The sequence below is a fragment of the Brucella pseudintermedia genome (assembly GCF_008932435.1).
Lineage (GTDB): Bacteria > Pseudomonadota > Alphaproteobacteria > Rhizobiales > Rhizobiaceae > Brucella > Brucella pseudintermedia.
The window spans coordinates 228,508-342,755 of record NZ_WBWE01000003.1 but is presented as its reverse complement, the minus strand read 5'-3'; the positions used below and the strand labels follow the sequence as shown (position 1 = coordinate 342,755).

The following is a 114,248-nucleotide window of genomic DNA, read 5'->3' as shown; positions in this document are numbered from 1 at the left end:
AGGAGGACCTGCGCGATTATGCTCATGAACAGCTCGGGCGGATCAATTCCTTGCGGATTTTCGGCAATGCCCCCGGCAAGGGAGCCATCATCTCATTTGCACTTGAGGGCATTCATGCTCATGACGTGTCAATGGTGATCGACCGGGCCGGGGTGGCAGTGCGTGCGGGAACGCATTGTGCGCAGCCGCTCTTGAAACGCTTCGGCGTCACCTCTACATGCCGTGCATCCTTCGCCCTGTATAATACCCGCGCTGAAGTGGATGCATTGGCGGAAGCCTTGGAAAAGGCAAGGAAGTTTTTCGGATGACCGATATGGAACAGAAAGTTCAGGACCAGACCGCCTTTTCTGCCTCTGCCATTCCGCAGGAAGAACTCCTGCGCATGACGGATGACATCATTGCGGCCCTGAAGACGGTTTATGATCCAGAGATTCCAGCCGATATTTACGAACTCGGCCTTGTTTACAAGATCGATATTGGAGACGATCGTACTGTCAAAATCGAAATGACGTTGACGGCACCTGGCTGCCCTGTTGCGGGCGAAATGCCAGGCTGGGTCGAGAACGCGGTCGGCGCAGTCGAAGGCGTTTCGATGGTGGAAGTCACCATGACCTTCGATCCACCATGGACGGCGGACCGTATGTCCGAAGAGGCGCAGGTGGCCGTTGGCTGGTACTGAAATCAGTCCTTCTATCCCGAAGTTGCGATGATTCGGGATAGAACGTTCAAAAGCCGGTTGTTTTGGAATAATGCAGTGTTTGTTTGCCGCAGCAGGCCTGAAGCAGTCCGGCAACGCCTCCTAATGCCATAGCAAATGAAACCAGTCCCTGTCCGCCCTTGAAGGGCAGGGTAACGGTCGCGCTTAGAAGCTTCCATGATCGGCTGAGAAGTTTGGATGGAAGCTGCTTGATTGCCTGCCAGCGGTTTGCCCTATACAGGAGTGCGAATTCACTCGCATTATGGTCTCGGTTTCGACGGAAGTGGTAAGAAAAACTTATTCTGCAGCACGGAACAGTTTCATAGACAATTGCGTCGGGCGCCCACCCTGTCCTGGCACCAAGCTCTTTGGCCTGCAGCCAGAGGTTCCAGTCCTCTCCACCTGTCAGACCCAAGCGCGAATCAAATCGTAACCCCGTTTTTCGAAAGAAGTCGAGCTTTCCCATCCTGCTACCTGTCGCCACCTTGATAGTGTCGGCCTCGTTTTCCTGCCACTTCTTTCGCGCACGCAATTCAGCTTTAACGCTATTTTTTTCCACGCCGGACCAGATCAGGCTTTGCCACATATTCAGTTGCGGCTTGAATGGCTTTGGCCGTACCGGTGAGCCGAGGATATCGAGATCCATTCGTTGCTGCTCGGCCAGCAATTGCTTGAACCAATCAGGCTCGACAAACTCGTCATCGTCTACAAATACAAGAAAATCCGCTCCGGCCTGTTCAGCGAAATCAAGCGCGCAATTGCGCGCATGGGAAATACCGATGCGCGTTTCGAGCAGATAAAGCACCGGGTATGGATAAATTTGGGATCGAATTGTGGCAAGCCAGCTATCCAATGTACTGACCGCATTGTTCTCGACAATCAGAAAATCTATTTTAACGGAATCCGGGAAATCCATATTGGATAACGACAAATAGAGATTCGCAAGCATTTTTGGTCTATTGCGCGTAACTGTCGATATAACAATACTGTATTTTTCCATGTAAATCTGTATTTTACTGTATTAAAATATACTTGAATAACAAATATATGACAAATAAACTTTACTAATGCGGTTAAATTTAGGCGGGTTTAACAAGCGCAACTACGCAAATCCGGCTTAATGAGTCAACGCAACCGGCAGAAAGAAGCTCGAAGCTAGAATTCGGCAATCAGAAACGTCGGCGCTTTGGAGAATCGTCTGAACACCCTACAGGCGTGGTGCAAAAATACGCAGAGATAGGTTAGAGGAAGCCTGTTAGAACAATATCCTCCATCAAGAGGATTTTTGGTGCCCCCAGAGAGACTCGAACTCCCGACCCCCTGATTACAAATCAGGTGCTCTACCAACTGAGCTATAAGGGCACTTGCGCCCGATTAGCACAAATGCAGCGACTGTAAAACGAAAATTCGTCGCAAGCAGGTCATGGCAACCGGGTTTTTCCTGTGATAGCCAATAGCGGGTTGGGAAAACAGTGGCAGACTTGTCAGAGTTGAGCCAGATTCGGGACTGTAAATATGGAAGATAAATCGCTCGCGCTGCATTTTCTGTCATCAGGGACCGAAGAATCACTTCTCGCACAAAAGGATCTGGTGGCTCGTTACGGCCATGTGGCAGCCGAGGACGCCGACATCATTGTCGCGCTCGGTGGTGACGGAACCATGCTGCAGGCGCTGCGTGATTTCATGAGCAGCGGCACGCCGATTTATGGCATGAATCGCGGTTCCGTCGGCTTTCTCATGAACGAGTTCAGTGTCGACGATCTGCCAGCCCGCATTCTGGCCGCGCAGATGGAAACCATTCGGCCGCTTGTCATGGTCGCGGAAACCGAGTCCGGACAATCGTTCGAGGCGTTGGCGATCAACGAAGTTTCCCTGTTCCGCCAGTCTTATCAGGCCGCCAAGATCAGGATCACGATCGACGGCAAGGTGCGGCTGGATGAACTCGTTTGCGACGGTGTGATGGTAGCAACGCCTGCGGGCTCCACCGCTTACAATCTCTCGGCGCAAGGCCCGATTTTGCCACTTGAGGCGCCTCTTTTGGCGCTGACTCCGGTAAGTCCGTTTCGTCCGCGTCGGTGGGGTGGAGCGCTGCTGCCCAAGCATGTGACCGTTCGTATGGATCTGCTGGAAACCGAAAAGCGCCCTGTCAACGCAGTCGCGGACAATAATGAAGTCAAATCGGTCCGCTCCGTTACGGTGCGGGAAGCGCCGAACAGCCAGGTCGCCATTCTTTTCGACCGCAATCATTCATGGGATGAACGCATCCTGACGGAACAGTTCAGGCATTAGCTCCGGCAGGAAAACGGCGCTCGACTTGAGCAGTGCCGATTGCTTTTTAGCTTTTGATAATTTTTGAATAAATTCATCCATGTTCCACGTTGATTTCGACAGTAACAGCATGATTGAAGCAATTTGATATCTTTCGATGGTATTTTAGTTGACTTTTGCACGCTGTAGACGTAGGCGATGCTGCAAGAAGACGCATATTGCGTTGCAGACGCCTTATTCTGCCTTGGTTCCTGCGCCCGATGACGCGGCTGCAATGACAGGATGGGTGGAAACCATTTCCAAAACAGAGAGCTGCGCCTCCATTGACGACATTTGCCGAACTCGGTCTTTCCCCGAAAGTGCTCGCCGCTGTAGAAGCGGCAGGATATACTGCGCCCACGCCCATCCAGGCTGGAGCCATTCCTCCTGCTCTTGAACGCAAGGACGTTCTCGGCATCGCGCAGACGGGAACCGGAAAGACGGCATCATTCGTGCTTCCAATGCTGACGCTTCTGGAAAAGGGCAGGGCGCGGGCTCGCATGCCCCGCACGCTCATTCTGGAGCCGACCCGTGAACTCGCCGCACAGGTTGAGGAAAACTTCGCCAAATATGGCATCAATCAGCGGCTGAATGTTGCCCTTCTGATTGGCGGCGTTTCGTTCGATGAACAGGAACGCAAGCTGGAACGCGGCGCTGACGTTCTTATTGCAACGCCCGGCCGACTGCTTGACCATTTCGAGCGCGGCAAGCTGCTCCTGACCGGCGTCGAAATTCTTGTCATTGACGAGGCAGACCGGATGCTCGACATGGGCTTCATCCCCGACATCGAGCGCATTTGCAAACTTATCCCGTTCACGCGTCAGACCCTGTTTTTCTCGGCCACAATGCCGCCGGAAATTACCAAGCTGACCGAACAGTTCCTGCATTCCCCCACACGCATCGAGGTCGCGAAGGCTTCGTCCACAGCCAAGACCGTGACCCAGCGCCTGGTGAAATCCAGCAAGAAGGATTGGGACAAGCGTGCGGTGCTGCGCGATCTCATCCGCGCAGAAGGCGATACGCTCAAAAACGCAATTATCTTCTGCAACCGCAAGAAGGATGTATCGGAGCTGTTCCGCTCGCTGACACGGCATGAGTTCAATGCCGGAGCACTGCATGGAGACATGGATCAGCGCGCACGCATGACCATGCTGTCCAATTTCAAGGACGGCAAATTGCAGTTGCTGGTGGCGTCCGACGTGGCCGCTCGTGGTCTCGATATTCCTGACGTGAGCCACGTTTTCAATTTTGATATTCCGATTCATTCGGAAGACTATGTTCACCGCATCGGCCGCACCGGCCGCGCGGGACGTTCCGGCAAGGCTTTTACGATTGTAACGCCTTCGGACACGAAATATCTGGCTGCTATCGAAGACATGATCGGTGAAAAGATCGAATGGCTTGATGGCGATCTGTCGACCCTGCCAGCTTCCGACGACGCGGACGATCAGCGCAAGGGCAAGAATGCCCGCGGCAAGGGCAAGGATGCCAAGGGGAAGGAAAAGTCGAGAGACAAAGCCAAGGCAGCACCTGCGGAATTCGTAGACCCTGCCGAGCAGCCTCAACCGGTCATCGAAACCAATGACCGCCGCGATGCGATTCGCGCTTCCAATGATGAGCGCCGCGGCAAGCCGCAGCACGAACAGAAACGTCGTCGCGATCGTGACGATGACGGCCCGTCGCCTGTCGGTTTCGGCAACGACATCCCCGCCTTCATGCTGATTCCGACCGGAATTTGACGGAATCGAAATGAGATTGTTCTATCGACTGCAAAGCTAGCGCTTTGCAGTCGATTTCTTTTTGGGCTTGGTTTTCTCGCTTCGCAGGGCGGCATCATAGGCAAGGCGGGCCCAGCGCGTCATCACTTCCGGATCATCGAAAGCTTCGCTCGGCACGCTCCAGTAAGGCATGGCGATCGGTTCGCCCCCGTGACGTCCTTCATAGGTCCATTGGGTCGCGCCAGCATCGAGAAATTCGGGAATGGTTAGTTCGTCAGCCTTCAAGAGCAGCTCGTCACGAACAACGAGCGCGAAAATCAGGCCATGATGATAGATGCCCTTGCCGCCAAACATGCGCCGAATGCTGATGGGACCGAAATCCTGCAGTAGATCGCGAAGAGATTCGTCATCCATGATCTGACGGACCTCGTGCTTGAATCAGGCTGCGCCTTGCATTTGGCGGAGGCTTTCGGGGGAGGCTGCTTTGATTTCAACGGATTCACCGCAACCGCAAGCGGACGTCTGGTTCGGATTGTTGAAAACAAAACCCGTGCGCAGCGTTGTCACTTCGAAATCCATCTGGGTGCCAAGCAGGAACAGAACGGCTTCAGGCGCGATGAAAACGTTGGCGCCGTCCTTCTCGATCACATCGTCGCCCGTCTTGGCTTCGGTCACGAGATCGATGGTATATTCCATCCCGGCACAGCCGCCTTTTTTCACGCCTACCCGGATGCCAAGAGCGCCATCGCGCGATGCGACGATCTCGCGAACGCGATCAGCTGCTTTATCGGTTAGCGTCATGACTGCGAAACGGCCCATTTTCTCTCTTCCGGTATCGTGCTGGCATATGGACGGAGAATCGTCCAGTCTTGTCGCAACAGGTCGAGTTTCCTCTGCGATTGCCACGTTTTCACTATAGTTAGTGTTGTAACATCTTTACTGCAATACACCAAATCGGGAGCGCTTCCGGAGCGCCCTGAAAAAGATGCTAGGAAGAGGAGAAGCGAATGTCGAATGACCGGATGAAACCTCTCATGCTGGCTGCTGCAATCGGCCTTTTCGGCGTAGGAGTCGCTGGCTTTTCAGCCGGAATTGCCTTGGCGCAGAATCCGCAGAAGGCCGCACCTGAAGAAACGCCGAGAAACGTGCAGGAAAAGCACGACAAGGCTTCTGAACCCGTTGAGGAAACCAAGCCTTCCGAACAGACGCAGGATGCCGCTGGAGGCGTGACGGTTCCGGATTATCGCGATGATCGTTCCACGCCTCAGGCACTCATTGAATCCTATTACAATGCGATCAATCGCAAGGAATATGCGCGGGCTTATGGTTATTATTCCGAGGAAGGACGGGAGCCTGACTTCAAGACTTTCGTAAAAGGCTATGAAAACACCAAAAGTGTGAAGGTCGCATTGCGCAAGACCGACCCGGATCCGGGGGCGGGCCAGATCTACTGGAGTCAGCCGCTTGCCATCGAAGCGGAAACCGCAGATGGCAAGAAAGAAGTCTTTACAGGCTGTTATACGATTCATCTGACAAATCCCGCAATGCAGGAAGAGCCGCCCTTCAAGCCGATGCAGATCATGACGGGCTCTCTGACCAAGTCACCGCTGGAACTGGAAAAGAGCGTGCCGGAGGCCTGCGAGGCGCCTTGAACGACAAATTGCGAAAACGCGCTTGACCTTACCACGATGGGAAGCTCCATCTTATGGCCATCCTGGAGTGGTTCCGGATAAAAGGGAAACCACTGGAACCGCTCTAACCATTTGTTTGTGCCGCATTCTCCCACGCAAAACCGTTTCACGTTTTTGCTGGAAATGCTCAGAAGGAGTGACTGTTGTGATGAAGTTTTCCATTCCCAAGATGAAATGTGGCGGTTGCGCCGATAGCGTTACCGCCGCGCTGCGCCAACTCGATGCAGCGGCACCCGTTGAAATCGATCTCGAAAAGAAAGAAGTCGAATTCGGCGGCAACGCTTCACGGGATGCCGTTCTCTCTGCACTGGCAGCAGCCGGCTTTCCGGCGTCGAACGCTCAATAATGTGATTTCAGGGGCGCTTGTTTCAAGACGTCGTAAAAGATAGAGCCCATCCCGGAAGGCATAATGCGGTTTCGGCTGGACTGGGCAGAAAAGACAGTTGCCGGGAGGCGGAGAGCTTTCCGGCATTTTCATATCCGGATACGGGTATCGATATGGCTAAACGTTGAGCACAAAGGCGGCAAATGCTGTGTTTCATTGACTGGACCCGCGATTTTTGCCACATCAACGGCAAATCTCGTTTATGGTGCTCCGGCAGGACGCGGGCGCTCCAATGCATGAAACATCGCATTCCGCGACAAGGAAGGGTTTAGGGCTATGGCAGCCGATTTCCAGGATCTTCGCACAAAGATGGTCGACAATCAGATTCGCACGACCGATGTAACCGATCTGGCGGTTATCGATGCTTTCCTGACCGTCCCGCGTGAGGCTTTCGTTCCCGCCGCCCGGCAGGTGCTTGCCTATATCGACGAAGATCAGCTCCTCGAAAGCGAAGGCACGCAGCCTCGCTACATCATGGAGCCCTCGCCATTTGCCAAACTGGTGCAACTGGCACGCATCAAGAATACGGACGTCGTCCTCGATGTCGGTTGCGGCACTGGATATTCTGCTGCCATCCTTTCCAAGCTGGCAGGCTCGGTCATCGGTCTGGAAAATGATTCCTTATTGTCGGCTGCAGCCACGGCCCGTCTCGCAGAATTGGGCTATGACAATGTTGTGATCGTTTCAGGAGAACTGCAGGCAGGCTATCCGTCGGAAGCACCTTACGACGTGATTGTCATTGAGGGCGCCGTCGATTTCATTCCCGACGCCCTTCTTGCGCAGTTGAAGGACGGCGGACGTCTCGTAGCCGTGGAAGGGCGCGGGAATGCCGGAGTTGCGCGGATTTACGTTAAGGAAAATGGTGTTGCATCGGGACGCGGTGTGTTCAACACTGCGGTTCGTCCGCTACCCGGCTTCGAACGGATTCCGCAGTTCGAGTTTTAATTTTAGCAGATGATACAATTCTGCAACGCTGTGGAATTTGTTTGTGCAAGCTCTGGCGGGGGCAATGGAAATAACCGAATTTAGAGGTTATTAGGATTTGCCCGAACCAATCGGTTCGATAGTTGGATTCGTTTGTTCTTATAATGAGGTACCCGGGTGTTCAAAACGTGCAAAGGACTGGTAGCGGCCGCAGCATTGTTGTCTGGCACCATTTTAACGGGGCAGGCGGCGTTCTCGGAGACGCTGACTGGCGCTCTCGTCAAAGCCTACAAGAACAATGCTAACCTGAATTACTCCCGCGCTGGCGTCCGCGTTTCGGATGAAAACGTAGCGATTGCCAAGTCTGGTTATCGCCCGCAGATTACGGGTTCTTATAACGTAGGGCGTGGCAAGACCCCATCAAGCCAGGGATATCGTACGACAGGCACATTCGGCATCGAGCTGAACCAGATGCTGTTCGATGGATTTCAAACCAAGAACAATGTCGCCGCTGCCGAGACGCAAGTCTTTGCCCAGCGCGAAAATCTCCGCAATGAAGAGCAGAACAGACTCTACGAGGCGGTAACCGCTTACATGGATGTCTATCAGGCTCGCCAGATCGCAGTCCTTCGTGAACGCAACCTTGCAGCCCTCAACGAACAGGTTCGTGCCGCCCGCGCTCGCCTCGATGTGGGCGAAGGTACGCGTACCGACGTTGCGCAGGCAGACGCCAGCCGTTCGACTGCGGTTGCAGCGCTCAATTCTGCGCGTGCGGATGTCAAGTCGGCCGAAGCTACCTATGTGCAGGTGATAGGCGTCCAGCCGGACAAGCTTGCAACGGCTGCGGCAGCCAAGAACCTGCCGGCATCGCCAGATCAGGCATTCTCCATTGCGATTGCCGGTCATCCGGGCATTCTCGCGACGCAATATGCCGTCAACGCCGCCGGATACAACGTAAAGGCCAAGGAGGGCGCTCTGCTTCCTTCTGTCGGACTTACGGCAAGCGCCAGCCGCCTTGATACTTATGCCGGTGAGGGCGGTTCGCAGACCGACGGCAACTCGGCTTCTATCGGTGTTGGTGTGAGCATTCCCATCTACACCGGTGGCCGTACTTCGGCGCAGGTCCGCCAATCCAAGGAACAGCTCGGTCAGGCGCGCATCGAAGTCGATGTGGTTCGCGATCAGGTCCGTCAGGCGATCAGTTCGGCATGGTCGCAGCTCGAAGCGGCCCGCGCGTCGGTCAAGGCAAATCGTGACGGCATTGCCGCCGCGCAGCTCGCTCTCGATGGCGTCATCGAGGAACGCAAGGTTGGACAGCGAACCACGCTCGATGTCTTGAATGCGCAGAACGACCTCATCACGGCGCAGATCGCTCTCGTCCAGTCCGAGCGCGACGTGGTTGTTGCAAGCTACGCTCTCCTGAATGCGACTGGCCGCATGACCGCCAGCCAGATGGGGCTACAGGTTGCCGAATACAAGCCGGAAGAACACTACAATGCCGTCAAGGACAAGTGGTTCGGCTTGCGTACGCCAGACGGTCGCTGACCGTAGCTCTGAATGAGAATGGAAAGGCACCTCCGGGTGCCTTTTATTTTGCCGCCGATTCGAGGGGCGACACCGTCAATTCTTAACAAATCCATAAAGCTGTGAGTTTGAGTGCAGGCGTTCTGGCCGGGGATTCTCAAACGAGGGTTCGTCCGCTACCCTTAATCCATTGATTCTCTGTCTTTTGCAGACAATGTCGCAATACAGGAAAGCGGATTAGCCATGGCACAGACATCTAGCGCAGCACGTGAACCGTCTATGGAAGAGATTCTTGCTTCCATCCGCAGGATCATTGAAGACAGCGATGTCACCCGCCAGCCCGCGCCGGTGTCGGCAAGCGCTCTGGTTCGTGGAGAGGTTGCCGAATTTCGTCGTCCCGTCACCGAGCAGCCGGAGAAGCCCGCAATGATGCGTAATGTGTTCCAGGACGAACCGGCATTGCGCGGCCCGATCAGCGAGCCGGTGCAGGCAACGCCCGAACCGGAAATCGAAACCGACGATGAGGATGAGATTGTTCTCAACGCCGGGAACGACGATCATTCGTTGCGCGAGCCTTTGGCCTCTTCGCAGCAGCTTGCCGGAACGGATATTTCCCTGGAAGAAATGGATCTTTCGGTCGAAGCGGAGATTGCCAAGGCAGTCGATACCTTGCTGGAACCCGAACCCGGTGCGGAGGCCGAAGAGGAAGTTGCCGTTCAGCCGATGGCAACTGCCCCGGTGGCAGATGCCGTTGCAAAGCCGCAACCTGCTCCCCATATGCTGTCGCAGATGGCTGAACGCCAGGTTGCTGCTGCATTTCAGGATTTGAACCATGCAGTCCGGGCTGAACCGCGCCGCTCGTTTGACAATATCGCTGCCGAACTATTGCGGCCGATGCTGCAGGACTGGCTCGACAACAATTTGCCAACGCTTGTTGAGCGGCTTGTTCGGGAAGAGATCGAGCGCGTGGTGCGCGGCGAGCGATAAGCGGTATCAGACCTGATTGAAATCTTGCCCGTCTGTCCAGCAGGCGGGTTTTCACTTTTAGAATGGCCGACAGTGGTGCTGTCACTTTTAAAGTGATTTGTCAGCTGTTAGTTGCTATTGAGCCTTCAATTCATTCATCGCGCATAAAGACCGGATAATTCCATGCTTGAGAAGACCTATGACGCCGCGGCCATAGAGCCGAAAATTGCTGAACGCTGGGAAGAAGCGGGTGCATTCAAGGCGGGTGCAGGCGCGAAGCCGGGAGCTGATCCGTTTGCCGTGGTCATTCCGCCACCGAACGTTACCGGATCGCTGCATATGGGCCATGCGCTCAACAACACCATCCAGGACATCATGGTTCGCTTCGAGCGCATGCGCGGCAAGAATGTGCTGTGGCAGCCCGGCATGGACCATGCGGGCATTGCAACACAGATGGTTGTCGAGCGTCAGCTGGCCGAACGGCAGGAGCCTAACCGCCACGCCATGGGCCGCGAGAAGTTCATCGAACGCATCTGGCAATGGAAAGCTGAATCTGGCGGCATGATTTCCAATCAGCTTCGCCGCCTCGGCGCCTCGTGCGACTGGTCGCGTGAGCGCTTCACGATGGACGAAGGCCTTTCGCGCGCGGTTCTGGAAGTGTTTGTTTCGCTCTATAAGCAGGGCCTCATCTATCGCGACAAGCGTCTGGTCAACTGGGACCCGAAGCTGCTGACAGCAATTTCCGACATCGAGGTCGAGTCGCGTGAAACGAAAGGCCATCTGTGGCATTTCCGCTATCCGCTTGAGAACGTCCCCTTCGACCCGGAAAATCCGCACACTTATATCGTCGTAGCGACGACGCGGCCGGAAACCATGCTGGGCGATACCGGCGTGGCGGTCAATCCGAAGGACGAGCGCTACCACGCACTGGTCGGTAATGACGTCGTGCTCCCGCTCGTCGGCCGCCACATTCCGATTGTTGCCGACGATTACGCCGATCCGGAAGCTGGCTCCGGCGCCGTCAAGATCACGCCGGCGCATGACTTCAACGATTTCGAGGTCGGCAAGCGCAACGATCTGCGCGCCATCAACATCCTGACGCCCGAGGCGGCGGTTACGCTCAAGTGTAACAATGACTTCCTCGAAGGTCTTGAGCTGACGCCTGAACTGAAGGCGCTCATCAACGAGCTGGATGGTCAGGATCGCTTTGCGGTTCGCAAGCGCATTGTCGAACTGATGGACGAGCGCGGCTATCTGGAAAAGATCGAGGACCACACACACGCTGTTCCTCATGGCGATCGCGGCGGCGTGCCGATCGAACCTTACCTGACCGACCAGTGGTATGTGAATGCGGCAGAACTTGCCAAGCCGGCAATGGCGGCTGTTCGCAACGGCACCACGCAGATTGTTCCGAAAAACTGGGAAAAGACCTATTTCGACTGGATGGAAAACATCCAGCCATGGTGCGTCTCGCGCCAGCTCTGGTGGGGACACCAGATTCCGGCCTGGTATGGCCCGGACGGCAAATGCTTTGTTGAAAAGAGCGAAGAAGAGGCGAAGGTCTCTGCACGCGCCCATTATGGCGAAGACGTTGCGCTGGAGCGTGATACCGACGTTCTCGACACGTGGTTCTCGTCTGCGCTATGGCCGTTCTCCACGCTCGGCTGGCCGGACAAGACGCCAGAGCTTGCAACCTATTATCCTACCAGCGTTCTGGTTACAGGGTTCGATATCCTGTTTTTCTGGGTCGCCCGCATGATGATGATGGGCCTGCATTTCATGGAGGAAATCCCGTTTCATACGGTCTATCTCCATGCTCTGGTTCGCGACAAGCACGGCGCGAAGATGTCGAAGTCGAAGGGCAATGTCATCGATCCGCTTGAGCTGATGGATGAATACGGCGCCGACGCGCTCCGGTTCACCCTTGCGATCATGGCCGCGCAAGGCCGTGACGTAAAGCTTGATCCGGCGCGTATCGCAGGTTATCGCAATTTCGGCACCAAGCTCTGGAATGCGACCCGCTTTGCGCAGATGAATGGTGTGAAGCTCGACGCCGGTTTCAAGCCTGAAAACGCCGGGCTCGCGGTCAATCGCTGGATTCTGACCGAACTGACCAAGGCGACGCAGGCCGTTACCGAAGGCATTGCAAATTACCGCTTCAATGAAGCCGCCGGTGCTGCCTATCGCTTTGTCTGGAACCAGTTCTGCGACTGGTACCTGGAGCTGCTCAAGCCGATCTTCATGGGCGACGATGAAACGGCCAAGGCCGAGGCGCAAGCCACGGCGGCCTATTGCCTCGACCAGATTTACAAGCTTTTGCACCCGTTTATGCCGTTTATGACGGAAGAACTCTGGACGTTGACCGCAGGCGAAGGGCAGAAGCGCGATACGGTGCTGGCGCTCGCCGCCTGGCCAGAATTGTCGTTCCAGGATGAAGAAGCCGCCGCTGACATCAACTGGCTGGTTGATCTCGTCACCGGGATACGTTCGGTTCGCGCTGAAATGAACGTTCCGGCTGGCGCGATTGCTCCGGTTGTCGTGCTGGATGCCAATGCGGCGAGCATTGACCGTTTTTCCCGTCACGACGCGGCGATCAAGCGTCTTGCGCGCGTGGAGAGTGTTTCATTCGAGACACAGGCACCGAAAGGTTCGGCGCAGATGCTGCTGGGTGAGGCGACAATCTGCATCCCGCTTGGCAATCTGATCGACCTGAAGGCGGAAGCGGCACGCCTCGCCAAGGAAGCTGGCAAGATCGCTGCCGAAATGGATCGCATTGAGAAAAAGCTCGCCAATGAGAAATTCGTTGCGAATGCGCGTGAGGAAGTCGTTGAGGCAGAACGCGAGCGGCTGGCCGAGCTGAAGGAAGCCGCGCAGCGCGTGGCGACTGCGGAGTCACGTATTCGTGACGCGAGCTGATTAATCTGACCTGAAAAGCGATCCGCTATTTTCGAATCAAGCACCCGGCAGTGTCTTTCACTGCCGGGTCTTTCTTTGCGCCAAAGACGGATTTGGGCGCAATTCAATCGTTGGAACCGTTGATCGAACCGCCGTTTCGATTGTTTTTGAGTAATGTTGCGCTTTCGCAACAAGGGCGAAAAAGAGGCTCAAAATTGGCCAATTTGGACATATTTTGGCACCCGCTTCACTGAATATCGCTAACAAACGGCGTTCTTATTGAGGTTTTAGTCATTTTCGACAGATGCTGCGAAAATTGGATGCTGCTAATACAGATTAATGGATATTGCGGCCTGAAACCTACCTGATTTACGTTTCCGTCAACGTTAATATCGTTGCTGTGTGGGAGGACATTTATGAGTGTACAGCGCGTTAAAATAGCGGGAATGGTCGCGGCTCTCCTCGGGAGCGCGGTTGCTGCCAATGCGGGCGGTTTCGAGCGAAGCTCGCAGGATTTCGATATTCTCTTTGAACAGGGTAACGCTGTCGACGCGACGGGCACTTTTGTCGCCCCGCAGCGCAAGCTGAAGAATATTGGCGGCTCGTTGGTCGGCGCTTCGACAGGCGGTATCAATCCGATTACCCGCCGTCCCTACGAGACGGAAGTCGACGAAGCGAAGAGCTATTGGGTTCCAAAAGTTTCGGCCAAGTTCGACCTGACCAATGATCTCGCTTGTGCGGCTCAATATCGCCAGCCTTGGGGCATCGAGACGGATGTTGGCGTCGGCACCGTGCGAATGTTCACAGCGATTGAACAGAAAATTTCCTCTAACGATTATGGCGTAAACTGCTCTTATCGTTTTGCAGCCGGAGAGAAGAGCTATTTTCGTATTCTGGGCGGTGTAAGCTATCAGGAGCTCAAAGGCGAACAGACGCGAATGATACCTCCGGGTTCGGCGTTTGGTGGTTCGTTCCGCGTAGCATCGCTGGATGTTGAAGACCAGTCGGTAGGCTGGCGTCTCGGTGCCGCCTACGAAATCCCTGAATATGCGATGCGCGCAACGCTGGTTTATCAGTCGGAGGTTAAGTACAACCTTGAAGGCACCATCGACAATCTGGCGCTCAACCCGCTGACGGGTCGCGGCATACCGATCAACGTCGAAAGCGATGTTTCCACACCTCAGTCGGTGGAATTCAAGTTCCAGACCGGTATCGCTCCGGACTGGCTTGCATTCGGATCGGTCAAATGGACCGACTGGTCGAGCATCACCTCTGTGGACTTCAGCTCCGCAGATAGCAGGGTTGTTCGCCAAGGAACGAAAATCACCAGCCTGAACCTTTACTATCAGGACGGCTGGACGGTGAGCGGTGGCGTCGGCCACAAGTTCAACGACCAATGGTCCGCTGCAGCGACTGTCACCTGGGACCGTGGCACCAGCACGGGCCTGACTTCTCAGACCGACATCTGGCTCTTTGGTCTCGGCACCAACTACAAGCCGAACGATCAGTTTGAGGTCCGTCTGGCTGGCGCAGCTGGCTGGCTTTCCTCCGGTGAATTGGACGATACCGTCATCGCTGGTACCCGCAGTGTCACAGGCTCCAAGGGCGAATTCGGAAATGATTTCGTTGGTGCGCTTTCGCTCACCGCCAAGGTCAAATTCTAAAAATTCGATACTCGTGAAAAAGCCCGGTATTGCCGGGCTTTTTTCGTTTGGCGCGGTAATGAATTACTGTTCTAGCCGGGCAAGGAGTGAAGACGTATCCCAGCGGCCGCCGCCGATTTTCTGCACTTCCTTGTAGAACTGGTCCACGAGAGCCGTAACCGGCAGAAGCGCACCATTGCGGTCAGCTTCCTCAAGGCAGATGCCAAGGTCCTTGCGCATCCAGTCGACAGCAAAACCGAAATCATATTTGCCCTGGTTCATAGTGCCGGAGCGGTTTTCCATCTGCCATGAGCCGGCTGCTCCCTTGGAGATCACCGAGATCAGCTTTTCGATATCAAGACCAGCCTTCTTGCCGAAATGGATGCCTTCCGCCAGCCCTTGAACGAGACCCGCAATGCATATCTGGTTGACCATCTTTGCAAGCTGGCCCGAGCCGACCGGTCCCATGAGGCCGACCATGCGCGCATAAGCATCAATGACCGGTTTGGCGCGCTCAAAAACAGCTTCCGGCGCTCCAACCATGACCGTCAGCACACCGTTTTCAGCGCCTGCCTGCCCGCCGGAGACGGGCGCATCGATGAAGTGAAAGCCACGCTTTTGTGCTTCGGCGTCCAATTCGCGGGCAACTTCGGCGGATGCAGTGGTATTGTCGATGAAGATCGCATCCTTCTTCATGGCCGAGAAAGCGCCATCCGGACCGATGGTGACGGAGCGAAGATCATCGTCATTGCCGACACAGGCGAAAACAAAGTCCGCGTCGCGCACTGCTTCGGCGGGCGTTGGCGCAAAGCTGCCGTCAAATTCCTTCGCCCATTTTTCGGCCTTCGCCGTCGTGCGGTTATAAACCGTGACGTCGTGACCGCCCTTGTTCTTGAGATGTCCTGCCATGGGATAGCCCATGACGCCCAAACCCAAAAAGGCGACTTTAGCGGGTATCGTCATTCGTTCATTCCTCTGTATAGATGTAACCATTCAGGTGAGAGGCGTCATAACGGCTGCCTGATAGGCCGGACGCTGTTTCAAACGCTCATACCAGTCTTCCAGTCGCGGAAGAGAGGGGCGCTCGATCGGAAACTCGAACCATGCATATGCATAACACCCTATGGGGATGTCGCCGATACCGAAATGGTCGTCCGAGAACCAGGCAGCACCCTTGAGACCGTCATTGGCAATGCGCATGGATTGAGCAAGCCCCTGAAGACCGCGTTCCAGAACAGCGGGATCGCGTTCCGCCTCCGGCAGCCGGACCAGATGCTTTATGACATCGCTGAAATTGGAGGCGAGGGATGTGGAAGCCCAGTCCATCCATTTCTCAGCCTGCGCCCGCTTGGCCGGATCTTCGATCCACAACGTTCCCTTGCCGTAAACTGCCGCAAGATAGCGGGTGATGGTATTGGATTCCCACAAGACAGTGTCGCCGTCTTCCAGCAGCGGGATCAGCCCGTTTGGATTGCGAGCAAGATAAGCGGGATCTTTCAAGCCGCCGAATTGGCCGCCCACGTCGATCTGCTCATAGGCAAGATCAAGTTCGCACGCTATCCAGAGCGCCTTCTTCACATTCGTGGAATTGATACGACCCCAGATTTTCAGCATGACTCAGCCTGTTGCATTCCCGTCGAAAGCTGCATTCTAAACAGATCGTCCCCGAAAGCCGCAAGACTTCCGGGGACGATATTTTGGATTATGCCTATTTAGTGATCTCCAGAGCATTTCCGGCAAAACTGCGAACAGGAATTGCTCTAGCGAACAAGATGACGTGTCAGCCGTCGTTCGAGAAAATCCCACACGTGCCGCAGGCATTCGACAATCACCAGATAAATGACCGCAGCCCAGAGATAGGTCTGGAAATCGAAAGTCCGCGAATAGGCGCGGCGCGTTTCGCCCATCAGGTCGAGCACGGTGATGATCGCCACAATGGCCGAACCCTTGATCATCAGGATGATTTCGTTGCCGTAAGGACGCAACGCCACGATAAGCGCCTGCGGAAGAATGACCTTCCAGAAGGTCACACGCTTCGAGATGCCAAGAGCGGCGGCACCTTCCCATTGGCCGGGCGCCACGCTCTGGATGGCGCCGCGCAGAATTTCAGCCTGATAAGCCGCCGTGTTGAGCGAAAATGCCAAAATTGCACAATTCCATGCGTCGCGGAAGAACACCCAAAGCCCGATGCTTTCAAGAAATGGACGAAAGGTGCCGAACCCGTAATAGATAAGGAAGGTCTGGGCGAGCAGCGGCGTGCCGCGGAAGAAATAGACGTAGCCGAAGGCAATTCCGCGAAGCCACCGATTGCTGGACATGCGTGCGGCGGTGATCGGAAGCGAGAGCAGCGCGCCTATGACGACGGAGATGGCGACCAGCTTCAGCGTTATCAGGAGCCCGGACCAGTAGCGCGGCCCGTAGGTTTCAAACAGATCGACCCGCCATGCATTATAGAGATAGATCGCAAGACCGGAGAAGAGGAGAAACCAGAGAGCAACTATGATGTGACCCGCAACGCGCATTCGCGTCCATTGCTTTTCTACTGGCGGCGGGGCCATCGCCGGAATTGTCGTGTTGGAAACCGTCTGGCTCATGTCACGCACCTCGCGAACGGTTGGCGCCTGCATCGGCCCAACGGGCAATGCGGTCGATGAAGTAGGACGAGATGATTGCGAGGACCAGATAGAGCAGGCAGGCGATGCCAAAGAACAGGAACGGTTCCTTGGTCACGCGCGCGGCAATGGAGGTCTGCCGCAGGATATCGGACAGGGTGATGACCGAAACCAGCGATGTATCCTTGAGAAGCACCAGCCACAGATTGGCAAGTCCGGGCAGGGCGATACGGATCAATTGCGGCAGGATGACCTTGCGCATGGTCTGCCAGTGCGACAGGCCGACCGCATAGCCGCCTTCATATTGCCCGCGCGGGATGGCGCGGAATGCCGAGAGGAAGACTTCGCTCGAATAGGACGAGAAGACGAAGCCCAGCGCGACCATACCTGCGCCGAAAGCATTGATTTCGACATTGGCGTCGACACCGAACAGGCTCAAAAGCCGTTGAAGGCCAAGCGAGGCGCCGAAATAAACGAGAAAGAGGGTCAGAAGCTCAGGCAAGCCACGAAAGATAGTGGTGTAGATATTCGCTGCGAGCCTTATTGACGGTTCGCTGGATTGTTTGCCGACGGCAACCAGAAATCCGAGTGCGAGACCGACGGGAAGTGTTGCGAGAGCCAGCGAGACGGTAACCAGAAGGCCCCAGGCAATGCTTGCCCCCCAACCGTCCGGGCCGAAACCCAACAAAGTGGCGTAATGTTCCATGCGCCTGTTCTTTTTCCTGAAGGCATTTGCCTGTGTTTTTATCGCCCGCGAGGATCAGCCCCGGCCAGGCTTGTGCGGCATGCCCGTAAAAATGTTTTGCGCCGGTTTGACGAAACGCAAACCGGCGCATGTCTATCATTTGGGATTAGTTTTCAGCGCCATAAGCGTCAAAGTCGAAGTACTTGTCGTTGACTTCCTTGTACTTGCCGTTCGCGCGGATGGCCTTGATGGCCGCGTTGAACTTTTCAACCAGTTCCGGGCGGCCCTTCTTGAAGGCGACACCGGCGCCCGGACCGTGGATTTCGACAACCGGCGGGAACGTGCCGACCATCTTGCAGCAGGCGCCATCCGGCGTCTTCAGCCATTCGGCCAGCGTCACGCTGTCGTCGTTGACGGCGTCGAGACGGCCATTGGCGAGATCAAGGCGGTATTCTTCCGCCGTCGGATAAGCCTTGATCGTGCTGTCGGTAAAGGTCTTTTCCGAGTAGTTGGAGTGCGTGGTGGAAACCTGTACGCCGATGGTCTTGCCTGCGAGGTCTTCCTTGGTCACACCCTTGATGTCGGTGTCTTTGGGAGCCGCAATGCCGGGAGGCGTGTTGTAATATTTATTGGAAAAGTCGACCTGCTTCTTGCGCTCGTCCGTAATGGACATGGAGGCGATGAAGGCGTCGAACTTGCCAGCCTGAAGCGCGGGAATAGCGCCATCCCACTCCTGGGTGACGAATTCGCACTCGGCTTTCATCTCCTCGCAGAGGGCCTTGGCGATATCGACGTCGAAGCCCGAGAGGGTACCGTCCGGCTTGATGAAATTGAAAGGAGGATAGGCGCCTTCGGTGCCGATCTTGAGCTTGAGGGGCTCTTCTGCATGTGCAACGCCAGCAGCCATGCTGCCAATCGTCATTGCCAGTGCTGCAACCGATGCTGCAGCGGCGATACGCTTCATTACGCGCATTTTCAGTCCTCTCGTTTGTTCTGGCTGGTTCCCTGATTATTTCTTCTGGTTCAGCCGCTTAAGGGGTAGTCGCGACCGTGTAACTTAAAATTGCACGTTTGGCAGCGGATTCCCCCTGTCGTTACCAATAGATGGTTGAGCCGATCATGCGCAATATTTTTTCGCGCTTCCATCTCCACCATCGGGTCTGCTTGCGATATTCCCACCATTTTTGGACAATTGGCAAGATGGTCCGTGTAATTAAATTGTGTGTCTTAAACGTGGATTCGTCGGCCTTTTCCGTATGTTTTTAAATCAGCATAACGGAAATAACTATCTGTATGGCAATCTATAGGGAGTTACTCATAGCCCCATCTCACATTCGATAAAATCGGCTATTTTCTCAATATCATCGATGCTGAACACGGGGACTTTTTCCATGGGATATGGCTCGTCGCTGGCAACGGCGACGACAGTCGGATCGTCGGCGGAAAGCGGCGGACCTTCATGGCTGCCCCGGCGGCGCAACTCGATTTTCTTATGCGTTTCTCGCTTGTAGCCTTCGACCAGAACCAGATCGCAGGGCGCCAGCTTGGCGGCAATCTCATGCAAAGAAGGCTCTTCTTCGCCCAGGCTCTCATGCATGATGGCGTAGCGTTGCGACGAGACTATTGCGACTTCCGCCGCTCCGGCTTTTCGATGTCGCCAGGAATCGGTTCCCTCATGATCGATGTCGAAATTGTGATGGGCGTGCTTGATCGTCGCGATGCGGTATCCACGGGCGGTCAGGCATGCAACCAGACGCTCGGTCATCGTCGTCTTGCCGGAATTTTTCCAGCCGGTAATACCGAAAAGCTTCTGGTTCATTTCATCGACCCAGCCAGTTTTCGGGCCGCGACGAGATCGTCGGGCCGGTTGATGTTGAAGAACGGGTCATATGTTTCCGGGCTATCGCCAGCGAAGGCAAGCGGAAAATCGGCAGTCTCAAAACCTATGTGTTTAGCGAACGAAAGGACGCTGGCCTTGTTCGTACCGGCGAGCCAGGCGGACAGTTCTTTTGCGAGCCCCGTTTCCCACAGACCGAAAATCGGATGGATTTGTTCCAAGGATGTGGCGAGAACGATGCGCGCTCCCGTCTGATCGCGGCGCGCCAGAAGGCGGTCGGCGAGATCATGTGGCACGAATGGCGTATCGGCTGCCGCTGTCAGCAAAAGAGAAGTCTCGTGCGCGTATGTCAGCGCCGTCAGGATGCCGACCAGCGGACCGCCATGTTTTGAAGGCAGGTCCCTTATGACCGAAAGTCCGAGGTCGCTGAGGCGCGTATCCTCGGTGTTCGCGTTGATAATCAGAGTTTCGACCTGTGGTCTGAGCCGCGCGATGACATGGGCAATGACGGAGCTGGTGCCATCAAGTGGCTGAAGGAACTTGTCGCCCGCGACGCCACCTTCCTTCATGCGGCTGGAAAGCCCGCCGGCAATGATGGCTCCTGCAATCATGAGGGTTCCACGCCGGTCGGGATTGTCGCGAGCGTGCTTTTGTTGCGCTCGCGCTTCTTCAATACGTTTTCGCGATAGACCATGTAGACGCCGCTTCCGACCACCAGAATCGATCCGATGATCGTGTATATGTCAGGCGCTTCGCCGAAGACCAGAGTGCTGAGGCCGATTGCCCAGAGCAGGCTGGAATATCGGAATGGCGAAACGAACGAAACTTCTCCTTCGCGCATCGCCAGAATGATGAAATGATAGCCGACGAGAAGGAGAACGGCAGCAACCGCCATTGCGCCGACAGCTGACATTCCAAGCGGCTGCCATCCGCCCATGGGAACTGTCAGCGCGCCGCCTGTCAGCGATATCGCGCCTGCCGTCAACGTCGATAGATAGAGGGTGGGGACATGCGCCGGCACGCGGCGCGTGGCAATGTCTCGCGTGGCAGCAAAACAGACGCTGGCAAGAAGCACGCCGACAGCGGTAAGACTGGCAGCGCCATCCGTACCGGGGCGGATGATGATGAGAACGCCAGCCAGACCGGCAAGAATGCAGCACCAGCGGCGCCAGCCCACTTTCTCCTTCAGGAACAGAGCTGCTCCAAGCGTCACGACAAGCGGCGTTGCCTGAAAGACGGCAGAACAGAATGCCTGGGAAAGATGGCCAAGGGAGTAGATATAGGTGATCGTAGCAACGACTTCGCCCACGACCCGCAGGATTGTCATCTTTTCCAGCGAAAGATTGCGCAACGCCCCGCGGCGCCAGGCCAGCAAACCGATCAGCACCGTCGCGAATATGCCGCGGACCAGCATATACTGCCCGCTGTTCATCTCGGTCAGGAGATATTTTGTGATTGTATCGCCAATGGTGAAGGTCCCCATGGCGAGAAGCATGAAAATACTTGCACGAAAATTTGCTGACTGCGGCACGATACAGAATCCGGTTTAGGCCCTGAGCCTTGGATTGCATAGCGTGTTAAAGTCGATCTCGCGACAATTATTTCGGGCTGTTGGTTCTTTTAAGTATAAAGCAGCTCAACCGCCGGTAAGGCTCATGTGGCGCGCAACCGCCGGGCGGTTATGATCGCGGTCGATGATGAAATCGTGCCCCTTCGGCTTGCGCGAAATGGCTTCATCGATAGCCTTGCTGAGCAGCAGATCGCTTTCGCTTTCCCGCAGGGCCTTGCGCAGATCGGCATCGTCGTTCTGGCCGAGGCACATATAGAGCATGCCGGTGCAGGTGAGCCGGACGCGATTGCAGCTTTCGCAGAAATTGTGGGTCATCGGCGTGATGAAGCCAAGCCGTCCGCCCGTTTCTTCAATCGTCACGTAGCGGGCAGGGCCACCCGTGCGATACGGAATATCGGACAGCGTGAACTGCCGCGACAGATCCTCCCGCACTTGAGAGAGCGGCAGATATTGCTCTGTGCGGTCGAACTCGATCTCGCCCATCGGCATGGTTTCGATGAGGGTCATGTCCATGCCGCGGCCATGCGCCCAGCGGATCAGTTCAGGAATTTCGTGTTCGTTGAAATCCTTGAGTGCGACGGCATTGATCTTGACGCGGATACCGGCACGCTGGGCGGCTTCAATGCCCTCCAGAACCCGTGGCAGATCGCCCCAACGGGTAATCTGATGAAATTTTTCCGGATCGAGCGTGTCCAGCGAGACATTGATGCGCCGCACGCCGCAATCCGCCAGTTCATCGGCAAAACGCGCGAGCTGCGATCCGTTCGTGGTGAGAGTCAGCTCATCCAGCGCGCCGGATTTCAGGTGGCGCGAAAGCTGCCGGATGAGATGCATGATATTCTTGCGCACCAAAGGCTCGCCGCCGGTCAGGCGCAGCTTCCGCACGCCCTTGTCGATAAAGGCGGTGCAGAGGCGATCCAGTTCCTCAAGCGTCAGCAAATCTTTCTTGGGCAGGAACGTCATATGTTCCGCCATGCAATAGGTGCAGCGGAAGTCGCAGCGATCCGTCACCGAAACGCGAAGATAGGTAACGGCGCGCCCGAAAGGATCGATCATGGGTCCATTCGGAGAAACAATTGGCTGGGCTTGGTTTGTGTGCATCATAAGCCGTTGTTTCCGCTTGGTGCGGAGGGATGTCCGCATCGTTTCCCTAGAAATAGGACCTACAGATTGCATTGTCCAGTTTGGCGCGCTCGAAGCTCTTTCAATAATGACCGCGGCTATTGCGATATTTTAACGCGGGGCCTATCAAAGCTGGCGACTATCCAAGCTGGAGAATGGTTATGAGCGAGGTCTGGCCGACTGAATTGCGCGTTTCGCACGACCGCAGACTGCTGACGGTGGCGTTTGATGATGGCCAGAAGTTCGAGCTGACCGCCGAATTGCTGCGTGTGCTGTCACCTTCGGCGGAAGTGCAGGGCCATTCACCGGAACAGCGCGTGACGGTTGGCGGCAAGCGCGACGTCGAAATCATGAAGGTCGAACCGGTCGGCAATTATGCCGTTCGAATAACCTTCGACGACATGCACGACACCGGCCTGTTTTCGTGGACCTATCTCCACAAGCTCGGAACCGAGAAGGACACTCTGTGGCAAACCTATCTCGATGAACTGGCCGAAAAAGGGCTCAAGCGGGATCGCTGAGCCTATTCTTTTTCAAGCATTTCGCAGATGCGGCGCATCACATCGCCCATTGCGTTGCATTGCGCGGCTGTTGACTGCGCCATGACGCGGTCAATCAGTTCCGTGTAGACTGTCAGCGCGTGTCCGAGCAGCCTTTCGCCCTTGGCGGTCAGGGTCAGGCGCATCACGCGCTTGTCCGCCGGGTCGCCCTCGCGCACCAGCAGGCCGCGTTTTTCGAGCTTCGGCAGCAGCATGGTGATGTTTGAGCGCCCGACCAAAATGCGGCGCGCAAGATCGTGCTGGGATTCGCCGGGATGGCGATAAACATTCATCAGCACATCGAGGTCGGCAATTTTCAGATCGAACGTCGATAGTCCCTGGGCGAGGGCGCGTTCCACCGCCTTGCCGGCGCGAGCGACGGCGATCCAGTTCTTGAAGCGGGGATTGTCCCACGGCAGTTTTTGAGTCTCGTCTTGCATTTTGTTCATTCTTGTACAATTATTTGTTCAGGATTGAACATAATTGAGGCCCTGTCATGACATCGTTTTCTTTGCAGGTTACGCGATTCGGCCTGGGTGTGCTCGGGCGCATTGATGCCGATAAAGCGGGCCGCGCTGCATTCAGGATTTTTTGTCGAACGCCGAGCCGCAAGCCGAAGACCAAGGCCTATGCGGAGCGTCTTCATAAAGCGAACATGGAACTCGGTCAGGCAAAGCGGCTCGATCTGATCATCGACCGCGGCCTTGTTGCAACCTATCTGTTCGAGCCGAAGGGGCATGTGGGGCGAACGTCGCTCGTCGTCCACGGATGGGGATCGCGCGCGGCCGATATGATGACGATCATTCGCGAGCTTGTCGCACGGGGCGAGCGGGTCGTCGCCATCGACTTGCCGGGACATGGCGCATCGGCGGGGCACACGCTTAACATGATCCAGGCAATCGCAGCCGTCGATGTGGCGTGGCGTCAATATGGCCCGTTCGACGCGATGATCGGCCATTCTTTCGGCGGCGCGGTCGTTATCAATGCGGCTGCGGGTTCCGTTGGTTGCTACCGGTCACACCGCCCGGCAAAGCTGGTGACGATTGCTTCCCCGCACTCGATGGCGGGTGTTTTTGACGGTTTCAGCAAAGTGTTAAGGCTGGGCCGTGACGCGCGCAACGCCATGAAGGAACAGGTCCGGCATATCGCAGCGCGCCCGATTACGGACTTCGATACCGATGTGCTCCTGCGCCGCATGACGATACCGACACTTGTCATCCATGCACATGACGATAAGGAGGTTCCTGCTATTTGCGCGGAAGCGGCTGGCAAGGCGGGCGCTCATGTCACGGTGCATTGGGCCGATGGCCTTGGGCATCGCCGCATCATTGCAAGTGGCGAGGTGGCATCATTGGTGGCGGAATATCTCGATGACAGCCCGAGATTGAGGCTGGTTGCCTGATTATGCTTCGGAGAAAACCAGTTTCTCCCATGCAGCCATGGCGCCCATCGCTGTTGCGGTAAGGTCTTGGCGCGTTCCGCCATCGCGCGCGAGAATAGACATGCCGTTCTGGACCGTCGCGTAAAAGGTTGCGACCGCCTCGCAATTGACGGAGACCGGAATATCTCCGTCGCGAACACCGCGATCCAGCCGCTTCTTCAGGGTCTCAATATTGGACTGGCGGCGGCTGCGCAGCACGGTGCAAACCTTGTCGCTTGAGTGCGTTCGATGCAGCGCGTCCAGCGTGATCATGCAGCCCCGTGGCACGGTTTCCTGGCAATAGGCATCTATCGTTGCGAACAGGAAACGCTCGAAAGCCGTGCGGACATTCGGCGTTTCATCAAGGCTAGACCAGATTTCAACGCCGATTTCTCCCGCATAAAGCGCAAGGGCTTCCAGATATAGCTCTTCCTTGCTTTTGAATGCAGCATAGAGGCTGGGAGCGTTGATGCCCATGGCCGTCGTCAGATCGGCCAGCGATGCGCCGTCGAAACCTTTTTCCCAAAATACGAACATCGCAGCCCGAAGCGCTGTTTCACGGTCAAAGCTGCGGGGACGTCCTTTTTCTGCCACGTCTGAACCTTTCTGTATCGATCAATAAATAAATCGCTTGACGGTTCCGCGCAAGCCTGTCAGCAATTATGTATCAATCGATACAGAAAGGAAATGGCATGCCAGCAGAAGCTCTGAACGGAAAGGTTGCCTTCGTCACCGGTGGAAGCCGCGGCATAGGCGCTGCGATTGCGCGCAGGCTCGCAAAAGATGGCGCGGCAGTCGTCATCACTTATGTGAATGGCAAGGAAAAAGCCGATGCCGTGGTTTCAGAAATCGTGGCCAATGGCGGCAAGGGGCTGGCATTGAAGGCTGATAACCGCGACGCCAGCCAGATTGCTGCAGCCATCGAAGCAACGGTCAAGGAATTCGGTCGTCTGGATATATTGGTCAATAGCGCCGGTATCTGGCATGCGGCCCCGTTGGAAGAAGTCACGCTTGCCGATTTCGATGATGTGATGGCGGTGAATTTCCGCGCCGTCTTTGCCGCCGTTTCCGCAGCCGCTCCGCACCTTGGCGCTGGCGGGCGGGTCATCACCATCGGCTCCAATCTGGCGGAAAGCGTGCCGTGGCCGGGCATCAGCCTTTATGCGGCCAGCAAGGCGGCTTTGATCGGTCTGACGAAAGGTCTGGCGCGCGATCTCGGTCCGAAGGGCATTACGGTCAATGTCGTTCACCCCGGTTCCACCGATACCGACATGAACCCGGCCGGTGGGGATCATGCCGAACAGCAGCGCGAGCGCATCGCTACCGGCAGCTTCGGTTCGCCTGACGATATTGCAAGTCTGGTAGCCTGGCTTGCTAGCCCCGAGGGACGTTTCGTGTCGGGCGCTTCGCTTACTGTCGACGGCGGCGCAAACGCCTGAAACGAAAAGGGCGGCTCGCGCCGCCCTTTCATTTGCTTGGAGCACAGATCTGATTCAATCAAATCTGTGCTCTAAGCGTTTGTTTCGTCGCATTATCCTACGCAAAACCGCTTCGCACTTTTGCTGGAAATACTTTAACCCAGATTGAGCTCCTTGAAGAAATCATTACCCTTGTCATCAATGACGATGAAGGCGGGGAAATCTTCCACTTCGATGCGCCAGATGGCTTCCATGCCGAGTTCCGGATATTCGACGACCTCGACCTTCTTGATGCAATCCTGCGCCAGACGGGCAGCCGGGCCACCGATGGAACCCAGATAGAAGCCGCCGTGCTGGCCGCAGGCCTCACGCACCTGGCGCGAACGGTTGCCCTTGGCGAGCATGACCATCGAACCGCCGAAGGACTGGAACTGGTCAACATAGGAATCCATGCGGCCAGCCGTGGTTGGCCCGAACGAGCCGGAGGCGTAACCGGCTGGCGTCTTCGCCGGGCCTGCATAATAGATCGGGTGGTTCTTGAAATAATCCGGCATGGCTTCGCCGTTTTCAAGCCGCTCGCGAATCTTGGCATGCGCCAGATCGCGCGCCACGATGATTGGGCCGGTGAGCGACAGGCGCGTCTTGACCGGGTGCTTCGACAATTCCTTGAGGATGTCCTGCATCGGCTGGTTGAGGTCGATCTTGACCACATGCGACGACAGTTTTTCCTCGTCAATGTCCGGCATGTACTTGGCCGGATTGGTTTCCAGCTTTTCCAGAAAGATGCCGTCCTTGGTGATCTTGCCCTTGGCCTGACGGTCCGCAGAGCAGGAAACGCCGATGCCGATCGGCAGCGAAGCACCGTGGCGCGGCAGGCGAATGACGCGCACGTCATGGCAGAAATATTTGCCGCCGAACTGCGCACCGACGCCGAGCGATTGCGTCAGCTTATGGATTTCAGCTTCCATTTCGAGGTCGCGGAAGGCGTGGCCGGTTTCCGAACCCTTGGTCGGCAGGCTGTCCAGATAGCGCGTCGAGGCAAGCTTGACCGTCTTCAGGTTCATCTCGGCAGAAGTGCCGCCGATAACAATCGCCAGATGGTAAGGCGGGCAGGCGGCTGTGCCGAGGCTCAGGATCTTGTCCTTGAGGAAGTCGATCATGCGGTCGTGCGTCAGCAGTGATGGCGTTCCCTGATAAAGAAACGTCTTGTTTGCCGAACCGCCGCCCTTGGCGACGAAAAGGAATTTGTAGGCGTCTTCGCCTTCTTCATAAATGTCGATCTGCGCGGGCAGATTGTTCTTGGTGTTCTTTTCCTCGAACATCGACAGAGGGGCGAGCTGCGAATAACGCAGGTTCTTCTTGTTGTAGGCATCGAGAACGCCCGCGCCCAGCGCGTCGGCATCACCGCCTTCGGTCCAGACGCGACGGCCTTTCTTGCCCATGATGATGGCCGTGCCGGTATCCTGACACATGGGCAGTACGCCGCCAGCGGCGATATTTGCGTTCTTCAGAAGATCGTAGGCAACAAAACGGTCGTTATCGGTCGCTTCGGGGTCTTCGAGAATTTTGGCAAGCTGCTGAAGATGGCCGGGGCGCAGCAGATGGTTGATGTCGGCAAAAGCCGCTTCCGAAAGCAGGCGAAGCCCTTCCGGATCGACCGTCAGTATTTCCTGTCCCTTGAACGTATCGACAGAAACATGATCCGAAGTCAGCTTGCGGTAAGGGGTGTCGTCTTCACCAAGAGGAAAAAGATCGGCGGCGCTTGCTTCTGCCATCGCGGTACCTCGCTTGCTTGCCAGCTGCACCAGCCGGAGATGGTCGTAATTCCGGCTCGCGCGATATGTTGATCGAAGCCCCGAAGGGAGCTTCGGAACCAAAGTCTGACGGGCTTGTAGCGCGATGCGGGATGGATGCCACTGCGTCAATTTGTTCACCGGGGGCATTCCGGGCCAGCCTCCCAGGAAGTTGCCTCAAACAATTGTGATCAATGCAGACCGCTTAATTGCTTCCGGAAACATTAGCGTTAAAAGTTTCTATACGAGATTGGTAAATTCTAACTGCGAGATTCGGACGGATTCGCTTGTTTAGCGAACGCATCAATTTGGGCGGTTTGAAATGCACTTTCCCAGACACTCGCAGACAGATGAGAAGAGCGGCACTGGGTGCGGACCAGCCATCCGCCGCGCAGCCGCGCTGGCTCTGGCAGCTTCGGTATTGCTTCCCTCAGCGCAGGCGCAGGCCGCAAATTCGTTATTGGAGCTTTTTCAGCAGCGTCGCCAGCAGCAGGTGCCACAGGCGGCTCCCCAGCCGGAGCTTCCAAAGGCAGCAGCACCGAAAGCCGTTGCGGCTCCGCGTCCGTCCACGCCGAATACCGCCGCACGCAGCGTTCCGCCAGCGCAGCGCGTGACGGTGAAGGGACCGCAGATTTACGATTATAAGCCCGACGCCCTGGTCAATGTCGATTTCAGTGCGCTCGACATGGGCGTCACAGCCGCAACCGGGCCTGCCACCGTTGATCCGCCGACATCCGGCATGTCGCCCATCCGTCCAAAGGTCCGTGAGGAGACTGCCGGACAGCGTGCATTCGATGCGGCGATGGACTATCTGAAGTCCGTCAACGTCAAGGCCGAAAAAGAGATAGCACAGGCTATTGTCGACTATTATTCCAGCAAGCGCAGCTTCATGTGGTCGGCTGACGACAAGGTGCTGGACCGCGCCAAGGACGTCGCGGCTTTCTTTGCCCGTGCCGATGAAGACGGGCTCAATCCCGACGAATATGCGGTCACGATTCCGGCTGACGCTTTCGATGCTGCCGCCCAAGCCGAGCGCCAGCAGAAACTTGCAGAATTTGAAATCCGCATGTCGGCGCGCGCGCTGCGTTACGCCATTGACGCAGGCGAGGGGCGTGTCATCGCGGACCGGCTGAGCGGTTTCCACGATTTGCCGCGCAATCGCGTCGATCCGAAAGCGGTTCTTGAGAAACTGGCGTCGGAAAGCGATCCGGCTGCCTATCTGCATGGCTTCCAGCCGGATAATGCGCAATATGCAGCCTTGAAGCGCGAACTGGCGAATACCGAGCCGCCAACGGCCGAACCGATCCGCATCTCCCTCAACGGCGTCATCAAGCCGGGAGACAGGAACGATCAGCTCAGCAAGGTCGTTGCCCTGATCTCAAGACATGCGCCCGCCAGCTATCTGGCAGAGCACAGGCAGGTGCTGGACGCACATGCAAACGGCGACGTTTACGATCCGGAGCTGGTTGCGGCCATCAAGGACTACCAGAAGCTTTCCGGCAGCACGCCGGATGGCGTCATTGGCCGCAATACGCTTTCTGCCCTTCAGGGCGAGCAGTCCTCCATCAAGCGCGACCGTATCCTTTATTCCATGGAACGCCTGCGCTGGCTCCCGCATGATTTCGGCACGCGCTACGTGATGGTCAATCAGCCGGCTTACCGTGCGGAATATTTCGAGGATGGAAAAGAAAAGCTGGCCATGAATGTGGTCATCGGCTCTCCGAGCCACCAGACCTATTTCTTCTACAACAAGGTGCAGACGGTCGTTTTCAACCCGTCATGGGGTGTGCCGCGCTCGATCATCCTGAACGAGATGCTGCCGAAGGTCATACGGGACACGAGCTATCTCGACCGCAACGGCTATGAGGTTTATGCGGACGGCAAGAAGGTTTCGGCCAGCGCCGTCAACTGGAGCGCGGTTGCCGCAGGCAAGGCCCATGTCGGCATTCGCCAGAAACCGAGCCTCGACAATGCGCTGGGCGAACTCAAGATTCTGTTTCCCAATGCGCATGATATCTACATGCACGACACGCCAGCCAAATCCTATTTCAGCCGCGACATGCGGGCGCTCAGCCACGGCTGTATCCGTCTGGAACGCCCGCGTGACATGGCGGCTGCGGTCATGGGAACATCGGTGGCCGACCTTGAAAAATACTTCGGCAAGAACGAGCGCGGGATCAAGGTGAAGGAGCCGGTTCCGGTCTATATCTCCTATTTCACCGCATGGCCGGATGCGAACGGACAGATTCGCTACTATGGGGATGTCTACGACCGTGATTCCGGCTTGCAGAAGGCATTCGACAAGACTGCGGATTCGCGTCTGGCGGCGCTCTGAAATCCGTTGCCATATGAAAACAGAACGGCAATCATCGCTGGATGGTTGCCGTTTTTCTTTGTTGATGGGGCAGACAGACAGGAGATAAAATCTCTTTGGGAAGTGGCGCGCAAGATGCTTGACTTATGCAGCCCAAGGCCAGTATATCCGCACCACCTTGATTGAGCGCTGCTCATCGGGCGTGTAGCTCAGCGGGAGAGCATTCGCTTCACACGCGAAGGGTCACAGGTTCAATCCCTGTCACGCCCACCATTCCTACTTCAACGCCGAATGATCCGGCTCGCCGCACCTGCCGCGAGCGCGCAAAGAAGCCGAATTCCAGCTTGATCGATTGCGAGTTCTAGAAGCCACTGGTTAATGGTGCCATCGCTTATGTGAGTTTTCTGTCGAAGGCGGCGGCAGCGCGTCAAACTTTCATCGGTCTCAGGAACGTTCATATCTCCAAAGCATAATGCACGCGGCGATCACCGCCGCTGATGTCAGAACGCCTATGACAATAGAGAATAGAACCACTGCTTCACCCCTGCGACGTTTATTTTCTTTATGAGACGACACAATGACCGAGGAAAATCACTTCGTCAGGTCCGCAATGACGAATCAACATTTTTGACAGTTGAATTGACAGGTCGCGGCTTTTGCGCCCGAGACGCAACAGCGGTCATTATCGGGTTACGACGTATATTTCTTCATGCTGTTATAAAACCTTCATCGTCGCCGGTTAGGCGAGGGCGACCGCTTCTCGAGCGGATCGGACGGGCATTAAGGGGCAGACTAACAAAATCGCTGGAATGGTGGATTCGTCGTATGTTGCGACGATGAAGAGCATTTTTTTGCCGATCGTCGATTAAATGAAGTATATATAAAGTTATATGAAGTAGTTTTTATATCACATATAAATAATTCACAAAACTTACATCGAATAAACATTGATCAAATTATGGTGAATAAATATAGCGGTGGCGTCTAACCCTTCCATTGGAGACGCATTTTATGACTATCAGAAAAATACTTCTTGGTTCAGCTGCATCGCTCGTAGCGATTTCCGGCGCGCAGGCAGCCGATGCAATCGTGGCGCCTGAACCCGAAGCAGTCGAATATGTCCGCGTATGCGATGCATATGGCGCTGGCTATTTCTACATTCCGGGAACGGAAACCTGCCTGCGCATTCATGGCTACGTTCGCTATGATGCAAGCGGCGGCGACAACAACTATGCCCGCACCCCGGCACAGCTGGAGCGTGACACCTGGAACAAGCTGGCCCGCGTCAGCCTGCGTTTCTCCACCGCTTCCGAAACGGATCTCGGCACGCTCAAGACCTACAGCGAACTGCGCTACGACTGGACGGGCGACGGCAATGGCAAGGCCGACAATTATAATGGCGGTTCCACCAGCACATCGCTGCGTTATGCCTATATCCAGCTTGGCGGCCTGCGCGTCGGTCTCGATGAATCGGCCTTCGTTACCTTTACCGGTTATCTCGGCAACGTCATCAGCGACGACGTGATCCTCGCTGGCGGTTATCGTACCAACCTCATCAGCTATACCTTCAAGGGCGGAAACGGCTTCTCGGCCATCGTTTCGTTCGAAGAAGGCGGCAACTCCGATTCCAACGTTGATGTCACCATCAAGGACTACATGCCGCATGTGGTTGGCGGTCTCAAATACGAGCAGAGCTGGGGCAAGATCGCCGGCGTCGTAGCCTATGATGCCCGCAATGAGGAATGGGCCGGAAAGGTCCGCGGCGATGTCAACATCACGGATCAGTTCTCGGTCTGGCTGCAAGGCGCCTACAAGTCCAACGACGATCATTACGGTACGTCGGGTGGCTATCGCGTCCGTATCGTCGACTCGTTCTACGGCACGTGGGGCGGTGACTGGGCAGTCTGGGGCGGCGCAGCGTTCAAGGCGACCAGCAAGGCGACCTTCAACGTACAGGCCGCTTACGACGACAGCGAAACCTTCGCCGCAACCGCCAACGTCGCCTATCAGCTCGTTCCTGGCTTCACCATCACGCCTGAAGTTTCCTACACCAAGTGGCAGGACAAGAACACGAGCATGGACGGCAAGGACGCCTGGCAGGGCAAGATCCGTTTCCAGCGCTCGTTCTAACAGGCTGGCTGACAGTGCCGCCATCGGCACAAGCATTGTCGTAGAATTATGATGACCTCCAGTCCATGTTTCTAACGACAAAGGCGGCGACCGATCCGGTCGCCGCCTTTTTGTATTTGTATCGAAACGCCTGGTCGTGCGTTCGATTTTCAGTCGAGAACGTAGCAGGTCTTGGACTTGCCGCGTGCGGGATCACCGAAGGTGCGGTTGTCGCAGCGAACGCCATTGCGGAACACGCCTTCAGTAAAGCGGCCCTCGGCGCCGTAGCGGACGCGCTTGCGCCCGTAAAAATCGCAGAAACCGCCTTCCTTTGCGCAACGACTCCAGTCACGGTCACGGTCACGGTCGCGATCTTCGTAGCGGTCATACGGGTCATACCGGCCCGGACGATCGCGGCGATCAGGACGGCCCGGACGATCCGGCCTGTCCCAGCGATCCTGTACGACGAAGGAGCAGCTCTTCTTTTGACCGGGCGCGGGGTCGCCGAAGACGCGGTTGGAGCAGTTGACCTGCGGGCGGTCGATGAAGCGGGAGGTATTCCGTCCGCCAGTGCCGTAAACCACTTCGGCCGGGTAGGGCAGCTGGCAAATTCCGTTCTCGCTGGCGCAGCGCTGCAGCTGTGCTGCCGATGCCGGCGCAACGAGCGGGGCGAGGACGGTTACCAGGCCGCCAAGGCATATTGAAGCAACGGTCGTCTTGAGTGCAGGTATCATGATGAGTCCCTCTGATATCGGTGAAATATGCTTTAGTTCCGGTATCTTGAACAGAGGATGAATGTGCTGTGTCCAATGGGAATTTTGCCAGCTGGTTAAGAATTCCATGAGGCGGGGTCGACAAACATTTTCTGCTCTGGTTTGCTGCGGCAAGAATGAGGTTATGAAATGCATCGACTGCCTTTTCGTTTCAAATCGATCATCGTTGTTCTGGCGGCCATGGTCGCCGTTGGGTTTTATGTCGGCCACAAAACGAAAGAAGCGCGCCAGACATCGCTTGTTCAACGTTCCGCGCCATCTGAAGCTGGAATATAGTCCCGCTCTTTTGCTCGGAACGAGCTTCCTTTCCCGCAGGTTTCATGAAATGAAACACTCACGTTCACTGTTCGGGAGGCTGCACACATGCACGGCGAATATAAAGTCCACGGTGGAAAACTTGTCGTAGTTGATCTGGATGTCCGCGACGGACGCTTAAGCGATGTGCAGGTTGCGGGAGATTTCTTCCTTGAGCCGGATGAGGCTTTGCAGGATATCCGCAACGCTGTTGAAGGTCTCTCCGCCGATGCCTCGTCGGAGCAGATCGCAGACGCGGTGAGGGTGGGTCTTCGTCCGGATGCCATGATGCTCGGTTTCAGCCCCGAAGCGGTGGCGATTGCCGTCCGGCGCGCACTGGGCGTTGCACGCACATGGCGGGATTTTGAGTGGCAGATCGTCGAAATGCCTGCGGTTTCGCCCGCGATGCATCTGGCGCTCGACGAGGTTCTGGCAAAGGAAGTCGCCGCCGGACGCCGCGCGCCAACATTGCGTTTCTGGGAATGGGAACGCCCCGCCATCATCATCGGCGCGTTCCAGTCGCTGCGCAACGAAGTCGATATGGAGGCAACGCGCGAATTTGGCGTCGAGACTGTCCGGCGCGTGACCGGCGGCGGCGCCATGTTCGTTGAACCTGGCAGCACCATAAGTTATTCGCTTTATGCACCCGGCGAACTTGTCCGCGACATGAGCTTCGCCGATTCCTATGCATTTCTGGACGATTGGGTGCTGAAAGCGCTCAATTCGCTTGGCATCGATGCGTTTTACAAGCCGCTCAACGATATTTCGAGCTCCAAGGGCAAGATTGGTGGCGCGGCGCAGAAGCGCTTTTCCAAGGGAACGGTCCTCCATCATGTGACCATGGCCTATGACATGGACGCCGAGAAAATGGTGAAAGTCCTGCGCATCGGGCGCGAGAAATTGAGCGACAAGGGCACGGCAAGTGCCGTCAAGCGTGTCGATCCGGTTCGCAGCCAGACGGGGCTGCCGCGCGAGGAAGTCATCAAGCGCATGAAGGACACCTTCGTGTCCCTCAATGGCGGCGTCAGCGGCACCATCACGCCGGAGGAATATGTGGCGGCGGAAAAGCTCGTAATCGAGAAATTCTCGACCGAGCAGTGGCTGCACAACATTCCCTGAACATTCTGTCACGCTCACAATCGCGAAGTGGGGTGACTTGCCCGTGCTGTCATGGCATAGGGTGGCCGCAACGCGACCGCCTTAAGTTCCCATCCTCTCGCAAAGTCCTCCCGTTTCATGATCCGTATCGACAATATCAGCAAGTCCAACAGCCATCGCATTCTCTATATCGAGGCGTCCGCCGCTTTGAACCGCGGCGAAAAGATCGGCCTTGTGGGGCCCAACGGTGCGGGCAAAACGACACTGTTCCGGATGATTACGGGCGATGAACAGCCGGACGAAGGGCAGGTTTCCGTCGAGAAAGGCGTGACAATCGGCTATTTCGACCAGAACGTCGGGGAAATGGGCGGGCGTTCTGCCGTGGCGGAAGTCATGGAAGGTGCTGGCCCCGTCAGCGTGGTTGCGGCGGAACTCCGCGAGCTTGAAGCCGCGATGGTCGATCCTGACCGCATGGACGAGATGGATGCGATCATCGAGCGCTACGGTGAAGTGCAGGCGCGATATGAAGAGCTGGACGGCTATGGTCTGGATGGCCGCGCGCGCGAGGTTCTGGCGGGCCTGAGCTTCACGCAGGAAATGATGGACGGCGATGTCGGCAAGCTCTCCGGCGGCTGGAAAATGCGTGTTGCGCTGGCGCGCATCCTGCTGATGCGCCCGGATGTGATGCTGCTCGACGAACCGAGCAACCATCTCGATCTGGAGAGCCTCATCTGGCTGGAAGCGTTCCTTAGAAATTACGACGGCGCGTTGCTGATGACCTCGCACGACCGCGAATTCATGAACCGCATCGTCACCAAGATTATCGAAATCGACGGCGGCTCGCTGACGACCTATTCCGGCGATTATGCCTTCTATGAGAGCCAACGGGCGCTGAATGAAAAGCAGCAGCAGGCCCAGTTTGAACGTCAGCAGGCAATGCTTGCCAAGGAGATCAAGTTCATCGAGCGCTTCAAGGCGCGTGCTTCCCATGCTTCGCAAGTCCAAAGCCGCGTGAAGAAGCTGGAGAAGATCGATCGCGTCGAGCCACCGCGCCGCCGCCAAACGGTCGCCTTCGATTTCGCGCCTGCGCCGCGTTCGGGCGAGGACGTGGTGAGCCTGAAGGGCGTGCACAAGACTTATGGCAGCCGCACGATCTATGACGGTTTTGACTTCATGGTGCGCCGCCGCGAACGCTGGTGCATCATGGGTGTCAACGGCGCTGGAAAATCGACGCTGCTGAAGCTGGTTGCCGGCGCTGCCGAACCGGACAAGGGCAGTGTCAATATCGGCGCGAGCGTCAAGCTCGGCTATTTCGCGCAACATGCGATGGATGTGCTTGACGGCGACGCGACGATACTTGAATGGCTGGAAGAGCGCTTTCCAAAGGCGGGGCAGGCGCCGCTTCGGGCACTCGCCGGCTGCTTTGGTTTCTCCGGTGACGACATCGAAAAGAAGTGCCGTGTGCTTTCGGGCGGCGAAAAGGCGCGCCTTGTCATGGCAGCGATGCTTTTCGATCCGCCGAACTTCCTCGTTCTGGACGAGCCGACCAACCATCTTGATCTCGATACCAAGGAAATGCTCATCAAGGCGCTTGCAGCCTATGAAGGCACGATGCTGTTCGTATCGCACGACCGGCATTTTCTTGGCGCATTGTCGAACCGGGTTCTGGAACTGACTCCTGACGGCATTCACCAATATGGCGGCGGTTATACGGAATATGTCGAGCGGACGGGGCAGGAGGCCCCGGGCTTGCGTTCGTAACAGCGGAAGCTGTCGCAACTTTGCTCTGATTTCTCAAAATAAGTCGTTGATGCACATGCGCGGTTCGGTTAGAAACGCGCATGTAAAGGCTTCGAGCCTTCCGGCTATGCACCCGTAGCTCAGCTGGATAGAGTGCTGCCCTCCGAAGGCAGAGGTCACAGGTTCGAATCCTGTCGGGTGCGCCATAAAAATCAAGTACTTAGAAACATTATTGATTTAGCCTAGGTAGCAAATAGGTAGCGCCACGGCGGGTTTCGTCCCGGTTTTTCGGGCGAGTTTGCTTAGTCGCGATCCGATTAAAAGCATGACAATTGGGAGTCGGAAGCTGCGTTTGCGGCGCAGGGGCCTTTAAGCGTCTGGCCTCGCCTGAGTCCTGTATGGTTCTATACATGATGCATAAAGCCATACCAACCTGAAGGCGGTATAGTCGTTCAAGTCTCGTATGGTCCACCGCATGGGGCGGTAAACCATATCAAACCTGAATCCACTTTCATTGCGGGCGAGTCTCTTCAGCGTTCAGTCCTGTATGGCTTTACGCTTCATGCGTAGGACCATACCAACATTTACCTACGTTCCTTTCCGATAAACCTTTCAACGTTTATTCTCGCGACAGGCCTGTATGGCCCCTTTCCATTCGAAAGCGACCATACGAACCTGAAACCGATTTCGTTTCGGGCGAGTCTTTTTGCGCTTAGCGGCGTCCGAGTCTTTGAACCATACAATGGCACGGTGCGATTAGCCTTACGAACCTGAATCCAGTTTCTTATCCGACGAGTCTTTTCAACTTTTGCCGTTATTCGAGTCTTTGGACCATACAATACGCCGCGCGGATGGACCGTATAATGTTGATTGCCACTGAGAACTGACCCAGCGTGGCCTGATATTTCCATTGAGAATTGGCTCTGACGCAGATTTGCTGAAGTAGAAGCCCTATGATGTACCAATCAGCCGTGCTTGCAGAAGGTCGAGTTTTGCGCGCCCGTACATCTGGCGTTTGATCAGTTTCAGGCGGGTAATTTGGCCTTCTGTTTGCCCGTTCGACCAAGGGGAGACGATAGCATTTCGGACTGCATCGAGGTCCTTTTCAACGCCGCCTACAAAGGACCCAATCAAACTGTCCCTGGCGGTTTCAAGCCAGCCTTCAAGTTTCGCCGCTGACTTTGAACGGATCATAGATTGAAAGTCCCCAATGGCCTTGCGGGCAGCAACCAACTCCGGAACGTTCACTTCGATTGCCGCGACAAGGATAGCCTCGGATTTTGCCAGGTCATCGCGTGCGGCGGTCATCAGTCGAGCAATAACCCGCGACGATGGCGTGCGCGCAAATCCGCTCTGGCCTGCCTTCTCAGCCAAACGTCGACGTTGTGCCCATTGCGAGACAACACCGCTCTGTCCTGGGAAGCCTTTTGCTTTCATCTCGCGCCACAGCGCCAAGGCGTTTCGCGCCCCTTCTTCCCAACGGTTGTTAAGCCATGGCAGCCAGTTATCCAGCGAACTCGGCTTCGTTCGGAATACATCGAGGCGTTGACCACGCAGGACATCGCGAACCAGTTTTCGGCTATGACCGGTTTGCCGGACAATCTGCCGAATTGATATTCCCTTCTTGGCCAATCCTTGTATCGCCTCATTGGTCTCCTGACGGCGCAGATATCCTTCATACTGTAGCCTTTCCGCGTAAGTTAGAAGCTTGGGATCAACGACGTTGCTGCCGACCGCTTGCCTGATATGGCGCATCGACTTGCCAACCGCATCCAGAAACGCCCGGCTCGAGTTTTCCATAAGGTGCCATCGATCGGCGACCTGTTCAGCGTCAGGTAAAGCTTTCGCGATGGCCTCACCATAGCCACCGCCCCGATCGCGGGCGACAATCGATATTGACTGGTGTCCGGCAAGCCATGCTCTAGACGTATCCAACGCACGATCCGGCAGAAGGGTGACTGGCCGCCGGCGCTTCAGATCGCAAATGATCGTTCCATATGTCTGGCCGCGTCGGAAGGCAAAATCATCAATGCCGATGACCGTTAGCTCATCGTTCTGATCAGCCGTTCGGCGGCGAACCACCCGTAGCAACGTGTCGTTGCTCACTGGCACCATCAGGCGCTCGGCAAAGGCCGCCGCAGGCCTGCCGCCAAGCGCGAGACCGAGGTGGTGGACAATTGTCTCCAGCCGTTGGGTCCGCCGACCATAGCGTGCCAGGACACCGTCATTGAACTGTTCGCAGAAGATGCGCCGCCCACATAAAACGGCATCACACCAGAACCGACGCGCCACAATCGTCAGCTCCACTCGCCGACCACAAAGGGGCAAGTCCGCTGGCCTTCTCAGATATCGGCTTTGAACGCGGCGGCTCGACCGCCCACAACTGGGGCAAAGCCCTGAGGGAGAACGTGATCGTAACAGGATTTGCACGCTCTCGTCGGCGAACTGCACTGAATCTACCAAAAAACCGTCCGGTGCGAGACCCGTGCGCTGAAATCGATGTTGCATTGCTGATCCTTCCAGTGAACCAGCGAAAGTCTGCATACCAACAACAGCAAATATGAGTCAGAGCCAATTCTCGGTGGAAACGCCGGGTCAGTTCTCAGTGGCAATCAACACAACAGGGTAAAACTGTCATCGCTGCTACCATCGTCGATAAAGATGAATTCGATGGCGATCCCAAACTCGGTAGCTGTTCTGTCAGCAATCACGTTAAGCTTGGCGAGCAAATCTGCCAAACCTTCCGCCTCATTATAGACCGGAATGATGATGCAGAGGGTCCTGGCGCTCATGACGGTTTCTTTGCGAAAATGATAACGGTTGAAATGATAAAATTAAGTATCGAGACAAATGCAAGCGCAATGAGTAACACGACAGCAAGCGGCAGGCCAGTGTACAGGCCACCCTGCAAGACAATCGCTCGCAAGAAGAAGATCAGGCAGGTCCAAATCATAAAGAGGACGTAGCGCCGAAACAGGTTTCCCGTTGTGTCTCCGTATGTGATGCGGACGTGGAAGAAAAACACCGTAGATCCGCTGATAACCATGGCAATTGCCAGCGCGACAGACGGATATAAATTCAGATAATGGCTTGAACAGAGGGTCACGATATAGTCGATGACAGCCCCTATTGCGGAGCCGCCGGCAAAGCGAGGAAAACGCTTCAGCATCTTGCAAGCCGATTTTTGTACGGTCCCATCATTCTTCCTGAAGTTGTCTCCGCACGCCGAATGGATTCCGGGCTACAGGTTTGACATTTGATAGCAGGCCCGCGTCGCATCGTTGAGAAAGTAGGCCAAAAAGGGGCGGAGTCCAAAGCTAGCGCTCGTGGACAAAGGGCATCAACTGCCGCCATTGTACCGAAGGATGGTTGATCTAAGCTATCCATCGCATGCGGATCCTTTCAGGCGTGCAGATGGTCAGGGAAGAGCAGGCGTTTTCGACACCGATCTGTTGAGGTTTTTGCTTGTCCATCCCTGATGGAAGAATTGTGCCTCAGTCCCAGCACGACATCGATGTTCTGCCCAAACGAAAAGACATTGTGCAAGCCGCGCCGAACGATCTAATGATAACAACGGGGGAGAAATTATGACGAGTCGGCAATGTGCGTTGCCGGCGTGAATCTTCCCCTTTGCAAGGGGCCGAACCGGAAGATCAATTCCGGGAAAGCCAATACGAAATGGGAGGAATTGGAATGCGCGTTATAAAGCGTATCGCTGTGGCAGCTTCGATGGTGGGGATCGTGGCCACGACAGGTGGTTTGGCAATTGGCGCTGCGAGCGCCGAAGAACCGCTGAAACTGATTATCGGAACCGAAGGCGCTTACCCGCCGTTCAATTTCATCAACCCGGATGGCTCTCTGTCGGGCTTTGATGTCGATATCGCACGGGCGCTTTGCGAGGAGATGAAGGCCGAGTGCACATTCATCACCCAGGAGTGGGACGGCACCATTCCGGCACTTCAGGCCGGGAAGTTCGACGCTTATGTTTCTTCCATGTCGATCACCGAAGAGCGCAAGAAACAGGTTGATTTTTCCAATAAATACTACAACACGCCGCCTGGGATCGCCGCGCCGAAGGACACCGACATCAAGGGCGTGACCAAGGAAGACCTGGCGGGCAAGACGATCGGTGTTCAGGTCTCCACGACCCACGCGAATTATGCCGAACACGCCTTCACCGACAGCACCATCAAGGCCTATCCGACAGCAGAGGAATATCGCCTCGACATGGCCAACGGCCGCCTTGATGCCGTCAACGATGACAGCGTAACCTTGAGCGAGTGGCTGAAGACGCCGGATGGCGCCTGCTGCAAGATGGTCGGCACCTATCCGCCCGATGACAACATCCACGGTGTTGGCGTCGGCGTTGCCTTGAAGAAGGGTAGGCCTGAACTGGTTGAAAAGTTCAACAATGCGATCAAGGCCATTCGCGCTAACGGCAAGTACAAGGAAGTCAACGACAAGTACTTTGATTTCGACGCTTACGGCCCTGAAAAATAAGTGCAAAAGGCCGCTGGCCGTCCGACCTTTGCAATGCCGCCATAGGCGGCATTGCTTTCAGCCTGTTATGGTTACCGCAAACGGTGCTTCCATAAAAACATGAGGCGGTTGTTGGAATTGAGAATTTTCCTGCCGGCAAGGACAATGTCTGATCTTGCCAAGCACGGGAGTTCAAAATGTACCGAATACTGTGCCTGATGGTTTCCAGTGTCGCGCTCGCTCATATTTCTTCATATGACCGGGGAAATATGCCAATCGCAACTTATTCTGCAGCCAAGGGCTGCGTTTGCGATAAGAATCGCCAGCCGGTCTCCGCATGTCTGGATGTTTGCCAGTGGACCAATTGAATATAGTGAGGAACTGAAAAGGCACGGGAGAGCAAATGCGGCCTGAAAATCTCGTCATTCGCGCAGTGGAAGCCGCAGATGCGGAAGGTCTCACCCATTTGCAGAACATGCCGGGATTCCGGTTTGGTACGTTACGTATTCCGTTTCAACGCCTTGAGACGACACGCAAGTAGCTGGAGTCTCTTGGACCGGAATCGACAGTTATCGTTGCGACAATCAATGACAAGATCGTCGGAAACGCTGGTTTGCTCCGGCACGCTGGACGGCGGAGTCATTGCGCAGCACTCATCATGGGCATACATGACGATCATGTCGGCAAGGGGATCGGCACGGCATTCATGACCGAACTGATCGACATTGCCGACAACTGGCTTGGTCTGAAACGCCTTGAACTCACTGTTTACGTCGACAATGCTCCCGCAATCCGCCTTTATGAAAAGTTCGGCTTTGTTTCGGAAGGCATACGTCGGCAAGATACTTTCCGGGCTGGCGAATTTGTCGACTCCCTTGCAATGGCCCGGCTCAATTTCTGACGCCGTTCCTCGCGGTTATCGCACCGCTACGACTGCGGCCCAGTCGGTGACACGTTTGTCAAAGGCGCTGCCGGTCCAGCATTCAATTTCGATGCCGGACCAGTAGCCGTTGGCGTTCCAATAGCCCTGCAACTCTTGCGACGATAGATAATTGTAATAGCGGCCAAGCGCGTCGTGGCCTTCAGCCGCGCCGGTCTTGAAGCTGGCCCACACAATCCCGCCTTTCACCAAGGCAGCATGAACGCGTTCGATGACAGGACCAAGTTCGGCCCTGGGCACGTGGGTCAGCGAGGCGCAGGCGTAAATACCGTCATATTTCTCGACCGCTGAAAGCTCGTCAAACATCATCGTGCGGACGGGCTGCCCGAGCCGTTTCGAAGCGATCGCTGCCAGTTCGGAGGAGCCATCCGTCGCATCGAGCTGAAATCCGGCGTTCAGAATGGCGCTGGCATCGGTGCCAGAGCCTGTTCCCAGTTCCAGGATTCGCCCGCCTGGGGTGCAGCGCTTCAGAAAGTCGAATAGTTTCGGGTTCGGCATGTTGCCGTCATCCGCATAGTCGACCGCATTGGAATTGTAGAAATCCAGCGTGTTGTCCCGCATGTCGGAGAATCCTTCCCGGTTTCGCATAGCCCGGAAATCCGGATTTGGCGCGCTCTTATGCAGCGAAATCGCATCGTATTGAAGTCCTGAAAGCCTCAAAGACGCGGCTTTCTTGGGCCGCTTCGGTGTTCCCATGTTCCGGTTGGCTTAACGCACAGAATAACGTTGCATTTTCGCCACAATGCGTTGCATAGATGCAACGCTATTGGGTAACATGGTTAATATGAACACGGCGAATCTGACGGCGAACATGAACGGCGAGAAACCATCATCGCAAAGCGGCGAGGGGCGCAGGCTTCTGGCCCTGCCTGGCATTATCACCGTCATTTCGGCGCTTGTTACCGCTTCGATTTCCTTTGCAATTCTGATCGGCATTACCCCGATCACGCCGGACCGGACCGTGACGCTGGCATTGGTCATCATCAATGTCGCACTGATCCTGTTCCTCATTCTGCTTATTTGTCGCGAAGTTTACCGTATCGTCATGGCCCGGCGGCTTGGAAAGGCCGCGTCGCGCCTGCATGTCCGCATCGTGGCGCTGTTTTCTCTGATCGCTGCGGTGCCCGCCATCGTGGTTGCAATCGTTGCGTCGGTCACGCTCAACCTCGGTCTCGACCGCTGGTTCGATACCAACACGCGCGATATCGTGAACTCATCGCAGAGCCTGACCACTGCATATATCCGCGAAACTGCGCTCAACCTGCAAAGCACCTCCTATTCGATGTTGCAGGATCTGGACGCGCAGCGCACCGTTTACAGTCTCGACCGTAATTTTTTCATAGAACTAATGACGCTGCAGGCGCGTGGCCGCGGTCTGCTCGGTGCGTTTCTGGTGCGTGAAAACGGCGCTGTGGTCGTCAAAAGCGATACCGGTGTCGAGGATCGCCTGCCGCCGCCGACCGAGGATGCGCTGAAAACGGCGCCGGATGGCAAGCCCGTCATCATTCCGCCCGGCAACAGTAATTTCGTCGGCGCAATCATCAAGATGCGCGAGATACCGGACGTCTATCTCTATACGGTCCGTGCTGTCGATTCCCAGATCCTCGACGCCATGCGCCTGATGGAAGCCAATACCAAGCGCTATCAGGAAATGGACGCCAACCGCATCCCGACGCAGATCGCCTTTGCGCTGCTCTATTTCGGCCTGACGCTTATCGTTCTGCTTTCGGCGATCTGGACCGGGATTGCCGTCGCCGACCGGCTGGTGCGCCCGATCCGGCTGCTGATTGGTGCGTCCGACGATGTGGCGGCAGGTAACCTCGACGTTTCGGTTCCGGTGCGCACCTCCGATGGAGACGTTGGCGCATTGTCCGGTACTTTCAACAACATGGTCGCCGAACTTAAGAGCCAGCGTAATGAACTGATTTCCGCCAAGGACCAGATTGACGAGCGCCGCCGGTTCTCCGAGGCCGTGCTTTCTGGCGTGACAGCGGGCGTTATCGGAATCGAGACGGACGGTTGCATTTCCATCCTGAACCGCTCGGCGGAACATATGTTCGGCGTCACGTCTGAAAATGCAGTCGGCAGGAACCTTACCAGCATAGCCCCGGAGATCGGTCAGGCTTTCGAGGTCGCCCGCTCGACAGGACGCGCCGTTCACCGCGAACAGGTGAGCATGACACGCGGCGGCGTGGCGCGCACCTTCAACGTGCAGGTGACGGTGGAGGATACTGAATCCGAAGATCATTCCTATGTGGTGACGGTGGACGACATTACCGATCTGGTGCAGGCGCAGCGTTCGTCTGCCTGGGCGGATGTCGCGCGCCGCATCGCGCATGAGATCAAGAACCCGCTTACGCCGATCCAGCTTTCCGCAGAACGCATCCGTCGTCGCTACGGCAAGGTGATTACCGAGGATCGCGAGGTTTTCGACCAGTGTACGGATACGATCATTCGCCAGGTTGGCGATATCGGCCGCATGGTCGATGAATTCTCCGCCTTTGCCCGTATGCCGAAGCCGGAAATGCGACTAATGGACATGCGCGAGGCATTGCGCGAGGCGTCCTTCCTGGTCGAAGTCAGCCGCAGCGATATTCGTTTCCAGAACGATTTTGGCTCAGAAAAGCTGGTCGGCTCGTTCGACAGCCGCCTGATCGGGCAGGCATTCGGCAATGTCATCAAGAATGCCAGCGAAGCCATTGACGGACTTCCCAAGGAAGATCGCGATGGCGGGCATATCCTCATCCGTTCCTATCAGGCGGATGGGCAACTGGTTGTCGATGTGATCGACAATGGCAAGGGCCTGCCGGGCGACGACCGCCAGAAGCTGCTCGAACCTTACATGACGACGCGGGAGAAAGGCACCGGCCTTGGCCTCGCGATTGTCCGCAAGATCGTCGAGGATCATGGCGGGCATCTGGAATTGCATGACGCGCCACCGGACTTCCACGGTGGACGGGGCGCGATGATACGTATGGTCTTTCCGCAGGCGCCTGCTGCCGAAGCTGGCACCAATGCGGATAATGACGAAAAGAACATAGCTGGACAGGTGATTTGATATGGCTGCCGATATTCTTGTAGTTGATGACGAAGCGGATATCCGGGAACTCGTGGCAGGCATTTTGAGCGATGAAGGCCACGAAACCCGCACGGCCTTCGATGCGGACAGTGCGCTCGCCGCGATCAACGATCGCGTTCCCCGGCTGGTTTTTCTGGATATATGGCTGCAGGGCAGCCGTCTGGACGGCCTTGCGCTGCTTGATGAAATCAAGAAACAGCACCCCGAACTGCCGGTCGTGATGATTTCCGGTCACGGCAATATCGAAACGGCCGTTTCCGCAATCCGTCGGGGAGCCTATGATTTCATCGAAAAGCCGTTCAAGGCGGACCGTCTGATCCTTATTGCGGAACGGGCGCTTGAAACCTCGAAGCTGAAGCGCGAGGTTTCCAACCTGCGCAAGCGCAGCGGCGATCATCTGGAGCTTATCGGCACGTCCCTGGCGATGAACCAGCTGCGCCAGACCATCGAGCGTGTCGCGCCGACCAATAGCCGCATCATGATTACCGGCCCATCGGGCGCCGGCAAGGAACTTGCCGCGCGCGCCATCCATGCGCAGTCGAGCCGCGCCAACGGGCCGTTTGTGACGGTCAATGCCGCGACCATCACGCCGGAGCGCATGGAGATCGAGCTTTTCGGCACCGAAATGGACGGCGGTGAGCGCAAGGTGGGCGCTCTGGAAGAAGCCCATGGCGGCATCCTCTATCTCGATGAAGTGGCCGATATGCCGCGCGAGACGCAGAACAAGATTTTGCGCGTGCTTGTCGACCAGCAGTTTGAACGCGTGGGCGGCACCAAGCGCGTGAAAGTAGACGTGCGCATCATCTCGTCCACGGCGCAGAATCTCGAAGGCATGATCGCGGAAGGCACGTTCCGCGAAGACCTGTTTCACCGTCTGTCGGTGGTGCCGGTGCAGGTGCCGCCGCTTGCGGCCCGGCGCGAGGACATTCCGTCACTTGTCGAGTATTTCATGAAGCAGATCGCCGAACAGGCGGGCATCAAGCCGCGCAAGATCGGCTCCGACGCCATGGCGGTTTTGCAGGCGCATAGCTGGCCGGGCAATCTTCGCCAGCTTCGCAACAATGTCGAACGCCTGATGATTCTGGCGCGCGGCGACGATCCCGAAGCGCCAGTGACGGCTGATCTTCTTCCGGCTGAAATTGGTGACACGCTGCCGCGTGCGCCGACGGAATCCGACCAGCACATCATGGCGCTTCCGCTGCGCGAGGCGCGCGAGCGTTTCGAGAAGGAATATCTGATCGCCCAGATCAACCGGTTCGGCGGCAATATTTCGCGCACGGCGGAGTTTGTTGGCATGGAGCGTTCGGCGCTGCATCGCAAACTGAAATCTCTCGGCGTATGATGAAAGCAGGGTTCGGGCGCACGGAGCGGTCATGCGGGTAATCGTTTGCGGAGCAGGGCAGGTCGGATACGGCATAGCCGAGCGGCTTGCCGCCGAGGAGAACGACGTCTCGGTTATCGACACATCGGCCCGCCATATCGAGATCGTGCGCGACACGCTCGATGTCCGTGGATTTGTCGGGCACGGTTCGCAGCCGGACGTGCTCGCTGCCGCTGGCGCCGACGAAGCGGATATGATCATTGCCGTCACATTGTCCGACGAGGTCAATATGGTGGCCTGTCAGGTGGCGCATTCGGTTTTCAACGTACCTACCAAGATCGCCCGCATCCGTGCCCAGTCTTATCTCAAGGCCGAATATCAGGATCTTTTCCTGCGCGAAAACCTGCCGATCGACGTGATCATTTCGCCCGAGCTGGAAGTGGGCGAGGTGGTCCTGCGGCGCATCGCCTTGCAGGGTGCGACGGACGTGCTGCGCTTTGCCGACGACAAGATCATCGGCCTTGCCATCGAATGTCTTGAGGAATGTCCGGTCATCAACACGCCGCTGAAGCAGTTGACCGATCTGTTTCCCGATCTTGCGGCAACCGTCGTCGGCGTGGTGCGCAATGACAGCCTCTTTATCCCCCGTTCTTCAGACGAATTGAATGCGGGCGATCTGGCCTATGTCGTGACGACGCGCGAGCAGGTCCGCCGCACATTGGGTCTGTTCGGGCATGAGAAGCCGGAAGCCAGCCGCATCGTGATCGCAGGCGGCGGCAATATCGGCCTGTATGTCGCCAAGGCCATCGAGGACCGCAAATGGCATACGCGCGTCAAGATGATCGAAAGTGAGCACGAGCGCGCCTTCGCCATTGCCGATCAGTTGAAGCGTACCATGGTGCTGCACGGCAGCGCGCTCGACCAGAACCTGCTTCAGGAGGCAGATGTTCAGGATGCCGACCTGATGGTCGCGCTCACCAATCAGGATCAGGTCAATATCCTGTCGAGCATCATGGCGAAACGGCTGGGCTGCAAGTCCAACATGGCGCTGCTCAATACGGTTGCCTATCAGGATTTCACCCATATGGTGGGGATCGACGCCTATATAAATCCGAAGGCGGTCACGATCTCGAAGATCCTCCAGCATGTCCGGCGAGGCCGCATCCGTGCGGTCTATAGCGTTTATCGCGACATGGCCGAACTGATCGAAGCCGAGGCTCTGGAAACATCCTCGCTCGTCGGCGCGCCGCTGCGCGATCTCGACTTGCCGGAAGGCCTGCGAATCGGCGCAATCTATCGTGACGGGCAGGTCATCCGTCCGAACGGCGATGTGCGGATCAAGCCCAAGGATCGCGTCGTCATTTTCGCAACGTCCGACGCGGTAAAACACGTGGAACAGATGTTCCGTGTCAGTCTGGAGTTCTTCTGATCGACAGCTCAGGGACAGCGAGGCTTCGCAGCTTTGTTTTCCTGCCGGATGCTGCGGTCGGCGTCATATTGGAAGTCCCGCTATTATCAGCCCTGCTGGAATTTGGCACGAGACTAATGAAATTGACGGTTGCACAAAGATTCCCATCCTGTTAACCGAAGCTGAATAGCGAAGCAGTTGTCTTTCCACAGCAATTGCAGTCGGGCATCGGTTTTGCACGCTCCGGTGCTTGATTTATGTGCATGCGCGTGTTCGTTTAACACATCGCGAGCTGGCTGCTGATCGATTAAAGGAATAAAAACAATGGCTGAACGATCGCAAAATCTACAAGACCTTTTTCTGAACTCTGTACGCAAGCAGAAGATTTCGCTGACGATTTTCCTTATCAATGGCGTGAAACTGACCGGCATTGTGACGTCCTTCGATAATTTCTGCGTGCTTCTGCGTCGTGACGGTCATTCGCAGCTTGTCTACAAGCATGCGATTTCGACGATCATGCCAAGCCAGCCTGTGCAGATGTTCGAAGGCGAAGAAGCCTGACGCTTTCCGAATACCATTGGAGCGAATTAGCCTAGGTTGTCCGCTCCAGTTTTTGTTTCTGCTGATGATAGCCGGACATGCAATGCCTGTCCGGTTCGTCATGTTTAAACAATCCGGGGCGTCTTTCATTTGAAACAGCTTTAGCGGTGACTTATCTGCATGGGCAGATAAAGCGCGTTTCCGCGTCCCGGAGTGAACATTGTCCAAATTCAAGGATAAGAAGCCTACATCTGCCGATGCGGACAAGGGCTTTGAACTGTCAGAACCAGAACCGACAAGGGCGGCTGTTGTCGTTCCCATCCTGCCGGAGCGGTATAATACGGGTACGTCAGCGGAAGACGGGGCTCGCCCCGAATTCCAGCGCTCGAATGAAGCGCGGCTTGAGGAAGCCGTAGGGCTTGCCCGCGCAATCAGCCTCGATATCGAACATGCCGAAATCGCCATTGTTGCCAATCCTCGCCCCGCGACCCTTTTGGGCACGGGCAAGGTGGAAGCGATTGCCGAGGTTGTGAAAGAAAAGGCCATCGGGCTCGTGATCGTTGATCACGCGTTGACCCCGGTGCAGCAGCGCAATCTCGAAAAGGAATGGAACGTCAAGGTTATCGACCGTACGGGGCTTATCCTTGAAATTTTCGGCGAGCGCGCGCGCACCAAGGAAGGCGCCTTGCAGGTCGAGCTGGCGCATCTGAACTATCAGAAGGGCCGTCTGGTCCGAAGCTGGACCCACCTTGAGCGCCAGCGCGGTGGCGGCGGCTTCCTCGGCGGTCCGGGTGAAACACAGATCGAGGCCGACCGCCGCTTGCTGCAGGAAAAGATCCTGAAGATCAAGCGCGAGCTCGAAACGGTTGTCCGCACCCGCACGCTGCACCGCCAGAAGCGACGCAAGGTGCCGCATCCGATTGTGGCGCTTGTCGGTTATACCAATGCCGGAAAGTCCACGCTTTTCAATCGCATGACAGGTGCTGAGGTGCTGGCAGAAGACATGCTCTTCGCCACGCTCGACCCGACATTGCGCCGCATTCGCCTTCCGCATGGCGAAACGGTCATCCTGTCGGATACGGTGGGTTTCATCTCGAACCTGCCGCACCATCTGGTCGCCGCATTCCGCGCCACGCTTGAAGAGGTGGTTGAAGCCGATCTGATCCTGCACGTCCGCGACATTTCCGATCCGGACAATGCCGCGCAGGCTGAAGACGTGGAAAGCATTCTGTCGGGACTGGGCATCGAGCCTCAAGACCCAAAGCGCGTCGTCGAAATCTGGAACAAGATCGACAATCTTGACGAAAGCGGGCGTGAAGCTGCTTTGCGCCTTGCCGCAGCCGGCAGCGAGGAGGGGCGTCCTATCCCTCTCTCCGCCATTACCGGCGAAGGCGTTGACAGGTTGCTTTCGCTGATCGAAACCCGGATAGCGGGTTCGCTCGGCGCGGTCGATGTGGTGCTGTCTCCTTTCCAGCTTCATCTTCTCGACTGGATTTACCAGCATGGCAGCAATGTCGAGCGCGAGAATCTGGAAGACGGCTCCGTGCGCATCAAGGCGCGGCTTACCGAAGTGGCTCGCAAAACGCTGGACGAGAAGCGCGGCATTCGGCCTGAAAAGCCGGAGTCCGACTGGGAATAGAGCGCCACTTGCGGAACAGGGGCGCAACGCCCTATGTATGGAACACGCACGATTCAAAAACTATTCACTTCGCCATAAATATATCCAGAGGCCCATAATGAGAGATCCGATCGAAACCGTCATGAACCTCGTCCCGATGGTGGTTGAGCAGACCAACCGTGGCGAACGGGCCTATGATATTTTCTCGCGCCTTTTGAAGGAACGCATCATCTTCGTGAACGGACCGGTTGAAGACGGTATGTCGATGCTGGTATGCGCGCAGCTTCTCTTTCTCGAAGCGGAAAACCCGAAGAAAGAGATCAACATGTACATCAATTCGCCCGGCGGCGTCGTGACGTCTGGCATGGCGATCTATGATACGATGCAGTTCATCCGCCCGCCGGTTTCCACGCTTTGCATGGGCCAGGCCGCCTCGATGGGCTCGCTGCTCCTGACGGCGGGCGCCACCGGCCAGCGTTATGCGCTGCCGAATGCGCGCATCATGGTCCACCAGCCATCGGGCGGTTTCCAGGGGCAGGCCTCGGACATTGAGCGCCATGCGCAGGACATCATCAAGATGAAGCGCCGCCTGAATGAAATCTACGTCAAGCATACGGGCCGCGATTACGAGACGATCGAACGCACGCTCGACCGCGACCATTTCATGACCGCGCAGGAAGCGCTCGAATTCGGCCTCATCGACAAGGTGGTCGAAGCGCGCGACGTTGGCGCGGACGAATCGAAGTAAGAGCCGGAATCTCCGGCTCGCACCTGTTTTTAGCGCCCTTTGCCACAAAAGGGGCCCAATTCTTGCACCTACGTGATGGTTAATGCGCCGCGTTAAGCATCTGTTGGGGTTCAGGGCGCTAAACTTGGTCAGATTATGCCGAATCTTTGCCGGGAACTTATTTTTCATTTGTTCGGCGGTGCAGCTTCTGCAAAAGTCGCCAGATGGCTCCTTCGGTCGGGGAGCCATACGGTGACGAATCCACTGGCCGTTGATGACAGGCCCAAAACTACAGGCAGCGCGTATCTGCTGCTGTTGTGACCGGCGGGAGGCGCGTTTCTCCTCCAGTGCTGGGTCCGAACCGGAAGAAACGATCGATCTGAACACCCAAGGTTCGTTTCGATCAATTGAAAGGAAACTGCAATGAGCAAAGTCAGCAACAGCGGCGGCGATTCCAAGAATACGCTCTATTGCTCGTTCTGCGGCAAAAGCCAGCATGAAGTGCGCAAGCTGATTGCAGGCCCGACCGTTTTCATCTGCGACGAGTGCGTCGAACTCTGCATGGACATCATCCGCGAGGAAAACAAGTCCTCCATGGTGAAGTCCCGCGAGGGCGTGCCCACGCCGCAGGAAATCATGGCCGTCCTTGACGATTACGTCATCGGCCAGAAGGATGCCAAGCGCGTTCTGTCGGTTGCGGTACACAATCACTACAAGCGTCTCGCCCATCAGTCGAAGAACAGCGACATCGAGCTTGCGAAGTCGAACATTCTGCTCGTGGGTCCCACGGGCTGCGGCAAGACCTATCTTGCCCAGACGCTCGCCCGCATCATCGATGTGCCGTTCACCATGGCCGATGCGACGACGCTGACGGAAGCAGGCTATGTCGGTGAAGATGTCGAGAACATCATCCTCAAGCTGCTTCAGGCTGCCGATTACAACGTGGAACGCGCACAGCGCGGCATCGTCTATATCGACGAGGTCGACAAGATCAGCCGCAAGTCGGACAATCCGTCCATCACGCGCGACGTATCGGGCGAGGGCGTCCAGCAGGCGCTTTTGAAGATCATGGAAGGCACCGTCGCTTCCGTGCCGCCGCAGGGTGGCCGCAAGCATCCGCAGCAGGAATTCCTGCAGGTGGACACGACGAATATCCTTTTCATCTGCGGCGGCGCTTTTGCCGGTCTGGACAAGATCATCTCCGCGCGCGGCGAAAAGACTTCCATCGGCTTCGGCGCCACCGTCAAGTCGGTCGATGAGCGCCGCATCGGCGACGTCTTCAAGGAACTGGAGCCGGAAGATCTTCTGAAATTCGGCCTTATTCCGGAATTCGTTGGCCGTCTGCCAGTGATCGCGACGCTCGAAGACCTTGATGTCGATGCACTGGTGCAGATCCTGACCGAGCCGAAGAACGCGCTCGTGAAGCAGTATCAGCGCCTGTTCGACATGGAAAATGTCGAGCTGAGCTTCCACGACGATGCCCTGCGGGCGATTGCCAACAAGGCGGTCGAGCGCAAGACGGGTGCACGCGGCCTGCGTTCGATCATGGAAAAGATCCTGCTCGATACGATGTTCGAGCTTCCGACGCTGGAAGGCGTGCAGGAAGTGGTTATTTCCGGCGATGTGGTGGATGGCAGCGCCCGTCCGCTCTATATCTATGCCGAGCGGCAGGACGAAAAGGGTAATGTTTCCGCCTGAGCGGCAGCATTTGCTCCAGAAAAGGCCGCGCAAGCGGCCTTTTTCATGTGCCGAGCTTGCGTGAGGCTTGACCTGTCATTATTGCAGGGCAGCAATCTGGATACAGGCCAGGCTGGATATTGTACTAATGCGCGGCACAGCGCAGGATAGATGACGATTCTATGAAAGCCATCCCCATAAAGGCTATTGAATTGCCGGGGCCGGCTCTCCAAGTATGGACCGAAGCACATTCGTGACCTGCCTCATGACGAAAGGGGGCGCGGACGTGGCAGTCAGGTTGAAAGACCTGAGAAAGGACTTGAACTATGACGAGTACTGAACAGAAGACACCGTTGGGTGGCTCTGAAGCGGGCGGCGCGGACGGGCTCTATGCCGTTTTGCCGTTGCGTGACATCGTCGTTTTCCCCCATATGATCGTTCCGCTTTTTGTCGGCCGCGAAAAGTCCATTCGCGCGCTGGAGGAAGTGATGGGCGTGGACAAGCAGATCCTGCTTGCCACCCAGAAGAACGCCGCCGATGACGATCCGGCACCGGATGCGATTTACGAAATCGGCACGATTGCCAATGTGCTGCAGCTTTTGAAGCTGCCGGACGGCACCGTCAAGGTGCTGGTCGAGGGCACGGCTCGCGCCAAGGTTTCCCGGTTTACGGACCGTGAGGACTATCACGAAGCCTATGCTGCGGCTCTGCCGGAGCAGGATGAGGATGCCGTCGAGATCGAGGCGCTTGCCCGCTCGGTCGTTTCCGACTTCGAAAACTACGTCAAGCTGAACAAGAAGATTTCGCCGGAAGTGGTGGGCGCCGCCAGCCAGATCGACGATTATTCCAAGCTTGCCGACACGGTTGCCTCGCATCTCGCGATCAAGATTCCCGAGAAGCAGGAAATGCTGTCGATCCTTTCGGTGCGCGAGCGCCTGGAGAAGGCGCTTTCCTTTATGGAAGCCGAAATTTCGGTTCTGCAGGTTGAGAAGCGTATCCGCAGCCGCGTCAAGCGCCAGATGGAGAAGACGCAGCGCGAATATTATCTCAATGAGCAGATGAAGGCGATCCAGAAGGAGCTTGGCGATGGCGAGGACGGTCGCGATGAAGCGGCTGAACTGGAAGAACGCATCAACAAGACCAAGCTTTCCAAGGAAGCGCGCGAAAAGGCACAGGCCGAGCTAAAGAAGCTGCGCAGCATGAGCCCGATGTCTGCCGAAGCGACGGTGGTGCGCAACTATCTCGACTGGCTGCTGTCCATTCCGTGGGGCAAGAAGTCGAAGATCAAGCAGGACCTGAATTTTGCCGAGGAAGTGCTCGATGACGAGCATTTCGGCCTCGACAAGGTCAAGGAACGCATCGTCGAATATCTCGCGGTGCAGGCTCGCTCGACCAAGATCAAGGGCCCGATCCTCTGCCTCGTCGGACCTCCCGGCGTCGGCAAGACCTCGCTCGCCCGGTCGATAGCCAAGGCGACAGGCCGTGAATATGTCCGCATGTCGCTCGGCGGCGTACGTGACGAGGCTGAAATCCGCGGTCACCGCCGCACCTATATCGGCTCGATGCCCGGCAAGGTCATCCAGTCGATGAAGAAGGCGAAGAAGTCCAATCCGCTCTTCCTGCTCGATGAAATCGACAAGATGGGGCAGGATTTCCGCGGCGATCCGTCATCGGCCATGCTCGAGGTGCTGGACCCCGAACAGAACTCGACCTTCATGGATCACTACCTTGAGGTCGAATACGATCTGTCGAACGTCATGTTCGTGACGACGGCCAATACGCTGAACATTCCCGGTCCGCTTCTGGATCGTATGGAAGTCATCCGCATTGCCGGCTACACCGAGGATGAAAAGCTCGAGATCGCCAAGCGGCACCTGTTGCCGAAAGCGATCAAGGATCATGCCCTGCAGCCGAAGGAGTTTTCGGTCACTGACGATGCGCTGCGCAATGTTATCCGCCTTTACACGCGGGAAGCAGGTGTGCGCAGCCTCGAACGCGAACTGATGACGCTGGCGCGCAAGGCCGTGACCGAAATCCTGAAGTCGAAGAAGAAGTCGGTGAAAGTCACCGAAAAGAACCTCTCCGACTATCTGGGTGTCGAGCGGTATCGCTTCGGTCAGGCGGAAGGCGAGGATCAGGTCGGCGTCGTGACAGGCCTTGCCTGGACGGAAGTCGGCGGCGAGTTGCTGACCATCGAAGGCGTCATGATGCCCGGCAAGGGCCGCATGACCGTCACGGGTAACCTCCGCGACGTGATGAAGGAATCGATCTCGGCTGCGGCATCCTATGTCCGCAGCAGGGCAATCGACTTCGGCATCGAGCCTCCGCTGTTCGACAAGCGCGACATTCACGTGCACGTGCCGGAAGGTGCGACGCCGAAGGACGGTCCGTCCGCCGGCATCGCCATGGTCACGGCGATCGTCTCCGTGCTGACCGGCATTCCGGTTCGCAAGGACATCGCGATGACGGGCGAAGTCACGCTGCGCGGCCGTGTCCTGCCAATCGGCGGTCTCAAGGAAAAGCTCCTCGCGGCGCTGCGCGGCGGCATCAAGAAGGTTCTGATCCCGGAAGAAAACGCCAAGGATCTGGCGGATATTCCGGACAATGTGAAGAACAGTCTTGAGATCGTTCCGGTCTCCCGCGTGGGCGAGGTGCTCAGGCACGCTCTGGTTCGCGAGCCCGAGCCGATTGAATGGACGGAGCCCGCAAATGCGACACCGGTCCCTTCCGTCGAGGAAGAGGCTGGCGCTCCAATGGCTCATTAAGGCCTTTCCGGCAAACCTTAGAAAGAGTTTGCTTGTTGGCAACGCGCTGAAATGAACTTCTGGCAGGCGATTCTGATTCAGTCGATAGTCCTGCCGGAAGCTGTCTATCAGGACCAACAATTGAAATGCCGGGCAAATTGCCCGGCATTTCTGTGTTTAACCCCGGTTTTCCGGGGTTTTTTCACGTTGACAGGCTTGGTTTGTGAAACGATTTGAATAAACTCCGACCAATCCGGTCACGTTATCCGTTCCGGTAGATAAAGAAAGGAAATGCCAATGAACAAGAACGAATTGGTTGCCGCAGTTGCGGAAAAGGGCGGTTTGACGAAGGCTGATGCCGGTACTGCTGTTGACGCCGTACTCGCTGCTGTTACCGGCGCACTGAAGGCTGGTGAAGAAGTCCGTCTGCCTGGCTTCGGCGTTTTCTCCGTTTCGCATCGCGCTGCCTCGACCGGCCGTAACCCGTCGACCGGCAAGGAAGTTGCTATCCCGGCTCGCAACGTGCCGAAGTTCTCGGCTGGCAAGGGCCTGAAGGACGCCGTAAACGGCTAATCATGATCCGGGGAGTGAAAGCTCTTCGAACGGATCGTGACGACAAATTTCCAGCCATCGCGGCATGATCGCGGAAGGCTGTCGAGAAGGCCCGGTTTATCCGGGCTTTTTTCATATGCAGAGCTTTGGCACGTGCTTCCACATGCTGTCGCGACATGGCACCTTGTGGACAATTATCGTTGGCTGATTTGGAGACGCCTGTGCTTGCCGTCGGTCTAATGGGTTTTGCAATAAGCGTGCTGCTGGCAGTGATTGCGAACAGCCGGTTTGGGGAACTTGAGCGGCTCCCGATGCAGTGGGGTTTATCAGGCCGGATTAACTGGACGGCACCGCGCGTTCCGGCTCTGGCCTTTGCCCCGGTGCTTTACGCCGTGTTGGCCGGTATATTCATTTGGGCTGCGGAGCATGATCCTGAAAAATACACTGCAAAATCGGCGGGCATAGTGCTGATCGCAATGATTGCGGTACAGATCCTCCACTTGTGGATGATCGATCGTTATCGATTAAAGCTGCTCAAATAGACAGAAGCCGGGCACTAAGCCCGGCTTCCGCCAATAACTCTCTTTGCCTACGGCTTATTCAGCCGCCTCTGAACTGCGCTTTGGGCGGCGTTCCAGCAGTTCCTTGAGGAAGTGGCCGGTGTAGGAGCGCTTCTCCTTCACAATGTCTTCCGGACGGCCCACGGCGACAATCTCGCCGCCGCCATCGCCACCTTCCGGTCCAAGATCGATCACCCAGTCGGCGGTCTTGATGACTTCCAGATTGTGCTCGATCACCACGACCGTGTTGCCCTGTTCGACCAGTTCGTGCAGCACTTCCAGAAGTTTTGCCACGTCATGGAAGTGCAAGCCGGTTGTCGGCTCATCCAGAATATAGAGCGTGCGGCCCGTCGCGCGGCGCGACAGTTCCTTGGCAAGCTTCACGCGCTGCGCTTCGCCGCCGGAAAGCGTCGTTGCCTGCTGGCCGACCTTGATATAGCCGAGGCCAACCTTGACGAGCGTTTCCAGCTTGTCGCGCACCGCAGGCACGGCGGAGAAGAACTCCGCGCCTTCCTCAACCGTCATATCCAGCACATCGGCAATGGACTTGCCCTTGAACAGGACTTCCAGCGTTTCGCGATTGTAGCGCTTGCCGTGGCAGACGTCGCAAGTCACATAAACATCCGGCAGGAAGTGCATCTCGATCTTGATGACGCCATCGCCCTGGCAGGCCTCGCAGCGCCCGCCCTTCACGTTGAACGAGAAGCGGCCCGGCTGATAGCCGCGCGCCTTGGCTTCCGGCAGGCCCGCGAACCAGTCGCGGATCGGCGTGAAGGCGCCGGTATAGGTCGCCGGGTTGGAACGCGGGGTGCGGCCAATCGGAGACTGGTCGATGTCGATCACCTTGTCGAGGAATTCCAGGCCCTCAATACGGTCATGTTCCGCGGGGTGTTCGCGCGAGCCCATGATGCGGCGCGAAGCGGCCTTGAACAGCGTTTCGATCAGGAAGGTGGACTTGCCGCCGCCTGAAACGCCGGTGACAGCGGTGAAGGTGCCGAGCGGAATATCCGCCGAGACATTTTTGAGGTTGTTGCCGCGCGCGCCCACCACCCGGATACGCTTGGACTTCTCAATCTTGCGCCGTTCCGCCGGAACCGCAACCTCCATCGCGCCCGACAGATATTTGCCGGTCAGCGAGTTTGCGTTGGACATCACATCCTGTGGCGACCCTTGAGCGATCACCTTGCCGCCGTGGACACCAGCCGCCGGGCCGATATCGACCACATAATCGGCAGTCAGGATCGCATCTTCATCATGTTCGACCACGATGACCGTATTGCCGAGATCGCGCAAGTGGCGCAGCGTATCGAGAAGGCGGGCATTGTCGCGCTGATGCAGGCCGATGGAAGGCTCGTCCAGCACGTAAAGCACGCCGGTCAGTCCCGAGCCGATCTGAGAGGCAAGACGGATGCGCTGGCTTTCACCGCCCGACAGCGTGCCGGAATTGCGCGCCAGCGTCAGGTAATCGAGACCCACATCGTTGAGGAATTGCAGGCGCTCGCGGATTTCCTTGAGGATGCGGGCGGCAATTTCGCGCTGCTTGTCGTTGAAGCTGCTATCAATGTCGCGGAACCACGCGTCGGCCTTGCGGATCGACATTTCGGTGATTTCACCGATATGCTTCATGCCGACCTTGACCGCCAGCGCTTCCGGCTTCAGGCGGAAACCGTTGCAGGCCGGGCAGGGCGTCGAGGCCATGAAGCGCTCGATTTCTTCACGCGACCAGGCGGAATCGGTTTCCTTCCAGCGGCGTTCCAGATTGGGGATGACACCCTCGAACGGCTTTGTCGTCTGGTAGGAGCGCAAGCCGTCATCGTACTGGAAGGTGATTTCCTTGCCCCTGGTGCCATAAAGAATGGCTTGCTGCGCTTCTTCCGAGAGATCAGCCCATTTTGCGCCGATCTTGAAGCCATAGGCTTTGCCAAGCGCTTCCAGCGTCTGGTTGTAGTAGGGCGAAGAGGAGCGCGCCCACGGCGCAATCGCGCCATCCTTCAAGGCGGCCGTTTCGTCAGGGACAATCAGGTTCGGATCGATAGCCTGTTGCGTGCCGAGGCCGTCGCAGGTCGGGCAAGCGCCGAACGGGTTGTTGAACGAGAACAGGCGCGGCTCGATTTCCGGAATGGTGAAGCCGGACACCGGGCAGGCAAACTTTTCCGAGAAAAGAATCCGCTCGTGGGTTTCGTTGGCCGACTTGTTGGCAGCGCCGCCTTCCGCCGTTTCTTCGGGTGGCAGCGGCTTGTCGGCGAATTCGGCAACGGCCAGACCTTCGGCAAGCTTGAGGCAGGTTTCAAGGCTGTCGGCGAGGCGGGTCGAAAGGTCCGCGCGCACCACCACACGGTCGACCACCACATCGATATCGTGCTTGTATTTCTTGTCGAGCGCCGGAACATCGGCGATTTCATAGAAGGTGCCGTCTACCTTGACGCGCTGAAAGCCCTTCTTTTGAAGCTCCGCCAGCTCCTTCTTGTATTCGCCCTTGCGGCCGCGCACGATGGGCGCAAGGATGTAAAGCCGGGTGCCTTCCTCCAGCGCCATGACGCGATCGACCATCTGGCTCACCGTCTGGCTTTCAATGGGAAGGCCGGTCGCAGGTGAATAGGGCACGCCGACGCGCGCAAAGAGCAGGCGCATATAGTCGTAGATTTCGGTAACGGTGCCGACCGTCGAACGCGGGTTGCGGCTCGTCGTCTTCTGCTCGATGGAAATGGCGGGCGACAGACCGTCGATCTGGTCGACGTCCGGCTTCTGCATCATTTCCAGGAACTGGCGCGCATAGGCCGAAAGGCTTTCGACATAGCGGCGCTGGCCCTCCGCATAGATCGTATCGAAGGCAAGCGAGGATTTGCCCGAGCCCGAAAGACCCGTCATCACGATCAGCTTGTCGCGCGGCAGATCGAGATCGACATTCTTCAAGTTGTGTTCGCGCGCGCCACGTATGGAAATGAATTTCTGATCGCTCATTCCGCGTCCTGCCTGATCATGATGCCATGGATAAACCGGCGCCGGATGGTGAAACACGTCGCGCCGGTTTCTAATATGGGGTGGAACCCTCCAATAAGAAGGGGTCTCGGGTCATTCATCGCTGCACTCTTATCACTAGAACAAATATCGAACAACCAGCCTTCTGATAGGCGATACGAAATGTGAACGCAAGAGCGTTGACTGTCACTCCTGACAGGAGCAGACTACCCTTACTCGCTGACAGCGGAGAGGTGCCGCGGAGGGATGACGCGGCGTCGGCAAGAGGTCCGCAGGAGGCGGGAGACCCAGTAGGGAGGTAAGGAGCATGAGTCCACCTGACTACGTTGCCTAGCTTTCACAAGGATGAAAGCACAATCGATTTCGGTCGCGGCAGCATCTTTTCGCAAGGAATGATGCATCGTTGATCGAAACTGCGATTGCCGAAAATCTGAATTTGCGCGGAAGGTCAATGACCGCGTGTCATGCCATCCGAAAAGATCTGCTGGCGAATTATTGTCGGCACAAGAGCATTGCTCAAACCCAAGCCCTGCGCGCCAAAGATACAGTGAGCGGCAGGGCTTTTCCTTGGAAGTCTGAACGGTCTCGTGGAGTATCTGCGGTTGTCGATTCATGAAGCGCGAAGGCTGTCTTGAAATTAAGGCAGATGCGGTTTTTCACACTGAAATGAGGAAAACTGCATTTTCAGCAGGGCAGACGGTACAAAATTCCTTGAAAAATTGTGGCATACGCATGTCTTTTCAATGTCAAAGGTTGCATTTTGAACAAAACAAGAACATAAACTCTGTGGACATTGACAAATTCACCGCGCCGGATTGAGCGCTCATTGAGCCAGTCCTGTAAGGTGAGCATTGAGTTTCTGGCGATGGTGCCTCGTTGCGCCTGAGCTTTCATTTGGAAAGCGCCTCTTGTCCGTGCGAGGACGTGCGGAAAGGGAGCGCGTGCGAGACCCGGAGTAAGTTTTCGATGGCTGGTAGCGTCAACAAAGTCATTCTGGTCGGCAATCTTGGTGCCGATCCGGAAATCCGTCGCCTGAACTCGGGCGACGTGGTTGCCAATCTGCGCATTGCAACGTCGGAAAGCTGGCGCGACCGTCAGACCGGCGAACGCAAGGACCGCACTGAATGGCACAGCGTCGTCATTTTCAACGAGAACCTTGCCAAGGTCGCGGAGCAGTATCTGAAGAAGGGCGCTAAGGTTTATATCGAAGGCGCGCTCCAGACTCGCAAATGGCAGGATCAGAACGGCAATGACCGTTACTCGACGGAAGTTGTGCTGCAGAAGTTCCGCGGCGAGTTGCAGATGCTCGACAGCCGCGGCGAAGGCGGCGGTGAGGGCCGTTCGTTCGGCGGAGGCGGCAACCGCAACCAGATGTCGGATTACTCCGGCGGCGGTGATTTTGGCTCGTCCGGTCCATCTTCGGGCGGCAGCGGCGGCGGTTTCTCGCGTGATCTGGACGACGAAATCCCGTTCTGAGAGCCGGCATCATCCATTCTATAAGAAAAAGACGATAAGGCGCTGTTTTTCAGCGCCTTTTCCATTGCGGGATCAAGTAGAAGTATCGGCGAGAATAGCCGGCTCCGCTGGCTGAAATCGTCAGCGTGATTGGTTCTCCTGTGAGGCGTCTGAGAGGGGCGGAATTCCACGCTAAAGACATGCAGTTAGCTGGTCAACGCCGGCGGCACCCAAGCACATCGTATTGCAGATCAAGCGACGGAGAACCCCATCCGTTTTAGAGTGCGTCGTAGTCAATTAACATTTTTGCCATTCCATGATCATGGTGAATGGCGTCGTGAGATACCTTTCCACCCTGTCTTGTGGACCGCTGGATGGTCTCGGTTCATCGAAGAACGTCAGTTTCAGGCCTTCACCCAGCAATACGGACATATATGTGCTCAACGGGCGGTGCCAGTTGCGCACTCGTAACCCATCCCATTCAAACCACTCCGAACGTTCCCTAAAATAGTTTCCAAGAGGATGATACACACGGCCGTCTTCGCCTTTGATCCACCCAATTGTGCCATTGGAAGTGAAGAAACTTGTGAGGTTTGCGATCAGAATTCTTCCGTCAGGCTTGAGAACGCGGGTGGCTTCTCGAATCGCCATGTGAATGTCGTCGATATCGAGAAGGGTTAGGTAGAATACTGCGAGGTCAAACTCTTCATCACCGAAAGGCAATTTCTCGGCAAAAGCGTTGAGATATTTACCGGACGGATCAAGCTTTCGTGCTCTTTCAATAAACGGTTCGATTGGATCAACTCCGATAGCATCGATACCTATCCTCTTTGCCATGCGACAAAACCGTCCTTCGCCGCAGCCGATATCCAACATTTTTGCCGCGCCCGACAATTCAGATCGTTCCAGCATCGGCTTGTCCAGCACGAACTCGCGCGCGAAATCGCCTGAATCCGGCATTCTGTCGATCCATGCTTGAGAGGAGCTAAGCCAGCCGTTCTCATCTGGATCACGTTGCTTCATTGCCTGATATTCCCTGTTGCACAAACGATGGTTTAAGGCGGGCGCGCTCACATTGGAGAGCTGTAAACGTATCTCAACCAGCCGCTTAAACAAAGCATCTTGAACATCATCGAATTTTGATAAAGGAACACGGATGCCACACGTCACTCTCAACAATCAGCAAAAGGACTGGGGCATCTGCCGACCTCGCAAATGGATTTGCTCGGACGTTAAGTGATGAAGATCTCGGCCACATCAAGCTGCACCGCCGCCCATACAACAGGTTTAGGTGCGCCCTGCAATTATGCGTCCTGCGCTATCATCTCATCCGCTGGCCATGTCTCCCCCATGGAGCACATCAATCTGACCGGTGAATATCGGCGGTCGAAATCTTAACGTAAGATTCCGCCCCTTCCGTAAACGACCCATCATATTGTGATCTGCTCGCCATCTTCTTTGGTGAAGGAGGCAACCGGGTTTTCCAGGAGCGGCAGAACCAGTTCGGAAGGGCGGCAAAGCCTTGTGCCGCGCGGTGTTTCGACAATCGGCCGGTTGATCAGGATCGGATGGGCGATCATGAAATCGATCAACTCGTCATCGGTCCATTTCGGATCGGACAGGCCAAGCTCGCCATAGGGCGTACCCTTTTCGCGCAGCAGTTCACGCGGCGTCAGGTTCATCGCCGCAAGCAAACCGAGCAGACGTTCGCGGCTGGGTGGATTTTGGATATATTCCACGATGACCGGCTCTTCGCCGCTGGCGCGGATCATCGCCAGCGTATTGCGCGAGGTGCCGCATCCGGGGTTATGATAGATCGTAATGGTCATTGAAACTTTCCGCTGTAGTCGATGCATGGAGGAATCGTGATTCTTAACTGTTCTCGTCATTCTCGATAGAGAATTCCATCCGGTCAGCCGAAAAACGGGAGAGGGAATATTGGATCGGCTTTCCACCCGTATCGACGTTCACCGCACGCGCTGTCACGACGATGGCGCCGGGTGATAATTTCAGGTTTCTGAGATCTTCCGGGCCGGCATGACGGGCCGATATGATGGTTGACTTTCGCAGATAATCGCCAATCCCGGCAGCCTTGAATGCCGCCGTTATCGAGCCGCTTTTCGCATAATCCTGCGCAAAGGAAGGAAAGCGCACCGCATCGATCCAGTGAGTCGCTATCGAAATCGGGTATCCATCGGCGTTGTGCATCGTTTCAAGGCGGATCACTTCATCGCCGGCGTGCAGTTCAAGCGCCTCTGCGATTTCCCGGGTTGCGGCTTCCGTGCCCGATGCCAGCAGAATCCCCTGCATTTCCCGCACCTGCGAGGCGAGCGACTGAGAGATGCGGGTGCGGCGCCCGATCTGATAGGTGAGGCGTTTTGCGTTGGCAACGAAAGTGCCGCGTCCTTGCTCGGCTCGCAGCACGCCTTCCTGCGTCAGCGCTGCGATGGCGCTGCGCACCGTATGGCGATTGACCCCGAACCGCTCGGCCAGCTCCATCTCGGCAGGCATACGCGCGCCAGCCTGAAGCTTGCCCGCCATGATGTCGCCGCGTATCTCATCGGCAATCTGCCGCCAGATCGCCACGCCGCTGTTTCTCTCAATTCGCCCGCTCTTTTTCATCAGTGCCTTTGTCATCAACTGTCATCGTCCTGTCATTGGCAGGGTGTATTCATTCGGGTATTGTATAGTTGTCTATATAACTAGACAATTTACAGGATGGCGTCAACAGGATTTGAGGGCAGGGAAGCTCATGCACGGTACGGAGCAAAGTACGAAGGGAAGCGGACCCGGTTCCACCACAGAAAGCGGAAAGGCGCCGAACGCCGTGCCGGATCCGGTTCAAGTCGCACGGCGGGCGAGCATGGCGATCCTTGCGCGGGCAAGCGGCGAAGAATTGCAAGCCTTGTGGCAGGCATGGTCCGACAAGCCGGAATTCGAGGTTTTGCGCGGGCCGGAAACCGGCCTCGTGATGCTGCGCGGCCGCATCGGCGGTGGCGGCGCTCCCTTCAATGTTGGTGAGGCAACAGTGACCCGCGCCACGGTGCGGCTTTCCAACGGTTCGGTCGGCCACTCCTATGCGCTGGGCCGCGATCAGGAAAAGGCGCGCCTTGCCGCTCTCTTCGATGCGCTTTGGCTCGATGAAGGCCGCCGCGATGCGGTGGAAACGCAAGTTCTGAATGTTTTGCGCACACGGCTTGACGAGGCTGATGCCACACGGCGCGGCGAAGCCGCCGCCACCAAGGTCGATTTCTTTACAATGGTTCGGGGAGACAATTGATGCTTCCTTCTTCTTCAGCATTTGAAGGCGGTCTGGCTAATCCGGTGACGGATGCGCAGTCGGTTTTTCATGCCATCATGCACGCTATGGCCAATCCCGGCCGCATCTATTCGCTGGCCGTAGCTGCCACGCCGCCGCAGCCGCTGACGCCGGAACTGGGTGTTATCGCGGCAACCCTGCTCGACCATGATGCGACAGTCTGGTGCGATGCGGCGATAGCGGCCAATGAAAATGCAACCGCCTGGCTTACTTTCCACACCGGCGCGCCGCGTGTCGAAAATGCCGATGCCGCGCAATTCGCGCTTGCCAGCGACGTATCGCTGCTGCCGCTGCTGGCGGAGTTTTCGCAGGGCGAGCCGGAATTTCCCGATCGTTCCACAACCGTTGTGCTGGCTGTCGCGTCGCTGAATAGCGGGCAGGGGCTTTTGCTGAAAGGCCCCGGCATCGATGGCGAGCGCAAGCTGCATGTCGATGGACTGCCGCAGGATTTCATCCGGCAATGGCGCGAGAACGGGGCGCAATATCCACTCGGCGTTGATCTTGTTCTGGTCTGCGACGGCGCTGTTGCAGCACTTCCCCGCACAACCCGGATTTCCGCTCTGGAGGGCTGAAAATGTATGTTGCTGTAAAGGGTGGCGAAACAGCCATCCGCAATGCCCACCGTCTTCTCGATGACCGTCGCCGTGGCGACCGTTCGGTGCCAGCACTTCGCCTCGACCAGATTGCCGAGCAGCTTGCGCTGGCGGTAGATCGCGTCATGGCCGAAGGCTCGCTCTATGACCGTGAACTGGCGGCATTGGCCGTTCGCCAGTCGCGCGGCGATCTGATCGAGGCGATCTTTCTGGTGCGCGCCTATCGCACCACCTTGCCGCGCTTCGGCTATTCACGCCCGATGGAAACCGCGCAAATGCTGATCGAGCGCCGCATTTCTGCAACCTATAAGGATCTGCCGGGCGGCCAGCTTCTGGGGCCCACCTTCGATTATACGCACCGGCTGCTTGATCCCGATCTGGCAGGCGATGTGACGGTGCCAGAACCGGAACTGCGCCCTGCGGAGCCGGAAGAAACGCCACGCGTGACCGATATTCTCGGCGTCAACGGCATGATCGAGGACGATGGCTCGCTGCCGGAAGGGCACGAGCCGGGCGACCTGACCCGTGAACCGTGGACATTTCCGATGGAGCGCGACCTGCGCTTGCAGGCATTGGCGCGAGGCGACGAGGGCTTTCTGCTGGCGCTCGGCTATTCCACCCAGCGCGGCTATGGCAACACGCATCCCTTTGTTGGTGAAATCCGCATCGGCGAAGTGGAAGTCGAGTTCGACGTGCCGGAGCTTGGCTTTGCCGTCTCGCTTGGCCGCGTGCAGCTGACCGAGTGCCAGATGGTCAACCAGTTCAAGGGTTCGGCCAAGCAGCCGCCGCAGTTTACGCGCGGCTATGGGCTGGTGTTCGGCCAGAGCGAGCGCAAGGCCATGTCCATGTCGCTCTGCGACCGTGCACTGCGCGTGCGCGAATTCGATACGGATGTGACCGCTCCCGCGCAGGATGAGGAATTTGTCATTTCCCATTCCGACAATGTGCAGTCCACCGGCTTCGTCGAACATCTGAAACTGCCGCATTATGTGGATTTTCAAGCCGAACTCGACCTCATCCGCCGTATGCGTGCGGAATATGAGCAAGCAAACACCGACACCGAAAGTTTGGCAAAGGAGGCCGCAGAATGAGCGATCTGGCCAATTACAATTTTGCCTATCTGGACGAACAGACCAAAAGGATGATCCGCCGCGCCATTCTGAAGGCCATCGCGATCCCCGGCTATCAGGTGCCGTTTGCCAGCCGTGAAATGCCGATGCCTTATGGCTGGGGCACCGGCGGCGTGCAGGTGACGGCCTCCATCATCGGGCCGGATGATGTGCTGAAAGTCATCGACCAGGGTGCCGACGACACCACCAATGCTGTCTCCATCCGGGCTTTCTTCCAGAAAACCGCCAATGTCGCCGTCACCACCCATACGGGCGAGGCGACGATCATCCAGACTCGTCACCGCATTCCGGAATATCCGCTGACCGAAGGGCAGGTGATCGTCTATCAGGTGCCGATCCCCGAACCGTTGCGTTTTCTGGAGCCGCGTGAAACCGAAACGCGCAAGATGCATGCGCTCGCCGAATATGGCCTCATGCACGTGAAGCTTTACGAAGACATTGCGCGGCACGGCCATATCGCCAAGACCTATGATTATCCGGTGATGATCGAGGGGCGTTATGTGATGGCGCCTTCGCCGACGCCGAAATTCGACAATCCGAAAATGCATATGTCTCCCGCCTTGCAGCTTTTCGGTGCCGGTCGCGAAAAGCGCATCTATGCCGTGCCGCCCTATACGGATGTTGTGAGCCTCGATTTCGAGGATCATCCGTTCGAGGTGCAGAAGTTCAAGGAACCCTGCGCGCTTTGCGGGGCAAAGGGTGTCTATCTCGATGAAGTCGTGCTGGATGATCGCGGTGGCTCGATGTTCGTCTGTTCCGACACCGATTTTTGTGAGGACCGTCAGGCCAACGGCCATTTCGGTCATCTGGCAGCAAACAAGGAGGCCGCGCAATGAGCGAGCAACCTCTACTGAGAGTGAACAGCCTGTCGAAATTCTATGGCAATCGCCGTGGCTGCGCGGATATTTCCTTCAATCTGTGGCCGGGCGAAGTGCTGGCAATCGTGGGGGAATCCGGTTCCGGCAAGACGACGCTGCTGAACAGTCTGGCCACCCGTCTGGAACCGACTTCCGGCACGGTTGAATACCGGATGCGTGACGGTGAATTTCGCGATCTTTACAAGATTGGCGAGGCGGAACGCCGCTTCCTGATGCGGACGGACTGGGGCTTTGTGCACCAGAACCCGGCAGACGGATTGCGCATGACGGTTTCAGCCGGCGCCAATGTCGGCGAGCGTCTGATGGCGGTCGGTGAACGTCACTATGGCAATATTCGCAACACGGCCACCGAATGGCTCGGACGTGTCGAAATCGCCTCTGACCGCATTGATGATCAGCCGCGCGCCTTTTCAGGCGGCATGCGCCAGCGCTTGCAGATTGCCCGCAATCTGGTGACCGCTCCGCGGCTTGTCTTCATGGACGAACCGACCGGCGGCCTTGATGTGTCGGTGCAGGCGCGTCTCCTCGACCTTCTGCGCGGTCTTGTCAGCGATCTCGGCCTTTCGGTGATTATCGTGACGCATGATCTCGCCGTTGCGCGTCTTCTGTCCCATCGCATCATGGTCATGAAAGACGGCCATATTGTCGAGCAGGGCCTGACCGACCGCGTGCTGGATGACCCGCAGGCGCCTTACACGCAACTGCTGGTGTCGTCGATCCTGCAAGTTTAGTAAATTAAAACAGATATTTATTGCATGTTGTTCCTAAATTAGCCGAACTTCATGCGTGAGGTGGAAAATGCCTATGTTGCAAACATCAGCCCCGCTTGCCGTCACCGATGTGACGAAAACCTTCGTCATGCATTTGCAGGGCGGCATCGAACTTCCGGTCGTGCGCGGCGTCAATTTTGAACTCCGCGCCGGTGAATGCGCCGTGCTTGGCGGACCTTCAGGCGCGGGCAAAAGCTCGATCCTGAAAATGGTCTACGGGAATTATGCGGTCAATGGCGGCTCGATCCTGATCCGCCATGAAGACCGCACGGTGGATCTTGCCACAGCCGATCCGCGTGAAGTGCTGGCCGTGCGCCGCGATACGATCGGTTATGTCAGTCAGTTTCTGCGCACGCTGCCGCGCGTCGCGGCAATCGATGTGGTGGCCGAACCGCTCGTTGCGCGTGGCGTTGATCGGGAAGCGGCGCTGAACCGCGCCCGCGAACTTCTGGCGCAGCTCAATCTTCCGGAAAGGCTGTGGGCCTTGCCGCCAGCGACCTTTTCCGGCGGTGAACAGCAGCGCGTGAATATCGCGCGCGGTTTCATCACCGATCATCCGGTATTGCTGCTCGACGAGCCGACCGCTTCGCTCGACGCGAAGAACCGCGCGGTCGTGGTCGATCTCATCAAGACCAAGAAGGAGCAGGGCGTCGCCATGCTCGGCATCTTCCACGACGAGGACGTGCGCTCGGTCGTTGCTGACCGGATCATCGATGTAACGGCTTTCTCTCCGAGGGCGGCGGCATGACCAAGCTCTCGGTGGAACCGCTGGTTCACGAAACGGCCATTGTCAGCGGCAGCACACTCGGGCGCTATACTGAGATTGGCGAGCGCAGCCGCGTTTCGGAAACCGTGCTGGGAGATTATTCCTATCTTGGCGTCGACTGCGAAATCTGGTGTGCGGAGATTGGCAAGTTTTCCAATATTGCCAGCCACGTGCGCATCAACGCCACCAACCATCCGACATGGCGTCCGACACTGCATCATTTCACCTACCGCGCCGGTGATTACTGGCCGGAAGAAAAGGATGAGACGGAGTTTTTCCAGTGGCGTCGCGGCAATGCGGTGAAGATCGGACACGATACATGGCTTGGCCATGGCTCCACCATCTTGCCGGGGGTGACGGTTGGTAATGGTGCCGTTGTCGGTGCCGGAGCCGTGGTAAGCAAGGACGTAGCGCCCTATACGATTGTGGGCGGCGTGCCTGCGCGTCTCATTCGCGAACGCTTCGATGCTGCGACCGGCAATCGACTTGACCGTCTGGCCTGGTGGGACTGGAGCCATGATCGCCTGCGTCAGGCGCTCGACGATTTTCGCTCGCTCGATATCGAAGCCTTCCTCTCGAAATATGAAACAGCCGCCAACACAAATGCGGTGATGAAAGAGCTATCCAATGGCTAATGAAATCGTTCTGAAAAACGCGCGGATCGTGCTCGCTGACGAGATTGTTTCCGGTTCCATCCTGATCCGTGACGGCAAGATCGCGGCCATCGATCAGGGCAACGCCAATGGCGGCGATGACATGGATGGCGATTACGTCATTCCGGGCCTGATCGAACTGCACACCGACCAGCTTGAAAGCCACTATGCGCCGCGCCCGAAAGTGCGCTGGAATGTCGATGCCGCCGTGCAGGCGCATGACGCGCAGGTGGCGGCATCGGGCATCACCACGGTATTCGACGCGATGCGCGTCGGCTCCGACTATGACCGCGATTTCGTCGGCGAGGATATGCGTATGCTTGCAGACGCGATTGAAAGCGGCGTGCGCGAAAATCGCCTGCGTGCAGACCATTTCCTGCATCTGCGCTGCGAAGTTTCCTCTGCCGATTGCCTCGAGACATTCGAGCTTTTCGCGGATGACGACCGTGTAAAACTGGCATCCTTGATGGATCACGCACCGGGACAGCGGCAATTCGTTGATCTTGAGAGCTATCGCACCTATTACATGCGCAAGATGAAGCTCACGGATGAGGAGTTCCGGGTGCATTGTGAGAAGCGCATGGCGGATTCGGACGCCTATTCCGCCAGACACCGGCGCGCCATTGCTGAGCTGGCGGCAACGCGCGGCATCGTTCTGGCGAGCCATGACGATGCGACCAGTGCCCATGTCGATGAATCGCTCGATCATGGCGTGCGGATCGCAGAGTTCCCGACCACGATGGAAGCCGCCAATGCTTCAAAGGGCGCTGGCCTTTCGATCCTGATGGGCGCGCCGAACATCGTACGCGGCGGCTCGCATTCAGGCAATATTGCCGCGCGCGATCTGGTGGACAATGGCAGCCTCGATATCCTGTCGTCGGATTATATTCCATTCAGTCTCATTCAGTCGGCTTTCGGTCTGGCTTCCGGCGAGCGACCGATTGCGCTTCCCGATGCCATCCGCCTTGTGACAAAGAATCCTGCCGATGCCATGGCCATGGATGATCGCGGTGAGATTGCCATCGGCAAGCGCGCCGATCTGGTCCGTGTCCGTCCGAAAGGCGCAATTCCGGTTGTCCGCACGGTGTGGCGCGAAGGCGAACGGGTGCTTTGATGCAGATGCAACCCAACAGGCCGAAAGGCTGTTTCGTCGCCGTTGTCGGCCCCAGCGGGGCCGGCAAGGATACGATCATGGATGCGGCGCGTGTGGCTCTTGCGGGCGACACGCGTTTTCATTTCGTGCGTCGCACCATCACCCGCCCGCAAATGCCGGGAACGGAAGATCACGACAGTCTGGACGAAGCGGCGTTCGCGAAATTGGCGGGCGAGGGTGCATTCGCCCTGCATTGGCAGGCGCATGGCTTGAGCTATGGATTGCCGAAATCGCTGGAGGGGGAAATCGCGGATGGAACGGTGGTTATCGCCAATGTCTCGCGTCGGGTCTTGAGCGATATCCGCAGGCTCTATGCCTCGCGTTCGGTAGTGGTAATAACGGCCCGACCGGAAGTTCTGGCGGAACGGCTCGCATCGCGCGGTCGCGAAAGCCGCGAGGAAATCGCGGCGCGACTTGCGCGTGAAGTCAGCTTCGATGACGGTGCGGGAGATGTTGTCACAATAGACAATTCCGGCGAAGTCGGCCTATCCACAAACGCGTTCCTGCACCATCTGCAAGAAATCAGCGTTAAAACAATCGCTTGATTAGATTTTCTATAGTGGCGTGTAAATTTACACAAACGTCATTATGCTTTCATTGCAGTGTCATGGAAGCAATTCAGAGTGAGCATGAATGGAGAAGAATTCATGCTTCAACTGAAAAACATAACGCGCCGCTATAATGACAAGGTGGCGGTTTCGGGGGTGGACCTTGAAATCGAGCCGGGCACGTTTGTGGGAATTATCGGGCGCTCGGGCGCGGGCAAGTCGACGCTTCTGCGCATGATCAATCGTCTCGTCGAGCCTTCAGAGGGGACCATTCACTGGGACGGTCGCGACGTCACGGGCCTGAAGGGCTCGGCGCTGCGCGACTGGCGCGCGCAATGCGCGATGATTTTCCAGCATTTCAATCTGGTTGATCGCCTCGATGTTCTGACGAATGTTCTGATGGGTCGCCTGAACTATGTTTCGACGCCGAAGTCGCTTCTGCGCATCTGGAGCGATGAGGAACGCCTGATCGCTCTTTCCGCCTTGCAGCAGTTCGACATTGCGCATCTTGCGGCGCACCGCGCCGACGAGCTGTCGGGCGGCCAGCAGCAGCGCGTGGCGATTGCCCGTGCGCTTGTGCAGCAGCCGCGCATCATTCTCGCAGACGAGCCGATTGCATCGCTTGATCCGCGCAACACCCGCAGCGTCATGGACGCCTTGCGCCGCATCAATCGCGAATACGGCATCACGGTTCTCTGCAATCTGCACTCGCTCGATATTGCGCGCAGCTATTGCGACCGTCTGGTCGGCATGTCTGCCGGCAAGATCGTCTTCCGGGGCACGCCGTCGATGCTGACTGAAATGGCGGCTCGCGACCTTTACGGCATGGAAGCCGCTGACGTCATCGATGCCGATGAGCAGCAGGACGAACCGTTGCCAATGCCAGTTCCGCAGTCGGCCGAAGCCGTTCTGCGCCAGCTTTCCGCCTAGGGCATGATTCCGAAAAGTGGGAACCGGTTTTCGGATAAATCATGCTCAAACGAACTCAAAGCGAGATGACATTTCAAGTTTAGGACATCCCGCTCTGAACGTCGGAAAAATACACTCCAATCGGGGATTAACAGGAGATACTCATGCTTAACCGTAGAACCTTTCTGGCGGCTGTCGCGCTCACCGCTACGATGACCTTCAATGCCCAGGCTGCTGACTGGAGCAAGGACTACCCGGAAATCGTTCTGGGCGTGATCCCGGCGGAAAACGCCTCGACTACGTCCGACCGCTATGCGCCGCTCGCTGCCTATCTCGGCAAGGAACTCGGCACCAAGGTAACGCTGCGCGTCGCCAACGACTATGCAGCCGTTATCGAAGGCCAGCGCGCCGGTAACATCCAGATCGCATTCTATGGCCCGGCGTCCTACGCCCGCGCCGTCATGACTGGCGTCGAAACCACGCCGCTCGTCAACCAGCGCCACGATACCGGCGTCAACGGCTATTATTCGGTCGTTTATGTTCGCGCCGACAGCCCGTACCAGAAGATGGACGACCTGAAGGGCAAGACCATTGCTCTCGTCGATCCGAACTCGACTTCGGGCAACAATGCGCCGCGCTTCTTCCTCAACCGCGAAGGCTATAGCGTCGATACGTTCTTCGGTAAGAACTTCTTCGCCGGCAGCCACGAAAACGCAGTTCTCGCTCTGGCGCAGGGCACCGCCGATGCCGCTGCCAACTCCTGGAACTCGGAAAACGATTCCAACCTGACCCGCATGGTCAGCCGCGGCGTTCTGAAGGATGCCAACGGCAAGGAACTGACGAAGGACGACTTCCGCATCATCTTCAAGTCGGACTTCCTTCCTGAGGGCCCGTTCGCTGTTCTCAGCACCCTGCCGGACCAGCTGAAGGCCGACATCAAACAGGCTTTCCTCGACATGCCGAAGAAGGACAAGGCTGGCTTTGATGCTCTTTCCGACGGCAAGGATCAGGAATTCGTAGCCACCGAAGCCAAGGACTACGAGCCGATCATCGAAATGCTCAAGTTCAACGACAAGGCTCGCAAGTCCTGATCCGTAGAACAATTGAAGTGCCCGAAGCCGCAAAAGCTTCGGGCACTTTTGTTAGGGAATCTCGCATGACGGTATCCTCACTCGACGGCAGTGGTGCAAAGAGCCTGCTTGCCGATTATCGCAGGGAAGTCGGCAAACGGCGGCTCTACGGTATCGCGCTTCTCCTTGCGCTTGTCCTTGTCGCTATTGCTGCCTCCGTCGTTGCCGATGTTCGGCCCGGCACATTGGTCGAAAATCTATTTCGCTTCACAAGCTATCTCGGCCGCATTCTGCCGGATCTGACCATTGCCAATTTCTGGGGCGATCTCGCCGCCTGGTACTGGAACCTCGGCGGCTGGCTGAAGATGCTGTTCGAGACGCTGCTGATCGCCTATCTGGCGACATTGATCGGCGCAGTCGTTGCTTTCGCTGCCTCATTCGCGGCTTCATCAAACATGGCCCCCAATTCCACGGTACGCTTCGTCGTCCGTCGCGGGTTGGAATTGTTGCGCACGGTTCCCGAAATCGTCTTCGCGCTGCTTTTCGTCATCGCCTTCGGTCTTGGGCCGATGGCCGGTGTACTGGCGCTGATGCTGCACACGACAGGAGCGCTGGGCAAGCTGTTCTCCGAAGTCGTCGAGAATATCGACATGCGACCGGTGGAAGGCATTCGCGCATCCGGCGGTTCCGGCCTGCAGGTCATCCGCTTTGCCGTGCTGCCGCAAGTGGCCGCGAATTTTGCTTCCTATGGCCTGCTGCGCTTTGAAATCAACGTGCGCGGCGCTTCCGTCATGGGATTTGTGGGGGCGGGCGGCATCGGGCAGGAACTGCTCACCTCGATCCGCCAGTTCTATTACAGCGATGTCAGCGCCATCCTGCTTCTTATCATCGTGACGATCTTCGTCATCGATCTCGTCACACAGCGAGTTCGCCACGCGCTTCTTGGCCGTATTGGCTAGAGCACGTCTCCCGGAAGTGGGAACCGGTTTCGGGTCAAAGACATGCGATAAAAACAAACAAATAGAGCATTTCCAATGATTCAATCAAAACAGGAAATGCTCTAGACTGGGAGATTACCATGACTGATGTAGCACAAAGTCTCTCCCGTGAGGCACAGGCGCACGAAAAAGAACTGAGGGCCGAATATGCCGATCTGTTCGGCAATGGCCGCACATGGCGCAATCTGGCGATCTTGACCGTAGCCCTTATCGCCTCGGTCTGGTTCGCCTTTTACTGGCTCGATTTTTCGCTGCTGCGGATTCTGAACGGACTCGGTCGCCTCGGCGATTTCGCCTTGATGATGATGCCTCCGTCCTCCGGCGGGCGTTTCAGCCTTTATCTGTGGTCGATGATGGAAACGCTGGCAATTGCCTATCTCGGTACCTTGCTGGCGGCGATCCTTGCCTTCCCGTTCGGCTTTCTGGCGGCGAAGAACATCATTCCCAATGTATTCGTGCATTTCGGCATTCGCCGCTTCCTCGACACCATTCGCGGCGTGGACACGCTGATCTGGGCGCTGATCTGGGTTTCGGTGGTAGGGCTTGGGCCGTTCGCCGGCATTCTCGCCATTGCCTGCTCGGATTTCGGCGCATTCGGCAAGCTGTTCTCGGAAGCCATTGAGGGCGCCGACAAGAAGCCGGTCGAAGGCGTGGTCTCATCGGGTGGCGGCAGGCTGCATGGCTATCGCTTCGGCGTCCTGCCGCAGGTTCTGCCATTGATCGGCAGTCAGGTGCTTTATTTCTTCGAGTCGAATACCCGTTCGGCAACGATCATCGGCATTGTCGGCGCAGGCGGCATCGGCGCGCATCTGGCCGAGCAGATCAAGGTTTTGAACCTTCAGGACGTTTCGTTCCTGATCGTCATGATCCTGATTGCCGTTGCCGTGATCGACTGGTTCTCGTCAAAGCTTCGCCACGCCATGATCGGCAAGAAGGCGCAGAAATCCGCCTAACCGGTGATAAGCGTCTTGACGCCATCGGCCACGAACTGCACGGCAAGCGCCGCCAGAATGACGCCGAGAAGGCGGGTCAGGATTGAACGGCCGGTTTCGCCAAGGAACCGGTCGACGCGCTCTGCCAGCAGCAGCACGAGATAGGTGATGAACAGGCAGACGAAGATGACGCCGAGAAGGGCCGCTTTCGGCCCCACGCCTTCAAAGGAATTTGAGGTGAGCACAATAGCCGAAATCGCGCCCGGACCGGCAATCAGCGGGATGGCGAGCGGGAAGGCGGCTATGTTGCGGATATGGTCCTTGGTGATCGCAACCTCGGCGCTCTTTTCCTTGCGCTCCGTCCGCTTCTCGAAAATCATTTCAAAGGCGATCCAGAACAGAAGAAGGCCACCCGCGACGCGGAACGCGCCGATGGTAATGCCGAACATGCCGAGTATCTGCGCGCCTGCAATGGCAAAGAGCGCCATCACGATAAAGCCGATAATAGAGGCGCGAAGCGCCACCTGTCCGCGATGATGCCGCTCCATCCCCGGCGTCAGCGCCAGGAACAACGGCGCCAGTCCGGGCGGATCGATCGTAACAAGCAGGGTGACGAAGGCGCTGAAAACCGTGTCGTAGAACCCCATGCTGCACGCGCCCTTCCTGTTGGCATGTTATGCTCGATCGGATACATGGATTGTAGACGATCACGAGCACATGGTCGATGCAAAGCGCGAGGTCGGGCAACATCCTTGCCCAATCTTTATGTGAATATCTTTTAAGTCATTGAATTAACGTGCGGAAATAGCTTGCCGAAAAGGTCGTGAAATTGGCGTTTTTTGCTGGTTTCCGTTATAAAGTGACTTTATCGATTCTGTTGAGAAAGAAATCTGAATAGTGTCAGATCAAACGCCTCCACCCGGTTCCGACGATATGAATGGTGGCCCAAACGGCGGCCCTAGCGGTATCGAACCGATTTCCATTATCGAGGAGATGCAGCGCTCCTATCTCGATTACGCCATGAGCGTTATCGTGAGCCGTGCGCTGCCCGATGTGCGCGACGGCCTGAAGCCCGTGCATCGCCGCATTCTCCACGCCATGAACGAGATGAACCTTGCCTATAATCGCCCGTACCGCAAGTCGGCGGGTGTTGTCGGTGAGGTGATGGGTAAGTATCACCCGCATGGCGACGCTTCCATCTATGACGCCCTCGTGCGCATGGCGCAGGATTTTTCCATGCGCGATCCGCTGGTCGACGGGCAGGGCAATTTCGGCTCCATCGACGGCGATCCCCCGGCGGCGATGCGTTATACCGAATGCCGTCTGGAAAAGCTTTCCGAAACCATCCTGTCGGACATCGACAAGGATACTGTCGATTTTCAGGACAATTATGACGGCCGCGAGAAAGAGCCGGTTGTCATGCCTGCGCGCTTTCCGAACCTGCTCGTCAACGGTTCAGGCGGTATTGCGGTCGGCATGGCGACCAACATTCCGCCGCACAATCTCGGCGAAGTCATCGACGGCTGCGTTGCGCTGATCGACAATCCGGCCATTGAACTGTCGGAACTGATGGAAATCATTCCGGGGCCGGATTTCCCGACCGGCGGCATCATCCTCGGACGCGCCGGCATCAATTCCGCCTACACGACCGGGCGCGGTTCGGTGGTCATGCGCGGACGCGCCACCATCGAGCCGATGCGCGGCGACCGTGAAGCCATCGTCATCACCGAGATCCCTTATCAGGTGAACAAGGCTTCGATGATCGAGAAGATGGCCGAGCTGGTGCGCGACAAGCGTATCGAGGGCATCTCCGACCTGCGCGATGAATCCGACCGCGAAGGCTATCGCGTCGTGGTGGAACTCAAGCGCGACGCCGTTGCCGATGTGGTGCTGAACCAGCTTTACCGCTATACGCCGCTGCAAACCTCGTTCGGCTGCAACATGGTGGCGCTGAACGGCGGCAAGCCGGAACAGCTCAACCTGCTCGACATGCTGCGCGCCTTCGTCGTCTTCCGCGAGGAAGTCGTGACGCGCCGCACCAAGTTCCTGCTCAACAAGGCGCGCGACCGCGCGCATGTGTTGGTCGGTCTTGCGATTGCTGTCGCCAATATCGATGAAGTGATCGCGCTCATTCGCCGCGCGCCCGATCCGACGACTGCTCGCGAGCAGTTGATGGAACGCCGTTGGCCCGCAGCCGATGTCGCGCCGCTGATCCGTCTGATCGACGATCCGCGCCACACGCTGAACGACGACAACACCTATAATCTCTCCGAGGAACAGGCGCGTGCCATTCTCGATCTGCGTTTGCAGCGCCTGACTGCGCTCGGCCGCGACGAGGTGGCTGACGAGCTGAACAAGATCGGCGAGGAAATCCGCGACTATCTCGACATTCTCGGTTCGCGCCTGCGCGTGATGAATATCGTCAAGGAAGAGATGATCGCGGTTCGCGACGAGTTCGCAACGCCACGCCGCACCGAAATCGGTTTCGGCGGCGCCGAAATGGATGACGAAGACCTGATCGCCCGTGAGGATATGGTCGTAACCGTCAGCCATGCAGGCTACATCAAGCGCGTGCCGCTGACGACCTATCGTGCGCAGCGCCGCGGCGGCAAGGGCCGCTCCGGCATGGCGACGAAGGACGAGGATTTCGTCACGCGCCTGTTCGTGGCAAACACGCACACGCCTGTTCTGTTCTTCTCCTCGCGTGGCATTGTCTACAAGGAGAAAGTCTGGCGCCTGCCGGTTGGCACGCCGCAGTCGCGTGGCAAGGCGCTCATCAACATGCTGCCATTGCAGCAGGGCGAGCGCATCACCACCATCATGCCGCTGCCGGAAGACGAGGATAGCTGGGCAAACCTCGACGTCATGTTCTCCACGACGCGCGGTACGGTTCGCCGCAACAAGCTGTCGGACTTCGTTCAGGTCAACCGCAACGGCAAGATCGCGATGAAGCTCGAAGACGAGGGCGATGAAATCCTCTCGGTCGATACCTGTACGGAATTCGACGACGTGCTTCTGACCTGCGCCGGTGGCCAGTGCATCCGTTTCCCCGTGACCGATGTGCGCGTCTTCGCAGGCCGCAACTCCATCGGCGTGCGCGGCATCAATCTGGCGGATGGCGACAAGGTCATCTCCATGGCGATCCTGCATCACGTCGATGCCGACGCCGCTGAGCGCTCGGCCTATCTCAAGCGTTCGATTGCCGAACGTCGCGCGCAGGGCGCGGATGACGCGGATGATATCGTGGTGGTCGGCGAGGAAGTCGGTACTGACGCCGAGCTTTCCGAAGAGCGCTATCAGGAACTGAAAGCACGCGAGCAGACGGTGCTGACCGTCAGCGAATATGGTTACGGCAAACGCTCCTCCTCCTACGAGTTCCGCGTTTCGGGCCGTGGCGGCAAGGGCATCCGTGCCACCGATACGTCGAAGACCGACGAGATCGGCAAGCTTGTCGCCCTGTTCCCGGTCGAGGCAAGCGATCAGATCCTGCTTGTTTCCGATGGCGGACAGCTTATCCGCGTGCCGGTTGACGGTATCCGCATTGCCGGGCGTTCCACCAAGGGCGTCACGATCTTCAACACCGCAGACGGCGAGAAGGTCGTTTCGGTCGAGCGTATATCCGAAACGGATAGCGATGAAGAAAACGGCACCGAGGGTGAAGCTGCTTCCGAAAGCGCAGCACCGTCGGGCGGCACTGAAGAATAACAAGGAGCACGGCTCTTTGTTCTGAACAATGAAAAAGGCCGATGGCGGGAACCATCGGCCTTTTTCAGATGCCAAGACTGGAGGAATTGGCGATCACCGAAACTCTTTGGCAGCGAGCTCCAACGCTTGAGCGCGAACTCGACCGTTGATACTCAGCGCGAGCGCATGTTGCGCAGGCTGTTGATATCGAATGCGACCTGACGCACGCGCTGGCGCTTGGCTTCGTTCTCTTCAAGAAGCAGTATGATTGCCGAGGCAGCCATCGCGACCATCATGGATAATGCCAGAAGAAAGATCATCATCGTGTTATCCTTTCGACATACATACGCTTCAGAAGCGAAAAGGTTGCACCGAACTTGCGCCCATCTTGGTAAATCGGTTGTGAACTTGTCGTGAAATCGCGGTTCATATCGCGTTCATCTGTTTTCATGGTTTCTGTTTTCTTAGCGCTGTGGTTCTTGTTGAAAATACCGTCAGAAAAGGCTAGCTGGAAGAAATGACAATCGCGATTTATGCGGGTTCCTTCGACCCGGTGACGAACGGCCATATGGATGTCCTCAAAGGTGCCCTGCGCCTTGCCGATGAGGTCATTGTCGCGATTGGCGTTCACCCCGGCAAAAAGCCTCTCTTCACCTTCGAGGAGCGTGTGGCGCTCATCGGCGAAAGCTGCAAGTCTGTTCTTGGCAAGGATGCGGACCGGGTTTCCGTCATTTCCTTCGACGGGCTGGTTATCGATGCGGCGCGCCAGCACGGCGCTCAATTGATGGTGCGCGGTTTGCGCGATGGCACCGATCTCGACTATGAAATGCAGATGGCAGGCATGAACGGCACCATGGCGCCGGAATTGCAGACCGTGTTTCTCCCGGCGGACCCGGCTGTTCGCACGATTACCGCCACATTGGTTCGCCAGATTGCCTCCATGGGCGGAGATATAAAACCTTTCGTTCCTGCGGCTGTCTCTGCCGCCTTGAACGCCAAATTCAAATCCTGACCACAGGGAGTTTTTCGATCATGTCTTTCATTCGCTCAGCGTTTGCTGCTGCCGCTTTCTTCGCGCTGTCACAAGGTGCAGTCCAGACGGCTTCTGCAGCCAATGCCGAAAACACCGTGGTTCTCAAGCTGAAAGACGGCGACGTGGCCATCCAGCTTCGTCCCGATCTTGCCCCGAAACACGTCGCCCAGATCGAAAAGCTGGTCGGTGAAGGCGCTTATAACGGCGTTGCTTTCCATCGCGTTATTCCGGGCTTCATGGCCCAGACCGGCGATGTGAAATTCGGCAACATGGACAAGAACTTCGATGCTTCACGCGTCGGCACCGGCGGCTCGGACTATCCGGATATTCCGGCAGAATTCTCGAAGGAACCCTTCGTGCGCGGAACGGTCGGCATGGCCCGCAGCCAGAACCCGAACTCGGCCAACTCGCAATTCTTCATCATGTTTGCGGACGGCTCCTTCCTCAACGGCAAGTATACGGTGGTCGGCAAGGTTGTCAGCGGCATGGATGTCGTCGACAAGATAAAGAAGGGCAGCGAAGCCGATAATGGCGCCGTGACAAACCCGGACAAGATCATCAAGGCCACGCTTCAGGCCGCCAAAAAGTAAATGCAAGGAGAGGCCCAATGGCTTACAAAGACCCTGAAAACACGCTCGTTCTGGAAACCACCAAGGGCAATGTTGTTCTGGAACTCTATCCGGACCTGGCGCCGGATCATGTGGCGCGCATCAAGGAACTGGCTCGCGAAGGCGCATATGATGGCGTGGTGTTTCACCGCGTGATCGACGGCTTCATGGCACAGACCGGCGACGTGAAGTTCGGCAAGACGGGCGGCGCTCATTTCAACGGCTCGCGCGCTGGCATGGGCGGTTCGGACAAGCCGGACCTGAAGGCCGAGTTCTCCAACACGCCGCACAAGCGCGGCACGGCTTCGATGGCGCGTTCCGCCAACCCGAATTCGGCCAATTCGCAGTTCTTCATCTGCTTTGCCGATGCTCCGTGGCTCGACCGCCAGTACAGCGTCTGGGGTCAGGTCATCGAAGGCATGGACAATGTCGACAAGATCAAGCGCGGCGAACCTGTTGCCGATCCGGACCAGATCGTGACGGCGCGTATCGCTGCCGACATCTGATCCTGCCTGTTCCAATGAGAAATTACGGCTCCGGTTCATGCCGGGGCCGTGATTCGTTTACCGCATTGTCCTACGCATCGAAGCGGGATCAGAAATCAGTCCAGTGAACTGATTTCCTCGCGTAGGCGCTTCGCACTTTTGCTGGAAATGCTCTTGAGGTTCTCCATGCGTGTTGATCTTTTTGATTTCGATTTGCCGGAAGAGAGCATCGCTCTGCGCCCGGTTGAGCCGCGTGACCACGCCAAGCTGTTGCGTGTCCGTCCCGGTCAGCCATTCGAGGATCGACAGGTATTCGAATTGCCTGATCTGCTGCAACCGGGCGATGCGCTCGTGTTCAACGACACAAAGGTCATTCCCGCACAGCTTGAAGGCATGCGCGAGCGTGAGGGCAATATTTCGCAAGTCAGCGCAACGCTGCATATGCGCACCGGCCCTGACCGCTGGAAGGCATTCCTGCGTCCGGCCAAGCGCGTGAAAGAGGGCGACCGCATCCGTTTCGGCCATTCGGGATCAAGCTGCTTCCTCGGCACGCTCGATGCCACCGTGGCGGAAAAGCGCGATGCAGGCGAGGCGCTTCTGGTGTTCGATCTTTCCGGCGCCCTGCTGGATGAGGCGATTGCCTCGGTCGGGCACATTCCGCTGCCGCCTTACATCGCATCCAAGCGCGCCGAAGATGAGCGCGACCGCAAGGACTATCAGACAGTCTATGCGCGCGAAGAAGGTGCGGTCGCGGCCCCAACCGCCGGTTTGCATTTCACGCCGGAGCTTCTGGAAAAGATCAAAGCCAAGGGCGTTGAAGAACATTTCGTGACGCTGCATGTGGGGGCGGGGACTTTCCTGCCCGTCAAGGCCGACGACACGGCCGATCACAAGATGCATTCGGAAATCGGCCATGTGTCGCAACGCACTGCCGATGCGCTCAACGCCGTGCACGCGCGGGGCGGCAGGATAGTCTGCGTGGGCACGACGTCGCTGCGCCTGATCGAAAGTGCTGCTGGCGAGGACGGCGTCATCCGTCCATGGTCCGGTGCGACCGATATTTTCATAACCCCCGGCTATAAGTTCCGTGCAGTCGATCTGCTGATGACCAATTTCCACCTGCCGCGCTCGACGCTGTTCATGCTGGTTTCGGCTTTCAGCGGACTTGAGACGATGCGCGCCGCCTACGACCACGCCATCAGCAACGGCTATCGCTTCTATTCCTATGGTGACGGTAGCTTGCTAGAGCGAGCCGACAAAGCTAAAGACAGCGCATGACAACCGAAAACTTCGAATTCAAGGTGCTGGCGACAGACGGCGCTGCTCGTCAGGGTGAAATTTCCATGCCGCGCGGCGTGGTTCGCACGCCTGCCTTCATGCCGGTCGGCACTGCTGGCACGGTCAAGGCCATGTATATGGACCAGGTGAAAGAACTTGGTGCGGATATTATCCTTGGCAATACCTATCATCTAATGTTGCGGCCCGGTGCCGAACGCGTGGCGCGTCTTGGCGGCCTGCATGAGTTCGGCGGCTGGAAAGGCCCGATCCTCACCGATTCCGGTGGTTTTCAAGTCATGTCGCTTGCGCAACTGCGCAAGCTCGACGAAAATGGCGTGACATTCCGCTCGCATATCGACGGCAAGCCTTATGAAATGACGCCGGAGCGATCCATCGAGATTCAGGGGTTGCTCGATAGCGACATTCAGATGCAGCTCGATGAATGCGTGGCACTGCCTTCGCCGGAAAAGAACACCGAGCGGGCAATGGAATTGTCGCTGCGCTGGGCCGAACGCTGCAAGGTCGCTTTCGGCAACCAGCCGGGCAAGGCGATGTTCGGCATCGTCCAGGGCGGCGACGTGGCACGCCTGCGCGAAAAATCGGCGGAAGCGCTGAAGGCCATGGACCTCAAGGGCTATTCTGTGGGCGGCCTTGCGGTCGGCGAACCGCAGCAGGTCATGCTCGACATGCTAGAAGTCGTCTGCCCGATCCTGCCATCGGAAAAGCCGCGCTATCTGATGGGCGTCGGCACGCCGGACGATATCCTCAAGTCGGTCGCCCGCGGCATCGACATGTTCGATTGCGTTATGCCGACGCGGGCAGGGCGTCACGGTCTGGCATTCACGCGCTTCGGCAAGGTCAACTTGCGCAATGCGCGCCATGCGGACGACCATCGCCCGCTCGATCCGGAATCGGATTGCCCGGCATCACGCGACTACAGCCGCGCCTATCTGCATCACCTGGTGAAATCCGGGGAAGCGCTCGGCGCAATGCTGCTTACCTGGAACAACCTTGCCTACTATCAATATTTGATGAAGGGTATCCGCGCGGCAATCGCTGACGGCCGCTTCACCAATTTCGCCGCCGAAACCTCGGAAGGATGGGCGAGGGGCGACTTGCCCCCGCTCTGATTCGCGAATTTAGAAGAGAAAGGACGTGCTGTCAGCTTTCTGTCAGCATGTTCTCCAGACGGCAGAGTACGGCGCGTTGCTCTTCATCGTCCAGAATTTCACATTCCATCAATTTGGAGCATTCCAGACCGGCGACTGCCAGAAAGACAATCAGGGCCGTATCGGAGTCGGTGGTATCCTTGATCATGCGGTCGAGAAAAGCCCGGTGGTATTGCCGGACCGGCACCATGAAGCCGGGGTCCTCGGCAAGCGCGGCAAGAACGCCGCAAGCTGGCGGCTCGTCATCGGCTTGCACCCGGTAAACATCCAGAAAAGCCCGCGCCACGCGGTTTTTATCGCCTTTCTGAAGCGTTTCCTGAACCTCCATGGCGCGTTCATGTTCTTTCATATATTCTTCGACCACCGCTTCGAGCAGTTTGGCCTTGGTCGGAAAAGTATAAAGCAATCCGCCTTTTGAAAGCCCCGCACGGGCTGCTACGGCATCGAGAGAGAGGTGAGCAGGGCCGATCTCACGGGCAAGCTCGATAGCAGCGCGCAAAATACGTTCGCGCGACGAGACTTTCTTTTTAGTTGGCAACTTACTGGTGTCTCCTGACAGTTCGAGTGTTGACAATACCGTCTGGACGGTACAGTTATTCGCCACTTTCATTCAAGTAAAATACGCGCGACCTTTGCGTGAATGCGAAAGAAGGCGCCGCGGCCAATCCCCCAACCCTGATCGATCAGGGAGCCATCTGGAGTGCATCCGCAATGATCAAGCGCCTTATACTGGCAATAATATTCCTCGTGATCGTCGTTGGAGGCCTCGTAGGCTTTAACCTGTTCCGATCACAGGCGATCAAGGACTTTTTCGCCAACATGCAGCAGCCCGCCCAGACGGTTTCGACTGTCACGGTGGAGCCGGGCGTGTGGAGGCCGGGCATCGAAGCGATTGGCACGGCCAATGCGCTTAATGGTGTCGACCTGACCGTGCAGCTGGACGGCGTGGTGCAGAAGATCAACTTCAAGGCCAATCAGGAAGTCAAGGAAGGCGACCTGCTGCTTCAGATGGAAGACAGCATTCAGAAGGCCGACCTCGCTGCCGCCGAAGCTGAAGCCGTTCTTGCCCGGCAGAACCTGAAGCGTGCCGATACGCTGCGTACACGCGGTGTTGGCGCTGTGTCGAACGTCGACACAACCGCTTCGGCTGCCGATGCAGCAAGCGCTCGCGTTGAAAAAATGCGTGCGACGCTGGCCCAGAAGTCCGTCAAGGCGCCGTTCTCTGGCGTCATCGGCATTTCCAAGGTCGATCTCGGCCAGTATCTGACGCCTGGCACGGTCATCGCCACGCTGCAGAACACGGATGTGATGCGTATCGACTTCACGGTTCCCGAACAGTCCGTGACGTCAATCAAGCTCGGACAGACCGTCAAGGTCGGCTCGAGCGCGGAGGCGCTCGACTTTACCGGTAAGATTGTCGGTATCGATCCGAAGATCGATCCCGCGACCCGTCTCGTTTCCGTGCGTGCCGAAGTCCAGAATCCGGATCACAAGCTGACGCCGGGACAGTTCGTTCAGGTTCGCGTCGAGCTGCCGGAAGAAAACAATGTCATTGCTCTTCCGCAGACCACAATCATCTCCAGCCTTTACGGCGATTATGTCTATGCAGTCCGTCCGGAACAGAAGCAGGAAGGTGCGAAGGCTGCCGAAGGCGACAATGCCGCCAAGGCTCCCGCAACCGATGCCAAGCCGGAAAACGGCGAAAAGCAGGTTGCGCAGCAGGTCTTCATCAAGCTTGGACGCCGTTATTCCGGTCTTGTTGAAGTGACGAGCGGCCTCAAGGCTGGCGACATCATCATCACGGCAGGTCAGAACCGGCTTTCGCCCGGTGTTCCGGTGAAAATCGACAACACCGTCAACCCGATTCCGGCCAACCAGCCGGCTGGCAAGCAATAGGCGATCAAGATGAGCTTTTCCGATATCTTCATCCGGCGCCCCGTGCTTGCCACGGTGGTCGCCCTCATGATCATTCTGTTGGGCCTTCAAGGTATCGCGCAGCTGACGGTGCGCGAATATCCGAAGGTCGACGAAACCGTCATTACGGTAACGACCACCTATGCCGGTGCGAGCGCCGATCTCATTCAGGGCTTCATCACCGCACCGATCGCCGAAGCCGTCGCGACGACCGAAAACATCGACTATGTGACGTCCTCAAGCCGTCCGTCTTCGAGCACCGTGACCGTGCAGATGAAGCTTGGCGCAAATCCGGATGCGGCGCTGACGGAAGTCATCGCCAAGGTCAATCAGGTTCGCGGCGACCTGCCGGACGAATCCGACGATCCGGTTATCGTCAAGGGTACGGGTCAGAACTTCGCCACCATGTATCTGGCGGCGCAGAACCCGAACATGACGAGCGAACAGATCACCGAGTATCTGGAGCGCGTCATCCAGCCGCGCATGTCCACAATTCAGGGCGTTGCAAAGGCTGAAATTCTGGGCGGTCAGGTTTATTCGATGCGCGTCTGGCTCGATCCGATCCAGCTTGCGGCCCGCCAGATCACGGCACCGGAGGTTCTGGCGGCGATCAATGCCTCCAATTTCCTGTCGGCGCCGGGCACGACGAAGAATGAATATGTCGCGTCTTCGATCACGTTGAAATCGACCTTGCAGACCCCGGAAGCCTTCGGCGCGATGCCTATCAAGGCTTCCGGTGACGATGTGGTTCGTCTGCGCGATGTGGCGCGGGTCGAACTGGCAGCGAAAAGCACGGACACCATCGTTTCGTTCAACGGCTCGGCTGGTACGTTCCTCGGCGTCTTTCCGACACCGGCGGCAAATCCAATCGATATGGCCGCTGCCGTCCGTAAGGAGCTGCCGTCCATCCAGGCGTCGCTGCCGGAAGGTATGTCGCTCGTTCTGGTTTACGACGCGACCGAGCAGATCAGCTCTTCGATCAAGGAAGTCTTCACGACCATCGGCGAAGCCGTGGCTATCGTCATTCTGGTCATCATCGTCTTCCTCGGCTCGTTCCGCTCGGTGCTGATTCCGATCGTCACGATTCCGATTTCGCTGATCGGCGTGTGCTTCTTCCTTTATGTGCTCGGATTCTCGATCAATCTCCTGTCGCTGCTCGCCATGGTTCTCGCCATCGGTCTTGTGGTCGATGACGCCATCGTGGTTCTGGAGAACATTCACCGGCATATCGAGGAGGGCCTCCGGCCCATGGATGCCGCGTTCAAGGGCATGAAGGAAATCACCGGCTCGATCATCGCCATGACGATCACGCTGGCGGCGGTGTTCGCACCGCTGGGCTTCACAGGCGGACTGACGGGCGCTCTGTTCCGCGAATTCGCCTTCACGCTGGCTGGCGCGGTTATCATTTCCGGTGTGGCCGCCTTGACCATTTCGCCGATGATGTGCGCGCGCATGCTCAAGCACGGCGACCAGACCCGGTTCCAGATGTTCATCGACCGGACCTTCTCGCGTTTCGAGAAATGGTATCACCGCCGCGTTTCCAACTCGCTCAACTATCGCGGCATCACGCTGATGATCGTCATAGCGCTGATGGGCCTGACGGGCTTCCTGTTCATGAACACGTCGAGCGAACTGGCACCGGAAGAAGATTCCGGCGCGCTGTTCTCGATGTTCCAGGCTCCGCAATATGCAACCTCGGCCTATACCAACCTCTACGCCGAACAGATCGACGAACTGACCAAGGATCTTCCTGAACTGAAGACCCGCTTCCAGATCGTCGGCATGGATGGTGGCACGACATCGGGTATCGCGCTTTGGGTGCTGAACGACTGGAACGAACGTACCCGTTCGCAGAAGCAGATTCAGGAAGACCTGACCGCACGGATCTCCAAGGTCGCAGGTGTTGAAGCCTTCATCTTCGCGCCTCCATCCCTGCCGGGAACGGGCGGCGGCCTGCCGATCTCCATTGCTCTGCAATCGACCGGCCCGGCCGATCAGGTTTTCGAGCTTGCCGAGGAAATCAAGAACGAGGCGCAGGCATCCGGCCAGTTCATCATCGTGCAGAACTCGCTGTCCTTCAACGCACCGCAGATCACGATCACCATCGACCGTGACCGGGCGGCGACGTTGGGCGTGCAGATCAGCGATATCGGTTCGACACTGGGTCTCCTGACCGGCGGTGCATCCGTCGCGAAGTTCGACCGCGATTCGAACAGCTATGACATCATCACGCAGGTGCCGGACAGCTATCGTTCGAACCCGGAAAAGCTGGGCGACTTCTATGTGCGCAGTGTTTCCGGCTCGATGATCCCGCTCTCTTCGGTCATCACGATCAGCCAGAACGCTTCGCCTGCGGCTATCGAACAGTTCAACCAGTTGAATTCGGCGACGATTTCGGCGCTGCCTCTGCCGGGCGTCACCACCGGGCAGGGCTTGCAAACACTGGTCGACCTAGCCAAGTCCAAGATGCCGGAAGGCTTCTTCCTGGATTATTCCGGCCAGTCGCGTCTGGAAGTGGAGCAGGGCAACACGATCCTGATCGCCTTCGGCCTCGCGGTGATCGTGATCTATCTGGTGCTTGCGGCGCAGTTTGAAAGCTTCCGCGATCCGTTCATCATCATGATGTCGGTTCCGCTGTCGATCTTCGGCGCAATCGTGCCGCTGAATATCGGTCTCGGCACGCTGAACATCTATACGCAGGTCGGTCTCATCACCCTTGTCGGGCTGATTACCAAGCACGGCATTCTGATGGTGGAATTCGCCAATCAGCAGCGCCGCCTGCATGGTCTGTCGCGCCGGGATGCGATCATCGTCGCGGCTGAAACCCGTCTGCGTCCGATCCTGATGACCACGGCAGCCATGGCGCTTGGCGTTGTGCCGCTGATTATCGCCACGGGTGCGGGTGCGGCAGCTCGTTACTCGATGGGTCTGGTGATCTTCACCGGCATCGTGATCGGCACTATCTTCACGCTGTTCGTGGTGCCGATGTTCTACACCTTCATCGCGAAGAAGGATGTGGAAGGCGAGTATGTCGCCTCGTCCGACGAGGGCGGCGAACCGGCCCCCGCGCCACATCACTGAAACTTGCGTTGAACCAACGACAAAGGGCGGCCTAGAAATAGGTCGCCCTTTTTTGTTCTGCTGACGTTGCGAATGCGGCGTTCCAACCCATATGAGCCAGTATGATACCTTTGTCCGTTCTTGATCTTTCGCCCGTTCCCGAAGGTAGCGATGCAGCGCAGTCGCTGCGCAACACGCTGGAACTTGCGCAACATGCCGAACGGCTCGGCTTTCACCGTTACTGGCTCGCCGAGCACCACAATATGCCGGGCATCGCCAGTGCCGCGACATCCGTGGTCATTGGTTACGTCGCCAACGGCACCTCCACAATCCGCGTCGGCGCGGGCGGCGTCATGCTGCCCAATCATTCACCTTTGGTGATTGCGGAACAGTTCGGCACGCTGGCCTCCCTGTTTCCGGGCCGTATCGATCTCGGGCTTGGGCGCGCGCCCGGCACCGACCAGATCACCGCCCATGCGCTGCGTCGCAATCTCGACAGCGATGCAAACGCCTTTCCGCAGGATGTGGTCGAGTTGCTGAACTATTTCAAACCGGCTGAACCGGGCCAGCGTGTGCGCGCAGTGCCGGGCGAAGGATTGAATGTGCCGGTCTGGATTCTTGGCTCCAGCCTGTTTGGCGCGCAGCTTGCTGCCATGCTTGGCCTGCCATACGCATTCGCGTCGCACTTTGCGCCTGCGGAGATGGAACGCGCCATCGCGCTTTATCGCGAGCGGTTTGAACCGTCAGAATATATGCAGAAGCCCTATGTGATGCTGGGTCTCAATGTGATTGCTGCCGACACCGACGAAGAGGCGAACTATCTTTTCACCTCGCAGCTACAGGCTTTCGTCAATTTGCGCAGCGGTCGCCCCGGCAAGCTTCCGGCGCCAGTCGAGGGCTATGCGGAACGCCTCGATCCGGCAGCGCAGGCGCTCGTGCGCCAGATGCTGTCATGCCGCGTGGTCGGCGGGCCGGAAACTGTGGCGAAGGGCATCAAGGCCTTTGCTGAAAGCACCGGTGCCGATGAGCTGATGCTGACCGGCATGATCCATGACCACAAGAAGCGCCTGCATTCATACGAGATTGCAAGCCGCTCAATCGCCTGACCGCTCGCTTTTGATTTCCGCCAGCAGCCAGTCTCGAAAAGCCGATACCGCCGGAGTGCTCGAACGAGCCTTCGGCGTCACAAAGTAATAGCTGCTCGGGCTTTTGACCGTGTGCGGACAGGCAACGACAAGCTGTCCGCTTTCAATCTCCGCGCGAATGAGGAAAAGCGGCATCAGCGCAACGCCGAGACCGGCAATGCAGGCCTGCGAGACATTGGAAAACTGCTCGAATCGCATGCCCGGAGACACCGGCGCAGCCATGTCGAGGCTCTTGAACCAGTGATCCCACGCGCCGGGGCGCGAGGCCATATTGAACAAAGGAAGCGGCAGAAGATCGCTCGGCGCTTGAACCGGGTTCCGTTGAAGAAATGCGGGGCTGCACACGGGCGCCACCGTTTCATCCATCAGGAACACGCTGTCGGCATTGGGCCAGTCCGGCTGGCCAATATGGATCGCCGCATCCAATCCTTCGCGATCAAAATCGAACTGGCCGATACGGGTCGCGAAATTGAGGATGATATCGGGATATTTCGCCACGAAACGCGGAATGCGCGGTATCAGCCAGCGTGTCCCGAATGTGGGAAGGAAAGCGAGATTGAGCGTGGTGCCGCGCATCCGCGACATGACTTGCAGCGAGGCAGCGCGGATCGACGCGAGCGCCGGACCCACGGCCTTTAGATAGGCGCGTCCGGCATCCGACAACACCACATGGCGGCTGGTGCGGTCGAACAGTGCTGTCCCTAGTTGCTCTTCAAGCGTTGCAATCTGCCGGCTCACCGCGCCTTGCGTCAGCGACAGTTCCTCGGCCGCAGCCGAAAAGCTTTCATGCCGCGCGACCGCATCGAAAGCGGCAAGCGCACTGGTGGAAGGAAGCAGGCGGCGTGATATTGAGGTCATGATCCATTACTAAATGGAATAGATCGATGAGTAAACGTCGATTGCGCCGAACCGAGGCACGGTTCATATTTCCTGCAAATTTTCATTGAGGAGAATACACTGATGTCACGTGCGGCTTTTAGCTGGGAAGACCCGTTTCTGCTGGATGACCAGCTGACCGAAGACGAGCGCATGATACGCGACTCGGCCAAGGCTTTCGCGACGGATGTTCTGCTGCCTCGCGTTGAAAAGGCTTATCTGGACGAGACGACCGATCCGGAGCTGTTCCGCCTGATGGGGCAGGCCGGTCTTCTGGGCGTGACGCTTCCTGAAGAGTACGGCGCGGCCAATGCGGGCTATGTTGCCTATGGTCTGGTGGCGCGCGAGGTCGAGCGTGTCGATTCCGGTTATCGTTCGATGATGAGCGTGCAGTCGTCGCTCGTGATGTATCCGATCTATGCCTATGGCTCGGACGAACAGCGCAAGAAATATCTTCCGGGCCTTGTCTCCGGCGAGCTGATCGGCTGCTTCGGCCTGACCGAGCCTGATGCGGGTTCCGACCCAGCAGGCATGAAGACCCGCGCCGAAAAGATCGACGGGGGCTATCGCCTCACAGGCTCGAAGATGTGGATCTCGAACTCGCCGATCGCCGATGTGTTCGTCGTCTGGGCAAAGTCTGCAGCGCATGACAATGCCATTCGCGGCTTCGTGCTTGAAAAGGGCATGAAGGGCCTTTCCGCGCCGAAGATCGGCGGCAAGCTTTCGCTGCGCGCCTCGATCACTGGCGAAATCGTCATGGACGGCGTCGAAGTCTCGGAAGATGCGCTTCTGCCGAATGTCTCCGGCCTCAAGGGTCCCTTCGGCTGCCTCAATCGCGCCCGTTACGGCATTTCCTGGGGCGTGCTTGGCGCTGCGGAAGATTGCTGGTTCCGTGCCCGTCAGTACGGCCTTGACCGCAAGCAGTTCAACAAGCCGCTGGCCGGCACGCAGCTTTACCAGAAAAAGCTGGCAGACATGCAGACCGAAATCGCGCTCGGCCTTCAGGCTTCGTTGCGCGTCGGTCGTCTGTTCGACGACGGCAAGATGGCGCCGGAAATGATTTCCATCGTCAAGCGCAACAATTGCGGCAAGGCGCTCGATATTGCGCGCCAGGCCCGTGACATGCATGGCGGCAATGGTATTCAGATCGAATACCACGTCATGCGCCACGCGCAGAATCTGGAAACTGTGAACACCTATGAAGGCACGCATGACGTTCATGCGCTGATCCTGGGCCGCGCCCAGACCGGTATTCAGGCTTTCTTCTGATCGCTGTACCGCCAGCCTTCCATTCGGGCCCGTTCGCAGTTCGCGGGCGGGCTTTTTTACAAAGGTTACATCATGCAGAATACACCGCTTGACGGTCTCAAGGTGGTAGAACTGGCGCGCATTCTTGCAGGGCCATGGGTAGGGCAGACGCTTTCCGATCTTGGAGCTGACGTTATCAAGGTGGAAAGCCCCGAAGGCGACGATACGCGTAAATGGGGACCGCCTTTCATCGATGTGGAAGGCGAACAGTCAGCCGCTTATTTCCACGCCTGCAATCGCGGCAAGCGCTCGATTACAGCGGATTTCCGCACCGACGAGGGCAGGGAACTGGTGCGCCGGCTGGTGGCAGAGGCAGATGTCGTTATCGAAAACTTCAAGCTTGGCGGGCTCGACAAATACGGCCTCGATTACGAGAGCCTGAAGGCCGTCAACCCACGCCTGATCTATTGCTCGATCACCGGTTTCGGCCACACCGGACCTTACGCGGAGCGCGCAGGCTATGATTTCATGATCCAGGGCATGGGCGGCATCATGGACCTCACCGGCGATCCCGAAGGCGAGCCGCAGAAGATCGGCGTGGCCTTTGCCGACATTTTTACCGGGCTTTATAGCGTGATTGCGATCCAGTCGGCGCTCATCATGCGCGAGCGCACCGGCACCGGCCAGCATATCGATATGGCGCTGTTCGACTGCATGTCGGCAGTGCTTGCCAATCAGGCGATGAACTATCTGGCGTCAGGCATATCGCCGAAGCGCATGGGCAATGCGCATCCGAACATCGCGCCCTATCAGACATTGCCGGTTTCCGACGGCTATTTCATCATCGCCTGCGGCAATGACGGACAATTCGGCAAGCTGACTTCATTGCTCGGCATTGGCGATCTCGCGGCCGACGAGCGTTTCACCAGCAATTCGGCGCGTGTCGCCAACCGCGCTGAATTGACCGCCCTTCTGGAAGAAAAGACGCGGACGTGGAAGCGCGACGATCTTCTGGCTGAACTCGCGAGAATCGGCGTGCCCGCCGGCCCGATCAATACGGTCGCCGATGTGTTCGCAGACCCGCAATTTGAGGCGAGGGCGATGAAGATCGACCCGCAAGGGGTTCCCGGCTTACGGACGCCCATTCGCTTCTCCGATGCCGAACTGAAGCTCGACAGACGCTCGCCAAAGCTTGGAGAGCACAGCGACGCGATCCTTTCCGAAATCGGCAAAAGCTAAACGGAAAAACGACTTTCTATCGGCGCGCTCTTCGATGAAGGGCGCGTTTTGCTTGTCTTGCATTGATGAGAAGTGAATGTCTCTAATCAAGAAATAGCTTCAACCCCTTGCGGGGAAAGAGTTTTAGATTGTTCTTGAGAGAAGATGGTGCGGTCGAGAAGAAACGCCAGCGAGCGCTCCGAACCATTGATTTCATTAGTCTTTTTCATCGCCAAGGTGAGGGCGTTTGTAGCGGCGTTTGTAGCAAGGGTCAACAGCCCTTATTCATTAGAATAGGCACCGCGGCGCACAACGGGGATACGTTCGCTATCGGCCAACAGGCGATCTTGTCTTCATTACAGGGAGACAGAGAATCCGTGCTATGCTTCGGCATGGAATTTGATCCGAAGATTTTCAAAGGGATTCGCCGCAACGCTCCTTGCCCCTGCAACAGTGGCAGGAAATTCAAGCGTTGCCACGGCTCACTCCAGGCCGAAGATGCCGTCGAAATTCCTCCGCACATTGTTGATCTGATGAAAAAGAGAAACGAGGCTGCGGAGATGCTGCGCAAGAAGCAACAAGGATACGGCCGGCCGATCATCACTGCCGAAGTTGACGGCATCCGATTTGTGCAGGTTGGAACAACGCTGGCCTACTCCCGCAAATGGGGTTACTTCCCCGATTTCTTGCTCGACAACATGAAGCGGGTAATGACTCCAGCGTGGGGCTCTGACGCCTCGAAAAACATGCCACACCATCCCGTCATTCGATGGCTGCGCCAGCTTAACGACGCGCGAAAGAGCATAGGAGCGGGCCAGCCGCTAAAGACCCGTGGTGGAACAGCGGCATTAAACAGGTTTGCCTATGCCCTCTATCTCATCGAGCACAATGACAAGCCTCAGAACAATTTGATCGCGCGGCTGAGAAAAGCCAACGATTTCGATGCCGCTTGTTATGAGACATTGGTGGAATCTGCATTTGCGGTCGCTGGCGCGGCTGTCGAGGGTGCTGAGGAAGTCCAAGGCGACAACCGGAAGCCGGAGTTCATCGCGACCTTCCCAGACGGGCGCAAATATGCCGTCGAGGCCAAGCGAAAGAACGGCTGGAGGAATGGGTTCGACGTTGGGAATTCCGATTTCCAGCGCGAGTTGCGGAAATGGATACGCGGGATGCTTCATAACGCGTCGGCCAAGAAGCTGCCGAACCCGGTCTACTGGTTCGAGCTTGGTATTCCTGATCTTACGGCCAACCACGTGTCGCAGCTTCACGATCTAATCGTGACCGCGATTGACGATGCAGAAGACCTCACAGTGAAAGACAAACTCACGGGAGAGATTGAGCCTGCGCAAGCTGCTTACGTGGTGGTGACCAACTATCCAGAATTCGCGAGCGACGACGCTGAACGCTGGTCACAATTCGCCGTTCTCCATGGCTTCCGCATGGAGGACATGCGTGATGGTGTGATTGATCTTGAAACCGCCATGGAGAGGCATGATAAGCACCGCCCGGTGCGGCGTGTCTTGGAAGCGATGCTTGAAGTGCAGACGGTGCCGAACAGCTTTGCGGGACTACCCGACGAACTGCTGGATAGAAGCGGCACCCCAATCGAGACGTTGGGGTTGGGCCAGCAAATCGTCTACCCTACTGAGGACGATGAAGAGGCCATCGGCACAATCGAGGAAATAACAGCAATGGACGACAAGGCATGGGTTGTCGTTCATGATGAGAAGAGCGGAAAGCGCGTCATCGTCACGGTGCCGCTGACCTTGCAGGAACAAGCCGCCGTCGCAAAGCATGGGAATGCGATCTTTGGAAAGCCGGAGGGACCACATGAGAACATCACTGACCCGCTTCGGTTCTACGATCGCATGTTAGAGGTTTTCTCGGACTACAATCATGAGCATCTGATGAACCAAGTGCAAGGACACCCGCAACGGGATGTTCTCGCCAAACTCAGCCGAGATGAGCTTTATGTGAGGGTTGCGCGCGAGATGACGAAATCGATGGTATGGCGCGCGCGGCAGCGGTCAGCGGGTCCACCTTCAAAAGATGATCCAGCAACACCGTGACGTTCTAGCCCTTCTCAGAGCCATGCAAAAACGAATAGACGCCCCGCCTCACAGGCAAACCAAAACAAGCGCAGGGGCTACCCTCATGCAGCCTCGGCCATCACGCGGTAGACCGTAGACCGCGCCACGTTGAACCGCTTGGCTACTGCCGAAGGCTTATCCCCTGCGGCCAATGCTGCCCGTATGGCGTCACCATCAACCGTCACAGGCCGTCCCTTATAGCGGCCCTCTGCTTTCGCCTTGGCAATCCCTTCAAGCTGCCGCTCTTTCCGAAGGTCAGTCTCAAACTCGGCAATGGCTCCGAGCATGTTGAACATCAGTCGCCCGGTTGGGGTCGTGGTGTCGATGTTCTGTTCCGTGACCACGAGGTCAACGCCCTTGGCCTGCAATTCCTTCGCGATGGCGTGTAGGTCCGAAACGGAACGCGCCAACCTGTCCAGCCGCGTCACCATCAGCACGTCCCCTCTGCGGGCGAACTTGATGGCCTCGGCCAGCTTGGGGCGGCCATCGCGTGACGTGCCGCTGGCCTTCTCTATAAATATCTCTTCCGCTCCCTGACGGTTGAGAATGTCCACTTGGGCGGCTTCGTTCTGGCCGGTGGAGGAAACCCGAGCATAGGCGATCTTCATAGTGCAGCTCCCTTTGTCCGATAAGGTTAAAGACATAATCGGAATATCGTCCGATAAATCGTCTGTCAACCCATATAGGACAGAAAGCGCCTCGTCGCCCTTGTTGCGTGTGGGTATACCTTTTCGGACGCGCGTAACCTCCCGGCCGGTGAAGCCCATGGCGAGCAGGGTGAAGCCGTCTCGGGTCATGTCGAAGGTGCGGAAGACACGGTGCGCTCCCCTGCCTGTCTCGACCCCAAGGAACGACTCCTCAAAATTGAGGGATCGAAATTTCTCGCTACAATCCAGCCGGTCGATGGCGCGTAACACGTTGTCATGGCGCTTCCCGGTGAAGCCCATGGCGAGAAGCGTGAAGCCGTCTCGCGTCATGTCGTAGGCGCGCTCCGAACGAACGCCCCCACGGGGCATCGGCACCTGTGCTGATGTCTCCCCAAAATTGGGGGCACATGCCGGTTCGGTTAAAAGTAGTGTGTCAATGTCGCGCAGCACATGGTCGTGGCGCTTCCCAAAGTACTCCGCCACGTCCCGGCTATTGGCGAACACCTTGCCGTCCTTGATGGTCACGATGGGGTTGGAAGAAGGATGCCTTCAAATCTGATGGCATCTCCAAGTTGCGGATGTCGCGAAGAACGTTGAAGTGTTCCTTCCCAAAGTACTCCGCTACGTCCCGGCTATTGGCGAAGACTTGGCCGTCCTTGCTGTGGACGATGGGGACGCCCCCAAAATTGGGGGCATGTTCTCCCGGCAACATGGTCCCGGCAAAACGCCAAAAAATCGGGGGTAGAGGGGGGAACCGCCATCATCCTATAATTGAGGTGCCGGCTCGAATTTTTGCCCAAAAAACAAGCCGGCTCCATCTCACATAGGATACCCATTCCCGCACCCGTGGCGACCGACGAGAGGCTTTATGCGGCGTCCATAGAGATTCCCTTAAGGAACCCACAACGCCCCTCCATGGCCCCTACCGTAGCGGGAAGAATGAACGTTCTCGCTGGGTACTCACCGAACCAAGAAACGGATGGTGTTGACCGCGAAAAAACAGGGCCACGGCTTTAACACCGTGACCCTGTGGGTACATTCAGGCCGCTTCCTTGCAGAGGCGCGACTGCGCATTGGGCTTCCTTGCGATATCAGCATCACCCGAGAAGTCAGGCAAGGGCCTGTAGCACCTGCGGATGAGACCACGATTATCGTCATCTACAATATCATAGGCCGCCCATGCGCCAAGCGACCGGGGTTTGAAGATCGGGGTTGTTCCACGAACCACCATGACCATCGTGTGGGGAGAATGACCACGATCTATCAGCCTCCGGCACAACGGGGGTACCGGGTCTTTACGGGAATGGGTTTTGCTGATGCCATCGCAGGTGGCGGTGAAGCTGCGGCCTCTATCGTTGTTCGCAATGTTGATGACCAGCATGATGTGGGTTCCTTGCGGTTGTCGCATGCCGACGACCACGGGCCAGAGGCACCGGGCAAAGCGGCTGGGATGGTTTGAAGAATGAAGACCAGAAACCGGAACGGTTAGTCTTCGGGCGAGAACAGCAATCATCATCTTGCAAGCCCCTTGGTCAGAGCTTGGCAGAAGGCTTCGGTTTAAGCCTTACAGAAAGGATTGATGGAAGATGATGATGAAGGGAATGGCCTAGGACGCAGCTATTGGCTTCCATAAGGGAAGCCTAAAGCTAACCTATGGAGATAAGCTATATGCAAACCTAGGGGGCCTCCCTCCTATTGTGGGGGGTAATTGAGCTTCGATCTTTTCGCACCCGTAGGGACCGTAGGAACGAACGGGCGTAAAACAGGGAGGAAACACCTAGAGACGGGCGATTGACGCTCTACGGTCTCTACCGCAGCGAAGAAAACAGACGTAAACCGTTGAGAGCGGTTTGATCTGGTTCCCTAATGTCCTTGTCGCGAATCAACCGCTCGGCATATGCTGCCCGCAAGTTTCTGTCCGAGGGGGGCGCTGACAATACATGACGCCACAACAGTTTATTTCCAAATGGCTTAACTCAGCACTCAAAGAACGTGCTGCGGCACAAGAGCATTTCCTTGATCTATGCCGGATGCTGGACGAGCCGACCCCTGCCGATGTTGACCCGACCGGCAAGGATTATGGTTTCGAGGTAGGTGCATCGAAGACCACGGGCGGAAACGGCTTCGCGGACGTGTTCAAGCGTGGTCATTTCGCGTGGGAATACAAGGGGACCAAGGCAAACCTCGACACGGCGTTTGCGCAGCTTCAACGATATGCCATCGCCCTCGACAACCCGCCGCTACTGATCGTCTCCGACATAGGCACGACTATCCGCATCCATACCAACTGGACCAACTCTGTCTCCAAGGTCTATGAGATTGCCATTGCTGATCTTGGCGACCCGACAAAGCGCGGCTGGCTCAAAGCTGCCCTGTCTGACCCCGAGGCGCTGCGCCCCACAAAGACCCGACAGGAGTTAACCGAAGAGGTCGCTGGGGAGTTTGCCGAGCTTGCCCGTTCCCTTCGCGCGCGCGGCCACCATCCCGAGCAGGTGGCTCATTTCATCAACCGGCTCGTGTTCTGCATGTTTGCGGAAGACGTGAAGTTGCTGCCCGACAACATTTTCATGCGGATGTTGGAACGGGCACTGGACGACCCCAGCCAGTTCGAGGGCTTCGCCCGCAGCCTGTTCACCGCCATGAAATCCGGGGGCCATATCGGCTTCGAGAAGGTGGCGTGGTTCAACGGCGGCCTCTTCAACGATGACCTCGTGTTCGCGCTGGACAAGAAGGAAATCGCCATCGTCCATCGGGCGGCCAAGCACTTTTGGGGTGATGTAGACCCGTCCATTCTCGGAACGCTCTTCGAGCGCGGCCTAGACCCGGACAAGCGCAGCCAGCTTGGCGCACACTATACCGACCGGGAAAAGATCATGATGATTATCAACCCGGTCATCGTGGAACCGCTGACGGCAGAATGGGAGAAGGCCAAGGCCGAGATCACGGCGCTCATGGACAAGGCCGCGTCATCAAAGGGGGGAACCTCGACAAAGGCTAGAAACCAAGCTCAGGCGGTCCTCGACGCGCACCTGAAACGGCTTGCAGATTTCCGCGTCCTCGACCCAGCCTGCGGCTCCGGCAATTTCCTGTATCTCGCGCTCCGGGCGTTGAAGGACTTGGAGCACCGGGCGCAGGTCGAAGCGGAAGCCTTGGGGCTGCCGAGGGGGTTTCCGAGGATTGGCCCGGAGGTGGTCAAGGGTATCGAGATCAACCCCTATGCCGCCGAACTCGCCCGCGTGTCAGTCTGGATAGGCGAAATCCAGTGGATGATCGGCAATGGCTTCGGGGCCAGCCAAAACCCCATTTTGAAGCCGCTGGAGACCATCGAATGCCGGGACGCCCTGATGACATGGGAGCCAGGAGAAAATGGGGAAGGTGGTCGCTGGGTGGAAGCCGTGTGGCCCAAGGCTGACGCCATCATCGGGAACCCGCCGTTCTTGGGCGGAAAGTTGATGCGGTCGCAATTGGGTGATGTGACAATCGAAACCCTGTTCACCCTCTACCGTAACCGCGTTCCTCCCGAGGCCGATCTCGTAATCTACTGGGTCGAGAAAGCATCAACGGCGATGCGAAACGGCCTTGCTAGACGTGCGGGTCTCGTCACCACAAACTCCATACGCGGTGGTGCTAACCGGCGTGTGATGGACCGCATCACGGACAGCATGGCCATAATCGCCGCATGGTCTGATGAGCCTTGGACGGTTGAAGGCGCTGCTGTGCGCGTTTCGATGGTCGTCTTCGGGGAACTACAGGATGGCGAGGTTCCTCATCTCAACGGGCAGCCAGTGGAAAAGGTGAACCCGGACCTGACTGCCAGCGCTGTAGATTTGACGAAGGCCAGTCGCCTTTCCAGAAATTGCGGCGTGGCATTCCAAGGCCCCGTAAAAGTTGGGGCATTCGACATAGATGGGCAGCAAATCCGCAGATGGCTGACAAGCGGCCTTAACCCCAATGGCCGCCCAAATTCAGACGTACTCAGGCCATGGGCAAATGGCATGGATATTACGCGACGGCCTGCGGGAAAATGGATTATTGACTTCGGGGAATTGAATGAACACGAAGCCGCTCTCTACGAAGGGCCTTTCGAATATGTTAGGCTTAACATCTACCCAGTAAGGGCGAACAATCGTGATGAACAACGTCGCCGCAACTGGTGGCGTCTCGGGCGAAGCGGGGCCGATGTAAAAGAGGCAACCTCAAAGGTTAGCCGTGTCATTATCACTCCGAGAGTATCGAAGTGGCGACTGTTCATTTGGGAACAGCCGATGCTACTGCCTGATAGTGCCGTGGTCGCTATCGCCCGTGATGACGATACGACCTTCGGCATTCTCCATTCCCGGTTCCACGAACTCTGGGCGCTGCGGATGGGGACATGGCTTGGGGTAGGTAACGACCCCCGCTACACGCCCACTACGACCTTCGAAACCTTCCCGTTCCCCGAAGGACTAACCCCGGACATTCCAGCCGAAGCCTATGCCCAAGACCCTCGGGCCATTGCCATCGCCACGGCAGCGGCTCATCTCAACGAACTTCGGGAAAACTGGCTCAACCCCGCCGATCTGGTGAAGCGGGAGCCGGAGGTGGTCCCCGGCTATCCCGACCGTATCCTTCCGATCAACGAGGAAGCAGCGCAGAAGCTCAAGAAGCGGACCCTGACTAATCTCTACAATGAACGCCCTGTGTGGCTACAGCACGCCCACAAGGCGCTGGATGAGGCCGTAGCGGCGGCCTATGGCTGGCCTGCCGATCTGTCAGATGACGAAATCTTGGCGCGCTTGTTCGAGTTGAATCAAGAGCGTGCGGCAAAACAGCCATAGCGTGCTGCGGGGGGTGACCGTGGGCGCGTGATCGTGACAAGGCGAGGGATAAACTACCCACCCCCGTTAACGCCTTTCTACGGTTATCACCGCAGCACGAAAAAACCTATTGCCGGGAAACCATCTATCTACCCGACCGAAACCACGCCCCTGACACGCCCAAGGTAAACCTCCCGGTCACTCGCCGGATTGGCCGCATAGCCCCAGCCTACCGAGACTGGCGACCATTCCAGCCACACGCTGATGTTGGTGAATGGCAGGCGCAGGAACAAGCCCCTCGGCTTCCATCCGTCATGGAAGAAATCGACATGGCGGCTGACAGCTTCCGCCATGGCGTCCCGAATGTCTCGGCCAAGGTCGGCCACCTTGACCAGAGCCGAGGGGGCAAGACGATGATGAACATCACGCATTGAATACCTCCATTGTGTTCGTGGTGATGATGATGGAACCGCCCGCGATGGGCGGCAGGGGAAGCCCCCAAGGGGACGCATGGGGATTGCCCAAGGTGAGCCGGATGGTTCGCCCATGCGTCCGCCGAGCGGCTTCGCTATGGTTTGCCGGATTGGTCTATCTCGTACCGGGGAAACGCCTTGATCGCATCGGCCAGTTCTTCGATGTCCGGTATCTCATAGATGCGCCCGACCTTCGGGTCGGTATGACCACAGAAGGCGTCCCGGATGCGTTCCTCGATCTTCGCCTTTGCAGCCCGCCGTTTGAAAGTATGCCGCCAGCCGTGGTTCGGGCTGACACCCTTGTCGGTAACTCCCAAGTCCCGAACCCAATCCCCGAGCTTCTGCCTCATCAGCACGTAGGGCGGTCGGGTCGGGTTGAGCGGGTCGTCGCTTCCCGTTTTCCTCTTGGCTTTCGGGTCGTAGAACAGCGGCCCGTCCTTTGCCTTCCTTACGAATTCGATGAACCCTTGCTCAATGAGATGGTCGTGAAGGGGGACCGTGCGCGGCATGGCTCCCTTCACCGCTCCGGCTTCCGGCGTGATGTGCAGCGTCCAGAAGCCGTCCGGGTGCCGCTCGATGTCCTGCTTGCGTAGCTGCGTGATCTCGCCTACCCGCGCCCCGGTGTACCCGCACAACCACGGTACCCACCGAATGGCTGCGCGGAAGTGCGGCGATACACGCGGGCCTTGGGGTTGCACGGTCTCTGTCAGGATGGTTTTTACGTCTTCGGGTTTGAAGGCTCCCTTCGTAGGTGTCTTCCTGCCGGTGGCTACCTTCACCCCGTCGAATGGATTGGCCGCGATTTTCTTCTGCCGCTTCGCCCAATTGAAGACCGTTCGGGCGCTTGTCAGCCAAACCTCGTTGATGGTGCGCGCGCCCATGTCGCCCTTGGCGACTAGCTTGTCCTTCCAGCCAACGGCGTCATCCTCCGTCATCAGCGCGATGTCCCGTCGATCCAGAAAATCGTTGAGGTCGAGGAAGACCACGCGCCAGCGATTGACGGTCGAGGGTTGGGGTTGCCGCTCCCTGACATACGCCTCGAAAGTCTCCTGAACGTTCCAGCCGGCCAGCTTCACGCTGGCGGGGACGATGGGCATGGATTGCGGGAAGCGTTCCCGATGGGTGTCGGGCCGATAGTCGCCGCCTGCCCGCCTCCGAAGCAACGCCATAGCGGCCACAAGGTCCGCCTCCAGGGTATCCACAAGGCGGTCGAGGGTGTCGGAAGATAGGCTGATGCCTTCGCTGGCGAGGAACGTTTGAAGGCGAGACAGTTCCAGCACCACGGCCCTGACCTTGGCGGCGTGTCGTGGGCTACGTTCCCAATCTTCATCGTCATCGGGGCGGTCACCACCGAACGCTTCTACGGCGTCCTGATACCGCTCATATCGAAAATCCCACGCCTCAACCGGCTCCTGATCGTCTGCGTACTGGACGACAAACCAGTCATACCAGCGGCCCACAAGATCGTGGAGTTGGCGGTGCGATAGTTCGAGCGCCTTGCCAGCGACAGCAGCACGAAGCGCACTGATGCGACCTTCTATGTCCGCCAGCCATTCCGCAAAGGCTGCCTTCGCTTCGCCGGGGGACTTGTCTGTGGATAGCCGGAAGCGTTCCTCACGGCGAATACCGTAGGCGGTCTGGTAGGCGTCTCGCACATCATCGGGAATCGCCTTCCGGGAAAACCAATCGCCGTTCTTAGCTCGTCTCAAGCCAGTCATCGTGACAGTCATTTGTAGCGCCTTTTGTAGCAGGGAGGCGACTACAAGCTACTGAAATCAAACAACTATCTGAACCGAAAGGCATTTCGGGTATCGATGGTGCGGTCGAGAAGACTCGAACTTCCACGGGTTGCCCCACAGCGACCTCAACGCTGCGCGTCTACCAATTCCGCCACGACCGCCCGTGGTAGGAGCCGAACTCCGTCGGCGAGTGGGCATTTAGCAAATCACCTTGGGGTGCACAAGCCCCATATGCATCTTCCGGCAATCTTTTTGAAAAAGAATGTAAAAATGCGGATGCCCAATCATGCGCGGCAAGGTCAAAACCCCGATTTTCCGGGCTTTTTCAAAGACTTCCACAAATCAGAAAAATTTCTGAAAAACGTCATTGAAGGGGATGTATGGCACCAAGAAAGAACTCGGGGGAGCAATAAGAAGCGAATCCGGCGAATCCGATTCATTCGGATTCGTTTTGACTGCCGAAAGGCTCAGCCAGCGATACCCTGCAACCGCCTGATATCCTCCAGGCGTTTTAATGTTTCAGTATAGCCGGCGTCGATTGCCTCGGATGCGCGGTGGAAATCGGCAAGCCCGATCTGTCCTACAACCGGCATAAGGGTGACGTCCGGCGGGTCGCCTGCCATGCGAGCGCGCGATATACGATCCTGAATGATGTTGAAGGCTTCCATCATCACGCCGGTTATGCCTAGGCGCGTTTCCTTCTCGCCATGAACCGCGTCAATGAGACTGTCCTGCCGGGTCTGCGCATGTTTGATGACTGCGGCGCGGCCATACTGGTCATAATGGAGATTGACCGCCAGAACGAGGCGCTGCTCATAGGCGCGGCATACGGATACAGGCACCGGGTTGACCAATGCGCCGTCAACCAGCACGCGCTCTTGCCAGCGCACAGGCTCGAAAGCGCCGGGCAGGGCGTAGGAGGCACGCATAGCCTCCACCAGAGGGCCAGAGGACAGCCAGATTTCGTGACCGGTACGTAACTCGGTGCAGATCGCGACAAAGGGGCGGTCGAGTTCCTCGATGCGCAAGCCATCCAGATGTTCGCGCAGACGTCCGTCCAGCTTCATGCCGCCAAACAATCCGCTACCGCGAAATGTAATGTCGAGAAGGTTGAACATGCGTCGCCGGGTGAGGCTGCGGGCGAACTCTTCCAGTTCGTCCAGCTTTCCGGCCAGATAACAGCCCCCAACAAGCGCACCGATGGAGGTTCCGGCGATCATCTCGATATCGATATTGGCTTCGTCCAGCGCGCGCAGCACGCCGATATGCGCCCAGCCGCGTGCAGCCCCTCCGCCCAGCGCCAGGGCAATGCGGCGCGGCTCACGCTTGGTTTCAGGCTTCTCAACGGTTTCTTCTGCGGGCGGTGCAAGGTCGCTATTCGCAGCCTTCCGCTTCTGCCCCCACGCGAGCATCACGATAGACACCTCTTCGTTTCCGCCTGAATCACTTCCGGTCCGTCCGGAAATGCACAGGCAAACAGCTAAAACGATTCCGACGGTTCCGTCTGGCAGGAACAGCTTCAGCCTAATGAAACATGGTATCCAAAGAATAAATGCTGCGAATTGATGGCGCGACTCATATTCGCGCCATCACTTCCTTTTGACCGAAGTTAGTGTGCGTGATCGCAGGGGTCTTCGACAGTCAGGGAAATATCGCCATTTCGGGCGATAACCTGCCGATAAAAGCAGGAACGGCGGCCCGTATGGCAGGTCGGCCCGTCGCCAGCGACGCGCACTTTCAGCCAGAGCGCATCCTGATCGCAATCCGTGCGCAACTCGACCACGCTTTGCAGATTGCCCGACGTCTCGCCTTTCTTCCAGAGCGTGCCCCGCGAGCGGGACCAGTAATGCGCTATTCCCGTTTCAAGCGTAAGGCGCAACGCTTCCTCGTTCATATGGGCGACCATCAGCAATTCGCCGTCGCGCGCATCGGTAACGACAGCGGTGATGAGGCCCGATGCGTCGAAGCGCGGCATGAAAGCCGCGCCTTCTTCTACGGCCTTCTTGTCGGAAGGCTGGGTGGGAAAGAAGCTCATTCTCAGCCGTTTATCTGCGGGTCAGGGTCATGAAGCGGACCTGCTCCTCCGCATTAACCTGCATTTCGCCGGTAAATGTGGTGGTGATGGTCGTCGAACCTTGCTTGCGGATGCCGCGCATGGCCATGCACATATGCTCGGCCTCGATCATGACGGCAACGCCGCGAGGCTTGAGAATACGCTGAATGCTGTCGGCGATTTGGGCGGTTATGCTTTCCTGTGTCTGCAGGCGGCGCGCGAAAATATCCACGACGCGAGCGATCTTGGAAAGGCCAACCACCTTGTGATCGGGCAGATAGGCGACATGCGCCTTGCCGATGATCGGCACCATATGATGCTCGCAATGCGAATGGAACGAAATGTCCTTGACGAGAACAAGGTCGTTATAGCCGCCGACTTCCTCAAACACCGTGCCGAGGACTTCTTCCGGGCTTTCAGTATAGCCTGCGAACAGTTCCTTATAGGCCTTGGCCACGCGCTTCGGCGTTTCCAGAAGACCTTCGCGCTCCGGGTCGTCGCCGGCCCAAAGCAAAAGCGTGCGTACGGCGGCTTCTGCATCAGCCTGCGTCGGCTTGCCATGCAAAAGAGTTACGTCTGCCTGCTTGTTCGGCAGGCCGGATTCGTCATCTTCTTTGAGGATGCGAGCGTCCATCAGTATTCTCCAGTAGTCTCCTTCGAGGAGGAGACGAGTTAAACGGACAATACAACGATACGCTTTGCGAGCGGGCGATGTATTGATCCGGCGCTTAAGATCACCGGACAGGTTTTCGTGCGACTGCCCCCGGGGTCCGTGCTATTGTTACCCATGGCGCAGACGCTACTTGCCTATTATATAGACAATAAATTGCAACTTCAAACCGCAGTCGGACGACAAAATTATGTTTTTCTCCGGCATCGCGGAAGGTTCGCCCATGATCGATGACATTTATAACAAACGTATCCTGGAATTTGCCGGAAACATGGAGCGCCTGGGGCGTCTGCCGGAGCCGGACGCGGTTGCCAAAGTGCACTCCAAACTGTGCGGCTCGACCGTTACCGTCTATCTGAAAATGACCGATGGCGTCGTGACGGATTTCGCGCATGAGGTGAAGGCCTGCGCGCTTGGACAGGCATCATCCTCCGTCATGGCACGCAATATCATCGGCGCCTCCGCAGAGGAGCTGAAGGCCCTCCGCGATGAAATGTACAAGATGCTCAAGGAAGAAGGCCCGGCGCCGGAGGGGCGCTTTGCCGATCTGAAGTATTTTGAGCCGGTGCGCGAATACAAGGCGCGTCATGCCTCCACGCTGCTGACCTTCGATGCGGTTGTCGATTGCATCCGGCAGATAGAGGAAAAGGCCAAAGCTGCCTGATGTGTGTCTGCGGCAAGGACCATGCGGGTGAGGGCGCGCCGAAACGCTATAGCCGGAACTTTACCGATCGCTGGCGCAAGACGCCCGGAAGACTGGTCGGCACGGCGTTCGTGCGATTCTATCAATTGACCTTATCGTCGCTCATCGGCAATTCCTGCCGGCATCTGCCAACCTGTTCCGAATATGCCTACGAAGCTATCGCCCGTCACGGATTGTGGAGCGGCGGCTGGATGGGGCTTTTTCGCATCATGCGCTGCGGACCGTTCGGCACACATGGATTCGATCCCGTACCGCGAGTACTGCCGTCCGACCTGAAATGGTATCTGCCCTGGCGTTACTGGCGATGCTCGTCGCCCCGCGATTTCTAACAGTTTTTTGTTAGCTGAATATAATTCATTAAGGATATCAACGTTTCATTGAGAATTGGAATTTAAGGCGGTGCTGTGGTCTTTTTCGGGCCGCAATTTGCCTGCATGTCCCACTCGGCGTTCATATTCCTGCGAGCTAATATGCTGAAATCTTCATCCCGCCTATCGCGTCTCATCGCATCCTTCGCGCTTGGTGCAAGTGTGCTTTGTACGTCCGCATCGATGGCGAGCACCTCCTGGGTGGTTTTCGATGCCGATAGCGGGCGGATTCTCGGTCAAGACGATGCGAATATCCAGCACGCGCCAGCGTCGCTGGCCAAAATGATGACGCTTTACCTCGCTTTTGAGGCGCTCAAGACCGGCAGGCTGCATTGGGACGATGCGATGCCCGTATCGAAGAACGCCGCTTCAAAGGTACGCATGAAGCTGTGGCTGAAGCCCGGCGAAACAATCACCGTGCACGACGCCATCTACGGCATGATCGTGGTGTCCGCCAATGATGCGGCAACGGTGATGGGTGAATATCTGGCCGGATCAGAAGCCGCTTTCGGCCGGTTGATGACGCAGCGCGCACGCCAGATCGGCATGAAGAGCACCTTCTTCGTCAATCCGTCGGGGCTGACGGCAAAGGCCACCCAGCTTACCACCGCCCGCGACATGGCGATCCTCGGCATGAGCCTTCGCCGCGACTTTCCGGAACAGTATGCGCTTTTTTCGACGCGCTCCTTCACCTTCCGCGACCGCGTGCTGAACGGCCACAATAACCTGATGTACCGTTATCAGGGCGTGGATGGTATCAAAACCGGCTATACAGATGTATCCGGTTACAATCTCGTTTCGTCGGCCATTATCAACGACAAGCATCTGGTCGGCGTTGTTCTCGGTGCCGGATCGGCGCGGCAGCGCGACGACCAGATGGCGAAGCTGCTGACGCGTTTCAGCAAGGACGGCGCGGATACCGAGGAGCAACTCGTTGCAATGGCCAAGCCGCAGCCTGTCGCGAAGCGAGCAACCGCCGTCCAGCCGAAAGCTGATGCTGTCGCCGACCTGATCGATGATTCCCGCATCGAGCAAGGCGATGGCGGTTTCCTGATCGCCTCTGCGGCCGGCGCTTCGGCATGGACAATCCAGCTTGGCGCTCCTCCGACCCTTGCCGGAGCGAAGGAACTGCTGGCCAAGTATCGTCCGGCGGTCGACAAGATTGCGCCGGGTCTGAAAGCTGAAATTTCTCCGGCGGAAAAGCGACGCAAGGTCTATCGCGCACGTTTCTCAGGTTTCAAGGATTCTGCGTCCGCTGAAAAGGCATGCGTTCAGTTGAAACGGCAGAACATAGCTTGCCTTCCGATCCGTAGCTGATCTCGTTTCCTTTGCTCAGACAGCGCGGCCTGACGCAGTCAGCGTGTCGCGCTTTACTGGCTGGACGAAAAAGTCTAGAAACCAACCTTCATTTCATACGCATGAACCCCACCCGCAATCGTTGGCGGGACTGGATAAGGAATGATTAGAATGTCCAATACTGTTTCCATGCAATTTCCCGATGGCTCTGTGCGTGAATACGATGCGTCAATGACTGGCGCGGGCCTCGCGGAATCGATTTCCAAATCTCTCGCCAAAAAAGCTGTTGCCTATGCCGTTGACGGCACCGTGCGCGATCTTTCCGATCCGCTGGGCGCTTCCGGCAAGGTGGAGATTTTGACCCGCGAAGATCCGCGCGCGCTGGAGCTGATTCGCCACGACACGGCGCACGTGCTGGCCGAAGCGGTGCAGGAGCTTTTTCCGGGCACGCAGGTTACGATCGGTCCCGTCATCGAAAACGGCTTCTATTACGATTTTGCCCGCAACGAACCGTTCACGCCCGACGATCTCCCGGTGATCGAGAAGAAGATGCGCGAGATTATCCAGCGCAACAAGCCTTTCACCAAGGAAATCTGGTCGCGCGAAAAGGCCAAACAGGTTTTTGCCGATAAGGGCGAGAGCTACAAGGTCGAGCTGGTTGATGCCATTCCTGCCGGGCAGGACCTCAAGATTTATTATCAGGGCGACTGGTTCGATCTTTGCCGCGGCCCGCATATGGCCTCGACCGGCCAGATCGGCAATTCGTTCAAGCTGATGAAGGTGGCCGGCGCCTACTGGCGCGGCGATGCCAACAATCCGATGCTGACCCGCATCTACGGCACCGCCTTTGCGAACGACAACGATCTTCAGGCCTATCTCCATATGCTTGAAGAAGCCGAAAAACGCGATCACCGCCGCCTTGGCCGCGAAATGGACCTGTTCCATTTCCAGGAAGAAGGGCCGGGCGTCGTCTTCTGGCATGCCAAGGGCTGGAAGATGTTCCAGAATCTGGTGAGCTATATGCGTCGCCGCCTCGACAGCCATGGCTATCAGGAAGTGAACGCGCCGCAGGTGCTCGACAAGTCGCTCTGGGAAACCTCGGGACACTGGGGCTGGTATCGCGACAACATGTTCAAGGTGACCGTCGCCGGGGATGAAACCGACGATGATCGCGTGTTCGCGTTGAAGCCAATGAACTGTCCCGGCCACGTGCAGATATTCAAGCACGGTCTGAAATCTTATCGCGACCTGCCGATCAAGCTGGCGGAATTCGGCAATGTGCATCGCTACGAACCGTCGGGCGCATTGCATGGACTGATGCGCGTGCGCGGCTTTACCCAGGACGATGCCCATATCTTCTGCACCGAAGAGCAGATGGCTGCGGAGTGCCTGCGCATCAACGATCTCATCCTGTCGGTCTACAAGGATTTCGGCTTCGAGGAGATCACCATCAAGCTGTCGACCCGTCCTGAAAAGCGCGTCGGCTCGGACGAACTCTGGGACCGTGCAGAAAGCGTGATGATGTCGGTGCTGGATCAGATCCAGCAGCAGTCCAACAACATCAAGACCGGCGTCCTGCCGGGCGAGGGCGCGTTCTACGGGCCGAAGTTCGAATATACGCTGAAGGACGCTATCGGCCGCGAGTGGCAGTGCGGCACCACGCAGGTCGATTTCAACCTGCCGGAACGCTTCGGCGCTTTCTATATCGACAAGGATTCCGAGAAGCGCCAGCCGGTGATGATCCATCGCGCGATCTGCGGTTCGATGGAACGCTTCTTGGGCATTCTGATCGAGAATTTCGCCGGTCACATGCCGCTTTGGTTTGCTCCGGTGCAGGTTGTCGTTGCCACCATTACCTCGGACGCCGACGAATATGCCGCCCAGGCTGCTGCCAAGCTGAAAGCCGCCGGATTGCAGGTTGCAACCGATCTTCGCAATGAGAAGATCAACTACAAGGTCCGTGAGCACTCGTTGCAGAAGGTTCCGGTGATCCTGGTTTGCGGCAAGCGCGAGGCGGAGGAAAACACCGTGAATATGCGCCGTCTCGGTTCACGCGATCAGGAATCGATGACGCTGGACGAAGCCATTGCGCGCCTTGTGGAAGAGGCGACACCGCCCGATCTGCTCCGTCTGAAGAACGGCAATTGATAATAAAGGGGCCGCGCACTGCGCGGCCCTTTGCTTTGCGGATGGCTATAACTCAATCTACGCTGTCTGAAACAGACTCGGATTCGCCGTTGGCCACGACCTCGACTTCTTCATTCTTGCCCGAGGAAACCTTGAAATCCCGCTGGTAAATGCGGTCCTTGTTCTTGGCGACCGCAACATAATCGCCCTCAATGAGAACCATTGACGAATAAGCGCCCGCACTTTCGCGCACTACGTCACCGGAAGCGTTCAGGACCGACCATGACGTATCGGCGAGCGCTTCGCCGCCGCGCTCGCGCACAAGCTTCAACGTCACTTCCGCGGCGCGATGCTGAACGGTCGCCTCTGTCAGTTTTCCAGCTTCCACCCGAATATCCGCACGGATGATGGCGTTCGCCGAGCCATAGTTGGAAACAACGTGATAGGTGCCACTGTTGAGGCGGATAATCGTATTCGGCTTGACATCGGGGACGATCAGCGAACGGTCACTATTGTCCTCGTCGGCATAAATCGAGAAACGCAGGAGATCGTTGTTGATCTTGCCGCCATCGGGCAGGATAGCGCTAAGCTTCATCCCCCCGGCATCCAGCATCATCACTTCGTGGCGCGTCGCATTTCCAACCGTGATCCGCTTTGTGGCGCCCGCGCGCCCATAGGCGACATGCACGAGATAGCTGCCTTCGGGCAGGTTGAAAACTGCCCCGCCGCCCTGTGCGCTCGCGATAAGCGGCAGCTGCCCGTCAGGTCCGACATCGGGCGAGAACACGCGCCATACAAGCCCCGCCGGAATGTCTCCGCCACCTTCGCTCAACCGCGCCTTGAGATCGAGTTCACGCGTCTGGACGAGCGGATTGTTCTCGGGACTTGAGGGAGAGGCGTAGTTGTTCAGTGTCGGAAGCTTGAGCGCCGGTTGCGGCAAGTCGGGCAGGCCGGTCGTCGTGGTCTGCAACTGCGGAATATGTGTCTGCGGATCGAGGCCCTGAGCCACCGATGGCACCGCACTGACGGCAAGCATGATCGCTATTAAAAACGATCCTCCGCCCAGGGCGAGATTTCTCTTTGAATAAAGCAGGTTCAAGCATTCCGACATGCTGTATTTTTGAGCCCATGCGGGTGGCGAATTCAAGGCCAAATCGCTTGAGGGGCCCGCATTTTTCCAAATTCCCGCAATTGTTCCATTCCTGAATTTTGACTTTACAGTTTGGGTGCAACGGGCGAGAAGAGGCAGCCCCAATAAGTGGAGCACTATACGCAGCATTTTTAGTGATGAGGTTATCCGTGGCCCACCCGGTGTTCGATTTTCTGGCACAGCGCAGTTCCACCCCGATTTCGGCTATTTCCGAACCGGCACCCGAGGGCGAGGAACTTGCAGCCCTGCTGAAAGTCGCCGCGCGCGTGCCCGACCATGGACGCCTGACACCCTGGCGCTTCATTCTCTATCGGGGCGATGCACGCATTCAGGTTGGCGAATATCTGGCGAGACGCGCCGAAGAGCTTGAAGGGGCACTGCCGGAAGGCCGGAAAGAAAAAGAGCTGACGCGCTTTTCCCGCGCGCCGCTCGTCGTTGGCGTCGTGTCTTCGCCCGTCGCCCACGAGCGCATTCCGGAATGGGAACAATTCCTGTCCGCCGGGGCCGTAGCGATGAACCTTTGCACCGCCGCCAACGCGCTCGGATATGCTACCAACTGGATTACCAACTGGTATGCCGACGACGCGCCCGCCCGCGCTTTTCTGGGGCTGGCACCCAATGAACGTGTTGCCGGTTTCGTTCATATCGGAACCGCGGCCAACAAGATGCCGGAACGCCCGAGAGCCGATATGGAGAAGATCGTATCGGAATATTCCGGCCCATGGACACAAGCCTAGATTCAGCTTTAACAATCCTTGCTAATTAACGGATAGGCATATGTTTTATGAACCGAGGGAAGGGCATCCGCTGCCCCATAATCCGTTCAAGGCAATCGTGACCCCGCGCCCCATTGGCTGGATAGGAACGCAATCGAAAGAGGGGACGGTCAATCTCGCACCCTACTCCTTCTTCAACGCGATCTGCGACACGCCGCCCATGGTCATGTTTTCGTCGAGCGGCGCGAAGGACAGCGTTTCGTTCATCGAGCAAACCGGCGAATTCACCGCAAATCTGGTGAGCGATCATTTGAGAACGCAGATGAATGCATCATCCGTCAACGCGCCGCGGGGCGTCAGCGAGTTTGAATATGCGGGTCTCACCAGGGCGGCTAGCAGGCTTATCGCAGCGCCTCGCGTCAAGGAAGCCTATGCCGCGCTTGAGTGCATCGCTGTAGAGATCAAGCGTTTGCAGGACAAGGAGGGTAGGCTGACCGACAATTACATGGTGATTGGAGAAGTGGTCGGCGTCCATATCGATGAACAGGTTTTGACAGACGGTCTCATCGATATTTCCAAATCCAGACCCGTCAGCAGGCTTGGCTATATGGATTTCGCCACGACGGACAGCGTCTATCAGATGTTCCGCCCAAAATGGGAAGACAAAAAATGAGGGCCTGACTACAGTCCCTTTTTCTTGGCATCCCCCCAAATGGCTTCCATCTCATCGAGGGTCGCGGAATTCAGATCGCTTCCAGTTTCACCGAGCCTCTTTTCGATGAAATGGAACCGCCGCCTGAACTTTTCATTGGCGGCGACAAGCGCGGTTTCCGCATCGATTTCGAGATGCCGGCCAAGATTGACCATGGCAAACAGCAGGTCGCCATATTCCTCTTCGATATCCGCACGTTCTTTCGCCGCCATGGCTTCCTTCAGCTCTGCAGTTTCTTCGGCGATCTTGTCGAGAATCGGTGCCGCTTCGGACCAGTCGAAGCCGACTTTCGCTGCTTTCTGCTGAAGTTTCAGCGCGCGCAGCAGGGCAGGGAAGGCCTGCGGAATATCATCCAGGAAACCATTCTTCTCGGTCGTTTCCAGCCCGAGTTTCGAGCGGCGCTCGGCCCGTTCGGCTTTTTCTTCTGCCTTGATGCGATTCCACGATCCCTTGGCCATGCCGGCACCTCTGGCTTCCGCGTCGCCAAAAACATGCGGATGCCGCCGGATCATCTTGCGCGTGATGGCTTCGACGACATCGCCGAATGCGAAGCTGCCCTGTTCCTCGGCCATCCTGGAATGGAACACCACCTGTAACAGCAGATCGCCGAGCTCTTCGCGCAGATCGTCCATATCGTTACGCTCTATGGCGTCGAGGACTTCATATGTTTCCTCAAGCGTATAGGGCACAATTGACTGGAAATTCTGTTCCACATCCCACGGACAGCCGGTTTCAGGGTCGCGGAGCGCTGCCATGATTTCCAGAAGACGATCGATATTGCGGGATGGTTTCATCATCGCTCCGTCAAACTTGGCTGATCTACTGCAACCATTCAAGAGAATCGTACGGGATGGCTTGAAGTCTGTTACTGATTTTGCATAGTCAGCCGGGGATCGCACATCGGGGCGGTATGTTCAACAAGCGGATACATAAACGATGACAATTCTTGTGACTGGCGGTGCTGGCTATATCGGTTCGCACACCTGCGTTCAGCTCATCGAGGCGGGCCACGACGTGGTTGTGGTCGACAATTTTGACAACAGCCACCCGGAAGCACTGCATCGCATCGAACAGATTACGGGGCGCACGCCGCGCCGCGAAGCAGGCGATATCCGTGATCGCGCTTTTCTGGAACAGGTTATCCGGCATCACAAATGCACCGCCGTCATTCACTTCGCCGGTCTGAAGGCCGTGGGCGAATCGAGCGAAAAGCCGATGCTCTATTATGATTGCAACGTGGTCGGAACACTTCGCCTGCTGCAAGCCATGGAGGCAACGGGTGTCAAAACTCTGGTTTTCAGTTCGTCGGCCACGGTCTACGGCGATCCGCAGAAATTACCGATCACGGAAGATCAGCCGCTAACGGCGACCAATCCCTACGGTCGTACCAAGCTTGTCATCGAAGACATGCTTCGCGACATCTATAATGGCGACAATAGCTGGAAGATCGCCATCCTTCGCTATTTCAACCCGGTTGGCGCCCATGAGAGCGGCCTGATCGGTGAGGATCCGAAAGGCATTCCCAACAACCTGATGCCGATCATCGCGCAAGTCGCGACCGGTCGTCGCGAGAAGCTGAATGTCTGGGGCAATGACTATCCGACACCTGACGGCACCGGCGTTCGCGACTATATCCACGTGGTCGATCTGGCTGCAGGTCACCTGAAAGCGCTCAAAAAGCTGGATAAGCCGCAGTGTTTCTCGGTGAATCTGGGAACAGGGCAGGGGTATAGCGTTCTCGAGGTCGTGAAGGCTTTCGAGCATGTTTCCAACCGCGAGATCAAATATGAGATTGCACCGCGCCGTCCGGGTGACGTGGCGGAATGCTATGCCGATCCAACCTTTGCCCGCGACTTCCTCGGCTGGTCGGCGGAAAAGAACCTGCGCGAAATGTGCCAGGACATGTGGCATTGGCAGTCAAAGAATCCCAACGGCTACGAATGAACCGGAATGGGCCGAAATGGTTGAAAATTCGAGCCCTCTCTTGAAAGTGCGCGCTGTTTCCGGGCTCCGGAAGGACTAAAAGGCCTTCCGAGATTTTTGAAATGCCCGCTAGATTGGACGATATGATGCGTTTCCTGCCTGACAAATTCACCAGCATGCTGATCGTGACCATTCTGTTTGCGTCCGTGCTGCCAGTGCATGGTGAATTTGCGGAATGGTTTGCATTGGCGACGAAATTCGCGGTCGGGCTTCTGTTCTTCCTGCATGGCGCCCGGCTGTCGCGTGAGGCTGTCATTGCAGGCATAACGCACTGGAGACTGCATCTGGCGGTCCTCTCGTCAACCTTCATCCTGTTTCCAATCCTTGGTTTGGCGGCGGGATGGACCATTCCGGGATTATCGCAGTCAGCCTTTTATACGGGCATCCTCTATCTCTGCGTCCTGCCTTCGACGGTTCAGTCGTCCATCGCCTTCACATCAATTGCGGGCGGTAATGTTTCGGCTGCCATCGTGTCCGCGTCAGCGTCAAACATTTTCGGCATGTTTCTCACGCCATTGCTGGTGGGCCTGCTGTTCGCGGTCAAAGGGGGTGGCGGAATATCGGTCGATGCGCTTGAATCCATCTTGCTGCAACTGCTGGCGCCATTCGTGCTTGGGCAAATTCTGCAACCCTGGATCGGGAGTTTCATGCGGCGCCATGGCAAGGCGCTCGGTTTCGTCGACCGCGGCTCCATCCTGATGGTGGTCTATCTGGCTTTCAGCGAGGCTGTGGTCGAAGGTCTGTGGCGTACCGTTTCCTGGAACGATCTCGGCATGATGGTGGGCGTCAATATTGTTCTGCTCGTCGCAGTGCTGCTTGCGACCTGGTACGGAAGCAGATGGCTGGGCTTCAACCGTCCCGACCGCATTACAATCATGTTCTGCGGCTCGAAGAAGAGCCTCGCCAGCGGTGCGCCGATGGCCAGCGCCATTTTCGCTGGCGCAAATGTCGGCAGCATCGTTTTGCCCCTGATGCTCTTCCACCAAATCCAGTTGATGGCCTGTGCCGTGATCGCCCGAAAGCTTGCCGATCATAAAGATCATGGCGAACGTGTCACGGCAGCCGCGGAGTAGGGCGCTCTCCTATTTCTCCGGAAATAGAAACGTCGTTACAAAGCGGGCGCCCCATTTGGGTC

Annotated in this window: 105 protein-coding genes, 4 tRNA genes and 4 pseudogenes (2 of these 113 only partly in view); 69 read left to right on the top strand and 44 right to left on the bottom strand. The window is 57.2% G+C overall.

All coding sequences use genetic code 11. The features are described 5' to 3' along the window. On the top strand, positions 1-308 hold the 3' portion of the coding sequence (locus tag F9K78_RS06190) for a cysteine desulfurase (protein WP_121982628.1). The gene continues 937 nt to the left of window position 1, outside the view; 308 of the gene's 1,245 nt are visible here — the last part of the coding sequence; its start codon lies off the left edge, out of view; its stop codon occupies positions 306-308. Further along, positions 305-679 (top strand): SUF system Fe-S cluster assembly protein, encoded by a 375-nt coding sequence (locus F9K78_RS06185; protein ID WP_151682101.1) that lies wholly within the window; start codon positions 305-307, stop codon positions 677-679. The genes F9K78_RS06190 and F9K78_RS06185 overlap by 4 nt, the downstream gene beginning before the upstream one ends. Before the next feature lie 46 nt (positions 680-725). Here the strand turns inward: F9K78_RS06185 and F9K78_RS06180 are convergent, their stop codons facing one another. Continuing rightward, entirely contained in the window at positions 726-1,697 is a 972-nt protein-coding gene (locus F9K78_RS06180; protein WP_122066429.1) for a glycosyltransferase family 2 protein, read from the bottom strand. 286 nt (positions 1,698-1,983) lie between these two features. Continuing rightward, a tRNA-Thr gene (locus F9K78_RS06175) sits at positions 1,984-2,059 on the bottom strand. A 153-nt stretch (positions 2,060-2,212) separates the two neighbouring features. On the opposite strand from F9K78_RS06175, the gene F9K78_RS06170 reads away from it, so the two are divergent. Further along, positions 2,213-2,986, top strand: a complete 774-nt coding sequence (locus tag F9K78_RS06170) for an NAD kinase (protein ID WP_021585095.1) — start codon at positions 2,213-2,215, stop codon at positions 2,984-2,986. A gap of 302 nt (positions 2,987-3,288) precedes the next feature. Further along, positions 3,289-4,743: a DEAD/DEAH box helicase gene (locus F9K78_RS06165; RefSeq protein ID WP_121984053.1), complete on the top strand. Its 1,455-nt coding sequence runs from the start codon at positions 3,289-3,291 to the stop codon at positions 4,741-4,743. 36 nt (positions 4,744-4,779) lie between these two features. Here F9K78_RS06165 and F9K78_RS06160 read toward each other — a convergent pair whose 3' ends face one another. Together F9K78_RS06160 and sufA are read right to left on the bottom strand one after the other, a co-directional pair. After that, positions 4,780-5,136 (bottom strand): TfoX/Sxy family protein, encoded by a 357-nt coding sequence (locus F9K78_RS06160; RefSeq protein WP_121984054.1) that lies wholly within the window; start codon positions 5,134-5,136, stop codon positions 4,780-4,782. Between the two features lie 24 nt (positions 5,137-5,160). Beyond that, positions 5,161-5,541 carry a Fe-S cluster assembly scaffold SufA gene (gene sufA, locus F9K78_RS06155; protein WP_121984055.1) on the bottom strand — a complete coding sequence of 127 codons (381 nt, stop codon included), beginning with the start codon at positions 5,539-5,541 and terminating at the stop codon, positions 5,161-5,163. A gap of 188 nt (positions 5,542-5,729) precedes the next feature. On the opposite strand from sufA, the gene F9K78_RS06150 reads away from it, so the two are divergent. The 7 genes from F9K78_RS06150 (at position 5,730) to F9K78_RS06120 (ending at position 14,771) form a co-directional block, all read left to right on the top strand. Next, positions 5,730-6,374, top strand: a complete 645-nt coding sequence (locus F9K78_RS06150; protein ID WP_121984056.1) for a hypothetical protein — start codon at positions 5,730-5,732, stop codon at positions 6,372-6,374. A gap of 184 nt (positions 6,375-6,558) precedes the next feature. Beyond that, a complete protein-coding gene (locus F9K78_RS06145; RefSeq protein ID WP_121986097.1) occupies positions 6,559-6,759 on the top strand; it encodes a heavy-metal-associated domain-containing protein in 201 nt (66 codons plus the stop codon). A 315-nt stretch (positions 6,760-7,074) separates the two neighbouring features. Beyond that, on the top strand, positions 7,075-7,743 hold the full coding sequence (locus tag F9K78_RS06140; protein ID WP_121984058.1) for a protein-L-isoaspartate O-methyltransferase family protein: 669 nt from the start codon (positions 7,075-7,077) through the stop codon (positions 7,741-7,743). A 156-nt stretch (positions 7,744-7,899) separates the two neighbouring features. Next, on the top strand, positions 7,900-9,267 hold the full coding sequence (locus F9K78_RS06135; protein ID WP_121984059.1) for a TolC family outer membrane protein: 1,368 nt from the start codon (positions 7,900-7,902) through the stop codon (positions 9,265-9,267). Positions 9,268-9,489: 222 nt separating this feature from the next. Continuing rightward, complete coding sequence (locus tag F9K78_RS06130) at positions 9,490-10,233, top strand: PopZ family protein (protein WP_121984060.1); 744 nt, start codon at positions 9,490-9,492, stop codon at positions 10,231-10,233. Between the two features lie 162 nt (positions 10,234-10,395). After that, complete coding sequence (locus tag F9K78_RS06125; RefSeq protein WP_121983822.1) at positions 10,396-13,128, top strand: valine--tRNA ligase; 2,733 nt, start codon at positions 10,396-10,398, stop codon at positions 13,126-13,128. Between the two features lie 395 nt (positions 13,129-13,523). After that, entirely contained in the window at positions 13,524-14,771 is a 1,248-nt protein-coding gene (locus F9K78_RS06120) for an OmpP1/FadL family transporter (RefSeq protein WP_328593514.1), read from the top strand. 63 nt (positions 14,772-14,834) lie between these two features. Here F9K78_RS06120 and F9K78_RS06115 read toward each other — a convergent pair whose 3' ends face one another. The 9 genes from F9K78_RS06115 to moaA all read right to left on the bottom strand — a co-directional run bounded on the left by F9K78_RS06115 (position 14,835) and on the right by moaA (position 22,555). Beyond that, positions 14,835-15,713 carry an NAD(P)-dependent oxidoreductase gene (locus F9K78_RS06115; protein ID WP_121983823.1) on the bottom strand — a complete coding sequence of 293 codons (879 nt, stop codon included), beginning with the start codon at positions 15,711-15,713 and terminating at the stop codon, positions 14,835-14,837. Between the two features lie 30 nt (positions 15,714-15,743). Next, positions 15,744-16,364 (bottom strand): glutathione S-transferase family protein, encoded by a 621-nt coding sequence (locus F9K78_RS06110; RefSeq protein ID WP_121983824.1) that lies wholly within the window; start codon positions 16,362-16,364, stop codon positions 15,744-15,746. 146 nt (positions 16,365-16,510) lie between these two features. Next, positions 16,511-17,344, bottom strand: coding sequence for an ABC transporter permease (locus F9K78_RS06105; RefSeq protein WP_121983825.1), 834 nt, complete (start codon positions 17,342-17,344; stop codon positions 16,511-16,513). 1 nt (position 17,345) lies between these two features. After that, positions 17,346-18,068 (bottom strand): ABC transporter permease, encoded by a 723-nt coding sequence (locus F9K78_RS06100; RefSeq protein ID WP_121983826.1) that lies wholly within the window; start codon positions 18,066-18,068, stop codon positions 17,346-17,348. Between the two features lie 145 nt (positions 18,069-18,213). Then, a complete protein-coding gene (locus tag F9K78_RS06095; protein WP_121983827.1) occupies positions 18,214-19,020 on the bottom strand; it encodes an ABC transporter substrate-binding protein in 807 nt (268 codons plus the stop codon). A 342-nt stretch (positions 19,021-19,362) separates the two neighbouring features. Then, positions 19,363-19,866, bottom strand: coding sequence for a molybdopterin-guanine dinucleotide biosynthesis protein B (gene mobB / locus F9K78_RS06090; protein ID WP_121983828.1), 504 nt, complete (start codon positions 19,864-19,866; stop codon positions 19,363-19,365). Further along, the gene (gene mobA, locus F9K78_RS06085) at positions 19,863-20,495 is read right to left on the bottom strand and encodes a molybdenum cofactor guanylyltransferase (RefSeq protein WP_121983829.1); all 633 of its coding nucleotides are present in this window, start codon (positions 20,493-20,495) and stop codon (positions 19,863-19,865) included. The genes mobB and mobA overlap by 4 nt, the downstream gene beginning before the upstream one ends. Beyond that, the gene (locus tag F9K78_RS06080; RefSeq protein WP_121983830.1) at positions 20,492-21,379 is read right to left on the bottom strand and encodes a DMT family transporter; all 888 of its coding nucleotides are present in this window, start codon (positions 21,377-21,379) and stop codon (positions 20,492-20,494) included. Before F9K78_RS06080 ends, mobA begins: the two co-directional genes overlap by 4 nt. Positions 21,380-21,520: 141 nt before the next feature. Beyond that, positions 21,521-22,555, bottom strand: coding sequence for a GTP 3',8-cyclase MoaA (moaA, locus tag F9K78_RS06075; RefSeq protein ID WP_121983843.1), 1,035 nt, complete (start codon positions 22,553-22,555; stop codon positions 21,521-21,523). A gap of 182 nt (positions 22,556-22,737) precedes the next feature. Here moaA and F9K78_RS06070 point away from each other — a divergent pair, with 182 nt between their 5' ends. After that, a complete protein-coding gene (locus tag F9K78_RS06070; protein WP_121983831.1) occupies positions 22,738-23,097 on the top strand; it encodes a gamma-butyrobetaine hydroxylase family protein in 360 nt (119 codons plus the stop codon). 2 nt (positions 23,098-23,099) lie between these two features. Here the strand turns inward: F9K78_RS06070 and F9K78_RS06065 are convergent, their stop codons facing one another. Continuing rightward, entirely contained in the window at positions 23,100-23,564 is a 465-nt protein-coding gene (locus tag F9K78_RS06065) for a MarR family winged helix-turn-helix transcriptional regulator (protein ID WP_121983832.1), read from the bottom strand. A gap of 47 nt (positions 23,565-23,611) precedes the next feature. Between F9K78_RS06065 and F9K78_RS06060 the strand changes: the two genes are divergently transcribed. Next, positions 23,612-24,517, top strand: coding sequence for an alpha/beta fold hydrolase (locus F9K78_RS06060; RefSeq protein WP_121983833.1), 906 nt, complete (start codon positions 23,612-23,614; stop codon positions 24,515-24,517). On the opposite strand, the gene F9K78_RS06055 is transcribed toward F9K78_RS06060, so the two are convergent. After that, positions 24,518-25,129, bottom strand: coding sequence for a TetR/AcrR family transcriptional regulator (locus tag F9K78_RS06055; RefSeq protein WP_121983834.1), 612 nt, complete (start codon positions 25,127-25,129; stop codon positions 24,518-24,520). 98 nt (positions 25,130-25,227) lie between these two features. Between F9K78_RS06055 and F9K78_RS06050 the strand changes: the two genes are divergently transcribed. Beyond that, positions 25,228-25,974 (top strand): SDR family NAD(P)-dependent oxidoreductase, encoded by a 747-nt coding sequence (locus tag F9K78_RS06050; protein ID WP_121983835.1) that lies wholly within the window; start codon positions 25,228-25,230, stop codon positions 25,972-25,974. A 134-nt stretch (positions 25,975-26,108) separates the two neighbouring features. On the opposite strand, the gene F9K78_RS06045 is transcribed toward F9K78_RS06050, so the two are convergent. Then, positions 26,109-27,728, bottom strand: coding sequence for a fumarate hydratase (locus F9K78_RS06045; protein ID WP_121983836.1), 1,620 nt, complete (start codon positions 27,726-27,728; stop codon positions 26,109-26,111). 340 nt (positions 27,729-28,068) lie between these two features. Between F9K78_RS06045 and F9K78_RS06040 the strand changes: the two genes are divergently transcribed. From F9K78_RS06040 to F9K78_RS06030, 3 genes are all read left to right on the top strand, one after another. Next, positions 28,069-30,081, top strand: coding sequence for a L,D-transpeptidase family protein (locus F9K78_RS06040; RefSeq protein ID WP_121986056.1), 2,013 nt, complete (start codon positions 28,069-28,071; stop codon positions 30,079-30,081). A gap of 177 nt (positions 30,082-30,258) precedes the next feature. Beyond that, positions 30,259-30,333: transfer RNA gene (locus tag F9K78_RS06035), tRNA-Val, on the top strand. A 738-nt stretch (positions 30,334-31,071) separates the two neighbouring features. Continuing rightward, positions 31,072-32,190, top strand: a complete 1,119-nt coding sequence (locus F9K78_RS06030; protein WP_121986055.1) for a porin — start codon at positions 31,072-31,074, stop codon at positions 32,188-32,190. A gap of 149 nt (positions 32,191-32,339) precedes the next feature. Here the strand turns inward: F9K78_RS06030 and F9K78_RS06025 are convergent, their stop codons facing one another. Next, positions 32,340-32,903 carry a hypothetical protein gene (locus F9K78_RS06025; RefSeq protein WP_121983839.1) on the bottom strand — a complete coding sequence of 188 codons (564 nt, stop codon included), beginning with the start codon at positions 32,901-32,903 and terminating at the stop codon, positions 32,340-32,342. Between the two features lie 402 nt (positions 32,904-33,305). Between F9K78_RS06025 and F9K78_RS06020 the strand changes: the two genes are divergently transcribed. The 3 genes from F9K78_RS06020 (at position 33,306) to F9K78_RS06010 (ending at position 36,280) form a co-directional block, all read left to right on the top strand. Next, positions 33,306-34,355, top strand: a complete 1,050-nt coding sequence (locus tag F9K78_RS06020; protein WP_151682100.1) for a lipoate--protein ligase family protein — start codon at positions 33,306-33,308, stop codon at positions 34,353-34,355. Positions 34,356-34,472: 117 nt separating this feature from the next. Further along, positions 34,473-36,095, top strand: coding sequence for an ABC-F family ATP-binding cassette domain-containing protein (locus tag F9K78_RS06015; RefSeq protein ID WP_121983841.1), 1,623 nt, complete (start codon positions 34,473-34,475; stop codon positions 36,093-36,095). A gap of 108 nt (positions 36,096-36,203) precedes the next feature. Continuing rightward, positions 36,204-36,280: transfer RNA gene (locus F9K78_RS06010), tRNA-Arg, on the top strand. Positions 36,281-37,025: 745 nt separating this feature from the next. Here the strand turns inward: F9K78_RS06010 and F9K78_RS06005 are convergent. The 3 genes and pseudogenes from F9K78_RS06005 to F9K78_RS05995 form a co-directional block, all read right to left on the bottom strand. Further along, positions 37,026-38,582 (bottom strand): ISL3 family transposase, encoded by a 1,557-nt coding sequence (locus F9K78_RS06005; protein ID WP_122066409.1) that lies wholly within the window; start codon positions 38,580-38,582, stop codon positions 37,026-37,028. A gap of 110 nt (positions 38,583-38,692) precedes the next feature. Next, positions 38,693-38,866, bottom strand: a pseudogene (locus tag F9K78_RS06000) (glycosyltransferase); the annotation flags it as partial. Continuing rightward, complete coding sequence (locus F9K78_RS05995) at positions 38,863-39,243, bottom strand: GtrA family protein (protein ID WP_121986398.1); 381 nt, start codon at positions 39,241-39,243, stop codon at positions 38,863-38,865. The gene F9K78_RS05995 and the pseudogene F9K78_RS06000, both read right to left, overlap by 4 nt. Positions 39,244-39,767: 524 nt before the next feature. Here F9K78_RS05995 and F9K78_RS05990 point away from each other — a divergent pair. Together F9K78_RS05990 and F9K78_RS05985 are read left to right on the top strand one after the other, a co-directional pair. Continuing rightward, positions 39,768-40,574 (top strand): ABC transporter substrate-binding protein, encoded by an 807-nt coding sequence (locus F9K78_RS05990; RefSeq protein WP_376903206.1) that lies wholly within the window; start codon positions 39,768-39,770, stop codon positions 40,572-40,574. A gap of 382 nt (positions 40,575-40,956) precedes the next feature. Then, positions 40,957-41,454, top strand: a pseudogene (locus F9K78_RS05985) (GNAT family N-acetyltransferase). 15 nt (positions 41,455-41,469) lie between these two features. Here F9K78_RS05985 and F9K78_RS05980 read toward each other — a convergent pair. Continuing rightward, positions 41,470-42,054, bottom strand: coding sequence for a class I SAM-dependent methyltransferase (locus F9K78_RS05980; protein WP_121986399.1), 585 nt, complete (start codon positions 42,052-42,054; stop codon positions 41,470-41,472). Positions 42,055-42,235: 181 nt separating this feature from the next. On the opposite strand from F9K78_RS05980, the gene F9K78_RS05975 reads away from it, so the two are divergent. From F9K78_RS05975 to F9K78_RS05925, 11 genes and pseudogenes are all read left to right on the top strand, one after another. Next, positions 42,236-44,551: a sensor histidine kinase NtrY-like gene (locus F9K78_RS05975; RefSeq protein ID WP_121983121.1), complete on the top strand. Its 2,316-nt coding sequence runs from the start codon at positions 42,236-42,238 to the stop codon at positions 44,549-44,551. A 1-nt stretch (position 44,552) separates the two neighbouring features. After that, positions 44,553-45,914 (top strand): nitrogen assimilation response regulator NtrX, encoded by a 1,362-nt coding sequence (gene ntrX, locus F9K78_RS05970; RefSeq protein ID WP_121983122.1) that lies wholly within the window; start codon positions 44,553-44,555, stop codon positions 45,912-45,914. Positions 45,915-45,945: 31 nt separating this feature from the next. Then, positions 45,946-47,322, top strand: coding sequence for a Trk system potassium transporter TrkA (gene trkA, locus F9K78_RS05965; protein ID WP_121983123.1), 1,377 nt, complete (start codon positions 45,946-45,948; stop codon positions 47,320-47,322). Positions 47,323-47,389: 67 nt separating this feature from the next. Then, positions 47,390-47,620 (top strand): annotated as a pseudogene (locus F9K78_RS22055) (hypothetical protein). Positions 47,621-47,625: 5 nt separating this feature from the next. Next, positions 47,626-47,862, top strand: coding sequence for an RNA chaperone Hfq (hfq, locus tag F9K78_RS05955; protein ID WP_002964239.1), 237 nt, complete (start codon positions 47,626-47,628; stop codon positions 47,860-47,862). Positions 47,863-48,061: 199 nt separating this feature from the next. Next, positions 48,062-49,480 (top strand): GTPase HflX, encoded by a 1,419-nt coding sequence (gene hflX / locus F9K78_RS05950; protein ID WP_122066433.1) that lies wholly within the window; start codon positions 48,062-48,064, stop codon positions 49,478-49,480. A 97-nt stretch (positions 49,481-49,577) separates the two neighbouring features. Next, positions 49,578-50,207, top strand: a complete 630-nt coding sequence (gene clpP, locus F9K78_RS05945; protein ID WP_112588234.1) for an ATP-dependent Clp endopeptidase proteolytic subunit ClpP — start codon at positions 49,578-49,580, stop codon at positions 50,205-50,207. Between the two features lie 402 nt (positions 50,208-50,609). Continuing rightward, positions 50,610-51,884, top strand: coding sequence for an ATP-dependent Clp protease ATP-binding subunit ClpX (gene clpX / locus F9K78_RS05940; protein WP_121983125.1), 1,275 nt, complete (start codon positions 50,610-50,612; stop codon positions 51,882-51,884). Between the two features lie 305 nt (positions 51,885-52,189). Further along, the gene (lon, locus tag F9K78_RS05935; protein WP_121983126.1) at positions 52,190-54,628 is read left to right on the top strand and encodes an endopeptidase La; all 2,439 of its coding nucleotides are present in this window, start codon (positions 52,190-52,192) and stop codon (positions 54,626-54,628) included. Positions 54,629-54,904: 276 nt separating this feature from the next. Further along, the gene (locus F9K78_RS05930; protein WP_006470422.1) at positions 54,905-55,180 is read left to right on the top strand and encodes an HU family DNA-binding protein; all 276 of its coding nucleotides are present in this window, start codon (positions 54,905-54,907) and stop codon (positions 55,178-55,180) included. A 179-nt stretch (positions 55,181-55,359) separates the two neighbouring features. After that, complete coding sequence (locus tag F9K78_RS05925; RefSeq protein WP_144897176.1) at positions 55,360-55,701, top strand: hypothetical protein; 342 nt, start codon at positions 55,360-55,362, stop codon at positions 55,699-55,701. 54 nt (positions 55,702-55,755) lie between these two features. Here F9K78_RS05925 and uvrA read toward each other — a convergent pair whose 3' ends face one another. The 3 genes and pseudogenes from uvrA to F9K78_RS05910 form a co-directional block, all read right to left on the bottom strand. Then, positions 55,756-58,680, bottom strand: coding sequence for an excinuclease ABC subunit UvrA (gene uvrA, locus F9K78_RS05920; RefSeq protein WP_121983258.1), 2,925 nt, complete (start codon positions 58,678-58,680; stop codon positions 55,756-55,758). Positions 58,681-58,795: 115 nt separating this feature from the next. Then, positions 58,796-59,007, bottom strand: a pseudogene (locus F9K78_RS05915) (hypothetical protein). Between the two features lie 375 nt (positions 59,008-59,382). Continuing rightward, positions 59,383-59,592, bottom strand: a complete 210-nt coding sequence (locus F9K78_RS05910) for a hypothetical protein (RefSeq protein ID WP_121983128.1) — start codon at positions 59,590-59,592, stop codon at positions 59,383-59,385. A gap of 72 nt (positions 59,593-59,664) precedes the next feature. Between F9K78_RS05910 and ssb the strand changes: the two genes are divergently transcribed. Next, entirely contained in the window at positions 59,665-60,174 is a 510-nt protein-coding gene (gene ssb, locus F9K78_RS05905) for a single-stranded DNA-binding protein (protein ID WP_121983129.1), read from the top strand. Positions 60,175-60,450: 276 nt separating this feature from the next. On the opposite strand, the gene F9K78_RS05900 is transcribed toward ssb, so the two are convergent. After that, a complete protein-coding gene (locus F9K78_RS05900) occupies positions 60,451-61,176 on the bottom strand; it encodes a class I SAM-dependent methyltransferase (RefSeq protein ID WP_208851912.1) in 726 nt (241 codons plus the stop codon). A 116-nt stretch (positions 61,177-61,292) separates the two neighbouring features. Here F9K78_RS05900 and F9K78_RS22405 point away from each other — a divergent pair, with 116 nt between their 5' ends. Beyond that, the gene (locus F9K78_RS22405; protein WP_162929760.1) at positions 61,293-61,529 is read left to right on the top strand and encodes a DUF4158 domain-containing protein; all 237 of its coding nucleotides are present in this window, start codon (positions 61,293-61,295) and stop codon (positions 61,527-61,529) included. Between the two features lie 54 nt (positions 61,530-61,583). On the opposite strand, the gene arsC is transcribed toward F9K78_RS22405, so the two are convergent. Beyond that, positions 61,584-61,982, bottom strand: coding sequence for an arsenate reductase (glutaredoxin) (gene arsC, locus F9K78_RS05890; protein ID WP_121983131.1), 399 nt, complete (start codon positions 61,980-61,982; stop codon positions 61,584-61,586). Between the two features lie 43 nt (positions 61,983-62,025). Beyond that, positions 62,026-62,775 carry a phosphonate metabolism transcriptional regulator PhnF gene (gene phnF, locus F9K78_RS05885; RefSeq protein WP_121983260.1) on the bottom strand — a complete coding sequence of 250 codons (750 nt, stop codon included), beginning with the start codon at positions 62,773-62,775 and terminating at the stop codon, positions 62,026-62,028. A gap of 130 nt (positions 62,776-62,905) precedes the next feature. Here phnF and phnG point away from each other — a divergent pair, with 130 nt between their 5' ends. The 13 genes from phnG to phnE (F9K78_RS05820) all read left to right on the top strand — a co-directional run bounded on the left by phnG (position 62,906) and on the right by phnE (F9K78_RS05820) (position 73,893). Continuing rightward, positions 62,906-63,433: a phosphonate C-P lyase system protein PhnG gene (gene phnG, locus F9K78_RS05880; RefSeq protein ID WP_121983132.1), complete on the top strand. Its 528-nt coding sequence runs from the start codon at positions 62,906-62,908 to the stop codon at positions 63,431-63,433. Then, on the top strand, positions 63,433-64,044 hold the full coding sequence (phnH, locus tag F9K78_RS05875) for a phosphonate C-P lyase system protein PhnH (protein WP_121983133.1): 612 nt from the start codon (positions 63,433-63,435) through the stop codon (positions 64,042-64,044). Before phnG ends, phnH begins: the two co-directional genes overlap by 1 nt. 2 nt (positions 64,045-64,046) lie before the next feature. Continuing rightward, positions 64,047-65,156: a carbon-phosphorus lyase complex subunit gene (locus F9K78_RS05870; RefSeq protein ID WP_121983134.1), complete on the top strand. Its 1,110-nt coding sequence runs from the start codon at positions 64,047-64,049 to the stop codon at positions 65,154-65,156. After that, positions 65,153-66,031, top strand: a complete 879-nt coding sequence (locus F9K78_RS05865; RefSeq protein WP_121983135.1) for an alpha-D-ribose 1-methylphosphonate 5-phosphate C-P-lyase PhnJ — start codon at positions 65,153-65,155, stop codon at positions 66,029-66,031. The genes F9K78_RS05870 and F9K78_RS05865 overlap by 4 nt, the downstream gene beginning before the upstream one ends. Next, entirely contained in the window at positions 66,028-66,804 is a 777-nt protein-coding gene (gene phnK / locus F9K78_RS05860) for a phosphonate C-P lyase system protein PhnK (RefSeq protein ID WP_063882378.1), read from the top strand. The genes F9K78_RS05865 and phnK overlap by 4 nt, the downstream gene beginning before the upstream one ends. A 73-nt stretch (positions 66,805-66,877) precedes the next feature. Beyond that, complete coding sequence (phnL, locus tag F9K78_RS05855) at positions 66,878-67,591, top strand: phosphonate C-P lyase system protein PhnL (protein WP_121983136.1); 714 nt, start codon at positions 66,878-66,880, stop codon at positions 67,589-67,591. Beyond that, positions 67,588-68,244 carry a DapH/DapD/GlmU-related protein gene (locus F9K78_RS05850; RefSeq protein WP_121983137.1) on the top strand — a complete coding sequence of 219 codons (657 nt, stop codon included), beginning with the start codon at positions 67,588-67,590 and terminating at the stop codon, positions 68,242-68,244. Before phnL ends, F9K78_RS05850 begins: the two co-directional genes overlap by 4 nt. Beyond that, complete coding sequence (locus F9K78_RS05845) at positions 68,237-69,376, top strand: alpha-D-ribose 1-methylphosphonate 5-triphosphate diphosphatase (protein WP_121986400.1); 1,140 nt, start codon at positions 68,237-68,239, stop codon at positions 69,374-69,376. The genes F9K78_RS05850 and F9K78_RS05845 overlap by 8 nt, the downstream gene beginning before the upstream one ends. Before the next feature lie 5 nt (positions 69,377-69,381). After that, positions 69,382-69,960, top strand: a complete 579-nt coding sequence (gene phnN / locus F9K78_RS05840; RefSeq protein WP_121983261.1) for a phosphonate metabolism protein/1,5-bisphosphokinase (PRPP-forming) PhnN — start codon at positions 69,382-69,384, stop codon at positions 69,958-69,960. Positions 69,961-70,062: 102 nt separating this feature from the next. Further along, positions 70,063-70,893, top strand: coding sequence for a phosphonate ABC transporter ATP-binding protein (gene phnC, locus F9K78_RS05835; protein ID WP_121983139.1), 831 nt, complete (start codon positions 70,063-70,065; stop codon positions 70,891-70,893). A 143-nt stretch (positions 70,894-71,036) separates the two neighbouring features. Further along, a complete protein-coding gene (gene phnD, locus F9K78_RS05830) occupies positions 71,037-71,963 on the top strand; it encodes a phosphonate ABC transporter substrate-binding protein (RefSeq protein WP_006470444.1) in 927 nt (308 codons plus the stop codon). Positions 71,964-72,028: 65 nt separating this feature from the next. Continuing rightward, complete coding sequence (phnE, locus tag F9K78_RS05825) at positions 72,029-72,901, top strand: phosphonate ABC transporter, permease protein PhnE (RefSeq protein ID WP_121983140.1); 873 nt, start codon at positions 72,029-72,031, stop codon at positions 72,899-72,901. Positions 72,902-73,020: 119 nt separating this feature from the next. Beyond that, entirely contained in the window at positions 73,021-73,893 is an 873-nt protein-coding gene (phnE, locus tag F9K78_RS05820; protein ID WP_121983141.1) for a phosphonate ABC transporter, permease protein PhnE, read from the top strand. Here phnE (F9K78_RS05820) and F9K78_RS05815 read toward each other — a convergent pair. Then, positions 73,890-74,519, bottom strand: coding sequence for a MarC family protein (locus F9K78_RS05815; RefSeq protein ID WP_121983142.1), 630 nt, complete (start codon positions 74,517-74,519; stop codon positions 73,890-73,892). The genes phnE (F9K78_RS05820) and F9K78_RS05815 overlap by 4 nt on opposite strands. 286 nt (positions 74,520-74,805) lie before the next feature. Here F9K78_RS05815 and gyrA point away from each other — a divergent pair, with 286 nt between their 5' ends. Beyond that, a complete protein-coding gene (gene gyrA / locus F9K78_RS05810) occupies positions 74,806-77,577 on the top strand; it encodes a DNA gyrase subunit A (protein WP_121983143.1) in 2,772 nt (923 codons plus the stop codon). Between the two features lie 152 nt (positions 77,578-77,729). Here the strand turns inward: gyrA and F9K78_RS21845 are convergent, their stop codons facing one another. Beyond that, positions 77,730-77,879, bottom strand: a complete 150-nt coding sequence (locus tag F9K78_RS21845) for a hypothetical protein (RefSeq protein ID WP_162929761.1) — start codon at positions 77,877-77,879, stop codon at positions 77,730-77,732. A gap of 194 nt (positions 77,880-78,073) precedes the next feature. Here F9K78_RS21845 and coaD point away from each other — a divergent pair, with 194 nt between their 5' ends. From coaD to tgt, 5 genes are all read left to right on the top strand, one after another. Beyond that, the gene (gene coaD, locus F9K78_RS05800; RefSeq protein ID WP_121983145.1) at positions 78,074-78,568 is read left to right on the top strand and encodes a pantetheine-phosphate adenylyltransferase; all 495 of its coding nucleotides are present in this window, start codon (positions 78,074-78,076) and stop codon (positions 78,566-78,568) included. 20 nt (positions 78,569-78,588) lie between these two features. Continuing rightward, on the top strand, positions 78,589-79,179 hold the full coding sequence (locus tag F9K78_RS05795) for a peptidylprolyl isomerase (RefSeq protein WP_121986401.1): 591 nt from the start codon (positions 78,589-78,591) through the stop codon (positions 79,177-79,179). Between the two features lie 17 nt (positions 79,180-79,196). After that, the gene (locus F9K78_RS05790) at positions 79,197-79,703 is read left to right on the top strand and encodes a peptidylprolyl isomerase (RefSeq protein ID WP_121983147.1); all 507 of its coding nucleotides are present in this window, start codon (positions 79,197-79,199) and stop codon (positions 79,701-79,703) included. A gap of 165 nt (positions 79,704-79,868) precedes the next feature. Beyond that, positions 79,869-80,960, top strand: a complete 1,092-nt coding sequence (gene queA, locus F9K78_RS05785; RefSeq protein ID WP_122066437.1) for a tRNA preQ1(34) S-adenosylmethionine ribosyltransferase-isomerase QueA — start codon at positions 79,869-79,871, stop codon at positions 80,958-80,960. Continuing rightward, positions 80,957-82,090: a tRNA guanosine(34) transglycosylase Tgt gene (gene tgt, locus F9K78_RS05780; protein ID WP_121983149.1), complete on the top strand. Its 1,134-nt coding sequence runs from the start codon at positions 80,957-80,959 to the stop codon at positions 82,088-82,090. The genes queA and tgt overlap by 4 nt, the downstream gene beginning before the upstream one ends. 31 nt (positions 82,091-82,121) lie before the next feature. Here tgt and F9K78_RS05775 read toward each other — a convergent pair whose 3' ends face one another. Then, the gene (locus tag F9K78_RS05775) at positions 82,122-82,667 is read right to left on the bottom strand and encodes a TetR/AcrR family transcriptional regulator (RefSeq protein ID WP_121983150.1); all 546 of its coding nucleotides are present in this window, start codon (positions 82,665-82,667) and stop codon (positions 82,122-82,124) included. Between the two features lie 173 nt (positions 82,668-82,840). Between F9K78_RS05775 and F9K78_RS05770 the strand changes: the two genes are divergently transcribed. From F9K78_RS05770 to F9K78_RS05760, 3 genes are all read left to right on the top strand, one after another. Then, positions 82,841-84,025, top strand: a complete 1,185-nt coding sequence (locus tag F9K78_RS05770; RefSeq protein ID WP_121983151.1) for an efflux RND transporter periplasmic adaptor subunit — start codon at positions 82,841-82,843, stop codon at positions 84,023-84,025. Between the two features lie 9 nt (positions 84,026-84,034). Then, positions 84,035-87,124, top strand: coding sequence for an efflux RND transporter permease subunit (locus F9K78_RS05765; RefSeq protein ID WP_121983152.1), 3,090 nt, complete (start codon positions 84,035-84,037; stop codon positions 87,122-87,124). Between the two features lie 101 nt (positions 87,125-87,225). Next, positions 87,226-88,209: an LLM class flavin-dependent oxidoreductase gene (locus tag F9K78_RS05760; protein ID WP_121983153.1), complete on the top strand. Its 984-nt coding sequence runs from the start codon at positions 87,226-87,228 to the stop codon at positions 88,207-88,209. Here F9K78_RS05760 and F9K78_RS05755 read toward each other — a convergent pair. Beyond that, on the bottom strand, positions 88,198-89,106 hold the full coding sequence (locus tag F9K78_RS05755) for a LysR family transcriptional regulator (protein WP_121983154.1): 909 nt from the start codon (positions 89,104-89,106) through the stop codon (positions 88,198-88,200). The genes F9K78_RS05760 and F9K78_RS05755 overlap by 12 nt on opposite strands. 102 nt (positions 89,107-89,208) lie before the next feature. On the opposite strand from F9K78_RS05755, the gene F9K78_RS05750 reads away from it, so the two are divergent. Further along, entirely contained in the window at positions 89,209-90,393 is a 1,185-nt protein-coding gene (locus F9K78_RS05750) for an acyl-CoA dehydrogenase (protein WP_162929762.1), read from the top strand. A 72-nt stretch (positions 90,394-90,465) separates the two neighbouring features. Then, the gene (locus tag F9K78_RS05745; protein ID WP_121983156.1) at positions 90,466-91,611 is read left to right on the top strand and encodes a CaiB/BaiF CoA transferase family protein; all 1,146 of its coding nucleotides are present in this window, start codon (positions 90,466-90,468) and stop codon (positions 91,609-91,611) included. A gap of 86 nt (positions 91,612-91,697) precedes the next feature. Here the strand turns inward: F9K78_RS05745 and F9K78_RS21840 are convergent, their stop codons facing one another. Then, entirely contained in the window at positions 91,698-91,865 is a 168-nt protein-coding gene (locus tag F9K78_RS21840; RefSeq protein ID WP_162929763.1) for a hypothetical protein, read from the bottom strand. Between the two features lie 117 nt (positions 91,866-91,982). Here F9K78_RS21840 and F9K78_RS05740 point away from each other — a divergent pair, with 117 nt between their 5' ends. After that, positions 91,983-93,659, top strand: coding sequence for a YecA family protein (locus F9K78_RS05740; protein ID WP_151682099.1), 1,677 nt, complete (start codon positions 91,983-91,985; stop codon positions 93,657-93,659). An 83-nt stretch (positions 93,660-93,742) separates the two neighbouring features. Here F9K78_RS05740 and F9K78_RS22275 read toward each other — a convergent pair whose 3' ends face one another. The 3 genes from F9K78_RS22275 to F9K78_RS05725 form a co-directional block, all read right to left on the bottom strand. Further along, positions 93,743-94,852 (bottom strand): recombinase family protein, encoded by a 1,110-nt coding sequence (locus F9K78_RS22275; RefSeq protein ID WP_122066439.1) that lies wholly within the window; start codon positions 94,850-94,852, stop codon positions 93,743-93,745. Then, positions 94,818-95,039: a Rha family transcriptional regulator gene (locus F9K78_RS05730; RefSeq protein WP_122066440.1), complete on the bottom strand. Its 222-nt coding sequence runs from the start codon at positions 95,037-95,039 to the stop codon at positions 94,818-94,820. Before F9K78_RS05730 ends, F9K78_RS22275 begins: the two co-directional genes overlap by 35 nt. A gap of 327 nt (positions 95,040-95,366) precedes the next feature. Further along, complete coding sequence (locus tag F9K78_RS05725; protein WP_162929764.1) at positions 95,367-95,708, bottom strand: hypothetical protein; 342 nt, start codon at positions 95,706-95,708, stop codon at positions 95,367-95,369. Positions 95,709-96,267: 559 nt separating this feature from the next. Between F9K78_RS05725 and F9K78_RS05720 the strand changes: the two genes are divergently transcribed. Beyond that, positions 96,268-99,144: a class I SAM-dependent DNA methyltransferase gene (locus F9K78_RS05720; RefSeq protein ID WP_122066442.1), complete on the top strand. Its 2,877-nt coding sequence runs from the start codon at positions 96,268-96,270 to the stop codon at positions 99,142-99,144. 128 nt (positions 99,145-99,272) lie between these two features. Here the strand turns inward: F9K78_RS05720 and F9K78_RS05715 are convergent, their stop codons facing one another. From F9K78_RS05715 to folE, 6 genes are all read right to left on the bottom strand, one after another. Next, complete coding sequence (locus tag F9K78_RS05715) at positions 99,273-99,554, bottom strand: hypothetical protein (RefSeq protein ID WP_122066443.1); 282 nt, start codon at positions 99,552-99,554, stop codon at positions 99,273-99,275. A 137-nt stretch (positions 99,555-99,691) separates the two neighbouring features. After that, positions 99,692-101,326 (bottom strand): site-specific integrase, encoded by a 1,635-nt coding sequence (locus F9K78_RS05710; protein ID WP_122066444.1) that lies wholly within the window; start codon positions 101,324-101,326, stop codon positions 99,692-99,694. An 85-nt stretch (positions 101,327-101,411) separates the two neighbouring features. Continuing rightward, positions 101,412-101,496: transfer RNA gene (locus tag F9K78_RS05705), tRNA-Leu, on the bottom strand. Between the two features lie 306 nt (positions 101,497-101,802). Continuing rightward, positions 101,803-102,750 carry a patatin-like phospholipase family protein gene (locus F9K78_RS05700; RefSeq protein WP_121983262.1) on the bottom strand — a complete coding sequence of 316 codons (948 nt, stop codon included), beginning with the start codon at positions 102,748-102,750 and terminating at the stop codon, positions 101,803-101,805. A gap of 194 nt (positions 102,751-102,944) precedes the next feature. Then, positions 102,945-103,370 (bottom strand): phosphoribosyl-AMP cyclohydrolase, encoded by a 426-nt coding sequence (gene hisI / locus F9K78_RS05695; RefSeq protein WP_121983157.1) that lies wholly within the window; start codon positions 103,368-103,370, stop codon positions 102,945-102,947. A gap of 10 nt (positions 103,371-103,380) precedes the next feature. Continuing rightward, positions 103,381-104,022, bottom strand: coding sequence for a GTP cyclohydrolase I FolE (gene folE, locus F9K78_RS05690; protein WP_006466810.1), 642 nt, complete (start codon positions 104,020-104,022; stop codon positions 103,381-103,383). A 259-nt stretch (positions 104,023-104,281) separates the two neighbouring features. Here folE and F9K78_RS05685 point away from each other — a divergent pair, with 259 nt between their 5' ends. The 4 genes from F9K78_RS05685 (at position 104,282) to thrS (ending at position 108,573) form a co-directional block, all read left to right on the top strand. Then, positions 104,282-104,722, top strand: a complete 441-nt coding sequence (locus F9K78_RS05685; RefSeq protein WP_121983263.1) for an iron-sulfur cluster assembly scaffold protein — start codon at positions 104,282-104,284, stop codon at positions 104,720-104,722. After that, positions 104,722-105,090 carry a membrane protein insertion efficiency factor YidD gene (gene yidD, locus F9K78_RS05680; RefSeq protein ID WP_121983158.1) on the top strand — a complete coding sequence of 123 codons (369 nt, stop codon included), beginning with the start codon at positions 104,722-104,724 and terminating at the stop codon, positions 105,088-105,090. The genes F9K78_RS05685 and yidD overlap by 1 nt, the downstream gene beginning before the upstream one ends. Before the next feature lie 141 nt (positions 105,091-105,231). Further along, entirely contained in the window at positions 105,232-106,446 is a 1,215-nt protein-coding gene (locus F9K78_RS05675; protein ID WP_121983159.1) for a D-alanyl-D-alanine carboxypeptidase, read from the top strand. A gap of 150 nt (positions 106,447-106,596) precedes the next feature. After that, positions 106,597-108,573 carry a threonine--tRNA ligase gene (gene thrS, locus F9K78_RS05670; protein WP_121983160.1) on the top strand — a complete coding sequence of 659 codons (1,977 nt, stop codon included), beginning with the start codon at positions 106,597-106,599 and terminating at the stop codon, positions 108,571-108,573. Between the two features lie 52 nt (positions 108,574-108,625). Here the strand turns inward: thrS and F9K78_RS05665 are convergent, their stop codons facing one another. Beyond that, the gene (locus F9K78_RS05665; protein ID WP_376903209.1) at positions 108,626-109,588 is read right to left on the bottom strand and encodes a hypothetical protein; all 963 of its coding nucleotides are present in this window, start codon (positions 109,586-109,588) and stop codon (positions 108,626-108,628) included. Between the two features lie 263 nt (positions 109,589-109,851). Between F9K78_RS05665 and F9K78_RS05660 the strand changes: the two genes are divergently transcribed. Both F9K78_RS05660 and F9K78_RS05655 read left to right on the top strand, forming a co-directional pair. Beyond that, positions 109,852-110,439 (top strand): nitroreductase family protein, encoded by a 588-nt coding sequence (locus F9K78_RS05660; protein WP_121983162.1) that lies wholly within the window; start codon positions 109,852-109,854, stop codon positions 110,437-110,439. Between the two features lie 40 nt (positions 110,440-110,479). Further along, positions 110,480-111,091, top strand: coding sequence for a flavin reductase family protein (locus F9K78_RS05655; protein WP_121983163.1), 612 nt, complete (start codon positions 110,480-110,482; stop codon positions 111,089-111,091). 8 nt (positions 111,092-111,099) lie between these two features. On the opposite strand, the gene mazG is transcribed toward F9K78_RS05655, so the two are convergent. Then, positions 111,100-111,924 carry a nucleoside triphosphate pyrophosphohydrolase gene (gene mazG, locus F9K78_RS05650; RefSeq protein ID WP_121983164.1) on the bottom strand — a complete coding sequence of 275 codons (825 nt, stop codon included), beginning with the start codon at positions 111,922-111,924 and terminating at the stop codon, positions 111,100-111,102. A gap of 142 nt (positions 111,925-112,066) precedes the next feature. On the opposite strand from mazG, the gene galE reads away from it, so the two are divergent. Both galE and F9K78_RS05640 read left to right on the top strand, forming a co-directional pair. Continuing rightward, positions 112,067-113,074, top strand: coding sequence for a UDP-glucose 4-epimerase GalE (galE, locus tag F9K78_RS05645; RefSeq protein ID WP_121983165.1), 1,008 nt, complete (start codon positions 112,067-112,069; stop codon positions 113,072-113,074). A gap of 125 nt (positions 113,075-113,199) precedes the next feature. Beyond that, positions 113,200-114,186: a bile acid:sodium symporter family protein gene (locus tag F9K78_RS05640; RefSeq protein ID WP_121983264.1), complete on the top strand. Its 987-nt coding sequence runs from the start codon at positions 113,200-113,202 to the stop codon at positions 114,184-114,186. A gap of 9 nt (positions 114,187-114,195) precedes the next feature. Here F9K78_RS05640 and F9K78_RS05635 read toward each other — a convergent pair whose 3' ends face one another. Beyond that, positions 114,196-114,248: the 3' portion of a hypothetical protein gene (locus F9K78_RS05635; protein WP_122066445.1), read on the bottom strand. It continues 748 nt past the right edge of the window; only the last 53 of its 801 coding nucleotides appear in the window; its start codon lies off the right edge, out of view — the gene reads right to left on this strand; its stop codon occupies positions 114,196-114,198.

Excerpts from the sequence above, each read along its gene's own strand:
- mobB (WP_121983828.1), bottom strand. The coding sequence starts at position 19,866 with ATGAACCAGAAGCTTTTCGGTATTACCGGCTGGAAAAATTCCGGCAAG.
- hisI (WP_121983157.1), bottom strand. The coding sequence starts at position 103,370 with ATGAGCTTCTTTCCCACCCAGCCTTCCGACAAGAAGGCCGTAGAAGAA.
- F9K78_RS05850 (WP_121983137.1), top strand. The coding sequence starts at position 67,588 with ATGACCAAGCTCTCGGTGGAACCGCTGGTTCACGAAACGGCCATTGTC.
- F9K78_RS06160 (WP_121984054.1), bottom strand. The coding sequence starts at position 5,136 with ATGGATGACGAATCTCTTCGCGATCTACTGCAGGATTTCGGTCCCATC.
- F9K78_RS05765 (WP_121983152.1), top strand. The coding sequence starts at position 84,035 with ATGAGCTTTTCCGATATCTTCATCCGGCGCCCCGTGCTTGCCACGGTG.
- F9K78_RS05655 (WP_121983163.1), top strand. The coding sequence starts at position 110,480 with ATGTTTTATGAACCGAGGGAAGGGCATCCGCTGCCCCATAATCCGTTC.
- phnE (WP_121983140.1), top strand. The coding sequence starts at position 72,029 with ATGACGGTATCCTCACTCGACGGCAGTGGTGCAAAGAGCCTGCTTGCC.
- F9K78_RS05770 (WP_121983151.1), top strand. The coding sequence starts at position 82,841 with ATGATCAAGCGCCTTATACTGGCAATAATATTCCTCGTGATCGTCGTT.
- F9K78_RS05755 (WP_121983154.1), bottom strand. The coding sequence starts at position 89,106 with ATGACCTCAATATCACGCCGCCTGCTTCCTTCCACCAGTGCGCTTGCC.
- arsC (WP_121983131.1), bottom strand. The coding sequence starts at position 61,982 with ATGACCATTACGATCTATCATAACCCCGGATGCGGCACCTCGCGCAAT.
- F9K78_RS05720 (WP_122066442.1), top strand. The coding sequence starts at position 96,268 with ATGACGCCACAACAGTTTATTTCCAAATGGCTTAACTCAGCACTCAAA.
- F9K78_RS06040 (WP_121986056.1), top strand. The coding sequence starts at position 28,069 with ATGCACTTTCCCAGACACTCGCAGACAGATGAGAAGAGCGGCACTGGG.
- thrS (WP_121983160.1), top strand. The coding sequence starts at position 106,597 with ATGTCCAATACTGTTTCCATGCAATTTCCCGATGGCTCTGTGCGTGAA.
- F9K78_RS06020 (WP_151682100.1), top strand. The coding sequence starts at position 33,306 with ATGCACGGCGAATATAAAGTCCACGGTGGAAAACTTGTCGTAGTTGAT.
- F9K78_RS21845 (WP_162929761.1), bottom strand. The coding sequence starts at position 77,879 with ATGATGATCTTTCTTCTGGCATTATCCATGATGGTCGCGATGGCTGCC.
- phnL (WP_121983136.1), top strand. The coding sequence starts at position 66,878 with ATGTTGCAAACATCAGCCCCGCTTGCCGTCACCGATGTGACGAAAACC.
- F9K78_RS05995 (WP_121986398.1), bottom strand. The coding sequence starts at position 39,243 with ATGCTGAAGCGTTTTCCTCGCTTTGCCGGCGGCTCCGCAATAGGGGCT.
- F9K78_RS06015 (WP_121983841.1), top strand. The coding sequence starts at position 34,473 with ATGATCCGTATCGACAATATCAGCAAGTCCAACAGCCATCGCATTCTC.
- phnG (WP_121983132.1), top strand. The coding sequence starts at position 62,906 with ATGCACGGTACGGAGCAAAGTACGAAGGGAAGCGGACCCGGTTCCACC.
- F9K78_RS05845 (WP_121986400.1), top strand. The coding sequence starts at position 68,237 with ATGGCTAATGAAATCGTTCTGAAAAACGCGCGGATCGTGCTCGCTGAC.
- phnF (WP_121983260.1), bottom strand. The coding sequence starts at position 62,775 with ATGAAAAAGAGCGGGCGAATTGAGAGAAACAGCGGCGTGGCGATCTGG.
- F9K78_RS05750 (WP_162929762.1), top strand. The coding sequence starts at position 89,209 with ATGTCACGTGCGGCTTTTAGCTGGGAAGACCCGTTTCTGCTGGATGAC.
- F9K78_RS05910 (WP_121983128.1), bottom strand. The coding sequence starts at position 59,592 with ATGAAAGCTCAGGCGCAACGAGGCACCATCGCCAGAAACTCAATGCTC.
- F9K78_RS05790 (WP_121983147.1), top strand. The coding sequence starts at position 79,197 with ATGGCTTACAAAGACCCTGAAAACACGCTCGTTCTGGAAACCACCAAG.
- F9K78_RS06005 (WP_122066409.1), bottom strand. The coding sequence starts at position 38,582 with ATGCAACATCGATTTCAGCGCACGGGTCTCGCACCGGACGGTTTTTTG.
- phnE (WP_121983141.1), top strand. The coding sequence starts at position 73,021 with ATGACTGATGTAGCACAAAGTCTCTCCCGTGAGGCACAGGCGCACGAA.
- F9K78_RS05900 (WP_208851912.1), bottom strand. The coding sequence starts at position 61,176 with ATGAAGCAACGTGATCCAGATGAGAACGGCTGGCTTAGCTCCTCTCAA.
- F9K78_RS05685 (WP_121983263.1), top strand. The coding sequence starts at position 104,282 with ATGATCGATGACATTTATAACAAACGTATCCTGGAATTTGCCGGAAAC.
- yidD (WP_121983158.1), top strand. The coding sequence starts at position 104,722 with ATGTGTGTCTGCGGCAAGGACCATGCGGGTGAGGGCGCGCCGAAACGC.
- F9K78_RS06025 (WP_121983839.1), bottom strand. The coding sequence starts at position 32,903 with ATGATACCTGCACTCAAGACGACCGTTGCTTCAATATGCCTTGGCGGC.
- F9K78_RS05745 (WP_121983156.1), top strand. The coding sequence starts at position 90,466 with ATGCAGAATACACCGCTTGACGGTCTCAAGGTGGTAGAACTGGCGCGC.
- coaD (WP_121983145.1), top strand. The coding sequence starts at position 78,074 with ATGACAATCGCGATTTATGCGGGTTCCTTCGACCCGGTGACGAACGGC.
- F9K78_RS06170 (WP_021585095.1), top strand. The coding sequence starts at position 2,213 with ATGGAAGATAAATCGCTCGCGCTGCATTTTCTGTCATCAGGGACCGAA.
- F9K78_RS06125 (WP_121983822.1), top strand. The coding sequence starts at position 10,396 with ATGCTTGAGAAGACCTATGACGCCGCGGCCATAGAGCCGAAAATTGCT.
- F9K78_RS05990 (WP_376903206.1), top strand. The coding sequence starts at position 39,768 with ATGCGCGTTATAAAGCGTATCGCTGTGGCAGCTTCGATGGTGGGGATC.
- trkA (WP_121983123.1), top strand. The coding sequence starts at position 45,946 with ATGCGGGTAATCGTTTGCGGAGCAGGGCAGGTCGGATACGGCATAGCC.
- F9K78_RS06130 (WP_121984060.1), top strand. The coding sequence starts at position 9,490 with ATGGCACAGACATCTAGCGCAGCACGTGAACCGTCTATGGAAGAGATT.
- F9K78_RS05710 (WP_122066444.1), bottom strand. The coding sequence starts at position 101,326 with ATGACTGTCACGATGACTGGCTTGAGACGAGCTAAGAACGGCGATTGG.
- F9K78_RS06150 (WP_121984056.1), top strand. The coding sequence starts at position 5,730 with ATGTCGAATGACCGGATGAAACCTCTCATGCTGGCTGCTGCAATCGGC.
- F9K78_RS05980 (WP_121986399.1), bottom strand. The coding sequence starts at position 42,054 with ATGCGGGACAACACGCTGGATTTCTACAATTCCAATGCGGTCGACTAT.
- F9K78_RS06115 (WP_121983823.1), bottom strand. The coding sequence starts at position 15,713 with ATGACGATACCCGCTAAAGTCGCCTTTTTGGGTTTGGGCGTCATGGGC.
- F9K78_RS05675 (WP_121983159.1), top strand. The coding sequence starts at position 105,232 with ATGCTGAAATCTTCATCCCGCCTATCGCGTCTCATCGCATCCTTCGCG.
- F9K78_RS06065 (WP_121983832.1), bottom strand. The coding sequence starts at position 23,564 with ATGAACAAAATGCAAGACGAGACTCAAAAACTGCCGTGGGACAATCCC.
- F9K78_RS06100 (WP_121983826.1), bottom strand. The coding sequence starts at position 18,068 with ATGGAACATTACGCCACTTTGTTGGGTTTCGGCCCGGACGGTTGGGGG.
- F9K78_RS06050 (WP_121983835.1), top strand. The coding sequence starts at position 25,228 with ATGCCAGCAGAAGCTCTGAACGGAAAGGTTGCCTTCGTCACCGGTGGA.
- F9K78_RS05665 (WP_376903209.1), bottom strand. The coding sequence starts at position 109,588 with ATGCTTGCCGTCAGTGCGGTGCCATCGGTGGCTCAGGGCCTCGATCCG.
- F9K78_RS05740 (WP_151682099.1), top strand. The coding sequence starts at position 91,983 with ATGGAATTTGATCCGAAGATTTTCAAAGGGATTCGCCGCAACGCTCCT.
- phnC (WP_121983139.1), top strand. The coding sequence starts at position 70,063 with ATGCTTCAACTGAAAAACATAACGCGCCGCTATAATGACAAGGTGGCG.
- F9K78_RS06105 (WP_121983825.1), bottom strand. The coding sequence starts at position 17,344 with ATGAGCCAGACGGTTTCCAACACGACAATTCCGGCGATGGCCCCGCCG.
- F9K78_RS06070 (WP_121983831.1), top strand. The coding sequence starts at position 22,738 with ATGAGCGAGGTCTGGCCGACTGAATTGCGCGTTTCGCACGACCGCAGA.
- F9K78_RS05975 (WP_121983121.1), top strand. The coding sequence starts at position 42,236 with ATGCGTTGCATAGATGCAACGCTATTGGGTAACATGGTTAATATGAAC.
- F9K78_RS06080 (WP_121983830.1), bottom strand. The coding sequence starts at position 21,379 with ATGCTTCTCGCCATGGGGACCTTCACCATTGGCGATACAATCACAAAA.
- F9K78_RS05760 (WP_121983153.1), top strand. The coding sequence starts at position 87,226 with ATGATACCTTTGTCCGTTCTTGATCTTTCGCCCGTTCCCGAAGGTAGC.
- F9K78_RS06140 (WP_121984058.1), top strand. The coding sequence starts at position 7,075 with ATGGCAGCCGATTTCCAGGATCTTCGCACAAAGATGGTCGACAATCAG.
- phnD (WP_006470444.1), top strand. The coding sequence starts at position 71,037 with ATGCTTAACCGTAGAACCTTTCTGGCGGCTGTCGCGCTCACCGCTACG.
- moaA (WP_121983843.1), bottom strand. The coding sequence starts at position 22,555 with ATGCACACAAACCAAGCCCAGCCAATTGTTTCTCCGAATGGACCCATG.
- queA (WP_122066437.1), top strand. The coding sequence starts at position 79,869 with ATGCGTGTTGATCTTTTTGATTTCGATTTGCCGGAAGAGAGCATCGCT.
- F9K78_RS06095 (WP_121983827.1), bottom strand. The coding sequence starts at position 19,020 with ATGCGCGTAATGAAGCGTATCGCCGCTGCAGCATCGGTTGCAGCACTG.
- F9K78_RS06185 (WP_151682101.1), top strand. The coding sequence starts at position 305 with ATGACCGATATGGAACAGAAAGTTCAGGACCAGACCGCCTTTTCTGCC.
- F9K78_RS06120 (WP_328593514.1), top strand. The coding sequence starts at position 13,524 with ATGAGTGTACAGCGCGTTAAAATAGCGGGAATGGTCGCGGCTCTCCTC.
- folE (WP_006466810.1), bottom strand. The coding sequence starts at position 104,022 with ATGGACGCTCGCATCCTCAAAGAAGATGACGAATCCGGCCTGCCGAAC.
- F9K78_RS05870 (WP_121983134.1), top strand. The coding sequence starts at position 64,047 with ATGTATGTTGCTGTAAAGGGTGGCGAAACAGCCATCCGCAATGCCCAC.
- lon (WP_121983126.1), top strand. The coding sequence starts at position 52,190 with ATGACGAGTACTGAACAGAAGACACCGTTGGGTGGCTCTGAAGCGGGC.
- ssb (WP_121983129.1), top strand. The coding sequence starts at position 59,665 with ATGGCTGGTAGCGTCAACAAAGTCATTCTGGTCGGCAATCTTGGTGCC.
- mazG (WP_121983164.1), bottom strand. The coding sequence starts at position 111,924 with ATGAAACCATCCCGCAATATCGATCGTCTTCTGGAAATCATGGCAGCG.
- uvrA (WP_121983258.1), bottom strand. The coding sequence starts at position 58,680 with ATGAGCGATCAGAAATTCATTTCCATACGTGGCGCGCGCGAACACAAC.
- F9K78_RS06110 (WP_121983824.1), bottom strand. The coding sequence starts at position 16,364 with ATGCTGAAAATCTGGGGTCGTATCAATTCCACGAATGTGAAGAAGGCG.
- galE (WP_121983165.1), top strand. The coding sequence starts at position 112,067 with ATGACAATTCTTGTGACTGGCGGTGCTGGCTATATCGGTTCGCACACC.
- F9K78_RS06180 (WP_122066429.1), bottom strand. The coding sequence starts at position 1,697 with ATGGAAAAATACAGTATTGTTATATCGACAGTTACGCGCAATAGACCA.
- F9K78_RS06045 (WP_121983836.1), bottom strand. The coding sequence starts at position 27,728 with ATGGCAGAAGCAAGCGCCGCCGATCTTTTTCCTCTTGGTGAAGACGAC.
- F9K78_RS05865 (WP_121983135.1), top strand. The coding sequence starts at position 65,153 with ATGAGCGATCTGGCCAATTACAATTTTGCCTATCTGGACGAACAGACC.
- F9K78_RS05715 (WP_122066443.1), bottom strand. The coding sequence starts at position 99,554 with ATGCGTGATGTTCATCATCGTCTTGCCCCCTCGGCTCTGGTCAAGGTG.
- F9K78_RS05930 (WP_006470422.1), top strand. The coding sequence starts at position 54,905 with ATGAACAAGAACGAATTGGTTGCCGCAGTTGCGGAAAAGGGCGGTTTG.
- mobA (WP_121983829.1), bottom strand. The coding sequence starts at position 20,495 with ATGATTGCAGGAGCCATCATTGCCGGCGGGCTTTCCAGCCGCATGAAG.
- F9K78_RS05725 (WP_162929764.1), bottom strand. The coding sequence starts at position 95,708 with ATGCTGGTCATCAACATTGCGAACAACGATAGAGGCCGCAGCTTCACC.
- phnK (WP_063882378.1), top strand. The coding sequence starts at position 66,028 with ATGAGCGAGCAACCTCTACTGAGAGTGAACAGCCTGTCGAAATTCTAT.
- gyrA (WP_121983143.1), top strand. The coding sequence starts at position 74,806 with ATGAATGGTGGCCCAAACGGCGGCCCTAGCGGTATCGAACCGATTTCC.
- F9K78_RS06030 (WP_121986055.1), top strand. The coding sequence starts at position 31,072 with ATGACTATCAGAAAAATACTTCTTGGTTCAGCTGCATCGCTCGTAGCG.
- sufA (WP_121984055.1), bottom strand. The coding sequence starts at position 5,541 with ATGGGCCGTTTCGCAGTCATGACGCTAACCGATAAAGCAGCTGATCGC.
- F9K78_RS06060 (WP_121983833.1), top strand. The coding sequence starts at position 23,612 with ATGACATCGTTTTCTTTGCAGGTTACGCGATTCGGCCTGGGTGTGCTC.
- F9K78_RS05730 (WP_122066440.1), bottom strand. The coding sequence starts at position 95,039 with ATGTTGCCGGGAGAACATGCCCCCAATTTTGGGGGCGTCCCCATCGTC.
- tgt (WP_121983149.1), top strand. The coding sequence starts at position 80,957 with ATGACAACCGAAAACTTCGAATTCAAGGTGCTGGCGACAGACGGCGCT.
- hfq (WP_002964239.1), top strand. The coding sequence starts at position 47,626 with ATGGCTGAACGATCGCAAAATCTACAAGACCTTTTTCTGAACTCTGTA.
- clpX (WP_121983125.1), top strand. The coding sequence starts at position 50,610 with ATGAGCAAAGTCAGCAACAGCGGCGGCGATTCCAAGAATACGCTCTAT.
- F9K78_RS05795 (WP_121986401.1), top strand. The coding sequence starts at position 78,589 with ATGTCTTTCATTCGCTCAGCGTTTGCTGCTGCCGCTTTCTTCGCGCTG.
- phnH (WP_121983133.1), top strand. The coding sequence starts at position 63,433 with ATGCTTCCTTCTTCTTCAGCATTTGAAGGCGGTCTGGCTAATCCGGTG.
- phnN (WP_121983261.1), top strand. The coding sequence starts at position 69,382 with ATGCAACCCAACAGGCCGAAAGGCTGTTTCGTCGCCGTTGTCGGCCCC.
- clpP (WP_112588234.1), top strand. The coding sequence starts at position 49,578 with ATGAGAGATCCGATCGAAACCGTCATGAACCTCGTCCCGATGGTGGTT.
- F9K78_RS05640 (WP_121983264.1), top strand. The coding sequence starts at position 113,200 with ATGCGTTTCCTGCCTGACAAATTCACCAGCATGCTGATCGTGACCATT.
- ntrX (WP_121983122.1), top strand. The coding sequence starts at position 44,553 with ATGGCTGCCGATATTCTTGTAGTTGATGACGAAGCGGATATCCGGGAA.
- F9K78_RS05815 (WP_121983142.1), bottom strand. The coding sequence starts at position 74,519 with ATGGGGTTCTACGACACGGTTTTCAGCGCCTTCGTCACCCTGCTTGTT.